At 69.1% G+C, this 113225-nt stretch carries 105 protein-coding genes and 1 tRNA gene (2 of these 106 running past the window's edge); 66 read left to right on the top strand and 40 right to left on the bottom strand.

Annotation, left to right across the window (positions count from 1 at the left end):
• The 5 genes from NM961_RS09105 to NM961_RS09085 form a co-directional block, all read right to left on the bottom strand.
• Positions 1-366, bottom strand: the 5' portion of a protein-coding gene (locus NM961_RS09105; RefSeq protein ID WP_255913840.1) for a ribose-phosphate diphosphokinase. Its footprint begins 591 nt before the window's first position; only the first 366 of its 957 coding nucleotides appear in the window; its start codon is at positions 364-366; its stop codon lies off the left edge, out of view.
• 61 nt (positions 367-427) lie between these two features.
• Positions 428-503, bottom strand: a tRNA-Gln gene (locus NM961_RS09100).
• The gene (gene ispE, locus NM961_RS09095) at positions 482-1354 is read right to left on the bottom strand and encodes a 4-(cytidine 5'-diphospho)-2-C-methyl-D-erythritol kinase (protein ID WP_255913838.1); all 873 of its coding nucleotides are present in this window, start codon (positions 1352-1354) and stop codon (positions 482-484) included. The genes NM961_RS09100 and ispE overlap by 22 nt, the downstream gene beginning before the upstream one ends.
• Positions 1351-1962, bottom strand: a complete 612-nt coding sequence (lolB, locus tag NM961_RS09090) for a lipoprotein insertase outer membrane protein LolB (protein ID WP_255913837.1) — start codon at positions 1960-1962, stop codon at positions 1351-1353. Before lolB ends, ispE begins: the two co-directional genes overlap by 4 nt.
• The gene (locus NM961_RS09085; protein ID WP_255913836.1) at positions 1962-3686 is read right to left on the bottom strand and encodes a tetratricopeptide repeat protein; all 1725 of its coding nucleotides are present in this window, start codon (positions 3684-3686) and stop codon (positions 1962-1964) included. The genes lolB and NM961_RS09085 overlap by 1 nt, the downstream gene beginning before the upstream one ends.
• 181 nt (positions 3687-3867) lie before the next feature.
• Between NM961_RS09085 and hemA the strand changes: the two genes are divergently transcribed.
• The 3 genes from hemA (at position 3868) to NM961_RS09070 (ending at position 6715) form a co-directional block, all read left to right on the top strand.
• A complete protein-coding gene (gene hemA, locus NM961_RS09080; protein WP_255913835.1) occupies positions 3868-5142 on the top strand; it encodes a glutamyl-tRNA reductase in 1275 nt (424 codons plus the stop codon).
• On the top strand, positions 5139-6224 hold the full coding sequence (gene prfA / locus NM961_RS09075; RefSeq protein WP_255913834.1) for a peptide chain release factor 1: 1086 nt from the start codon (positions 5139-5141) through the stop codon (positions 6222-6224). Before hemA ends, prfA begins: the two co-directional genes overlap by 4 nt.
• Before the next feature lie 203 nt (positions 6225-6427).
• Positions 6428-6715: a WYL domain-containing protein gene (locus NM961_RS09070; protein ID WP_255913831.1), complete on the top strand. Its 288-nt coding sequence runs from the start codon at positions 6428-6430 to the stop codon at positions 6713-6715.
• Between the two features lie 204 nt (positions 6716-6919).
• Here NM961_RS09070 and NM961_RS09065 read toward each other — a convergent pair whose 3' ends face one another.
• Positions 6920-7405 (bottom strand): DUF3011 domain-containing protein, encoded by a 486-nt coding sequence (locus tag NM961_RS09065; protein ID WP_255913830.1) that lies wholly within the window; start codon positions 7403-7405, stop codon positions 6920-6922.
• A 757-nt stretch (positions 7406-8162) separates the two neighbouring features.
• Here NM961_RS09065 and NM961_RS09060 point away from each other — a divergent pair.
• A complete protein-coding gene (locus NM961_RS09060; protein ID WP_255913826.1) occupies positions 8163-9644 on the top strand; it encodes a glycosyl hydrolase family 18 protein in 1482 nt (493 codons plus the stop codon).
• 126 nt (positions 9645-9770) lie between these two features.
• On the opposite strand, the gene NM961_RS09055 is transcribed toward NM961_RS09060, so the two are convergent.
• Together NM961_RS09055 and NM961_RS09050 are read right to left on the bottom strand one after the other, a co-directional pair.
• Entirely contained in the window at positions 9771-10154 is a 384-nt protein-coding gene (locus tag NM961_RS09055; RefSeq protein ID WP_255913824.1) for an NIF family HAD-type phosphatase, read from the bottom strand.
• Positions 10155-10229: 75 nt separating this feature from the next.
• Entirely contained in the window at positions 10230-10514 is a 285-nt protein-coding gene (locus tag NM961_RS09050; protein ID WP_255913823.1) for a hypothetical protein, read from the bottom strand.
• A 100-nt stretch (positions 10515-10614) separates the two neighbouring features.
• Between NM961_RS09050 and NM961_RS09045 the strand changes: the two genes are divergently transcribed.
• The 5 genes from NM961_RS09045 to NM961_RS09025 all read left to right on the top strand — a co-directional run bounded on the left by NM961_RS09045 (position 10615) and on the right by NM961_RS09025 (position 14479).
• Positions 10615-11454: a helix-turn-helix domain-containing protein gene (locus NM961_RS09045; RefSeq protein WP_255913821.1), complete on the top strand. Its 840-nt coding sequence runs from the start codon at positions 10615-10617 to the stop codon at positions 11452-11454.
• A gap of 32 nt (positions 11455-11486) precedes the next feature.
• Complete coding sequence (locus NM961_RS09040) at positions 11487-11930, top strand: VOC family protein (RefSeq protein WP_255913820.1); 444 nt, start codon at positions 11487-11489, stop codon at positions 11928-11930.
• A 116-nt stretch (positions 11931-12046) separates the two neighbouring features.
• Positions 12047-12517, top strand: coding sequence for a GyrI-like domain-containing protein (locus tag NM961_RS09035; RefSeq protein WP_255913818.1), 471 nt, complete (start codon positions 12047-12049; stop codon positions 12515-12517).
• Positions 12518-12526: 9 nt separating this feature from the next.
• On the top strand, positions 12527-13207 hold the full coding sequence (locus tag NM961_RS09030; RefSeq protein WP_255913817.1) for a DUF1963 domain-containing protein: 681 nt from the start codon (positions 12527-12529) through the stop codon (positions 13205-13207).
• A gap of 162 nt (positions 13208-13369) precedes the next feature.
• Entirely contained in the window at positions 13370-14479 is a 1110-nt protein-coding gene (locus NM961_RS09025) for a serine hydrolase domain-containing protein (protein ID WP_255913815.1), read from the top strand.
• 208 nt (positions 14480-14687) lie between these two features.
• Here NM961_RS09025 and NM961_RS09020 read toward each other — a convergent pair whose 3' ends face one another.
• The 4 genes from NM961_RS09020 to ubiH form a co-directional block, all read right to left on the bottom strand.
• Complete coding sequence (locus NM961_RS09020; RefSeq protein WP_255913812.1) at positions 14688-17279, bottom strand: DUF3616 domain-containing protein; 2592 nt, start codon at positions 17277-17279, stop codon at positions 14688-14690.
• A gap of 332 nt (positions 17280-17611) precedes the next feature.
• A complete protein-coding gene (locus tag NM961_RS09015) occupies positions 17612-19123 on the bottom strand; it encodes a right-handed parallel beta-helix repeat-containing protein (protein WP_255913810.1) in 1512 nt (503 codons plus the stop codon).
• 240 nt (positions 19124-19363) lie between these two features.
• On the bottom strand, positions 19364-20548 hold the full coding sequence (locus NM961_RS09010; RefSeq protein WP_255913809.1) for a UbiH/UbiF/VisC/COQ6 family ubiquinone biosynthesis hydroxylase: 1185 nt from the start codon (positions 20546-20548) through the stop codon (positions 19364-19366).
• Positions 20545-21765 (bottom strand): 2-octaprenyl-6-methoxyphenyl hydroxylase, encoded by a 1221-nt coding sequence (ubiH, locus tag NM961_RS09005; RefSeq protein WP_255913806.1) that lies wholly within the window; start codon positions 21763-21765, stop codon positions 20545-20547. Before ubiH ends, NM961_RS09010 begins: the two co-directional genes overlap by 4 nt.
• Positions 21766-21893: 128 nt before the next feature.
• Between ubiH and cobS the strand changes: the two genes are divergently transcribed.
• The 5 genes from cobS to NM961_RS08980 all read left to right on the top strand — a co-directional run bounded on the left by cobS (position 21894) and on the right by NM961_RS08980 (position 25668).
• On the top strand, positions 21894-22646 hold the full coding sequence (gene cobS / locus NM961_RS09000) for an adenosylcobinamide-GDP ribazoletransferase (RefSeq protein WP_255913804.1): 753 nt from the start codon (positions 21894-21896) through the stop codon (positions 22644-22646).
• Positions 22637-23245: a histidine phosphatase family protein gene (locus tag NM961_RS08995; protein ID WP_255913803.1), complete on the top strand. Its 609-nt coding sequence runs from the start codon at positions 22637-22639 to the stop codon at positions 23243-23245. Before cobS ends, NM961_RS08995 begins: the two co-directional genes overlap by 10 nt.
• A gap of 127 nt (positions 23246-23372) precedes the next feature.
• Positions 23373-23939, top strand: a complete 567-nt coding sequence (locus NM961_RS08990) for a cob(I)yrinic acid a,c-diamide adenosyltransferase (RefSeq protein WP_255913802.1) — start codon at positions 23373-23375, stop codon at positions 23937-23939.
• Positions 23940-23954: 15 nt separating this feature from the next.
• Positions 23955-24878, top strand: a complete 924-nt coding sequence (locus tag NM961_RS08985; RefSeq protein ID WP_255913801.1) for a histone deacetylase family protein — start codon at positions 23955-23957, stop codon at positions 24876-24878.
• An 82-nt stretch (positions 24879-24960) separates the two neighbouring features.
• Positions 24961-25668: a hypothetical protein gene (locus NM961_RS08980; RefSeq protein WP_255913800.1), complete on the top strand. Its 708-nt coding sequence runs from the start codon at positions 24961-24963 to the stop codon at positions 25666-25668.
• A gap of 59 nt (positions 25669-25727) precedes the next feature.
• On the opposite strand, the gene msrB is transcribed toward NM961_RS08980, so the two are convergent.
• Positions 25728-26123, bottom strand: a complete 396-nt coding sequence (msrB, locus tag NM961_RS08975) for a peptide-methionine (R)-S-oxide reductase MsrB (RefSeq protein WP_255913799.1) — start codon at positions 26121-26123, stop codon at positions 25728-25730.
• Between the two features lie 131 nt (positions 26124-26254).
• On the opposite strand from msrB, the gene lptD reads away from it, so the two are divergent.
• The 3 genes from lptD (at position 26255) to pdxA (ending at position 31069) form a co-directional block, all read left to right on the top strand.
• Positions 26255-28558, top strand: a complete 2304-nt coding sequence (gene lptD, locus NM961_RS08970; RefSeq protein WP_255913798.1) for an LPS assembly protein LptD — start codon at positions 26255-26257, stop codon at positions 28556-28558.
• Between the two features lie 116 nt (positions 28559-28674).
• Positions 28675-30069, top strand: a complete 1395-nt coding sequence (locus NM961_RS08965; RefSeq protein ID WP_255913796.1) for a peptidylprolyl isomerase — start codon at positions 28675-28677, stop codon at positions 30067-30069.
• Between the two features lie 7 nt (positions 30070-30076).
• Positions 30077-31069 (top strand): 4-hydroxythreonine-4-phosphate dehydrogenase PdxA, encoded by a 993-nt coding sequence (gene pdxA, locus NM961_RS08960; RefSeq protein WP_255913795.1) that lies wholly within the window; start codon positions 30077-30079, stop codon positions 31067-31069.
• A gap of 67 nt (positions 31070-31136) precedes the next feature.
• On the opposite strand, the gene NM961_RS08955 is transcribed toward pdxA, so the two are convergent.
• On the bottom strand, positions 31137-32069 hold the full coding sequence (locus tag NM961_RS08955) for a DMT family transporter (protein WP_255913790.1): 933 nt from the start codon (positions 32067-32069) through the stop codon (positions 31137-31139).
• A 124-nt stretch (positions 32070-32193) separates the two neighbouring features.
• Between NM961_RS08955 and gcvA the strand changes: the two genes are divergently transcribed.
• From gcvA to NM961_RS08930, 5 genes are all read left to right on the top strand, one after another.
• A complete protein-coding gene (gene gcvA / locus NM961_RS08950) occupies positions 32194-33123 on the top strand; it encodes a transcriptional regulator GcvA (protein ID WP_255913789.1) in 930 nt (309 codons plus the stop codon).
• Positions 33124-33182: 59 nt separating this feature from the next.
• Positions 33183-33956 carry a 16S rRNA (adenine(1518)-N(6)/adenine(1519)-N(6))-dimethyltransferase RsmA gene (rsmA, locus tag NM961_RS08945; RefSeq protein ID WP_255913867.1) on the top strand — a complete coding sequence of 258 codons (774 nt, stop codon included), beginning with the start codon at positions 33183-33185 and terminating at the stop codon, positions 33954-33956.
• A gap of 102 nt (positions 33957-34058) precedes the next feature.
• A complete protein-coding gene (locus NM961_RS08940) occupies positions 34059-34664 on the top strand; it encodes a hypothetical protein (protein WP_255913788.1) in 606 nt (201 codons plus the stop codon).
• Positions 34665-34699: 35 nt separating this feature from the next.
• On the top strand, positions 34700-35311 hold the full coding sequence (locus NM961_RS08935; RefSeq protein WP_255913786.1) for a DUF2178 domain-containing protein: 612 nt from the start codon (positions 34700-34702) through the stop codon (positions 35309-35311).
• On the top strand, positions 35308-35538 hold the full coding sequence (locus NM961_RS08930; protein WP_255913784.1) for a helix-turn-helix transcriptional regulator: 231 nt from the start codon (positions 35308-35310) through the stop codon (positions 35536-35538). Before NM961_RS08935 ends, NM961_RS08930 begins: the two co-directional genes overlap by 4 nt.
• Before the next feature lie 29 nt (positions 35539-35567).
• Here NM961_RS08930 and phoU read toward each other — a convergent pair whose 3' ends face one another.
• The 4 genes from phoU to NM961_RS08910 form a co-directional block, all read right to left on the bottom strand.
• The gene (phoU, locus tag NM961_RS08925; protein WP_255913782.1) at positions 35568-36287 is read right to left on the bottom strand and encodes a phosphate signaling complex protein PhoU; all 720 of its coding nucleotides are present in this window, start codon (positions 36285-36287) and stop codon (positions 35568-35570) included.
• A gap of 145 nt (positions 36288-36432) precedes the next feature.
• The gene (pstB, locus tag NM961_RS08920; RefSeq protein ID WP_255913781.1) at positions 36433-37251 is read right to left on the bottom strand and encodes a phosphate ABC transporter ATP-binding protein PstB; all 819 of its coding nucleotides are present in this window, start codon (positions 37249-37251) and stop codon (positions 36433-36435) included.
• Positions 37248-38585: a phosphate ABC transporter permease PstA gene (pstA, locus tag NM961_RS08915; protein ID WP_255913780.1), complete on the bottom strand. Its 1338-nt coding sequence runs from the start codon at positions 38583-38585 to the stop codon at positions 37248-37250. The genes pstB and pstA overlap by 4 nt, the downstream gene beginning before the upstream one ends.
• Position 38586: 1 nt before the next feature.
• Positions 38587-39681: an ABC transporter permease subunit gene (locus NM961_RS08910; protein WP_255913779.1), complete on the bottom strand. Its 1095-nt coding sequence runs from the start codon at positions 39679-39681 to the stop codon at positions 38587-38589.
• A gap of 187 nt (positions 39682-39868) precedes the next feature.
• On the opposite strand from NM961_RS08910, the gene NM961_RS08905 reads away from it, so the two are divergent.
• A complete protein-coding gene (locus NM961_RS08905; protein WP_255913778.1) occupies positions 39869-40996 on the top strand; it encodes a glycosyltransferase family 4 protein in 1128 nt (375 codons plus the stop codon).
• Positions 40993-41553 (top strand): phosphatase PAP2 family protein, encoded by a 561-nt coding sequence (locus NM961_RS08900; RefSeq protein WP_255913776.1) that lies wholly within the window; start codon positions 40993-40995, stop codon positions 41551-41553. The genes NM961_RS08905 and NM961_RS08900 overlap by 4 nt, the downstream gene beginning before the upstream one ends.
• Before the next feature lie 51 nt (positions 41554-41604).
• Here the strand turns inward: NM961_RS08900 and NM961_RS08895 are convergent, their stop codons facing one another.
• From NM961_RS08895 to NM961_RS08880, 4 genes are read right to left on the bottom strand one after another with little or no spacing between them, the layout of a single operon-like run.
• Positions 41605-42081: an SMI1/KNR4 family protein gene (locus tag NM961_RS08895; protein ID WP_255913774.1), complete on the bottom strand. Its 477-nt coding sequence runs from the start codon at positions 42079-42081 to the stop codon at positions 41605-41607.
• A 59-nt stretch (positions 42082-42140) separates the two neighbouring features.
• Positions 42141-43016, bottom strand: a complete 876-nt coding sequence (locus tag NM961_RS08890) for a carbon-nitrogen hydrolase family protein (protein ID WP_255913773.1) — start codon at positions 43014-43016, stop codon at positions 42141-42143.
• Positions 43016-43642 (bottom strand): GNAT family N-acetyltransferase, encoded by a 627-nt coding sequence (locus tag NM961_RS08885; protein ID WP_343231908.1) that lies wholly within the window; start codon positions 43640-43642, stop codon positions 43016-43018. Before NM961_RS08885 ends, NM961_RS08890 begins: the two co-directional genes overlap by 1 nt.
• Positions 43615-45435, bottom strand: a complete 1821-nt coding sequence (locus NM961_RS08880) for a DUF885 domain-containing protein (protein WP_255913772.1) — start codon at positions 45433-45435, stop codon at positions 43615-43617. Before NM961_RS08880 ends, NM961_RS08885 begins: the two co-directional genes overlap by 28 nt.
• 192 nt (positions 45436-45627) lie before the next feature.
• Here NM961_RS08880 and NM961_RS08875 point away from each other — a divergent pair, with 192 nt between their 5' ends.
• The 5 genes from NM961_RS08875 (at position 45628) to NM961_RS08855 (ending at position 50903) form a co-directional block, all read left to right on the top strand.
• Positions 45628-46479 carry a 23S rRNA (adenine(2030)-N(6))-methyltransferase RlmJ gene (locus NM961_RS08875; RefSeq protein WP_255913770.1) on the top strand — a complete coding sequence of 284 codons (852 nt, stop codon included), beginning with the start codon at positions 45628-45630 and terminating at the stop codon, positions 46477-46479.
• Positions 46480-46833: 354 nt separating this feature from the next.
• Entirely contained in the window at positions 46834-47856 is a 1023-nt protein-coding gene (gene tdh, locus NM961_RS08870; RefSeq protein ID WP_255913866.1) for an L-threonine 3-dehydrogenase, read from the top strand.
• A 7-nt stretch (positions 47857-47863) separates the two neighbouring features.
• Positions 47864-49330 (top strand): hypothetical protein, encoded by a 1467-nt coding sequence (locus NM961_RS08865; protein WP_255913769.1) that lies wholly within the window; start codon positions 47864-47866, stop codon positions 49328-49330.
• Positions 49331-49444: 114 nt separating this feature from the next.
• Positions 49445-50011, top strand: coding sequence for an ECF-type sigma factor (locus NM961_RS08860; protein WP_255913768.1), 567 nt, complete (start codon positions 49445-49447; stop codon positions 50009-50011).
• Positions 50012-50159: 148 nt separating this feature from the next.
• Positions 50160-50903 carry a hypothetical protein gene (locus tag NM961_RS08855; protein WP_255913767.1) on the top strand — a complete coding sequence of 248 codons (744 nt, stop codon included), beginning with the start codon at positions 50160-50162 and terminating at the stop codon, positions 50901-50903.
• A gap of 117 nt (positions 50904-51020) precedes the next feature.
• Here the strand turns inward: NM961_RS08855 and NM961_RS08850 are convergent, their stop codons facing one another.
• On the bottom strand, positions 51021-52214 hold the full coding sequence (locus NM961_RS08850) for an agmatine deiminase family protein (protein WP_255913766.1): 1194 nt from the start codon (positions 52212-52214) through the stop codon (positions 51021-51023).
• A gap of 108 nt (positions 52215-52322) precedes the next feature.
• On the opposite strand from NM961_RS08850, the gene kbl reads away from it, so the two are divergent.
• Positions 52323-53516: a glycine C-acetyltransferase gene (kbl, locus tag NM961_RS08845; RefSeq protein WP_255913765.1), complete on the top strand. Its 1194-nt coding sequence runs from the start codon at positions 52323-52325 to the stop codon at positions 53514-53516.
• Between the two features lie 173 nt (positions 53517-53689).
• Here the strand turns inward: kbl and NM961_RS08840 are convergent, their stop codons facing one another.
• A complete protein-coding gene (locus NM961_RS08840) occupies positions 53690-54550 on the bottom strand; it encodes a pseudouridine synthase (protein ID WP_255913764.1) in 861 nt (286 codons plus the stop codon).
• A 102-nt stretch (positions 54551-54652) separates the two neighbouring features.
• On the opposite strand from NM961_RS08840, the gene NM961_RS08835 reads away from it, so the two are divergent.
• On the top strand, positions 54653-55129 hold the full coding sequence (locus NM961_RS08835; RefSeq protein WP_255913763.1) for an OsmC family protein: 477 nt from the start codon (positions 54653-54655) through the stop codon (positions 55127-55129).
• 271 nt (positions 55130-55400) lie between these two features.
• A complete protein-coding gene (locus NM961_RS08830; RefSeq protein WP_255913762.1) occupies positions 55401-56186 on the top strand; it encodes a DUF1295 domain-containing protein in 786 nt (261 codons plus the stop codon).
• 10 nt (positions 56187-56196) lie between these two features.
• On the opposite strand, the gene NM961_RS08825 is transcribed toward NM961_RS08830, so the two are convergent.
• Complete coding sequence (locus NM961_RS08825) at positions 56197-57441, bottom strand: hypothetical protein (RefSeq protein WP_255913761.1); 1245 nt, start codon at positions 57439-57441, stop codon at positions 56197-56199.
• Between the two features lie 190 nt (positions 57442-57631).
• Complete coding sequence (locus tag NM961_RS08820) at positions 57632-58111, bottom strand: SET domain-containing protein (RefSeq protein WP_255913760.1); 480 nt, start codon at positions 58109-58111, stop codon at positions 57632-57634.
• 271 nt (positions 58112-58382) lie between these two features.
• Between NM961_RS08820 and NM961_RS08815 the strand changes: the two genes are divergently transcribed.
• The 3 genes from NM961_RS08815 (at position 58383) to NM961_RS08805 (ending at position 61413) form a co-directional block, all read left to right on the top strand.
• Positions 58383-59186 (top strand): hypothetical protein, encoded by an 804-nt coding sequence (locus NM961_RS08815; RefSeq protein ID WP_255913759.1) that lies wholly within the window; start codon positions 58383-58385, stop codon positions 59184-59186.
• A 137-nt stretch (positions 59187-59323) separates the two neighbouring features.
• Entirely contained in the window at positions 59324-60763 is a 1440-nt protein-coding gene (locus tag NM961_RS08810) for a sensor histidine kinase (protein ID WP_255913758.1), read from the top strand.
• Between the two features lie 2 nt (positions 60764-60765).
• On the top strand, positions 60766-61413 hold the full coding sequence (locus NM961_RS08805; protein WP_255913757.1) for a response regulator: 648 nt from the start codon (positions 60766-60768) through the stop codon (positions 61411-61413).
• Positions 61414-61696: 283 nt separating this feature from the next.
• Here the strand turns inward: NM961_RS08805 and NM961_RS08800 are convergent, their stop codons facing one another.
• Both NM961_RS08800 and NM961_RS08795 read right to left on the bottom strand, forming a co-directional pair.
• Positions 61697-62383, bottom strand: coding sequence for a phosphatase PAP2 family protein (locus NM961_RS08800; protein WP_255913756.1), 687 nt, complete (start codon positions 62381-62383; stop codon positions 61697-61699).
• A gap of 185 nt (positions 62384-62568) precedes the next feature.
• Positions 62569-64047, bottom strand: coding sequence for a M20 family metallopeptidase (locus NM961_RS08795; RefSeq protein WP_255913754.1), 1479 nt, complete (start codon positions 64045-64047; stop codon positions 62569-62571).
• Positions 64048-64278: 231 nt separating this feature from the next.
• Here NM961_RS08795 and NM961_RS08790 point away from each other — a divergent pair, with 231 nt between their 5' ends.
• On the top strand, positions 64279-64560 hold the full coding sequence (locus NM961_RS08790) for a ComEA family DNA-binding protein (protein ID WP_255913752.1): 282 nt from the start codon (positions 64279-64281) through the stop codon (positions 64558-64560).
• 20 nt (positions 64561-64580) lie between these two features.
• Positions 64581-64865: a ComEA family DNA-binding protein gene (locus NM961_RS08785; RefSeq protein WP_255913751.1), complete on the top strand. Its 285-nt coding sequence runs from the start codon at positions 64581-64583 to the stop codon at positions 64863-64865.
• Between the two features lie 195 nt (positions 64866-65060).
• On the opposite strand, the gene hda is transcribed toward NM961_RS08785, so the two are convergent.
• From hda to NM961_RS08765, 4 genes are read right to left on the bottom strand one after another with little or no spacing between them, the layout of a single operon-like run.
• A complete protein-coding gene (hda, locus tag NM961_RS08780) occupies positions 65061-65753 on the bottom strand; it encodes a DnaA regulatory inactivator Hda (RefSeq protein ID WP_255913750.1) in 693 nt (230 codons plus the stop codon).
• Between the two features lies 1 nt (position 65754).
• Positions 65755-66927 (bottom strand): AI-2E family transporter, encoded by a 1173-nt coding sequence (locus NM961_RS08775; protein WP_255913749.1) that lies wholly within the window; start codon positions 66925-66927, stop codon positions 65755-65757.
• Positions 66924-67490 (bottom strand): CDP-alcohol phosphatidyltransferase family protein, encoded by a 567-nt coding sequence (locus NM961_RS08770; protein WP_255913748.1) that lies wholly within the window; start codon positions 67488-67490, stop codon positions 66924-66926. Before NM961_RS08770 ends, NM961_RS08775 begins: the two co-directional genes overlap by 4 nt.
• Before the next feature lie 4 nt (positions 67491-67494).
• The gene (locus NM961_RS08765) at positions 67495-68565 is read right to left on the bottom strand and encodes a DUF8605 domain-containing protein (protein ID WP_255913747.1); all 1071 of its coding nucleotides are present in this window, start codon (positions 68563-68565) and stop codon (positions 67495-67497) included.
• Between the two features lie 127 nt (positions 68566-68692).
• Between NM961_RS08765 and purM the strand changes: the two genes are divergently transcribed.
• The 3 genes from purM to NM961_RS08750 are packed head-to-tail and all read left to right on the top strand — an operon-like array spanning position 68693 to position 71136.
• On the top strand, positions 68693-69730 hold the full coding sequence (purM, locus tag NM961_RS08760; protein WP_255913746.1) for a phosphoribosylformylglycinamidine cyclo-ligase: 1038 nt from the start codon (positions 68693-68695) through the stop codon (positions 69728-69730).
• Entirely contained in the window at positions 69730-70374 is a 645-nt protein-coding gene (gene purN / locus NM961_RS08755; RefSeq protein ID WP_255913745.1) for a phosphoribosylglycinamide formyltransferase, read from the top strand. The genes purM and purN overlap by 1 nt, the downstream gene beginning before the upstream one ends.
• A gap of 57 nt (positions 70375-70431) precedes the next feature.
• Positions 70432-71136 (top strand): DUF3108 domain-containing protein, encoded by a 705-nt coding sequence (locus tag NM961_RS08750; protein WP_255913737.1) that lies wholly within the window; start codon positions 70432-70434, stop codon positions 71134-71136.
• A gap of 225 nt (positions 71137-71361) precedes the next feature.
• On the opposite strand, the gene murA is transcribed toward NM961_RS08750, so the two are convergent.
• Positions 71362-72621: a UDP-N-acetylglucosamine 1-carboxyvinyltransferase gene (murA, locus tag NM961_RS08745; RefSeq protein WP_255913736.1), complete on the bottom strand. Its 1260-nt coding sequence runs from the start codon at positions 72619-72621 to the stop codon at positions 71362-71364.
• A 104-nt stretch (positions 72622-72725) separates the two neighbouring features.
• Positions 72726-72974, bottom strand: coding sequence for a BolA family protein (locus NM961_RS08740; RefSeq protein ID WP_255913735.1), 249 nt, complete (start codon positions 72972-72974; stop codon positions 72726-72728).
• Positions 72975-73162: 188 nt separating this feature from the next.
• On the opposite strand from NM961_RS08740, the gene NM961_RS08735 reads away from it, so the two are divergent.
• The 15 genes from NM961_RS08735 to NM961_RS08665 all read left to right on the top strand — a co-directional run bounded on the left by NM961_RS08735 (position 73163) and on the right by NM961_RS08665 (position 86896).
• Entirely contained in the window at positions 73163-74188 is a 1026-nt protein-coding gene (locus NM961_RS08735) for a KpsF/GutQ family sugar-phosphate isomerase (RefSeq protein WP_255913734.1), read from the top strand.
• Positions 74189-74333: 145 nt separating this feature from the next.
• Positions 74334-74870, top strand: a complete 537-nt coding sequence (locus tag NM961_RS08730) for a KdsC family phosphatase (RefSeq protein ID WP_255913733.1) — start codon at positions 74334-74336, stop codon at positions 74868-74870.
• Positions 74870-75442, top strand: a complete 573-nt coding sequence (gene lptC, locus NM961_RS08725) for an LPS export ABC transporter periplasmic protein LptC (RefSeq protein WP_255913731.1) — start codon at positions 74870-74872, stop codon at positions 75440-75442. The genes NM961_RS08730 and lptC overlap by 1 nt, the downstream gene beginning before the upstream one ends.
• Positions 75405-75950, top strand: coding sequence for a lipopolysaccharide transport periplasmic protein LptA (lptA, locus tag NM961_RS08720; protein ID WP_255913729.1), 546 nt, complete (start codon positions 75405-75407; stop codon positions 75948-75950). Before lptC ends, lptA begins: the two co-directional genes overlap by 38 nt.
• Positions 75950-76669 (top strand): LPS export ABC transporter ATP-binding protein, encoded by a 720-nt coding sequence (lptB, locus tag NM961_RS08715; protein WP_255913728.1) that lies wholly within the window; start codon positions 75950-75952, stop codon positions 76667-76669. The genes lptA and lptB overlap by 1 nt, the downstream gene beginning before the upstream one ends.
• A 254-nt stretch (positions 76670-76923) precedes the next feature.
• On the top strand, positions 76924-78378 hold the full coding sequence (locus NM961_RS08710) for an RNA polymerase factor sigma-54 (protein ID WP_255913727.1): 1455 nt from the start codon (positions 76924-76926) through the stop codon (positions 78376-78378).
• Positions 78379-78509: 131 nt separating this feature from the next.
• Positions 78510-78839, top strand: coding sequence for a ribosome hibernation-promoting factor, HPF/YfiA family (hpf, locus tag NM961_RS08705; RefSeq protein ID WP_255913725.1), 330 nt, complete (start codon positions 78510-78512; stop codon positions 78837-78839).
• A 426-nt stretch (positions 78840-79265) separates the two neighbouring features.
• Complete coding sequence (locus NM961_RS08700; RefSeq protein ID WP_255913724.1) at positions 79266-79718, top strand: PTS sugar transporter subunit IIA; 453 nt, start codon at positions 79266-79268, stop codon at positions 79716-79718.
• 8 nt (positions 79719-79726) lie between these two features.
• Positions 79727-80677, top strand: a complete 951-nt coding sequence (hprK, locus tag NM961_RS08695; protein ID WP_255913723.1) for an HPr(Ser) kinase/phosphatase — start codon at positions 79727-79729, stop codon at positions 80675-80677.
• Positions 80674-81579: an RNase adapter RapZ gene (gene rapZ / locus NM961_RS08690; protein ID WP_255913721.1), complete on the top strand. Its 906-nt coding sequence runs from the start codon at positions 80674-80676 to the stop codon at positions 81577-81579. The genes hprK and rapZ overlap by 4 nt, the downstream gene beginning before the upstream one ends.
• 150 nt (positions 81580-81729) lie before the next feature.
• Positions 81730-82122 carry a PTS sugar transporter subunit IIA gene (locus NM961_RS08685; protein ID WP_255913719.1) on the top strand — a complete coding sequence of 131 codons (393 nt, stop codon included), beginning with the start codon at positions 81730-81732 and terminating at the stop codon, positions 82120-82122.
• The gene (locus NM961_RS08680; RefSeq protein WP_255913718.1) at positions 82115-82384 is read left to right on the top strand and encodes an HPr family phosphocarrier protein; all 270 of its coding nucleotides are present in this window, start codon (positions 82115-82117) and stop codon (positions 82382-82384) included. Before NM961_RS08685 ends, NM961_RS08680 begins: the two co-directional genes overlap by 8 nt.
• Positions 82385-82520: 136 nt before the next feature.
• Positions 82521-84257, top strand: coding sequence for a phosphoenolpyruvate--protein phosphotransferase (gene ptsP / locus NM961_RS08675; protein WP_255913864.1), 1737 nt, complete (start codon positions 82521-82523; stop codon positions 84255-84257).
• Positions 84258-84393: 136 nt separating this feature from the next.
• Positions 84394-85314, top strand: coding sequence for a 2OG-Fe(II) oxygenase (locus tag NM961_RS08670; RefSeq protein WP_255913716.1), 921 nt, complete (start codon positions 84394-84396; stop codon positions 85312-85314).
• 7 nt (positions 85315-85321) lie between these two features.
• On the top strand, positions 85322-86896 hold the full coding sequence (locus NM961_RS08665) for a hypothetical protein (protein ID WP_255913715.1): 1575 nt from the start codon (positions 85322-85324) through the stop codon (positions 86894-86896).
• A gap of 164 nt (positions 86897-87060) precedes the next feature.
• On the opposite strand, the gene NM961_RS08660 is transcribed toward NM961_RS08665, so the two are convergent.
• Entirely contained in the window at positions 87061-88932 is a 1872-nt protein-coding gene (locus NM961_RS08660) for a hypothetical protein (RefSeq protein ID WP_255913713.1), read from the bottom strand.
• 395 nt (positions 88933-89327) lie between these two features.
• On the opposite strand from NM961_RS08660, the gene NM961_RS08655 reads away from it, so the two are divergent.
• From NM961_RS08655 to mgtE, 6 genes are all read left to right on the top strand, one after another.
• Complete coding sequence (locus NM961_RS08655; protein ID WP_255913711.1) at positions 89328-91529, top strand: hypothetical protein; 2202 nt, start codon at positions 89328-89330, stop codon at positions 91527-91529.
• Between the two features lie 328 nt (positions 91530-91857).
• Complete coding sequence (locus NM961_RS08650; protein ID WP_255913709.1) at positions 91858-92898, top strand: class I SAM-dependent methyltransferase; 1041 nt, start codon at positions 91858-91860, stop codon at positions 92896-92898.
• 64 nt (positions 92899-92962) lie between these two features.
• Entirely contained in the window at positions 92963-94363 is a 1401-nt protein-coding gene (locus NM961_RS08645; RefSeq protein WP_255913708.1) for an MBOAT family O-acyltransferase, read from the top strand.
• A gap of 7 nt (positions 94364-94370) precedes the next feature.
• Positions 94371-95510, top strand: coding sequence for a hypothetical protein (locus NM961_RS08640; RefSeq protein WP_255913707.1), 1140 nt, complete (start codon positions 94371-94373; stop codon positions 95508-95510).
• Positions 95511-95542: 32 nt separating this feature from the next.
• Positions 95543-96769, top strand: coding sequence for an acyltransferase family protein (locus NM961_RS08635; RefSeq protein WP_255913705.1), 1227 nt, complete (start codon positions 95543-95545; stop codon positions 96767-96769).
• 106 nt (positions 96770-96875) lie between these two features.
• Positions 96876-98237, top strand: a complete 1362-nt coding sequence (mgtE, locus tag NM961_RS08630; protein WP_255913704.1) for a magnesium transporter — start codon at positions 96876-96878, stop codon at positions 98235-98237.
• 900 nt (positions 98238-99137) lie between these two features.
• Here the strand turns inward: mgtE and tsaB are convergent.
• Both tsaB and creD read right to left on the bottom strand, forming a co-directional pair.
• A complete protein-coding gene (gene tsaB, locus NM961_RS08625; RefSeq protein WP_255913702.1) occupies positions 99138-99827 on the bottom strand; it encodes a tRNA (adenosine(37)-N6)-threonylcarbamoyltransferase complex dimerization subunit type 1 TsaB in 690 nt (229 codons plus the stop codon).
• Between the two features lie 37 nt (positions 99828-99864).
• Positions 99865-101205, bottom strand: a complete 1341-nt coding sequence (gene creD, locus NM961_RS08620) for a cell envelope integrity protein CreD (protein ID WP_255913696.1) — start codon at positions 101203-101205, stop codon at positions 99865-99867.
• Between the two features lie 362 nt (positions 101206-101567).
• Between creD and NM961_RS08615 the strand changes: the two genes are divergently transcribed.
• From NM961_RS08615 to NM961_RS08595, 5 genes are all read left to right on the top strand, one after another.
• Positions 101568-102512: an ATP-grasp domain-containing protein gene (locus NM961_RS08615; protein WP_255913695.1), complete on the top strand. Its 945-nt coding sequence runs from the start codon at positions 101568-101570 to the stop codon at positions 102510-102512.
• Positions 102513-102574: 62 nt separating this feature from the next.
• Positions 102575-103321: an electron transfer flavoprotein subunit beta/FixA family protein gene (locus NM961_RS08610; protein WP_255913694.1), complete on the top strand. Its 747-nt coding sequence runs from the start codon at positions 102575-102577 to the stop codon at positions 103319-103321.
• 67 nt (positions 103322-103388) lie between these two features.
• Positions 103389-104330 carry an electron transfer flavoprotein subunit alpha/FixB family protein gene (locus NM961_RS08605; RefSeq protein ID WP_255913692.1) on the top strand — a complete coding sequence of 314 codons (942 nt, stop codon included), beginning with the start codon at positions 103389-103391 and terminating at the stop codon, positions 104328-104330.
• A 161-nt stretch (positions 104331-104491) separates the two neighbouring features.
• A complete protein-coding gene (locus tag NM961_RS08600) occupies positions 104492-106705 on the top strand; it encodes a DUF5916 domain-containing protein (protein WP_255913691.1) in 2214 nt (737 codons plus the stop codon).
• A gap of 149 nt (positions 106706-106854) precedes the next feature.
• A complete protein-coding gene (locus NM961_RS08595) occupies positions 106855-108333 on the top strand; it encodes an AMP-binding protein (RefSeq protein WP_255913690.1) in 1479 nt (492 codons plus the stop codon).
• A 449-nt stretch (positions 108334-108782) separates the two neighbouring features.
• Here the strand turns inward: NM961_RS08595 and NM961_RS08590 are convergent, their stop codons facing one another.
• The 3 genes in view from NM961_RS08590 to NM961_RS08580 are tightly spaced (at most 1 nt apart) and all read right to left on the bottom strand, a layout consistent with a single transcriptional unit that may run on beyond the window.
• Complete coding sequence (locus NM961_RS08590) at positions 108783-110480, bottom strand: BatD family protein (RefSeq protein ID WP_255913686.1); 1698 nt, start codon at positions 110478-110480, stop codon at positions 108783-108785.
• Between the two features lies 1 nt (position 110481).
• Entirely contained in the window at positions 110482-112464 is a 1983-nt protein-coding gene (locus NM961_RS08585) for a vWA domain-containing protein (RefSeq protein ID WP_255913681.1), read from the bottom strand.
• Positions 112461-113225, bottom strand: partial view of a vWA domain-containing protein gene (locus NM961_RS08580; protein ID WP_255913679.1) — the 3' portion only. 234 nt of this gene lie beyond the right edge of the window; 765 of the gene's 999 nt are visible here — the last part of the coding sequence; the start codon falls outside the window, past its right edge; its stop codon occupies positions 112461-112463. Before NM961_RS08580 ends, NM961_RS08585 begins: the two co-directional genes overlap by 4 nt.

The following is a 113225-nucleotide window of genomic DNA, read 5'->3' as shown; positions in this document are numbered from 1 at the left end:
GACCACGCCGATCATGTCCGCCGCCACCTTGGCCGTGATCGGCACGCGCGCCGAGCGCGGACGGCGGTCCTGCCGGGCGTAGCCGAAATACGGCACCACCGCCGTCACCGTGGCCGCCGAGGCGCGCTTGAGCGCGTCGATCAGCACCAGCAGTTCCATGAAGTTGTCCGCCGTCGGCGCGCAGGTCGGCTGGATCACGAAGACGTCCTGGCGCCGGACGTTCTCCTCGATCTCCACCTGCACTTCGCCGTCGGAGAAACGTCCGCACAGCGCCTTACCCAGCGGCACGCCGAGGCGGTGGGAGACGTTCTCCGCCAGTCGCCGGTGCGCATTGCCGGTGAACAGCATCAAACCCTGGGTATTCATTCGAATCTCCGCAAGCCGCCACGTGCCGGAAATCGCTCCGGCGCTTCGGGTGATTCAGCTGTGGCTGGGGCGGTAGGACTCGAACCTACGAATGCGGGAATCAAAATCCCGTGCCTTACCAGCTTGGCGACGCCCCAGCACTAAAACTGTCCAGTGCGGCCTGCAGCGGCGAGCGGTTCACGCCGCGCGCCACCTGGGCCGACCATCCTTGCGGGCAGGCTGCCGCCAGTGCGAGCGCCTGGTCCTCGGCCGCCACGTCGACGAAGACGCAGCCACCGGAACCCGACAGCCGCGGGCGGCCGTACGGTTCCAGCCATTTCAGCGCCGCGGCCACCGCAGGGTAGCGCGCGCTGACCACCGGCTCGAACACGTTCGAGGTCTCAGCCCCAGCAAGGAAGCGCGGAATTGTGGTGGGCGGCGCCGCGCGTGTCAATTCCGGCGCCTGGAACAGTGGCCCGGTCGGCACGCTGACGCGGGGATCGACAATGACGAACCAGCGCGGCGGCAGCTCCACCGGGGTGAGTTCCTCGCCCACGCCTTCGGCCCAGGCCGAGCGGCCGCGCACGAACACCGGCACGTCGGCGCCCAGGCCCAGGCCCAGGCGCGCCAGGGCGTCCTGGTCCAGGCCGCAGCCCCAGAGCCGGTTCAGCGCGACCAGCACGCTGGCCGCATCCGAGCTGCCGCCGCCCAGGCCGCCGCCCATGGGGATGCGCTTGTCCACCGCAATATCCACGCCGGCCTGTTCCGCCGCATGCGGCTTGAGCAGGCGCGCGGCGCGCACGACCAGGTCGGCCTCGGCCGGCACGCCGGCCAGCTCGCTGCTGCGCGCGACGACGCCGTCCGTACGCAGGCGCAGGTGGATGGTGTCGCCGCGGTCCAGCAGCTGGAACACCGTCTGCAGCAGGTGATAGCCGTCCGCGCGCCGGCCGGTGATGTGCAGGAACAGATTGAGCTTGGCCGGCGCCGGCCAGGCGGTCCATTCAGTCATTGGACCTGCCAGGACTCGATGAACAGGCGCACGCGGTGCTTGCCCTTGGTGGCGAACACCTTGCGCGGCAGGGCCGGCTCGCGGTCGCTGAAATAGTCGCGGTATTCAATGGTCCAGCCCGACTGCTGCAAGGTGGCCGGGCGCTGCTGCGCGTCGAACACCAGCTCGGCGCGCGGGCCCGGCGCGCGCAGGCCGCGCACCCAGTATTCCAGCTCGTTCACCGGCAGCTGCCAGTTGACCTCGCGGGCGAGCAGTTCGGCCGCATTGGAGCCGTGCAGCGCCTGTTCGCGCGCGCCTTCCAGCGTGGCCGAGCGGGCGTCGCCGTGCAGGCGCCAGTTCTTGCCGGTCACCGGCGCGCGCAGGCGCAGGTCGTAGCGGTCGCGTTGCTGTTGCCATTCCACATCGGCATTGCCGCCGTCGTCGCCGTTGCTGACGGCGATGCGGCCGCTGAGCTGCCAATGGGTCTGCGCCAGTAGCGCCGCCTCGCGCGCAGACTGGGCGCCCAGGGTGGCGTCATCCTGGCGTATGCGCTGCGGCGCGCAGGCGGCCAGGGCCAGCAGCGGCAGCAGCAGGAGCGCGCTGCGCCAATGACCACGATAGCTGCGCATCAGACCCCCAGCCGCCGCATGGCTTCCACCAGGGCCTTGTTCTTGGCGTCCTTCTTGCGCGCCTGCTCGAAGATCTGGCGCGCTTCCTCGTGCTTGCCCTGCACCCACAGCACTTCGCCCAGGTGCGAGGCGATCTCGCTGTCGGACTGCTTCTCGAAAGCGCGGCGCAGCGCCTTCTCGGCCTCGGCCAGGTTGCCGCGGCGGTACTGCACCCAGCCGTAGGAGTCGATCACGGCCGCATCGTCGGGCTTGGCCTTGAGCGCCTGTTCGATCAGGCCCTGGGCCTCGTCCAGTTTCTGCCCGGCATCGGCCAGGGTATAGCCCAGCGCGTTCATGGCATCGAGGTCGCCGGGCTTGATCTCCAGCACCTGGCGCAGATCCGCCTCGGCCTGGGCCGTACGGCCGTTCGCCGCCGCATGCAGGGCGCGGGCATAAAGCAGGCGGGTGTCGCGCGGCAGCTGCTTGAGACCGCGGCCGTAGGCGGCCTGGGCGTCGTCGTGGGCCTCGTGCTTGGACAGCAGTTCGGCTTCCAGCAGGAAGGCATCGCCCAGGTGCTCCGGCTCGTCGCCGACGCGCTGCTGCAGCTCGTGCGCCAGGGTCATGGCGGCGTCGCGCTTGCCCTGGTCGTCCAGCAGCACGGCGATGCGCACCTGGCTGTCGAACCAGTCCTCGTCGTCGCTGCTGACCTGCTGGTACCAGGTCAGCGCGGTCGCCTTCTGTTCCAGCATCTCGGCCAGCTGGCCCAGCAGATGGGCGCGGGAAAGGCGCTCGTCCTCGGGACGCGATTTCATCTCGTCGTAGAGCGACTGGATCAGCGCCTTGTCGTTGCTGCGCGCCACGTAGGCCGCGCGTGCGGCGTAGCTGTAGTCGTCCTGGGGGCCGTCGGCGAGCAGCTTGGCCGCGGCCTTGTTCTCGCCCTGCTGGCCCAGCATCAGCGCATAGGCCGCGCGCAGGCGGATGTCCTTGGGCGCGCGCTTGATCGCTTCCTGGTAATCGCGGCCGGCGCGGGCCTTGTCGCCGTCCTCGGCGGCCATCTGCGCCGACCAGGCATACGTCTGTGCGCTGGTGAATTTCTTCAGGGCCGCGTCGGCCAGGCTGCGCGCGTGGGCCTTGTCGCCGAGCTTGAAGGCCAGCTGGCTCATGGCCACCCAGGTTTCCTCGTTGGCACCGGCCAGGCTCAGCGGCGTGGCCAGGCGCTGCAGCAGGGTGGCCGCGGCGGTCTTGTCGCTGGCGCCGAGCAGGACTTGGCCGAGCAGACGCCAGCCCTGCTGGTCCGGCAGCACGAGCAGCTTGGCCAGGGCCTGGTAGGCGGCCTCGGCATTGCCGTCGCTCATGGCCAGGCTGGCTTCGACCTGGCCCTGGCCCGGGTCGTCGGGCTTGAGCGCACACCAGCGGTTCAGGCTTTGCCGCGCCAGCGTCCAGTCCTTGGCCACCAGGGCGACGCGGGTGGCGTGGGCGGCCACGGCCGGGTCCTGGCTCAACCCGGCGGCGCGGGCATAGCTGGCGGCCGCGGCAGAGAGATCGGCCCGGCCCAGGGCGAATTCGCCCGCCAGCAGCTGGGCGAGCAGGTCGTCTTCGACCTTGGTCGCGGGTGCCGCGGCCTGGCCGGGCTGGGCCGCGGCCTGCTGGCGCAGCGGCACGTTGCCGCAGGCGGCCAGCAGCAGACAGGCGCCGACAACCCCGAAAACCGTCGCCGCGCCGCGTCTTTCACGCTGAAATTTCATCCACATCCACCGTTACCGTTGCCCCGCCGCGGAGGCGGGCTTGCTTGATCTTGCCGGACTGCGACCTCACACTAGCCGCGATTTTGTGCGGCGCGGCAGCCTGTTTGCCGTATTCCGGGTGACCGCCAGCCCTCATGCAGACAAAGCTTAGCTGATTGTTGCCCGCGCGGCCCCGTCATCCATGGCATTGCTAGCCCTCGGTCTCAATCACGTCACCGCCCCGCTGGACCTGCGCGAACGCATCGCGTTCGGGCCGGAACAGGCGCGGCCGGCGCTGGAAGAGCTGGCCGCCCAGGCCGGCGTCGAGGAAGCCCTGATCCTGTCCACCTGCAACCGCACCGAGCTGTACTGTTCGGTCGCCGATGGCGCCCAGGTGGTGCCGTCGGAGTGGCTGCACCGCCACCATCACTTGAACCTGGGCAGGCTCGATGAGTTCCTTTACCGGCACGACGATGAAGCAGCGGTGAGGCATATGTTCCGCGTCGCCACCGGGCTGGACTCCCTCGTTCTGGGCGAGCCGCAGATCCTGGGCCAGGTGAAGGACGCCTACCAGCTCGCGCGCACCGCGCAGACGCTGAAGGCCCCGATGGAGCGCATGCTGCAGCACACCTTCGCCGTGGCCAAGCGCGTGCGCACCGATACGCGCATCGGCGCCAGCCCGGTTTCCGTGGCGTATACCGCCGTGCGCCTGGCCGAGCAGCGCTTCGCCGACCTGGCCGGCGCCTGCGTGCTGCTGATCGGCGCCGGCGAAACCATAGAACTGGCCGCGCGGCATCTGAGCGATGCGAAGGTGCGCCGCCTCATCGTCGCCAACCGCACCCTGGACAACGCGCAGAACCTGGCCCACCGCTGCGGCGGCTACGCCATCGCCCTGAGCGACCTGCCCGCGCACCTGGCCGAGGCCGATATCGTCATCTCCTCCACCGCCAGCCGCGAACCGGTACTCACCCGCGCCATGGTCGAGGCCGCGCTCAGGCAGCGCCGGCGCAAGCCCATGTTCCTGGTCGACATCGCCGTGCCGCGCGATATCGAGGCCGGCGTGGCCCAGGTCGACGACGCCTATCTCTACACCATCGACGACCTCAAGCAGGTGATCGACGAAAACCTGCGCTCGCGCGAAGCCGCCGCACGCGAAGCCGAGGCCATCATCGAGCTGCAAGTGGAACGCTACATGGCCTGGCGCCGCGCGCTGGACCGCGGCAACCCGGTGCAGGACCTGCGCCGCCAGGCCGAAGCCGAGCGCGACGACGTGCTGGCCCGCGCCACCGCCCTGCTTGCCCGCGGCCGCAGCGCCGAGGAAGCCCTGGCCTTCCTTGCCAACACCCTGACCAACAAGCTGCTGCACGCGCCCAGCGCCAACCTGCGCGCAGCGGCGCTGCGCGGCGACGGCGAACTGATCCAGGCCGCCGCCCGCCTGTTCGACCGCGCCGCCGCCAACGACGACAAGGACGCATGAGTCCCTCCATCCGCCGCAAACTGGAACAGCTGGCCGAACGCTTCGAGGAAGTCGGCGCCCTGCTCGCCCAGCCCGACGCCGCTGCCGACAGCAACCGCTTCCGCGCGCTGAACCGCGAATACGCCCAGCTCGAACCCGTCGCCGCCGCGCTCAAGGCCTACGACGCCAATGAAGCCGCCCTCGCCGCCGCGCAGAACCTGCTGAAAGATCCGGAGATGAAGGAGCTGGCCGAGGCCGAGATCCCGGAACTGCAGGCACAGCGCGAAACCCTGGAAAAAGAGCTGCAGATCCTGCTGATCCCCAAGGATCCGCGCGACGATGCCAACCTGTTCCTGGAAGTGCGCGCCGGCACCGGCGGCGACGAGGCCGCCATCTTCGCCGGCGACCTGTTCCGCATGTACAGCCGCTACGCCGAGCGCCAGCGCTGGAACGTGGAAATCATCTCGGCCAGTCCCGGCGAGCACGGCGGCTACAAGGAAGTCATCGCCCGCGTCGAAGGCAAGGGCGCCTATGCGCGCCTCAAATTTGAATCCGGCACCCACCGCGTGCAGCGCGTGCCCGCGACTGAAGCGCAGGGCCGCATCCATACCTCCGCCGCCACCGTGGCGATCCTTCCGGAGATGGACGAGGTGGACGACGTGGAAATCCGCGATGCCGACGTGAAGGTCGATACCTACCGCGCCTCCGGCGCCGGCGGCCAGCACGTCAACAAGACCGACTCCGCCATCCGCCTCACCCACCTGCCCACCGGCATCGTGGTCGAATGCCAGGACGAGCGCAGCCAGCACAAGAACCGCGCCCGCGCCTTCTCCCTGCTGAAGGCCCGCCTGCTCGACAGCGAACGCTCCAAGCAGCAGGCCGAACAGGCCGAGAACCGCCGCCTGCAGGTCGGCTCCGGCGACCGCAGCCAGCGCATACGCACCTACAACTTCCCCCAGGGCCGCATCACCGACCACCGCGTCGAAGGACTCACCCTGTACCGCCTGCCTGAAATCATCGAAGGCGACATGGACGACCTGGTCCAGCGGCTGACGCAGGAGAACCAGGCGGATTTGTTGCAGGCGTTGACGCAGGGCGGCTGACGCACCCCACCAGACAAGGCGCAGCCGCGCAGTCCGTTCTCGTCGCGGAATCCGGCAGCCAGTATCCGTAAAGCCGTCGGACTTCGCGCGCCATCTGGTCGTGCAACTCCGCTTCACAGAGCTGGGACGATGATCCCTGCCGGATCGTCCTCACGCGCGACGGCAGAATCCGCCGTCCCTTTCCCAGCTTGTGACGCAGGCCAGTGAGCATCGCCGAAGCCATCCACCGCCGCCACCTGCTCCGCTTCATCTACGCCGGCCATGCGCGCGTTGTCGAGCCGCATACCTATGGCATCGACAGCCAGGGGCAAACGACACTATGCGCTTATCAGGTGTCGGGCGGCAGCGATTCGGGCAAGCCGCAGGGGTGGAAGTTCTTCCGGGTGGAGCGGATGCGGGATGTCAGCGTGCTGGAGAAAACCTTCGCGGCGCCGCGGCCGGAGTACAAGCGCGACGACAATGCGTTTGCGACCATCCATGCGCAGCTCTGACCCGCCGCAAGCTCCGTTACCCGCCGTTCGGATCCAGCTGCCGTCGGAGCACGCGACGCAGATTCCCGCTGCCATCGGATCTTCCGCGCGGCACTGAATCATTTCCGAAAAATTCACTGGCCCGGCACCGCCGTCCAACGCACCGCACCGAACAGCGCGTGCCGTTCGCACCCGGCGGGCCGCCTGGCGCGCATTTGCTCCGGGCTAGAGGCATTCGTCTGCCACGACCCCGTCCACATCGCGATATTTCCCGCCGCGCTCGACGGCGCGCAGGCAGGCCGGCCGCCCCGGGGTGCGGAAGAAGTGGCGCAGTTCGCCTTCGCTGTCGCCCTTTTCGCTGCGCACCGGGGTATAGCCGCGTTCCAGCAGCGCGGCGCGGGCGCCTTCGGCCTCCGCATCGATCAGATCGACATAGGTGTTGCGGTTGGCCGGTTCGGGCTCGGGCACGACGGTGGCGAAGACGGCGCGGCAACCGTTGTCGACGTCGATACCTTCGCTGGTGCGGCTCCAGCTGCGGTTCTCTATGCAAGGCGCATCGCTGAGCTGCCGCAGCAGGTGCACCGGGCCGTCGCCGGGAATGCGGCATACGGTGCGCTGGTTGTCGCGGGATTCGCAGGTCACATCCGGGCCGCGCATGGCAAGCGCGTCGAGGGTGGCAAGGCACAGCAGCAGCACGGCGGCGGTTTTCATGGTCGGGAGATTTCGGCCTAAGAGGTGGGATGCACGCACCGCTGCGTGCCGGCGGGCCGCAGGGCTGCCCGTTTCCAGCTTACGACAGACGGCGCCGGCCGGGGCCAGCGGCGGGCAGCAGCGAATGCGCCGCAGCGAAGGGCTTTGCGCGCACCGGCAGTCCCGCGCATCACGCCATCGCCCGGCCACGCCGATGCGCCGGAGCTTTGCCAGCGTCGGCAGTCCGATTGCGGGCCGGCCATCGGCAACGCCGGACCCGGCGCCGCCGCTGCCAACTCCGGTCACACGCCCGCAGCCATGCCGAGCACCGGAACTACCTGGGTTTTGCGCACCGCCGCCTCCGGCTGTCCAGTCTGCGATCCCGGCGCGCCGGGCATCGGCCTGCCACGGCCGGCATCGTCGCGGCTCCGCCACTCCGCATGTCCCGCTGCACAAGGCGGCGCCGCTATCCGACCATGCCGCACACGAATTTGCCCCCAGGGCAGTCCGCGATTCCGCAGCCCGTGCATCAATCCGCCACACAAGGCACAACGAATGGATTAAGTGAATCCGGTCACTTATCCCACAAAGTAATTTGCACCGACCGGTATCGCAGGCGTTTGCTGCAAGTGATGACAACGATGTCATCCATGTCCGGACGGATGCGGCCGCGTCTCCCGCGGCGGCGGCTATCCGACAACCGATGCCGGCGGATTTACGCGGAAATCCGCCAGGCCACCACAACGAGCCGCGCCTAGGGAGGAACCGGATGAAAACCATGCAATCGATGTCATCGCGCCTGGCGCTGGGCGCGGCCCTGCTCGCCACCAGCGCGACCGCGGGTGCGGCGCAGCTGGCGCCGTATTTCTATACCTGGGGCGCAGGCAACCCGACCTATGCGGTCACCAGCCTGATGGATGCGCGCGCTAAGATGGGGCTGCAGGCCGCCACGCTGGCCTTCGTCGTCAGCGCCGGCGGCTGTACCACGGACAATTCCATTTCCGGCATGCAGAGCGATATCACGGCATTCCAGAACGCCGGCGGCAAGGTCATCATTTCCTTCGGCGGCGCGAACGGCACCTATCTGGAATCGACCTGCAGCGCGACCCAGCTCAGCGATCTCATCGGCAACATGCTGCAGCAGACCGGCGTGCGCGCGATCGACTTCGACGTGGAGGGCGGCCAGCTCGGCAACAGCGCCCTGAACACCACGCGCAACGCCGCGATCAAGACACTGCGGCAGCGCTTTCCGAACCTGTATGTATCGCTGACCCTGCCCGCCTCGCCGGTACACCCAAGCTGGGGCGGCGGCGGGCTGGATCATTTCGGCGTCGCCGCCGTGCAGAGCGCGGCCCAGGCCGGTGCGGTGATCGACGTGGTCAACCTGATGGTGATGGACTTCGGCGGCTCCTACCACAACGGTTCCAGCATGGCCCAGCTGTCGATCTCCGCGGCCAACGCCGCGGTGGCGCAGTTTGCGACGATCTATCCGTCCAAGACGGCGGCGCAGCGCTGGGCCCTGCTGGGCCTCACGCCGATGATCGGCAACAACGATGTCGCGGGCGAGACTTTCACCACCGCCGACGCCGTCACGCTGACCCAGTTCGCCCAGCAGAACGGCGTCGGCCATCTGTCGTACTGGGCACTGCAGCGCGACCGGCCCGGCAGCGGGCCGCTGGGCGAGTATTCGCAGGCGCCGCAGACGGCGTTCCAGTTCTACAACACCTTCAAGGCCGCCACCGGGCCGGTGGATCCCGTGCCGGCCTCGCTGTCCTTCACCGCGGTCTATGCCGGCGACACGAGCAAGATCACCACGCATCCGAACATCACCGTGCAGGCTGTCTGCACCACCTCCGGCACGCGCACGGCGACGTTCCGCCCGCCGGCCGGCGGCGCCATCGGCGGGCTGCTCAGCGGCGAGACCTGCACGCTCAGCGAGACCGCACTCAGCGGCGCCGTGCTCGCGGCCGGCTATACCCTGTCGGCCCCCGGTGCGGCCACGTTCACGCCGGCGAGCCCGGTCTATCTGTCGGCCGGCGGCAACGCGGTGAACGTGACCAATCGCATCAACGGCGGCGGGGGCGGCGGCAATTGCCAGCCGGCCTGGAGCGCCACGGCGGTATACGTGGGCGGCAACAAGGTCAGCCGCAACAATGTGAACTACACGGCCAACTGGTGGACGCAGAACCAGGATCCGGCCACCAACAGCGGCGGCGCGGGTTCCGGCCAGCCGTGGACCAGCAACGGGCCCTGCCAGTAGCCCTCGGTGCCGGCCGCGCGTACGCCGATGGACGCGCGGCCGGCAGTGCTGAACCTGTCTTTCCGATGCCGTCGCTGGTGAAGCGGGCATCCGCTTCGGCAGCGGCAGCATCTGCCGCTGCCCATCTTACGGAAACGGCCGCCGCCGCTGGCCACAACGCCGCCGCCAGCGCCGCTTTTCCACCCGCCGGTGGTCCGGCTCCGGCGCCAGCTGTTCCAGATAACGCGCGAGCCGCGGCAGTTCGTCGTCGGCCGGATCGCCTTCAAATGCCTGCACCGCGACCAGGTTGGCGTAATTGCGCGTGTGCTTTTCCGGGCTGTCGTCGACCACCAGCACCCGGCGCAGGCCGTAGTCGCGCCGGCGCAGTTTGCGCAGCGGCTTGGTCTGGGCCCAGGTATCCGATCGCGGCGCAGGGTGCAGCGGTCGCTGGCCCAGACAAAAACCAGCCGGCTCTCGCCGGGGCAGCCTGCTCCGCCAGCTGGAGCAACCGCCGGATCCCTGCGTCGACACAGTGCCGTCAGGCCGTACCCGCACCTACTCACTGCGGCACCGCGTGACCGACCAGCGCCAGGAAAGCCGTGACCGTCAGCAGCACGCCGCTGATACCGACACCCAGCCCGGCGAACACGCGGCTGCGCCGCCGCTGCACCAGCCGACCACACCCAGGATCAGCCCCAGCAGCGCGCCGCCGACCAGCCCCGGCACCAGAAAGCCGATCAGCAGCATTGCGTCCTGCGAATTGCTGGCGTCGGGGCCGTAGCGTTTCAGCGTATCCAGCACGCTGAAGACCGGCGCGCCCAGAGAGATCCGCGCGATCAGTGCAGCGACGAACGAAAGAATGCCCGCCGCCGAATGCCCGGTTCGTTCCATCGGATTTCTCCTGGTCGCGGCCGCAACAGTGGTTGCATGCACTGCCGTGTCGCCGGCCCGCCGATGCCAGCAGCCCGCCGCGAGCCGCTACACTGGCCGCATGCTGATCGCCCCGACCGCCGCCGCGCTCGCTCCGTACGTCCAGTCCTTCTGGGCCAGCCCGGCGTCGCCGGCCAGGCCCGGCCAGCGCGAGCAGGTGCTGCCAGGCGGGCAGATGCATCTGGCGCTGCGCCTGGACGGCGCCGGTGTGCGCCTGTACGCGGATGCAGGCGCCGCGCCGGCGCGCCACATCGGCCACGCCGTCGTCGCCGGCGCGCACGACAGGCCGTATTTCAAGGATGTTTCCGAATCCTCGCGCTCGGTCGGCGTACTGCTGCTGCCGGGCGCGGCGCAGGCGCTGTTCGGCTGTAACGCGGACGAACTGAGCAACCGGCATGTGCCGCTGGCCGACCTTTGCGGCGGCGCGGCGGAAACGCTGCTGCAGCGCCTGGCGGGGGAAACCGCACCAGCGCGCCAGATCGCCCTGCTGCAGGCGTTCCTGCTGCGCCGGCTGCGGCCGGTGCGCGCAATGCAGCCGCCGGTGGCCCAGGCCATCGCCGCGCTGCGCGACGGCGGCGCAGTGGCACCGCTGGTGCAGGCCAGCGGCTGCAGCCACAAGCGCTTCATCGCGCTGTTCCGCGCCCAAACCGGCCTGGCACCGAAATGCTTTGCGCGCGTGCAACGGCTGCAGCAGGTGCTGCACGCGCCGCCGTCCATCGCCTGGGCCGAACTCGCGCTGCAGGCCGGCTACAGCGACCAGGCGCATTTCAACCGCGAGTTCCGCGCGCTGACCGGGCTGACACCGCAGGCCTGGCGCCGCTGCACGCCGCGCAACGGCGCGCATGTGCCGCTGCCGCCGCCCGGCAATTTCGTCCAATACCGCGGCGAGGCCGCGCTTTAGGCTTTCGCACACCATCCGACAGGAGCAACGCCATGGCCGTGCACGAACTGTTTCCCTACCTCTGCGTCGCCGATGCCGACGCCGCCAGCAAGTTCTACTGCGCCGTGTTCGGCGGCGAGGAAAAGCTGCGCCTGGTCGAACCCGGCGGCCGCATCGGCCATATCGAGGTCGATATCGGCGCCGGCGTGCTGATGCTGGCCGAGGAATATCCCGAGTACAACATCCGCCGCCCGGACCCGGCCGCGGGCACCAGCGTCAGCCTGCACCTGCATGTGGACGATGCCGACGCCCTCATCGCCCGCGCCGTCGCCGCCGGCGCCGAAGTGCTGATGCCGCCGCAGGACCAGTTCTACGGCGAACGCTCGGGCACCATCCGCGATCCGTTCGGCCATCGCTGGAACATAGGCCACAGCATAGAGACGGTCTCGGCCGAGGAAATGCAGCGCCGCTACAACCAGCTCAGCGGCGCCTGCTGAGCCGCCGTTGCGACAATGCCGCTTTTGCGCGGCCGGCGATAAATTCCCTTTGACGCCGGCCGCACGCGGGGCATGATGGCAAGCTTCCGCGCCATGCCGGCGCCCGGAGCCGCCCCATGATCGACACCCCGCAGATCGTCCAGGCCGTGCCGCAGCAGGTCGCCGTCATCCGCTTCACCATTCCGCGCGAGCAGATGCCGCACATCATGGGCCCGGCCGTGCAGGAACTGCTGGGCGCGATCGGCGCACAGGAAGCCGGCCCGGCCGGCCCGCTGTTCAGCCACCACCTGCGCGCGCCGGATGCCACGTTCGATTTCGAGCTGGGCTTTCCCGTCACCCGGCCCATCGCGCCGGCGGGTCGCGTCCAGCCCGGCCAGCTGCCGGCCGGCGCGGTGGCGCGCACGATCTATCGCGGCGGCTACGAAGACCTGGGCGGCGCCTGGGGCGAGTTCATGGGCTGGATCGAAAACAGCGGCCACAAGCCGGCGGCGAATCTGTGGGAGCGCTATCTCAGCGGCCCGGAATCCGGCGCGGATCCGGCACAGTGGCAGACGGAACTCAACCGTCCGCTGCTCAGCGCCGGCTGATGCACAGTCATGGATCTCCGCGCCCGGCAGACGCTGGATGAACTGCGCCGCCTGCTGCATCCGGCCTCGGTGGCCCAGGTCGGCGGCTTCCGGCCGCCGCAAGATCCGGTCACGTCGTGGTTCTGCCGCGGCGTAGGCCATTCCGGCGAGGAGCTGCCCTTCCACGATGGCGAACCGATGTTCCCGTTGCTGCAGATCCGCACCGACGAACTGCCCTGGCGCCCGCCGGCGCTGGACGGCGTGGCGCTGCTGGTACTTTTCCACAATCTGCACCACTACCCGTTCGGCAAGCCGCACGGCGAAGGCTGGCTGATCCGCGAATACGCCGCGCTGGAAGGGCTGCGCCCGCTGCCGGCGCGGGCCCATCCCTACCGGCCGTTTCCGATCCGCTGGCAGCGGGTGGACGACGATGCGCCCGGCTGGGAGACAACCTGGAATCTCGTCGATCTCAGCGCCGTGAACGAGGACGACGCCGCCAACGACGCTTTCTTCAACGACTTCGAGCGCTACCGCGCGACCAAGGTCGGCGGCTATCCCTGCGAGATCCAGCACGGCACCGGCGGCCTGGACGAATTCGTCTTCCAGGTCGGTTTGGAGGAAAAGGTGAACTGGATGTGGGCCGACAACGGCATCGGCTATTTCTTCCGCTCGGCCAGCGGGGAATGGCGCTGGTCGTGCCAGTTCTACTGACGGCGGCGGCGGTAGGCCTGGGCGCCGCAATCAACCTGCAACCGGGTCCGGCCGCCAGCGGCATCACTGCCGCCCGGAAAAATCCGCCCGATGCTGCAACCGCCCCCGCCAACCCCGTATCCGCTCCTGCACCGCGGCGTGGCCGCGACTGCCGGAATCGCCATGAACAAAGGATTTTGCCGGTTCGTCCTGCTGCTGGCACCGCTGCTGCCGGCGCAGGCCGCCGTGCCCACGGACTTCATCGCCCGCTACGCCCGCGAACACCGGTTCAGCGGCACCATCCTCGCGCAGGAGCACGGCAAGCCGGTGTTCCGCCAGAGCTTCGGCCTGGCCGATATCGCCTTCGGCGTGCCCAATACGCCGGATACCGCCTATCGCATCGCCTCGATCACCAAGGCGTATACCGCCGTGCTCGTGCTGCAGCTGGCGGAACAGGGCCGGCTCGATCTGCACAAGACCATCCGCGACTACCTGCCCGACTACGCCGGCAGCGGCGGCAGGGCGACGCTGCACCAGTTGCTGAACCATACCTCCGGCCTGCCCAATTTCGATCAGGTCAAGGATCTGCAGACGGCGCTGACGCAGGGCATCCCGGCGTACCAGAAACCTGCGACCAGCGCGCAGCTGCTGACGAATTTCTGCAGCGGCGACCGGGTTGCCGAACCGGGGGCGGTATTCGACTACAACAACTGCGACTACATCGTGCTGGGCCGGATACTCGAAGCCGTCAGCGGCCAACGCTACGAACAGCTGCTGGCCGAACGCATATTCCGGCCGCTGGGCCTGAAGCACACGGGTCTGCCGCGCCAGGGCGTTATCGTGCCGCGGCTGGCGCGCACCTACATGTTCCGCGAGGATCTGAACGCGCTGGCCGACGATCTGCCCGTCTACGCGGAAAACTGGTACGCCGCCGGAAGCCTGTATGCCACGGCCGACGATGTACTCGCCTTCGCCAATGCGCTGTTCGGCGGCAGGCTGCTCAAGCCCGCCTCGCTGGCGCTGATGACCACGCCCGGACTGGATGACTACGGCTACGGCGTCTGGTCGTATGACATGAACATCGGCGGCCGCACGCAGCACGTCGTCAAGCGGCCCGGCCGCATCATGGGCGCGCAGACGCAGCTGTTCCGCCTGGTCGATGCGGATATCACGCTGGTTCTGCTGGCGAACACGGACGCGGTGGATCTGGACGAATTCGCCGCGGAAATCGCGCGGCGGACCGTGGCGCGGGGTGATGCGAAACAGCGAAACCGGCGCGGCTCGGCGCGATGACTGTTCGCGCCGATCTGCAGGACTCCTTCTGCCGGCGCGCGACCGGACGCGGAGGCACCGTTGTGTCGGCGTATCGGCAAATCAGCGCTGGCGCGGATGCACGCCGCACTGCTTTGCCAACGGCGCTTCTTTCGGATGACCACCGGCGGCGAAAATACCCGCCGCCGGTTTCCTGCCTGATCCCGACGATTGCCAGACCGCCGCCCGCTCAGGGCTGTTCAAAACCGTCCACGAACAGCCGGTCATTCACCGCCGCCGGAATATCCAGCGTGACGCGGCCGCCGACGAACTTGCGCTGGCGCACCTCGGGCAGGTCCTTGGCGATCACGCCGTCGTTGTACCAGACGCTGTCGCCGCTGTCGGACACGAGTTCCAGCACGCCCTCGCCGCCGGAGAGGCTGCCCGCATTGACCAGCGTTTCCAGGCTGCCTGCGGCGGTAATCACGGCAAGATCGGCCTGCAGCAGTTGCGGCGCATCGGCAGCATTGCCGCTCCAGGCATACAGGCGGAAATCCGCCGGCGCCGTACCCGTGGCAGCGGCGACCGGGCCGGCGGCGAGCAGATAGGCACCAGTGGCCATGCGCACGATATCGCGGATGCCGCGGCCGCCCAGATCCAGCTCGATGGGCGCGGCAAATTGCAGGCTGCCGGCGGCAGCGGAACCGCCCGGCGGCGCGGCGGCGATCACGCTGCGCAGATTGGCCGCGTGGATCACCAGCGCCTTGTTGCGCTGGTCCAGCGGCAGCAGCGGCGCGCGGAAGGCGATGTAGAGGCCTTCCGCATCCGGCGCCAGGGCCAGGCCTTCGATATTGAAGCCGTCGATGCGTTCGGGCCATACGCCGGTCGCGGCGCTGGCGCTGAGGCCCAGCGCGTCGGCGCCGAGGCCGTGGCCGTTGGCATGATCCCAGTTGAGCAGGTCGGTGCGCAGATGATCGTAGCGTGCGACATAGCTCAGCGCGGTCTGCGCGCCCGAGCCGCTGATCCGGGTGGAGAAGATGCGCTGGCGGTTGGGCCGGGCCGCGCCGTTGTCCTTCTTGTTGGAATGCGAGCCGGTCCAGTAGATCAGGTCGCCGTCGCGCGCGGCGCCTTCGATATCGACTTCGCGCGGCGTGCCACCGTCAATATCGGTAAGGCCCAGCGCAGCCGTGAAATCGAAGCCGTTCTCGGCCAGGCCCGAGGCATCGCGCGGATACAGGCGCAGGCGCTGACCTTCGTCGTCGGCGACCAGCATATGGTCGCCGCTGTCGATGGCGGCCGACGCATCGCTGGCGCCGGTGAAATGGCGCGTGCCCGCGCCGCCGGCCGCCGCGGCGGCATAGGCGATCACGTAGCTGCCGCTCAGGTTGTTCGCGTCGGTGGCGCGCACGGTGATGGTGCTGTAGCCCACGCCGGCCGGCGTGATGCGCAAGGTGCGCGTATCGCCGCTGCCGCTGAGGGCGAGGCCCGAATCGGCGACGACCGCCGGGTTGCTGCTGTCCAGGCTCAGACTCAGCGCGGACACGTCGCCATCGGGATCGCCCAGGCGCAGCACGATGCCGTCGTGCAGGGCCGGATCCGTGGCGTCGCCGATCGTCGCCGCGACGGCGCCGCCGCCATTGACCGCGAGATCCAGCCGGCGCGTGGTCTGCGCCACGTCGACCGTGACCACCGGCGCACCGCTGCTGCCGGCGCAGGGATCGAAGTCGAACAGCGCGCGCGTGCTGCGGCCCGGACTGCCGACCGCGCCGCCGCTGGAGCTGCGCGACGCTTCGGCGTCGCCGCTGGCGGACAAGGTCCATTCCAGGATCTGGTCCGCGCCGAGACCGGCGGCGGAAACCCAGCCGCTCTTGTCCTTGGTGCGGATGGAACCGGCGATGGCCTGGTCGTTGTAGGTCAGGCGGTCCACGCGCTGGCCAGTGCTGTCATAGAGATTGATCTGATCCGCGCGGCCCAGGCCCACGGTGTTGCCGCCGATCACTTTCACGGCGCTGCACAGGTTCCAGGCGTTGCGGAATGCGGCCGCCGTGCTGTCGGTGAACAGCACGGATTCGCCGGGCTGCACCGTGCCGAAGGCGCTCAGGCTGACTGTGCCGGCGATATTGCTGTCGTCGTCGAAGCTCCAGCCGCTGAGATCCGCCGGGCTGTCGCCGACATTCGTGAATTCGACGAACTCGCCGTCCGGGCCGTCGTACAGGTATTCGGTGATGCGCAGGCGCGGCCCCAGCGGCGCGCAGGGATCGAACGGCTGCGCGGCGCGCGTGCTCAGGCCTGGGCTGCCGACGTCACCGCTGCTGGAGGCGCGCGAGTTCTCCGCATCGCCGATGCTGGCCAGCGTCCACTGCGCAATCGTATCGGCGCCCAGGCCCAGGGCTGAAACCCAGCCGGCGACGTTCTGCGTGCGCAGGCTGCCCGGGAAGTTCTGGTCGCCGTAGCGCAGCTTGTCGACCTGGGCGCCGGCGGCGTCATAGATGTTGATGACGTCGTTGCGGCTGAGATTGTGGCCGTTGCCGCCGACGACCTTGGCCGCCGCGCACAGCCCCCAGGCCGTGCGGAACGCCGTCGCATCGCCTTCGGTGATGAGTGCGGACTGGCCCGGGGCCAGGGTGCCCAGGGCGCCGATGGCAAAGCTGCCGGCCACTCCGCTGTCGTCGTCGAAACTCCAGCCCGCGAGATCGACCGCGGCGGCACCCGTGTTGGTGATCTCGACGAACTCCGGTCCGTTGCCGCTGTACATGAACTCGGTGATGCGCACCTGCGCGGCCGCCACCTCGGCACAGCCGGCCAGCGCCATCGCCACGGCCAGCGCCATTGCGGTTTTCATGATCTTCCCCTGGACAATGAGCCGGCCGGGCCGGCGACAGCCGCGCAGTGTGGGAAGTGCGAATGACGGGAGCGTTACAGCGCCGTGTGATGGATTCGGAGTATTTCGGCCGGGTGCGGAACGCGCCGGGGGATGGCCGGGCTGAGCGGGCGACGCTGAAACCCGTCGCGCCGTTTGGATTTTCTGTCAAGAATTCAAAGCCCGCCGCCGGCGAAAACTTGGGCGCTTTCGCGACTGATGCCTTGCCCCTGACCCAACCCTCTCCCCCAGGCGCATCCGCGCCTGGGGGAGAGGGCTATCAGGCTTTGGACTTTGCGTTGCGTATCCCAGTCTCAATCTTCAAACCCGTCCTTGAACAGCCGGTCCACCAGCGAGTTCTCCACCGCGCCCACATCGCAGCGTGCGACCAGGTCGCCGTCGCCATCCACGGGGCGGACTATGCCGCGTACGTCGTATGGCACGCAGTGGGCTTCGTCGGCGCTGTCGATGGACGGCGCGCCGTAGGCGGAGCGCTGGCTCAGTACGTAGCCGCCGCTCATCGACGGCGCCTGCAGCCAGGGCATGGCGCCGATGGCCTGGCTGCTGCTGTCGCCGGCGACAGGGCAGTCGTTGCGCGTGTAGAGGTTGCCGCCGGCGCTGATCTGGCCCGAGCTGGCATTGCACAGCAGGCCGCTGTCAGTATCGGCCGCCGTGGCGATGTTGTTGAACAACGCCAGCGTGCCGCCGCCATACAGGGAGAACTGGCCGCCGTAGTTGCTGGACAGGGATACGTTCTCGCTGAAGGTGTTGTTGAGCACCTGGGAATAGCAGCAGTTGAGGATCAGCAGTCCGCCGCCGGAAGCAGTGGCGCGGTTGCGGTGGAAGGTGTTGTTGGTAACCACCGGCGTGGAAGCCAGCGCACCGATGATGCCGATGCCGCCGCCGCGGCGGCCGCGGTTGTTTTCAAAGTAGTTGGCGTTGAAGCGCAGGCTCACGTATTCGCCGTAGAAATAGATACCGCCACCGTCGCCGGCGCCATCGATGTCGTAGGTGACGGTCGGATTGCGGCAGGGCGTGGAATTGTTGACGAAGCTGGAATCCTCGATCACCACGTCGGTGCCCGGCATGCCGGGCATGGACAAATAGATCGCGCCGCCGGCACCGCTGGCGCAGAACGGCGCATCGGTGTTGGTGAGGTAGACGCGGTTGTCGCGGAAGCTTGAGCGCTGCACGGTGACCGGATGCAGGCCGGTCTTGCCGATGGCGCCGCCATTCGCGTTCGCGCTGACCGTGGCGCTACCCAGCGTGTTCATGCTGTTGCCGCTGAACACCGAATCGCGCACGGTCAGCGGCCCGGCGGCGAAGACCGCGCCGCCCAGGGCCGGCGCTGTCGCGGCGTCGTAGTAAGCGCGGCATTCCTCCAGCGTGACGCGGTCCAGGCTGAGGCTGGTGCCGGCACGGGCCACGCTGATGCAGCCGCCGCTGCCCAGGGTGCCGCCGCGGCGCAGGGTCAGGTTGGCCACGCTGAGGCTGGTGGTGGTGGAGCCCGCCGGCACGCGGAACTGCTGGTGGCCGCCGCCGTCGATGATGACGCCGCCCGTGGTATCGGCCGCGTCTATGCGCACGTTGGCGCCGCGGATATCCGGCATGGGCTGGTTGAGGAAGATGGTGGTGCCGGTCTGCGATCCCAGCGCGAAGCGGATCTCCTGCACGCCGGTCGCCGCCGGCTGCAGATCCAGCACAGCCTGACGCAGCGAACCCGGACCGAACGCCTGCGCGTTGGTCACCCAGATCACCGTCTGCGCCGGCGCGGCAGCGGCCAGCACGAGCCAGGCGAGCAAACCCATCAAGACACGGTAGAGCATGACGTCCCCTGCGATAGCCGGCGGCACGAGCGGCCGCTTCGACTACCTGTACGCAGAACCGCGGGAGAAAGCCGAAGCCGGGATCCGGGGACGTGAGGATCCGGATGCAGCGGAACAGCGAGTTCCAGGCGCGCTGGAGCCAGGATCCGGGATTCGTTGCAGCAGCGAAATCAGGACGTGCCGGACCGCATTACAGGCCGGACTCCGCATTCACGGATCCCGAACACCTGTCCCTGCGCATCACCGCCCCGCCGCATGCCGCACGAACAGCTGCTTCAGCGGCCCTATCGCGTTGACGGCGCGCAGGCCCAGGCCGCGGGCCAGTACCAGCGGTTCAAACTCGCTGCGGAATACGCGGTTGATGCCGTCGAAGCCCCAGGCCGACAGTGTGTTGTCGCTGCGCCGGCGGCGTTCGTAGCGGCGCAACACGGTTTCGGCGCCGATATCGCGGCCCTGGTCGCGCGCCGCGGTCACCGCTTCGGCCAGTGCGCTGACATCGCGCAGGCCCAGGTTCACGCCCTGCCCGCCCAACGGATGCACGACATGGGCGGCGTCACCGATCAAAGCGAAGCGCGGCGCGATATAGCGGTCGGCCAGCAGCAGGCGCAGCGGGAACTCGGCGCGTGCGGAAACGGCATTGACCGGGCCGAGACGGAAATCGAAGGCGCAGCCCAGTTCGCGCAGGAAGCTGTCCGCGTCCAGCTCGCGCAGGCGGCGGCATTCTTCCGCCGGCAGCGACCAGACGATGGAGCAGCGCCCGTCCGCCAGCGGCAGGAAAGCCAGCGTGCCGGTGGGCAGGAAGCGCTGCCAGGCGGTGTTTTCGTGCGCACGCACGGTCTGCACGTGGGCGACCAGGGCATGCTGGTCGTAGACGTGGCCGCTGGCACCGATATCCAGCAGATGGCGCAGCGGCGAGGCCGCGCCGTCGGCGGCGACGACCAGGCGCGCGCTGAGCTTGCCGTCGTCGTCCAGGCGCAGCACGCGGGCCTCGCCTTCATCCTCGGTCGCCACGACCCGGGCCGGGCAGCGCAGGCTGACATTGGCCTCGGCCTGCAGCGCGTTCCACAGGCAATGCTGGATCAGGCGGTTCTCGACGATCCAGCCCAGCTCGGCCTCGCCACGGTCGGCCGCGTCGAATTCGATCTGTGCGCCGCTGCCGCTGTCCCAGACCTGCATGCGCCGGTACGGCGCGGCGCGGGCGGAGCGGATCGCATCCCACACGCCCAGTTGCCCGAACAGATCCACCGCCGACGGCGCCAGCGCGACCACGCGCAGGTCGACTTCGTCGGCGGCGTCCCAGCGCGCGGGCTCGCGCTCTTCCAGCAGCGCGACGCGCAAGCCGCGGCGGGCCAGGGCCAGGGCCGCGGCGGCACCGACCATGCCGGCGCCGACCACGGCGATATCGAATACGTTGCGCGGCCTCATGGGCGTGCTCCAAGTGCATACGTGGAAGGTTGACCGCGGAAGCCCATGCCGCGGCGCGCGACGGCGCCGGCCAGGCCGGGCACGCCATCCAGCAGCAGCAGCCCCAGGCTGCGCAGCGGCCGCAGCAGCGGCGAGGGATTGCAGGCCAGGCGCACCAGGCCGTCGCTGAAGGCGAGCGTGCCGTCGCGGTCCTCGCGACGGCCGGCGGCGTAGGCCTGCAGCAGTCCGGCGGAACCCGGGTCGCCGCCGCCGCGGCGGGCGTGGATCAGCCGCTCGGCCAGTTGCAGCGCATCGCGCAGGCCCAGGTTGAAGCCCTGCGCGCCGATGGGATGGATGGTCTGCGCCGCATTGCCGACCAGTACGCAGCGCGGCGCGGTCAAGGCCTGTGCGACCACGCGCCGGATCGGGTGCGCGCTGCGCCGGCCGGGCCGGCTGAAGCGGCCGGCGCGCCAGCCGAAGCGCTGCTGGGCATAGGCGAGATAGGCGGCATCGTCGGCCTGGGCCAGCTGCGCGGCTTCATCAGCCGCGACGCTGAGCACCAGACCGGCGCGGCGCTCGGCCAGCGGGAGCAGGGCGACCGGGCCGGAATCGCTGAAACGTTCGTAGGCACGGCCGTCCAATGCCGTGCCGGGCTGGATGCTGCCGACGAAGAGCGTCTGGCCGTAGTCGACCTCGTCCACGCCGATGCCGCACAGCGCGCGCACCCGCGAGGCCGTGCCGTCGGCACCGACCAGCAGGCGCGCGGACAGTGTGGTTTCGCCGTCCGGCGTGGACAGGCGCAGTTCCACCGCATCGGCACCGGCGCGGGCGTCGAGCAACTGCGCCGGAATGTAGCGTTGTATTCCTGTGCACTGTTCCAGTTCGCGCAGCAAGGCGGCGCCGAGGTCGCGCGCCGGCACCACGCTGCCGAGTGCCTCCAGCCCCTGCTGGGCAGCGGACAGGCGCAGGCTGCCGAATTCGCCGGCACGGCTGATATGGATTTCGCGGATGGCGCTGGCCGCGCCGGCCAGGTGGCGCCATACGCCCAGGGTTTCCAGCGCGGTCACGCTGGCGCGGGCCAGTGCCAGGTTGCGTTCGTCCTCGCGCGGCGCGCTGCCGGCGCGCGGCGCGGCCGCCTCGACCAGGCCGACCTTGAGGCCGCTGTGGTTGAGCGCGATGGCCAGGCTGGTGCCGACCAGGCCGCCGCCAATCAGGATCACATCGAAGTGCGCAGTCATGCGCCCAATGATACGGGCGCCGGCACCGCGCGCGACGAAGCTGCGGCATGCTGCCTCATGACGGGCGGCCATTCCCGTATCCGCCTGCCATCCGCTACGCTCGCCGTCCGCCCTGCCGTCCCGCCCGCATGAGCAACCCGCTGCGCCTGTTCGCCACCGCCGCGACCTTTCTCACGCGCCTGCCGCTGGCGCGCTGGAGCTATGCGCAGCCGGCCGAACTCGCCCGCGCGGCGGCGCTGTTTCCGCTAGTCGGTGCCGTGGTCGCCGCCATCGCCGCCGCGGCCGCCTGGGCCGCGCTGCAATGGCTGCCGCCGGGCCTCGCGCCCTGGGCCGCACTGGCCGCCGCCGTCGTGGCCACCGGCGGCTTCCACGAGGACGGCCTGGCCGACACCGCCGACGGCCTCGGCGGCGGCTTCACGCGCGAACGCAAGCTGGAAATCATGCGCGACAGCCGCATCGGCAGCTATGCCGGCCTGGCCCTGATCGCGGTGCTGTCGGGCAAATACCTCGCGCTGGCGACGCTGCATCCGGCCGCGCTGTTCGCCGCCCTGTGGCTGGGCCATGTGCTGGCGCGCTGGAGCGTGCTGCCGCTGGCCGCGCTGCTGCCGTACGCGCGCGAAGCGGCGGCGAACAAGCCGGTGGCCGAAGGCATGGGCTGGCCGCAGCTGCTGGGCGGCACGCTCATCACCGGCCTGCTGATCGCGCCGCTGGGCCTGCCGGCGCTGTATGCGGCGCTGGCCGCGGTCGCCGTAGTGCTGCTCGCAGCGCTGTATTTCCGCGCCCAGCTCGGCGGCATCACCGGCGACACCCTGGGCGCGGCCAACCAGCTGGTGGAGCTGTCCTGTTATCTGGTCATGAGCGGAGTCGCGCGATGGAACTGATCCTGGTCCGCCACGGCGATTCCGAAGCCGCGCCGGGCATCTGCATAGGCCATACCGACGTGGCGCTGTCGGCCGACGGCTTCATGGCGATACAGCGCCTGGCCGCCCAGTGGACCCAGGAGGCGCCGCGCTTCCTGTTCACCAGCGATCTGCGCCGGGCGCAGCAGTCGGCCCAGGTGTTTGCCGCGCGCTTCGCCACGGAGCCGCTGGCCGATCCGCGCCTGCGCGAGGTCAATCTGGGCGAATGGGACGGCCGGCGCTGGGAGCAGATCGCCGCCGACGACACCGCACGCTATCGCCACTGGGCCGACAACTGGGTGATCCAGGAAGCGCCGGGCGGCGAAAGCTTCAGCGATGTGATGCGCCGCACCGGCGCCTGGCTGGCCTCGCTGCTGGGCTCGACCAACGAGAACGACTGCGTACTCGCCATGGCCCATGCGGGCTCCATCCGCGCCCTGCTCTGCCACGCCCTGGGCCTGCCGCCGGCGCGCGCCTTCGCCCTGCAGCTGGGCCATGCGCGCGCCAGCCGCATCCGCTATCGGCTGGGACAGTTTGAAGTAAGCTACACGAATGCCTCGCGCTTCGAGGCGGATCCGTAGGCATGCCGGGACACGCCTTGTTCGGCCGTTCCTGTAAACAGCCTCGCACCTGCGCAATCCGCCGGCCGCCCCTGCTCCAGGGGCCGCAAAAGAACTTTAGATAAACTTATACTTTTAAAAACGAGACATGGGCAACCGACTTTCCAAGATCTACACCCGCACCGGCGACGACGGCAGCACCGGCCTGGGCGACGGTTCGCGCGTGCGCAAGGACTCGGCCCGGGTCACCGCCTACGGCACCGTGGACGAACTCAACAGCGTGCTGGGCATGCTGCTCTCGCACGAGGTGCCCGAGGCCATGCGCGAAGCGCTGACCCAGGTGCAGCATGATCTGTTCGATCTGGGCGGCGAGCTGTGCATTCCCGGCATGGCCATGGTGTTCGATGCAGACATCCAGCGCCTGGAAGACGTGCTCGACGGCTTCAATGCGGAGCTGCCGCCGCTGAAGGATTTCATCCTGCCCGGCGGCGGCATCGCCGCGTCGACCTGTCATCTGGCACGCACGGTGTGCCGCCGCGCCGAACGCGAAGTGGTCACCCTGGCGCAGCTGGAAACGGTGCGGCCCGAAGCGACGCGCTATCTCAACCGCCTGTCCGACCTGCTGTTCGTGCTGGCCCGCGTGCTGGCCCGCGCCAGCGGCCACGGCGAGGTGCTGTGGCAGCACGAGCGGCGCAAGAAACCCGCCGGCGCCTGAAGCCGCACCGCCGCCATGCATCTCGCCCTGTATACCCACGCCAGCTGCCTGCTGCATGAGCCCGGCGCCGGCCATCCCGAATCGCCGGCACGCCTGCGCGCGGTGCTGCAGGCGCTGGATCACGACCGCTACGCCCTGCTCGACCGCATCGAGGCGCCGCTGGCCACGCGCGAGCAGCTCGCCCGCGCGCACAGCCCCGGCCAGATCGCCAGCATCTTCGACCAGGCGCCGACCGGGGACGAGGAAGTACGCATCGACCCCGATACAGTGATGAGCGCCGGCTCGCTGCAGGCCGCGCTGCGCGCCGCAGGAGCCGTCTGCGCCGCGGTGGACGGCGCGCTGGACGCGCGCCACAGCCGCGCCTTCTGCGCGGTACGCCCACCCGGCCACCACGCCACGCATGCGCAGGCCATGGGCTTCTGCCTGTTCAACAATGTCGCCGTCGGCGCGGCGCAGGCGCTGGCGCGCGGTATCGAGCGCGTCGCCATCGTCGATTTCGACGTGCACCACGGCAACGGCACCCAGGACATCTTCGCCGCCGATGCGCGGGTGATGTACGCCTCCACCCACGAGATGCCGCTGTACCCGGGCACCGGCCAGCGCCGCGAGACCGGCGTCGGCAACATCGTCAATGAACCGCTGCCGGCTGGCGGCGGCGGCGGCGAATTCCGCGCTGCCTACCGCGAGCGCGTGCTGCCGGCGCTCGATGCGTTCGCGCCGCAGCTGCTGCTGATCTCCGCCGGCTTCGACGCGCACCGACTGGATCCGCTGGCCAATCTCAACCTCGATGCCGAGGACTATGCCTGGGTCACCCATGAACTGGTCGCCCTGGCGCGGCGCCACGCCCAGGGCCGCGTAGTGTCCAGCCTGGAGGGCGGCTACAGCCTGACCGCGCTGCGCCAGTCGGTACAGGCGCATGTGTCGGCGTTGCTGGAATGACCAGACGCTGACAGTTTTTCCGCTGCATCCGCGTCCTCGGTGACGAACCCGCATTGCCGCGGGCCGTCACGAGGAATCTGTCATGCATCGCGTGTTGCTGGGCCTGGTCGCCCTGATCTTCACCCTGGCCGCCAGCCGTCCCGCCGAGGCACTGCAGCTGAAGTGGTTCGACGGCGTATTCACCAGCATCGACAACGACATGCTCTCCTGCCCACCGTTCTCGGTGGTGCAGACGCGGGTGCAGGCCTACGCCGGCTTCAGCTACATGCCGCCGGACAAGACCCCGGCCATAGGCGAGGTGTTCTACACCCACCTCATCATCAGCCATCCCGGCAATCCCTGCGGCGGCAGCGTGATCGGCCTGGAACTGCTGCTGCCGCAGGGCATGCAGCCGGCGATCTCGGCCGGCAATCCGGTGTTCTGCTTCGCCCGCGTGCCCAACGGCCCGCGCCTGATCAACCTGGCCAACGACTCGGGCTACGGCTGCCCGCAGCAGCTGAGCCAGGGCCTGGAAGGCTATGCCATACGCGCGCCGCTCAATACCGCCGAGGGCGGCGCCTGGCGCTCGTTCCAGGGCGTGTGGCTGGAATTCCTGATCCCGGTCACCGCCACCGCGCCGCAGGCCGGCAACAACCAGATCAAGTTCCGCATCAACCCGGCCATCGCCGAAGTCGGCTACGCCACCGTGCCGGCCCTGGTCACCGACGACATCATTTTCCGCACGGCCAACGAGGACAACGTGCTGTCGCTGGATATCTGCTCGCTGACGCCGATCACGCAGGGCTGCTGAAAAGCCGCCCCGTTCCGGCCGACGCCGCGCCGCCCGGGCCTGGCCCGGGCGGCGTTTTTTCAGGCGTCCTTGAACTCCAGCGCAGCCGAATTGATGCAGTAGCGCAGGCCGGTGGGGCGCGGGCCGTCCGGGAAGACATGGCCCAGATGCGAGTCGCAGCGCGCGCAGCGCACCTCGACCCGGCGCATGCCGTGGCTTTCGTCGGCATGCTCGCTGACCACGCCCGGCACCAGCGGGCGGAAGTAGCTGGGCCAGCCGCTGCCGGAATCGTACTTGGCGTCCGAGCCGAACAGCGCGGCCTGGCAGGCGGCGCAGTGGTAGGTGCCGTCGGCGTGGTGGTCCCAGTACTTGCCGGTGAAGGCCCGTTCGGTGGCCGAGCAGCGGCAGATGGCGTACTGCTCGGGGGTGAGTTCCTCGCGCCACTGGGCGTCGGTCTTTTCGATTCGCGTATTCATGGTGGCTCCAGATGGGGGCTGGCCGGACCGGCGCAAGCGTGAACGAATCAAGCACTTGTACCGGCGCGGATTGCTGCCGCGGCTGCGTTTCGGGCATCTTACGCGCCTCGACGTCTGCCAAAGACCCGCCCGTGCCGCGCCAACTTTCGCGTATTCCCCGCCTGAGCCTGCTGGCCCAGGCCACTGTCCTGTGTCTGTACGGCGTCGGCGCCTACGCAGCCAATCCGGCCGCCTGCCTGCCGGGCAGCAGCCAATGCCCGCGCAAATCCGATGATTTCAGCCTGTGCAAGCCCAGCGCCCTGCTCGGCATCTATGTGCCGGGGCTGCCGAAGGAGGGCGTGCGCGAGGAAGCCGAGACCGATTTCAGCGCCGAACGCTTCCAGTCCGCCGACACCAGCAAGTACGTGCTCGACGGCAAGGCGCGCATCCAGCGCCTGGACCAGCTGATCCAATCCGACCGCCTGACCTACTGGACCGAGACCACCGCCTGGCTGGCCGAAGGCAATGTGCGCTACCAGGACCGCGGCATGCTGCTGTCGGCCGACAAGGGCGAAGGCAAGACCACCCCGAACACGGCCGTGCTCGACGGCGTGCGCTTCCAGATGCTCAATGCGCGCGGCAACGGCAAGGCCGGCCGGGCCGAACTCATCGACGAAGACCACGCGCGCATGAACGCGGTGAGCTTCTCCACCTGCGATCCGGACCAGCTCAGCTGGGAGATCCGCGCCGGCGATCTCGCCCTGGACCAGGCCGAAGGCGTGGGCCGCGGCCATGACGTCACCCTGCGCGTCGGCGACGTGCCGATCCTGTGGCTGCCGTATGCGCGCTTCCCCCTCGACGACCGGCGCCAGAGCGGTTTCCTGTATCCCAGCTTCGGCTTCAACGGCAACAGCGGTCTGGACCTGACCCTGCCGTACTACCTGAACCTGGCCGAGAACTACGACGCCACGCTGTACCCGCGCCTGGTCACCCAGCGCGGCTTCATGGCCGGCGGCGAATTCCGCTACCTCACCGATTCCAGCCGCGGCCAGATCGACGGCGCCTGGATGCCGCACGACCGCCGCGCCGACCGCGAGCGCGGCCAGTGGCACTGGGACAATTTCAGCGCGCTGTCGGCCAACTGGAATTTCATCGCCAACGTCAACGGCGTGTCGGACAAGCGCTATTTCGAGGATTTCGGCGACAGCCTCTCCTCCATCGCCACCAGCCTGCTGCCCTCCAGCGCCTACCTCAACGGCCGCGGCCGCGGCTGGAGCGCGAGCTTCGGCGCCGACCAGTACCAGATCACCGACCCGACCTTCCCCGACCAGTTCGAGCCCTACCGCCGCCTGCCGCGCGCCACCTTCGAGGCCGACGTCGGCCTGGCCGGCAGCCTGCGCGGCGGGGTGAAGTCCGAATTCGTCGCCTTCGACAAGGACTGCTGGCGCGACGCCGCCGGCCAGCGCAACTGCCCCACCGAGGGCCAGCGCCTGGACCTGTACCCGTACCTGAGCCTGCCGCTGGAAGGTGCCGCCTGGTTCCTGCGGCCGGAGATCGGCGTGCGCCACACGCGCTACGACGTGGAGACACGCCTGGCCAACGGCCGCGAGATCAACGCCTCGCCCAGCCGCACCGTGCCCATCGGCAGCCTCGACATGGGCCTCATCTTCGAACGCGATGCCGCCCTGTTCGGCAAGTCGTATACGCATACGCTGGAACCGCGCCTGTACTACCTGCGCGTGCCCTACCGCGACCAGGACGATCTGCCGGTCTTCGATACCCAGCCGCTGACGTTCGACTTCCCGCAGATGTTCTCGACCAACCGCTTCACTGGCGCCGACCGCCAGATGGACGCGAACAACCTGACCTTCGCCGTGACCAGCCGCCTGCTCGAAAGCGAGACCGGCGCGGAACGCCTGTCGGCCAGCCTGGGCCGGATCCGCTACTACGACGACCAGCGCGTACACCTGCCCGGCACGCCGCCGACCAGCTACGCCGGCTCGGCCTACGTGGCCGAGTTCGACATCCACCTCAGCGACCGCTGGCGCCTGAAGCTGGCCGACCAGTGGAACCCGAACACCGACCAGACCGATCTTTCCGCGGTCAGCCTGCAGCACCGTTTCCTCGGCGACGGCGTGCTCAACCTGTCCTACCGCTACCGGCGCGATTTCCTGGAGCAGACCGATATCTCGGCCCTGATCCCGCTGAACGACCGCTGGCGCCTGATCGGGCGCTGGAACTACTCGCTGCGCGATGACAAGTCGCTGGAGTCGCTGATCGGCGTGGAGCGCGATTCCTGCTGCGTGATCTGGCGCGTACTCGCCCGCCACTACCTGCGCAACGCCTTCGGCAAGGCCAACGATGCGCTGTACTTCGAGATGGAACTCAAGGGCATAGGCTCCATCGGCCAGAAAACCGGCGATTTCCTGCGCCGTGGTATCCTCGGCTATCAGTAAGCAAGGCGGCGCCTGACCTGTTCAGGCGCCAGTCCGGGGCGCGGTGCACACTCCTCGCCCCGACCGCGGCGCCGCTTCCGGCCCGCGGAAATCCCCCAGTTTTTCACGGACCTGCAATGAACAAGCCTGCGCTCGCGTTTGCCCTGTTGGTGTCCCTGTCCGCCGCCGTCGCACCGGCGCAGGCGCAATTCCTGAACCCGCCGGCCACCCAGGAACGCCCGTCGGCCGCCGGCCAGGACGCCAGCAGCGCCGGCGGCGCCGGTGCGCTGGACCGCATCGTCGCCATCGTCGACGAGGACGTGGTCCTGGCCAGCGAGCTGGACCGCGCCGTCAACCAGATCCGCGCCCAGTACCAGCGCAATCCGCAGCAGCTGCCGCCGCTGGACATCCTGCGCCGCCAGGTGCTGGACCGCCTGATCATGCTGCGCCTGCAGGTGGCCAAGGCCAGCCAGACCGGCGTGCGCGTCAGCGACATCGAACTGGACCAGGCCGTGGGCAACGTGGCCCGCGCCAACAACATGGACACCGAGCAGCTGCGCAGCGCCATTGCCCGCGACGGCATGAGCTACGAGGAATTCCGCAGCAACCTGCGCGATGAAATGATCACCCAGCGCCTGCGCCAGCGCGTCGCCCAGCAGGCCCAGGTCAGCGATGCGGAGATCGACATTCTGCTGGCCAGCAACAGCCTCAAGACCGGCGAAGTGCACCTGGCCCATATCCTGGTCGGCGTGCCCGACGGCGCCAGCGCCGAGCAGATCCAGGCCGCCCGCGAGAAGGCCGAGAAAGTGCGCAAGGACATCGACGGCGGGCTGGACTTCGCCGCCGCGGCGATGCGTTCCTCCGACGCCCAGGACGCGCTGCAGGGCGGCGACCTGGGCTGGCGCCGCCACGACCAGGTGCCGGAAATGTTCTCCGACCTGCTGCAGGGCATGAGCGTGGGCCAGGTCTCGCCGGCCGTGCGCGGCGCCAGCGGCTTCCACATCATCAAGCTGATCGACCAGCGCGAGCAGGGCAAGCAGCTGGTGACCGAGTTCCACGCCCAGCACATGATGATCAAGATTACCGAGCTGGTCAGCGCCGCCGACGCGGAGAAGAAGATCAACGACCTGCGCCGCCAGATCGAGAACGGCGCCGACTTCGCCGCCCTGGCCAAGGCCCATTCCGAGGACAACACCAGCGCCAACAACGGCGGCGACATGGGCTGGTTCCCGATCGGCACCTACGGCCCGCAGGTCGGCGAGGTGATCTCCGGCCTCAAGGATGGCGAACTCAGCCAGCCCTTCCGCAGCAACGCCGGCTACCACTTCGTCAAGCGCCTGGGCATGCGCGAGCTGGACCGCACCGACGAAGCCCGCCGCGAACAGGCGCGCGAAGCCATCCAGCAGCGCAAGGCCGAGGACGATTTCGAGAACCTGATGCGCCAGCTCAAGGCCGAAGCCTTCATCGAATACCGCCTGGCCGGCTTCGACAGCAAGGGCGAGCCCACCACGGCCGCCAGCAACGGCGGCTGATCCACCCATGACGGCCTCGCCGCTGCCGCGCCTGGCCGTCACCCTGGGCGAACCCGCCGGGATAGGACCGGAGCTGGTCGCCGAACTGGCCCGGACCGACCTCGCCGCCGACCTGATCGCGATTGGCGACGGCGAACTGCTCCAGGCCGCCGCGCACAGCCGCGGCCTGAAACTGGATCTGCGCGACGACGACGGCCGCGCGCTGGAACGGCGCGAACGCGGCCAGCTGCGCCTGATTGCGACCCCGGCCGCCGCGCCCGTGGTTGCCGGCAAACTGGACCGGGCCAATGCCGGCTATGTGCTGTCCACCCTGGCGCGCGCCGCCGATGGCTGCCTGGCCGGCGAATTCGACGCGGTGGTCACCGCGCCGGTGCAGAAAAGCATCATCAACGACGCCGGCATCCCCTTCTCCGGCCATACCGAATATTTCGCCCTGCGCGCCGGCGCCGAGGTGGTGATGATGCTGGCCGCGGCCGAGCTGCGCGTCGCCCTGGCCACCACCCACCTGCCGCTTTCCGCCGTGCCCGCGGCCATCACCCACGACGGCCTGCAGGCCACCCTGCGCATCGTCCACGCCGACCTGCAACGCAAATTCGGCATCGCCCGGCCGCGCATCCTGGTGCTGGGGCTGAACCCGCATGCGGGCGAAGGCGGCCACCTAGGGCGCGAGGAAATCGACGTCATCACCCCGGCGCTGGAACAGCTGCGCGCCGAAGGCCTGCAACTGACCGGCCCGCTGCCGGCCGACACCGCCTTCCTGCCCGGCCCGCTGGGCCGCCACGACGCCGTACTGGCCATGTACCACGACCAGGGTCTGCCCGTGCTCAAGGCACTGGGCTTCGGTCAGGCGGTGAACATCACCCTGGGCCTGCCCTTCATCCGCACCTCGGTCGACCACGGCACGGCCCTAGATCTGGCCGGGCGCAACCTGGCCGAAGCCGGCAGCCTGATCGCGGCGACGCGGCTGGCGCTGGAGTTGGTCGTGAAGAGCCGGGACTAGGGATTCGGGATTGGGGATTCGGACCGGGCCGCGGCGCCGGGCTGCGCCGCGGCTTGCGCCGTCCGCGTCAGTCTGCGCAGCGGCCGGTGCAGGGGCTCAGCGCAACCGCGGCGGCGGCGATCGGCGCGCGCCGGTGCGGCCAGCGCAGCTTCTCGAACACCAGCATCACCGCCAGCAGCACCAGGCCCAGACCGCAGAGGCTGGCCGCAGTGATGGGCTCGTGCAGGAACAGCGCGCCCCAGATCTGGGCGAACACCGGCACCAGGAAGGTCACCGTGGTTGCGCGCTCGGGGCCGGCTTCCTTGAGCAGGCGGAAATAGACCACGAAGGCGATGGCGGTACAGACCAGGCCCAGCGCGACCAGGGCCAGGCCGGGCTTCAGCGCCGGTACCTGCAGCGGCACATTGGCCAGCAGCAGCGGCGACAGCAGCAGTGCGGCGCCGAGCTGGCTGCCTGTGGCGACCACGACCGGCTCCACGCCGCTGAACAGGCGGCGCAGCTCCGCCGCGCCCAGGGCGTACAGCGCCGCAGCGGCCAGGCCGGCAACGAAAGCGAGGAAAGTGGCCGCGGTCAGGGTGACCGTGCCGAAGCGCGCAATGGTCACCACACCGGCGAGGCCGACCACCACGCCGGCCAGCTTGGACCAGGACGGCCGCCGGCGCTGCAGATACCAGCCCAGCAGCACGGCGAACAGCGGCACGGTCGCATTGAGCACGGCCGAATAGCCCGCCGGCAGGTGCTTGGCCATGTACGCGAACAGCACGAAGGGCACGGCGGCGCTGAGCGCGCCCAGCCAGACATAGCCGCGCCAGTGCGCGCGCCAGTTCAGCGAAAGCCCCTGCGCCGCGGCAAAGGCGAACAGCACCAGGGCCGACAGGGCGATGCGCCCGGCGGCGGTGAAGCCGGTGCCGAACTCGGGCACGGCCACACGCATGAACAGGAAGGAGCCGCCCCAGATCATCGCCAGGGCGAGCATGCGCAACATCATTGCGGGAGTCATGGCAAACCTCGAAAGGCCGGCGCGCCGACGGTGCCGGCGTACGCCACAGGGCCGTCATGCTAGGCCTGGCCGGGGCGGGAAAAAATCGATACTTTCTCGCCCCGACTGTTAGCGGAACTCACACATGCACGCCTGGCAGCACCTGCCCGCCCTGCGCACCTTGCGCGTGTTCGAATGCGCCGCGCGCCACCTGAACTGGAGCCGCGCCGCGGAAGAGCTGCACCTGACTCACGGCGCCGTGAGCCAGCAGATACGCGCGCTGGAAGAGGAACTCGGCCTCAAACTGTTCGAGCGCAGCGGCCGCCGCACCTGGCTCACCGAGGCCGGCCAGCAGCTCGCCGTGGGGGTACGCGACGGGCTCGACCACCTCGCCGCAACCATAAGCCGCGTAAGGGAAAGAGCCTCCGGCAACGTGCTGTCGCTGAGCGTGCTGCCGTCGTTCGCCTCGGCCTGGCTGGTGGGGCGCCTGGGCGGCTTCCTGGCGCGTCATCCGGAGATCGAGTTCAACCTGCAGAGCACCATCAGCCTGGCCGATTTCCGCAACGACGGCGTCGACGTGGCGATCCGCTGGGGCAACGGCCCCTGGCCCGGGCTGCGCTGCGAGAAGCTGCTCGACGACGAGCTTTTCCCCGTGCTCAGCCCGCGCCTGACCCGGCGCAAGTTGAAGCATCCCTCACAGTTGCTGGAACTGCCGCTGATCCGGCTCAAGCAGCAGTCGCGCCTCAACGACTGGGTGCGCTGGTTCGCCGCCGCCGGCGTGGCCACCACCGAGCCGCGCGGCGGCGCGGTCTACGACGACACCGACCTGGCCCTGCGCGCCGCCGCCCAGGGCCAGGGCGTGGTGCTGGCGCGCAGCTCCCTGGCCGGCGGCCGCCTGGCCAGCGGCGAGCTGGTCGCGCCGTTCCCGCTGCGCATACCGGCCTTCTACGCTTACTATCTCGTCTGTCCCGAATCCCACGCGCACAAGCCGTCGGTGCAGCTGTTCCGCACCTGGCTGATCGAGGAGCTGGCGAATTCCTCGCCGCTCGCGCCGCCGCCCGAGGCCCCCGTTTGAAGCGCTATCCGCCCGCCGCACCGTCTTCCGCCGCCGCCAATGCGGCGGATACGCGACATATCCACAAAAAGCAATTTGGACAGCACTTCCTGCACGACCCCGGCCTGATCCGCCGCATCGTGCAGGCGATAGCGCCGCGTCCGGGCGATGCCCTGGTCGAGATCGGCCCCGGCGAAGGCGCGATCACTTTGCCGCTGCTGCGCGAACACGGCCGCATCACCGTGATCGAGCTGGACCGCGACCTGATCCCGCGCATCCAGGCCGCGGCCGCGCCGCTGGGCGAACTCACGGTGATCCACGCCGACGTGCTGACGGTGGATTTCACCGCCCTGGCCGCCGGTTCGCCGCTGCGCCTGGTCGGCAACCTGCCCTACAACATCTCCAGCCCCATCCTGTTCCACTGCCTGGAACACGCCGCAGCCATCGCCGACATGCACTTCATGCTGCAGAAGGAAGTGGTCGACCGCATGGCCGCCGCGCCGGGCAGCAAGGTCTACGGCCGCCTCAGCGTGATGCTGCAGCTCAGCTGTACGGTGGAACCGCTGCTCAACGTGCCGCCCGGCGCGTTCAATCCGCCGCCCAAGGTGGATTCGGCCGTGGTGCGCCTGGTGCCGCTGGCGCCGGAGCGGCGCCACCGCGCCGATCCGGCCCTGGTCGAGCGCGTCGTGCGCCACGCCTTCGGCCAGCGCCGCAAGACCTTGTCCAATGCGCTCAGCGGCGTGGCCACGGCCGAGCAGATCCGCGCCGCCGGCATCGATCCGCGCGAACGCGCCGAACAGTTGGAACCGCTGCAGTTCGTGCGGCTGGCCGAAGTGGTCGCCGCGGAGGGCTGAAGCTCCGCGCTTGCGCAAGGCATCCATTTGCCGCAATGCCCAGGTAGCGGCAGATCCCCGAAGCAGTTCCTACAACTCCACCCCGTCCCTCCGGCTTGCCCCTTGCACACCTCTTCGCACAGGGGACAGCCGGACAATGCTGAGATCTCGCGCGCTCGCGAGCTTGCTGGGGTGCATAGCCGGGTGGCGGCCACGCATGTCGTGCACCCGGCGGGGCAGCCGCAGCATCTGATCGAGATAGGCGCGCCGTCCTTCACCCGCTTCTGCAGCCGCGACGGCGTGCCGGACGCGGTCAGCGTCAGCGTACGCACCGACGCCGAAGACTTCGTCCGGGCGGCCTCGCCGCTGGGCCTGGCGCGCTACGACGGCCGCCGCTGGAACGCCGATCCCGACCCGGCCCTGGCCGAATCCGCCGACAGCCTGTGGCTGGACCAGAAGGGCACGCTGTGGGCCGCGTTCGCAATCGGGCCTGGCCCGGCACGACGGCCGGCGCTGGCAATTCGAGGATCAGCACAGCGGCCTGCCTTCGCAGCAGATCCGCCGCATCGCCGAAACCCGCAACGCCGACGGCAGCCACACCTTGTGGGCGCTGACCTTCGACCGGGGCCTGGTTGCACGCCGGGACGGCCGCTGGACACACAGGCCGCCTCCGTGGCGGCGGGTGCGCCAGCGCGCGGCGGCTTGACCGCCAAACCAGACAATATGTAATGTACACCGAACATATTGTCTAGCGGAGATTCCCTATGCGTATTGCCCTGGTGATGCTGTTCAGCGCTGCCGTCGGCGTGCTGCTGGCCGCGCCGTGGATAGACTGGCCGCTGCACGAGGGCTATGTCGGCGTGATCCTGATGGTCGGCGCGGCACTGCTGCTGCGGCACTACTGGCAGCGCCGGGCCGAGACGCGCGGTGATGAACCCGGCGAGCCCGAACGCGAGGTCTGGCACGGCCTGGCCAGCACCAGCCTGATCGGCGCCCAGGTCAGCACCGCCCTGCTGCTGGCCGGCCCCGGCCTCAGCCTGCACAGCCCCGCGGCACATCGGCTGGGCATCACCGCCTGGACCCTGGTCGCCGGCGCCGTGGCCAGCTGGTACATCCTGCATCGCCGCGAGGTACAGCGCGACGAACGCGACCGCGCCATCGCCGCCCGGGCCGACCGCGCGGCGCATACCGTGCTGGCGGTGCTGATCGTGGTGCTCGCCGTCAGTCTGGGCTTCAACCCGCCGCAGCGGCTGCAGGCGATGAGCCATGTATTCCTCGGCCATGTCCTGCTGCTGACCCTGATCGCCGCCAGCCTGGTGCGGCATGTGCTGCAATTGCATGGCTACCGGCGCGACGCGGCGGATCCCGCGGAATGAGCACGCTGCCGATAGGCAACCACCTGCGCCGGCTGCGCTTCGACCACGGCGAGATGACCCAGGACGCCCTGGCCAAGGCCTGCGGCATCACCCGCCAGACCATCATCGCGCTGGAAGCCGGGCGTTACGCGCCTTCGCTGGAGCTGGCGTTCCGCCTGGCGCGGGTGTTCGGCAGGCGCGTGGACGAGGTGTTTTTCTGGCGAGAAGAAGCTGGCGTCGGCGACTGAAGCCGGATTCCCTCAACCAGGCCCGAACTTCAATTCTCCCGCGGCAACGGCGCCGCGCTGCGCGACAGCCCGGTATGCCGCACGTCCTGGCCGCGGACCAGATAGATCACCTGCTCGCAGATGTTCTTGCAGCGGTCGCCGATGCGCTCCAGCGCGCGGGCGCACCAGAGGAATTCCAGCGCGGCGGGGACGCGGTCGGATTCGCGCTGCATCAACGCGACCAGCAGCGCGGTGAGTTCCTTGTACAGCACGTCGACTTCGCGGTCCCGGCGCAGCCATTCCAGGGCGCGGGTCTCGTCCATGCGGGCGAAGGTGTCCAGGGTGCCGCGCAGCTGGTCGCGCACCAGGCTGCCCATCTGGGCGAGCTTGACGCCGTAGTGTTCGGCCAGTTCGGCGCCGCCGAGTTTCTCGGCGATGCGCGCGATGCGCTCGGCTTCGTCGCCGATGCGTTCCAGGTTGGCGACCATGCGCACCACCGCCAGCACCAGGCGCAGGTCCGAGGCCGCCGGCTGGCGCCGCGCCAGGATCTGGGTGCAGCGCGCGTCGATCTCCAGTTCCGCCGCGTTGACCTCCTCTTCGCGCGCGACCACATGGGCCACCTGGCGCAGATCGCGCGCGGCCAGCGCTTCCAGCGCCAGGGCCAGCTGCGCCTCGACCAGCCCGCCCATGGCCAGCACCTGCTTGGTGAGGGCCGCCAGTTCGGTGTTGAACTGCTGCGAGATGTGCTGGCCTAGGTGCAGACGGTCCATTGCGTGTCGTCGTGTCGGAGGAAGGTGGGGCGGTATCTGGACAGGCGCAGGTTACGCCGTGTTTACATTGGAACAAGTTGCGGATTTTTGCGCAGTGCAGCGAAAACGTGGCGGCCGCGCAGGCCGCAGGGCCTCCGCAGTCGTATCACAATTTTCCGGTGATGTAATCTTCCGTGCCGCGCAGGCGCGGATTGGTGAAGATGCGGTCGGTGGTGTCGAACTCCAGCACGCGGCCGTCCTGCATGTAGGCCGTGTAGTCGGCCACGCGCGCGGCCTGCTGCATGTTGTGGGTGACCAGCAGCACGCTGTAGCGCTCGCGCAGCGCGACCATCAGTTCTTCCAGGCGCAGGGTGGAGATCGGGTCCAGCATCGAGGCCGGCTCGTCCATCAGCAGCACCTCGGGTTCCACCGCCAGGGCGCGGGCGATCACCAGGCGCTGCTGCTGGCCGGCGGAAAGGCGCAGGGCGCTGTCGTCCAGCCGGTCGCGCACCTCGTCCCACAGGCCGGCGGCGCGCAGCGCGGTCTCGACCCGGTCGTCCAGTTCCAGGCGCGAACGCAGGCCGGCCAGGCGCAGGCCGAAGGCCACGTTCTCGCCCACCGACTGGGGAAACGGATTGGGTTTCTGGAACACCATGCCGACGCGGCGGCGCAGGTCCGGCACCGACACATCGGCGGCGTAGGCGTCCACGCCCAGCACCTGCACTTCGCCGTCCATGCGGCAGTCGGCGATCTCGTCGTTGAGCCGGTTGAAACAGCGCAGCAGGCTGGACTTGCCGCAGCCGGACGGGCCTATCAGCGCGGTGATGCGGCGCCGCGGCACGCTCAGACTGATCTGGTCCAGCACGCGCCGCTCGGCATAGTGCAGGCTCAGCGCGCGCGCCTGCAGGGCCAGCTCCAGTCCGTCGAGCAGACCGCCGGGCATGGGTTGCAGGCCGTCGGCCCCGGCCAGGCGCAGGCGGCTCATGCGGACAGCTCGCGGCTGCGTTCGCGCAGGCGGTTGCGCACGACGATGGCGGCAGCATTGAGCGCCACCACCACGATCAGCAGCAGCAGCGCCGCGGCATGGGCCTCGCCCAGATCGCGCTGGGCGTCGGCGCCGGTCAGGGCCAGGTCGTAAACGCTGTGTCCGAGATGCATGAATTGCTTCGACAGATGCAGATAGGGAAATTCGCCGTCCAGCGGCAGGGCCGGCGCATATTTGACCGCGCCGACCAGCATCAGCGGCGCGACCTCGCCCGCAGCGCGCGCGACAGCGAGGATCAGCGCCGTGAGCAGGGCCGGCCGCGCCACCGGCAGCACCACGCGCCAGAGCATTTCCGCGCGCGTCGCCCCCAGTGCGAGCGCGCCCTGGCGCAGGCCGGCCGGCACGCGGGCCAGGCCTTCCTCCACCGCGATCACGACCACCGGCAAGGTGAGCAGGGCCAGGGTCAGCGCCGACCACAGCAGGCCTCCTGTGCCCCAGGTCGGGCTGGGCAGCGCATCGGCATGGAACAGCGCGTCCAGGCCGGCGCCGAGTCCGTGCACGAACAGCACCAGGCCGAACAGGCCATAGATCACCGAAGGCACGCCGGCGAGATTGGCCACCGCCGCACGCAGCAGCTGCGCCAGCGCGCCGCGACCGGCGTATTCGTGCAGCCACAGCGCGACCAGCACGCCCAGCGGCATCACCAGCACGCTCATCAGCAGCACCAGCACCACCGTGCCGACCAGGGCCGGCAGCAGGCCGGCGCTGCCGCTGTCGCCGCCGGGCGAACCGCTGACGAAGGCCCAGGCGCGCTGCGTCGCCACCCGCAGCCGGCCGCCCGGGCCGAGCTGGTTCGGTGCGAGAATTTCCACAAGTTCCCCGCGCCGCAATGGCAACTCCGCCGGCATGCCCGGCAGCGCCAGTCCGGCGGCGGACGGCAGCGCGGCCAGCGCGTGCGCATCGCCGCGCAGATAGAGTTCGCGGCCGTCAGCCAGGCGCAGCGCGAGCGCATCGGGCGGAAAGGTCCGTTCGAGCAGGTCGGCGCGGGCAATGCGCAGGTAGGCGCCGCCGCGGCGCTGCCATTCGCTGGCGCGCGCGATCAGTTCATCCGCATCCTCGCGCACGATCGCCGCCAGCGCCTGCTGCGGGCCGGCTGCGCCCTGCCAGCGCAATTCCGCCACGGCGGCCGGCAGGAACGGCCGCGCCGACTGCTGCAACAGCACGAACAGCAGCGCGATCAGCGCAGCCAGGCTCAGCGCAACCGCGCCGGCCGCCAGCCACAGGCCGGAATCACCGCGCCGCCGCGGCGCATGCCGGGTCCCCGTGCGCAGCATGCTAGAGCCCCGCCAGGCGCCGGCGCAGGCGTGCGCGCACCATCTCGGCCAGGGTGTTGAGCACCAGGCACAGCACGAACAGCAGCAGGGCCGAATACAGCAGCTGGCCGAAATGCGCGCTGCCGCCGGCGGCCTCGGGCGCTTCCAGCGCCAAGTTGGCGGCGATGGAGCGCAGGCCGCTCAGCGGCGAGGCCTCCAGCAGCGGTGTGTTGCCGCTGGCCATCAGCACGATCATGGTCTCGCCCAGGGCGCGGCTGAAACCCAGCAGCACGGCGGCCAGCACACCGGGCGCGGCCACCGGCAGCACCAGCCGCCACAGCGCCTGCCAGCGCGTAGCGCCCAGCGCCTGGGCCGCACTGGCCAGTTCCACCGGCACACCGAACAGCGCTTCCTCGGCCAGGGTGAAAACGGTGGGCATCACGGCCAGGCCCAGCATCAGGCCTATGACCAGGCCGTTCCACGGCGTGGCCGGGCGCAGCAGGGCACCGACAGCGCCGCCGCCCAGCCAGACGCCAAGCTGCAGCGCCAGGCCGGCCAGCAGCAGGATCGGCGGGATCAGCAGCCAGGATTCGCGCCCCTGCATCCGGCGGCGCCAGGCCGGACTGGCCAGGCGCTGCCAGGCGCTGCCGCAGGCGGCCAGGGTCAGCGGCAGCAGGGCCAGGAAAACCGCCAGCGCCAGCACCTGGCGCGCCAGCCACGGCGCCAGCACCAGTGCCGCGATCAGGCCCAGCACCACGGCGGGCACGGCCTCGAACACTTCAAACAGCGGCTTGAGCAGCCGGCGCAGCGGCGGGGCGGCGAAGCGCGCGCACCAGATTGCGCTGCCCAGGCCCAGCGGAATCGCCACCAGCAAGGCGTAGAACGCCGCCTTGATGCTGCCGGCCAGCAGCGGCAGCAGCAGGTCGCGCCAGCCGCCGCCGGCGTTGGCCGAGGCCAGCAGGAACAGCGGCATGGCCATCACCAGCAGGCCCAGCAGAGCCGCCGCCGCGGCCAGGCCGCGGCGCGCCCAGCGTTCGCGCCGCGCCCGCAGCCGGGCGCGCTGCGCAAAGCGCAGCGCCAGAGGCGTGGCGGGATAAGTCGAGGCCGGGACAGACATTGGCGCAAGCTAGGTCCTGAATATGACAGTCATGTTACAGGCAGGAAAGCACACCAAGACCCTGTCACCCCGGCGTCACCTGCCTGCCATCGGCACGCAATTGCCCGCGCCGAGCATGCGCCAAACCTGAGTACGCGGCGTCCCGGCCCGACAGCGCGGCGGGGACGCGCGTGCGGAGCCCGGCGCCATGCGCATCGCCATCGTCACCGAGACCTATCCGCCCGAGATCAACGGCGTCGCCCTGACCGTACAGGCGCTGGCGCAGGGTCTGTGCGGCCGCGGCCATGCGGTGCAGCTGATCCGTCCGCGCCAGCCCCAGGCCGGCACCGACCAGATCGTGGGCGAGGACGTGCAGGTACGCGGCGCGGCCATTCCGCGCTATCCCGGCCTGCGTTTCGGCCTGCCGGCGCGGCGCCGGCTGGAGCGGCTGTGGCGCGCGGCGCGGCCGGATGCGATCTACGTGGCGACCGAAGGCCCGCTGGGCCATTCCGCCCTGCGCGCGGCGCGGCGCCTGGGCATCGCCGCGAGCACCGGCTTCCACACGCGCTTCGACGATTTCGCGCGCTTCTACGGCCTGGGCTGGCTGACGCCGGCGGTGTTCGCCTGGCTGCGCCATTTCCACGCCCATTCGGCCGCCACCCTGGTGCCGACCCAGGAGCTGGCCGATTTCCTCGCCGAACGCGGCTTCAGCGGCGTGCGCCTGCTGCGCCGCGCGGTGGATACGCAGTTGTTCGATCCCGCGCGGCGCGACGAAGCGCTGCGCCGCGGCTGGGGACTGACGCCGGACGAACTGGCCGTGGTCTATGTCGGCCGCATCGCACCGGAAAAGAATCTTGCGCTGAACGTGCGCGCCTTCCGTGCGCTGCAGCAGCACTGCCCCAATGCCCGTTATGTCTGGATCGGCGACGGCCCGGCGCGGGCCGAGCTGGCGGCGGCCAATCCGGATTTCGTCTTCACCGGCCCGCTGCGCGGGGAAAACCTGGCCGCACATTTCGCCAGCTGCGACCTGTTCCTGTTCGCCAGCCTGAGCGAGACCTTCGGCAATGTCACGCTGGAAGCCATGGCCAGCGGCGTGGCCACCGTCGCCTTCGACTACGGCGCCGCGCGCGAACACATCGCCGATGGCGTGAACGGCCGCCGCATCGCCTGCGCCGACGCCGATGCCTTTGTCGCCGCCAGCGTGGAAACCGCGCACGACGCCGCGCTGCGCCGCCGCCTCGCCGCCGCCGGCCGCCAGGCCGTGCTGAACCTGAGTCCGCAGTCGGTCACCGACCATTTCGCCGAATTACTTGCCTCGCTGGGGAGCCGCGCATGAACGCGATTGAACGCTGGAACCGCCTCGAAATCCGCAGCGGCGAATGGCGCCTGTGCCTGGCCGCCAACCGCTGGGGCGCGCGCAAGGCCATAGTCACCTTCTTCCGCGCCATCAGCCGTGCCGGCGACGGCGTGTTCTGGTATGCGCTGATGGGCGTGCTCGCCCTGTTCGGCGGCAGTCGCGGCGCCCAGGGCGCGCTGCACATGGCGGTGGTCGGCATCATCGCCCTGCTGCTCTATCGCAGCCTGAAGAAACACACGCGCCGCCCGCGCCCGTTCCGCGCACACCAGGGCATCGTCGCGCATATCCCGCCGCTGGACGAATACAGTTTCCCCTCCGGCCACACCTTGCACGCGGTGAGTTTCAGCCTGGTCGCCATCGCCTACTTCCCGCTGCTGGCCCTGCTGCTGGTGCCGTTCACGCTGCTGGTGGCGGCGTCGCGGGTGATCCTGGGCCTGCATTTTCCCAGCGACGTGCTGGCCGCTGCAGTGATCGGCAGCGGGCTGGCTTCGGTTTCGCTGTGGGTGGTGCCGGGGGTGAGCCTGTTCCTGGCATAGGTTTCACCAGAAGACCCGGGGGGTTACCCAGCACCTTTGCGACGCGGCTACCTACGGCTTGCTGTACGCCCGTGCTTCCTCCGCTATACGCACATGCCAGTCGACGGAGTTCAACAGGTAGTCGCTGAAGGATTCACCCGCCGGTCGCGGCATGCCTTTTCCTTCGCAATACGTGTAGACCGGTGGGTCTGCGTCGTCCGACAGAATGAAGTAATGAAAGACGTAACCCTGGTGCATGGAGAAGACGAAGGCGCCGGCGGGCAAATCGAACGGTTCGTTGTTCTCCCGCAGCAGATCCGCGGCGTCTTCAGTCAGGCCGTCGACTTGGCGGATATAGAAATCGGTGCCAGTGAAGAAGCCCGGTGCGGCGCGGCCGGCGGCGGCGAGAAAGGTCTTGTACTGCTGCGGCAGCGGCGCGCCGGCCTTGCGTTCCAGCTGCGCTATCTCCTGCTCCGTACAACCTTCGATCTGCTCGCGCAGGCAGATGCCGGAGATGACCAGTGCGTCGATGATGTCCTGCGCGTTCATCCGGCAAGCTTCCTGCTGCGAGTGGGGAACAGGCACAGTGTACGTGCTGCGGATTGCGCTCAGCTCACCACCGCCGCCGCCACGCCTGGCCGCAGCTGCGATTCCCAATCCGCCGCATTGGCCACCTGGCCTTCGCGGCGCACTTCGTCCAGGCGGCCGGCGTCGATATCCGCACAGACCCAGATCACATCCGGTGCAGCGATGGCAACGACGCCGTCGTCAGGAAGGCCGCGGTCGCTGGGGGCGTACACGGCGGCGCGGCCGGTGTTGCTGTCCAGCGCGGGACTCCAGGCGGCTTCGCCCGCGGTGACGGACTGCACCACGTGGCACTGGTTCTCCAGCGCGCGCGCCTGGCAGCCCACGCGCACGCGGGTGGCGCCGGCGGCGGTGTCGGTACAGCTGGGCACCAGCAGCAGGCGGGCGCCGGCTTCGTACTGGCGCCGCGCGTAAAGCGGGAATTCGCTGTCGTAGCAGATATTCACGCCGATGCGGCCCAACGCGGTGTCGAATACCTGCAATGAGTCGCCGGCTTCGATCACGCCGGCGGCGCGCTCGAAGCCGGTCAGGGTGAGCTTGTCCTGGAACCAGCGGCGACCGTCGGGTGCGAACAGTTCGGCGCGATTGCGGTAGCGGCCGTTGGGCTGGCGCAGCAGGAAGGTGCCGGCCAGCAGGTGCAGGCCGCAGTCTCTGGCGAGCGCAGCGAACAGGTGCGTCCAGCCGGCGTAGAGATCCTGCAGCGCCGCCAGCGAAGCGGTGAAATCGCCGCGCACGTCCGCGGCGAACGCGCCGGCCAGTTCCAGCGCCAGGTATTCCGGCAGCACGGCCAGCTGCGCGCCCTGCGCAGCGACGCCTTCGAGTTCGGCGCGCAGGCGCCGGGCAAAGGCGTCGAAATCCGCCGGCGCCTGTATCGGCCACTGTGCTGCAGCAACGCGCATCAGCCTTTCTCCAGTTCGCGCAGCCAGAAACGCAGCGCATGCGACTGCGGCGCGGCGGTGCCGGTTTCCTGCCATTCCAGATGACAGAACATGTCGTCCTGGCGCTGGTAGCCGCGCTTGCGCCAGAACGCATCGTTGTCGCGGTGGCCGGGCGGACGGCGCGGATCGGCGGGATCGCGCTCCACCGCGCAGAACGCGGCCAGACCGAACCCCAGTTCCCGCGCGCGCGCCTCGCGCCAGTCAAAGAAGGCATGGCCCACGCCGCGGCCGCGGTACTGCGGCAGCAGCACGGATTCGCCGAAATAGAACACGTTTTCCACGTCCAGGCCGCGTTCCGCGAAGGGCTGGCGGAAGGCCGGCGCATCGTCGGCCAGCGGCACCGCGGTGGACGCGCCGATCACCGCATCGCCGTCCCAGGCCAGCACGAACAGGCTGCGCGGCGAAGCCGCATAGGCGGCCAGGTACTGCGCCTCGTAGCCGGCATCGCCCGCATAGCAATACGGCCAGTCGCGGAACACGGCGATGCGCAGCGCAGCCACCGCGGCCAGGTGCGGCGTCACCGCCGCACCGCGGCAACAGCTGATGCGCAGGCCGCCGCTCAGGCGCCCTTGCTCTTGGCTATCCATTCGTCGACCTGGCGCTCCAGCAGCACCATCGGCAGCGCGCCGCTGGTCAGGACCACGTTGTGGAACTGGCGGATGTCGAACTTGTCGCCCAGTTCCTTCTTCGCTTTTTCGCGCAGCTCCAGAATCTTGATCATGCCGACCTTGTAGCCCAGCGCCTGGCCCGGCATGACGAAGTAGCGCTCGATCTCGGCCACCACGTCGGTCTCGACCATGCCGGTGTTGTCCAGCATGTACTGGATGGCCTGTTCGCGGGTCCACTTCTTGGAATGGATGCCGGTGTCCACCACCAGGCGCACGGCACGCATCATCTCGTCGCGCAGGCGGCCCAGGTTGTCCAGCGGATCGTTCTGGAAGCCCAGCTCCCAGGCCAGGCGTTCGGTGTACAGCGCCCAGCCTTCGGAATAGGCAGTGAAAGGCAGCACGCGGCGGAAGAACGGCACGCCCTGCAGTTCCTGCTGAATCGCAATCTGGAAATGGTGGCCGGGAATCGCCTCGTGGTAGGCCAGCGTGCGCATGGTGAAGCGCGGCATCTCCGCCACGTTGCGCAGGTTGGCGTAGAAGATGCCCGGACGCGAACCGTCGAAGGCGCCCGGCTGGTAGTACGCACCCGGCGCGGTGGCCTGGGAGAACTCCGGCACAGCCTCGACCTTGACGCCGAGCTTGGGACGCACATCGAAGGCCGGGCCCAGCTTGCCGTCGATGTCGTCGATGATGGCCTGGAAATGCGCCAGCAGCTGCTTCTTGCCTTCCGGCGTGTTCGGGAACAGCTGGTCGGGGCTGGCCGTCAGCGTGCGCACGCGGTCGCCGATGGTGCCTTCGGTCATGTCGCGCGAGCGCAGGATGGCGTCCATCTCGCCGCTGATGCGGGCGACTTCGGCCAGGCCGATGTCGTGGATCTGCGCCGCGGTCATTTCCGTGGTGGTATGGCTGCGTATGCACCAGGCGTAATAGGCCTCGCCGTCGGGCAGGTGCCAGGCGCCGTAGTTGCCGTCGGCCTTGGCGCGCAGGGCTTCCTCATGCGCGATCAGCTTGGCGTAGGCGGGATAGACGGTGTCCTTGATCGTCTGCTCCACGCGCTTGAGCAGGTCTTCGCGCGTGGCTGCGTCCATTTTGTCGGCCGGGATCTTTTCCAGCTTGGCCTTGAAGGTGACGTACAGGGTGTTCTCGTTCGGCGCGGTGCCGGCGAAGCCCTGCATCTGGGTGATGACCTTGTCCACGGTGAAGCGCGGCGGGACTATGCCTTTGCCTTCGTACAGGCGCAGGCCTTCCATCACCTGGTCGAATTTCTGCGGGAACTTGTTCAGGCGCTTGATGTAGTCCTCGGCCTCGCCCTTGTTGGTGACCTGATGCTGCTGGGCGAGGAAATCCGGCAGCGAGCTTTGCACGCCGAACAGCTGGTTGACCGGGAAGCTGTAGCCGCGGAACTTGTCGCCCTCGACCTGCAGGCGCAGGAAATATTCCAGCACGTCGTAGGACAGCTTGCCCTGGGCATCCAGGCCGCCGCGGTCATAGGTCAGCAGCATGTCGTGATCGGACTTGGTCTGCTGGAACTGGCGCTCTTCCTCGGCCGGCGAGGCGTCGGCCAGGTCGTCGCTGTAGAAATCCAGCCAGTCCGGCAGCACGCGCATGCTGGAGAGCATTTCCGGGTTGGCCACGGCGAACTTGGCGAACACGCGGGCATAGAACCAGTCCAGCTTGGCCGGCTTGAAATACCAGACGTGGACGAACAGCAGGCCTATGCCCACGACGAGAACCAGGAACAGGCCCAAGAGCCATTTGAGCAGGCGTTTCATGCAACTCCCCCAGGGGAACAATGTGGATGTGACAGGCGGTGAACTGTCGCACGTTGCAACGGCGGCGTAGGTGCCGGAAGTCATGCGGCGGGCGGGCGGAACTGCGCGGCGGCACCTGGGACCGGCGGCACGCCGCCGGATCGTGCGGGACCGTATACTGCCGGCCGGCAGTCAGCGCGCGAAGGAGAGCCCATGAACTACCGGCATGCCTACCATGCGGGCAACTTCGCCGATGTGCTCAAGCACAGCGTGCTGGTCGGCCTGATCGAGGCGCTGAAGCAGAAGCAGACTGCCTTCTGCTACATCGACACCCACGCCGGCCGCGGCCGTTACGACCTGCACGGCGAGGAAGCGCGCAAGACCCGCGAATTCGCCGACGGCGTGCTGCGCCTGCTGGAAGCCTCGCGCCTGCCCGCGTCGCTGCACGTCTATCTCAACCTGGTGCGCGCGCTCAACGGCAACCGCGCCGCCCACGACATCGCCGTATACCCGGGCTCGCCGCTGCTGGCCAGCCTGCTGCTGCGCGATGGCGACCGCGCCCAGCTGTGCGAGCTGCAACCCGACGAGGCCGCGGCGCTGCGCGAGGTGTTCCGCGGCGACAGCCGCGTCGCCGTGCACGAGCGCGACGGCTACGAGGCGCTCAAGGCGCTGCTGCCGCCCAGGGAAAAGCGCGGCCTGGTGCTGATAGACCCGCCGTTCGAGGCCCAGGACGGCGAGTTCCGCCTGATCGAGGCCGCCCTGGCCCAGGCGCGCACGCGCTGGCCCAACGGCATCTACGCCGTCTGGTATCCGATCAAGCTGCGCCAGCAGATCAGCGGCTTCCACCGCTGGCTGCGCCAGAGCGGCTTCGGCAAGGTGCTGGTGGCCGAGCTGCTGCTGCATCCGGACAACTCGGCCCTGCGCCTGAACGGTACCGGCATGGCCATCATCAACCCGCCCTGGAAGTTCGACCGCCAGCTGGAGGAACTGCTGCCGGTGCTGGTGCAGCACCTGGCCCAGGGGCGCTTCGGGCAGCAGCGGGTGGAGTGGCTGGTGCAGGAGTGAGGTGGCTGTCTACAGGGGGAAACCGGGATGGCATCCGCCCGGTTTCCGTGGAGAAGCCGCACGCCTGAGGGCCAAGGCAGCGAACCTGGCACTGCCGCCGCTGCTTGGCCGGCGCGTTCCCGAATACCGCCAGGACGAGGTCCGCGAAGCGCTGGACCGCCGTTCCGCCTGATCCAGCGCGTCAACGGCAGCAGGATCGAATCCTCACCGTCAAATACTCCCGCCAGCGCCTGTCCGAGCGCCCCGGCGACCTGTAACCCTGCCCTGCCAGCCTGAACCGCCGCCCCGCGCGCCGCCGCCCGGCCGCACCTATAATCGCGGCCCCCGCCCCGAGGTTGCCCCATGTCCAAGATGATGAAAGCCCTGGTCAAGCGCGAAGCCACCAAGGGCATCTGGATGGAAGAAGTGCCGATGCCGGAGATCGGCCCCAACGATGTGCTGGTGAAGCTGGAAAAGACCGCGATCTGCGGCACCGACCTGCACATCTACAAATGGGATGAATGGTCCCAGCGCACGATCAAGCCGGGCCTGGTCATAGGCCATGAATTCGTCGGCCGCATCGTCGACATGGGCGCCGGCGTGCGCGGCTACCACGTCGGCCAGCGCGTCTCGGCCGAAGGCCATATCGTCTGCGGCCACTGCCGCAACTGCCGTGCCGGCCGCCAGCATCTGTGCCCCAACACCGTCGGCATCGGCGTGAACCGCAACGGCGCCTTCGCCGAATACATCGCCATGCCGGCGTCCAACCTGTGGCCCATCCCGGACCAGATCCCGTCCGAGCTGGCCGCCTTCTTCGATCCCTACGGCAACGCCGCCCACTGCGCGCTGGAATTCGACCTGATCGGCGAGGATGTGCTGATCACCGGCGCCGGCCCCATCGGCATCATCGCCGCCGGCATCTGCAAGCACGTCGGCGCGCGCAACGTCGTGGTCACCGACGTCAACGATTACCGCCTCAAGCTCGCCGCCGAGATGGGTGCGACCCGCGTGGTCAACGTGGCCAAGCAGTCGATCAAGGACGTGGTCAAGGAACTGCACATCGAAGGCTTCGACGTGGGCCTGGAGATGAGCGGCAACCAGCGCGCCTTCGCCGACATGCTCGATTGCATGTACCACGGCGGCAAGATCGCCCTGCTGGGCATATTGCCCAAGGGCGCCGGCATCGACTGGGACAAGGTCATCTTCAAGGGCCTGGTGCTGCACGGCATCTACGGCCGGCGCATGTACGAGACCTGGTACAAGATGACCCAGATGGTGCTGACCGGCTTCCCGCTGGCCAAGGTGCTGACCCACCAGATCCACATCGACGACTTCCAGAAGGGCTTCGACCTGATGGATTCCGGCAACTGCGGCAAAGTCGTCTGCAGCTGGAACTGAGCCGGCGGTGAGTACGCGATACGGCCGGCGCCTGTCATGGGCGCCGGTACTGTGCCTGCTGGCGGCCGCCGCCGCCGCCGAGGATGGCGCGCAACGCAGCCCGCAGGAAACCGAACCGCTGCTGGACGCCGCCGCCATCGTGCAGCCGGCGCTGCTGGCCGCACCCAACGTCACCGTCGCGCCGCAGGCCCAGGTGCACGGCTACATGGCGCGCTTCAGCCTGCGCACGCCCTATGGCGAACTCAGCGCCGACAGCGTGGAACTGCTGGCCATACGCCAGGCCGAAATGCCGGCCATCGAGGTGCTGGAGCGGGCCAGCCGCAGCGCCGCCTTTGCGCATGCGCTGGCGCAACGGTTCGAGAAGACCGGCAAATCGGTGTGGCAGGTGGTGAGCAATCCCATCGACACCGTCGCCGGCCTGCCGCGCGGCGTGGCGCGCTATTTCCGCAAGCAGGTGGAACGCTGGAGCAACCGCGCCCAGTCCGCCAGCGACCGCATCGCGCGCAAGCTGGGCAGCGACGGCGATCCCTTCGGCGGTGCCCAGGCGCCCCTGGCAGCGGCCCGCGCGCCGCTGCCGGGCGAGGCCGGAACACCCAGGGACAAGCCCTGGTACGGCAGCGCCGGCAAGGAAGTGGGCCGCGAGATCAAGCGCCAGCTCGACTATTCCAAGATGCGCCGCGAAATGGCCCGGCACCTGGGCGTGGATCCCAGCTCCAGCAATCCGCTGCTGCGCGAGCGCCTGGACGCGCTGGCCTGGGCCGCGGTAGCCGGCAATTTCAGCGGCGGCGCGGCCCTGGACGCGGTCGGCGGCAGCGCGGCGGAAGTGATTTCCGTCGGCGGCCGGCTCAATTCCCTGGTCTGGGAGCTGGATGAGGAAAACCTGCGCGAGAAGAACCGCAGCCGACTGGCGCAGTGGTGCAGCGACGATTTCGCCGTGCGCCAGTTCGTGCGCCGCGGCGGCTTCAACGACAGCCTGCGCACGGCCCTGGCCGACGAGCTGGACGGGCTCAGGCCGGCCAGGGGCTGCAATGACCTGATCGAGATTGGCACCGGCACGCGCTCGGAGCTGGAAGCGCGCTACCTGGTCAACGCCCTGCGCCTGATCCGCGCCCAGGGCGGCCACGGCGGCGAACTGTCGGTGGTCGGCGCGGCCATCGTCTGGCGCGGCGAGGATGGCCGCCTGCTGCTGCCGCTGCCGCTGGACTGGCTGAGCTGGACCGGCGACATGGCCGAGTTTTTCGCCGCGCCACAGTTCCGCGTCGAGGACAAGACCGTGCTGATCGGCGGCGAAGCCTCGATCGGCGCCCAGCGCGCACTGGCCGCGCGCGGCTGGAACCTGAGCCTGCGCACGCCCTACCCCGGCGCGCCGGCGTATGCGGAAGACCTGTCCCAGGGCCTGCCGGACGCTGCCCATCCGGCACCGGCGCCGCAGCTCTGCGTGGGCGACGTGGCGGAAACCGCCGCCTGCCTGTGAAACCAAATGTGACCTGGTCGACGCCGTGACTGTGGCACGCCCGGGCGATACCGCGCCGCGACACCGCGATAATGCCCGCGCCGGCCGCCGCCGGCCTGCCGGGTAACCGCGTTCATGATGGCCACGTCTGCGCAACCCATCACCCAACTGCTGCGCGCCTGGGAAGCCGGCGACGAAGCGGCCCGGGACAGCGTGGTGAACCTGGTCTACCAGCAGGTGCGCGCGATCGCGGCCAGTTCCCTGCGCGGCGCGCCGGGGGCGACCCTTACCCCGACCGAAGTCGCCCACGAAGCCCTGATGCGCCTGCTCGACACGGACGCGGCCTGGGAAGACCGGCGCCATTTCTTCCACGTTGTGGCCCAGGCCACGCGCCAGATCCTGGTCGACGCCGCGCGCCGGCGCCAGGCCGGCAAGCGCGGCGGCTCGGTGGAACGGGTGGAAATCTCCGCCGCCGCCGAACAGCTGCCGGCCGAGGACGTGGACACCCAGCTGCTGCGCGTGGACGACGCCCTGGCCGAACTCGGCCGCACCGACCAGCGCCGCGCCAGGACGGTGGAACTGGTCTATTTCGGCGGCTTCTCCCGCGCCGAGATCGCCGCCGCGCTGGAAGTCTCCGAAGGCACGGTGGACCGCGACCTGCGCCTGGCACGGGCCTGGCTGCGGGTGGCGATGGAGGCCTGAAGACGCGGGATTGCGGATTCGGGATTCGCAAAAGCGCATCCCGCCGGCTTTCGCAGGCAACCAATCCCGAATCCCCCATCCCGGCCTTAAGCTTTTGACGGCCACTCCGCGTAAGGACAAGCAACCCCTGTCCGCCCCGGAGCCGCCCATGTCCCGCCTCACCGTGTCCGCCTCGCTCGCCGTCTTGCCGCTGGTGCTGGCCGCAATGAACTCGCAGGCCGCCATGCCGCTGCTGGGCAGCGGTCCGCCGCAGCCCGACGTGGTGCTGCCCTGGGCCGACGGCGTGCCCAATTTCAATATCGCCAGCAACGTCAATTGCATCACCGGGCAGATCGAGACCCGCGTCTCGGGCTATACCGGCTACAGCCTGCTGCCGCCGAACCTGACCCCGGCCGTGGGCGAGGTGTTCTACACCCATCTGGTGCTCGGCCATCCGGGCAATCCCTGCACCGGCAGCGCGGTCGGCATCGAGCTGTCGCTGCCGCCGGGCGTGCAGACGGCGGTATCGGCGAACGATCCGACTTTCTGCTTCTCGCGCAGCCAGACCAACTTGTTCAATCTGGGCACCGACCCCGAATACGGCTGCCCGACCACGTTCCCCAATAGCGCGAACGGCCTGCGCATCGCGCCGCCCCACGGCGGCCTGGGCGGCAGCGGCGGCTGGGGCATGCACCAGGGTTTCTGGCTGGAGCTGCTGATTCCGCTGCGCGCGACCACGCCGCAGCTGGGCACCAATCAGATCGTATGGACCATCAATCCGGATATCGGCCAGTTCGGCCAGGTCCGCGTGGGGCCGCAGGTCAACAACATCATCATCTTCCGCGACGATACCGAGGGCAAACTGCTGCAGCTGACCATCTGCACGGTGCAGCCGATACCGCAAGGCTGCTGAGCGCGGCGCGCGGAGCGCACGCGAAACCGGCATCCGCGGAGCGGGCGGACAACGCCTGCCTGGCGATCTCCGGTTTCCCTCTGCCGCATTCCGGCAATCCGTCCGCCGCCCGGCGCCTCAATCGTCCATGCCGTCGCGGAACACCAGATCCGGCACGTGCATGACGATGCAATGAATCGCGCCGGACAGGCCGATGATGTCGCTGCAGTTCACTCCGACCACCGTGCGCTCGGGCAGGGCCTGGGTGAAGGTCGTCAGCGCCGCGGCGTTCTCGGTGGGATAACCATCGAACTGGCAGACCAGGGCCAGCTTGTTCAGCAGCACCGCGTTGGCATAGGTGAAGTGGGTGAAATCCGCGCGCCAGGCCGGGGTGCGGTAGACGGTATAGCCGCGCGATGCCAGCAGGGCGGCGGTGTTCTCGGTCACCGTATACGGCACGCCGTCGCTGCTGGCGTGGCGGCTGATCAGGACCTTATCGTCGGCCAGCGGCAGCATCCACATGTCGATGTGCTGGGTGGAATCGTAGCTGGCCGGGAACGGATCGGTCAGGGTCAGGTCCAGGCCCTGGTAATCGCGGTAGTAATCCTTGATCTGCTGCTCGCTCAGGCCCGGGTTTTCGTTCACGATCAGCCGCGTCATGAACGCATCGCGGTTGCGGAACAAGTGGAAATTGCCGCCGCCGTGGGTGAGCGGGATGTCGTACTTGGGCTCGCCCGAGTACGTCGCCCATACGCCCGGGAACAGATCGTCCACCGGCCGCGGCCGGTTGTAGACGTGGTCCACCGCGCCGCGCCGGCCGTGGTCGTCGACGAAGCGCGGACCGTAGTCGCGCATCCATACGCTGCAGCCGCCGCCGCTGCAGCCCTGGCTGACAAAACGTACCCGGCTCATGACCGCACCGGCACCGCTCAGGATGGAGCTGGCGCTGTTCTGCTGCGTGGAACCGGTCACGACCACGTAGACCAGCGCCTCCGGGTCACCCGTCGTGATCGCGACGATCATCTCGGTCAGCAGCGCGTTCATCGAGCCCCAGCGCACCAGCAGGCCGCTGTTGTCCTCGTATTCGGCCTGGGCGCGCACCGGGCCGGCCGGCGGCGCCAGCGGCGTGCGCTGCAGCTCGGGCAGGCGCCAGCGGCGGCGTTCCTCGGCGCTGAGGTGGCGCGGCAGCGGGAAGGGATCATCGTCCTGGATCAGGGCCAGCACCTCCGGCGGGACCTTCCTCGGCTGCGGCCGTTGCTGTTCCTGTGCCTGCGCCAAGGACGCGGCCAGCGCCAGCCCGAGCAACATTCCCCAGCGAACCCGACTGTGCATGTTCCTGCTTCCTTCCCACGGAATGGGTCAGCCTAGCAAAACCGGCCGGTGTTGGGCTGGCGCCGCGCATGCCGCACAATCCGCATCTTTCCCTTCCGCGAGACCGCCATGGACTACGCCGCCCGCGACCGCCTCACCGCCGAACTGGAACAGATCCGCGAACAGGGCCTGTACAAGACCGAGCGCATCATCACCACGCCGCAGTCCTCCGCCATCGCCACCGCCGACGGCCGCCAGGTGCTGAACTTCTGCGCCAACAACTACCTCGGCCTGGCCGACAACCGCGAGATCATCGAAGCGGCCAAGGCGGCGCTGGACAGCCATGGCTTCGGCCTCGCCTCGGTGCGCTTCATCTGCGGCACGCAGGATCTGCACAAGGAACTGGAAGCGGCCATCTCGCGCTTCTTCGGCACCGAGGACACCATCCTCTACACCAGCTGCTTCGACGCCAACGGCGGCCTGTTCGAGACCATCCTGTCCGAGCAGGACGCGGTGATCTCCGACGCGCTCAACCACGCTTCCATCATCGACGGCATACGCCTGTGCAAGGCCGAGCGCCGCCGCTACGCCAACGGCGACATGGCGGAACTGGAAAAGCACCTGGCGGAGACGCAGCAGCGGCGCACCCGCCTGATCGCCACCGACGGCGTGTTCTCCATGGACGGCTATATCGCCAAGCTGGACGAGATCGTCGCGCTGAAGGAGAAGTACAACGCGCTGCTGATGGTGGACGATTCCCATGCCACCGGCTTCGTCGGCCCCACCGGCCGCGGCTCGGCCGAGCTGCACGGGGTCATGGACAAGGTGGATGTGTATACCTCGACCCTGGGCAAGGCCCTGGGCGGCGGCTCCGGCGGCTTCACCACCGGCCGGCGCGAGATCATCGACCTGCTGCGCCAGCGCTCGCGCCCGTATCTGTTCTCCAATACCCTGCCGCCGCCGCTGGTGGCGGCTTCGCTGAAGGTGTTCGAGATCCTCAGCCGTTCCACCGCGCTGCGCGACCGGGTCGAGGCCAATGCCAACCGCTTCCGCGCCGGAATGAGCGCCGCCGGCTTCGACCTGCGCCCGGGCAACCACGCCATCGTGCCGGTGATGCTGTACGACGCCAAGCTGGCGCAGGAATTCGCGCGCCAGCTGCTGGACGAAGGCATCTACGTGATCGGCTTCTTCTACCCGGTGGTGCCGCAGGGCCAGGCGCGCATACGCACGCAGATGAGCGCGGCGCACACGCCGGAGCAGATCGACCAGGCCGTGGCGGCGTTCACCAAGGTCGGGCGCAAGCTCGGCGTGCTGAAGCACTGATCCCTGCGCACGGGCAGCGGAAGGCCGCTGCGTAATCCGCTGCCCGCGCGGATTACGCGAAGCCGCACCGATCCTGCCCGGCGGACGGCTTTCCGCTGCCGGCACAGATCCCGCCGGGCGCGGACTTTACCCGGGCCCGTTTTTTTCGCGCTGCCTCCACGGCGCCGGCGCGGCTAGCCGGCCGTTGAAACCAGCGCGGCGATTTCATCCGCGCCCAGCCGGCGCCACTGGCCCTTGGCCAGTTCGCCCAGGGCCAGCGGCCCTATCGCCACGCGCACCAGCCGCAGCACGCCTATGCCGTGCGCGGCGAGCAGGCGGCGGATATGCCGGTTGCGGCCTTCGTCCAGCACGATCTCCAGCCAGGCGTTCTTCCCGCCGCTGCGCAGCAACTGCACCGATTTCGCCGCCAGCAGCTCGCCGCCCTCGCGCACGCCGGCGCGCAGCTGGTCGAGCAGCGCTGCCGCGGGCACGCAGTCGATCTGCACGTGGTAGGTCTTGCGGATCTCGCTTTCCGGCGCGGCCAGGCGCGCCGCGGCCGCGCTGTCGTTGCTGAACAGCAGCAGGCCTTCGCTGGCCTTGTCCAGCCGGCCCACCGGCGCCAGCCAGGGCAATGATGCATCGTCGAGCAGCGCATAGACCGTGTCGCGGCCCTGCTCGTCGCGCGTGGTCGTGACCAGGCCGCGCGGCTTGTTGAGCATGATCCATACGCTGGCCGCCGCAGCAATGTCGTGGCCGTCGACGCTGATGCGGTCGGCGTCCAGCCGTGCCGGCGTTTCCGGGTCGCGCACCAGGCGGCCGTTGAGGCTCACTCGTCCGGCGCGCACCAGGACCTCGGCCTGGCTGCGCGAGCAGTAGCCGCGCTTGGAGATCACGCGGGCCAGGCCATGCCGCGTTGCGCCGGCGGAAGGCGCGCTTTTGCCCGCCGCACCGGCCACGGCGGGTTTCTTCGTCGCCCCGGCGGCGGATTTTCTTGCCGCGCCGGCGGCGGTTTTTTTGGCTGCGCCGTGGCGCCGCGACGGAGGAAAGGCAGGCATGCGCACACGCTGCCGCAAGCGCCGGCTTTCGTCAAAGGCCGCGGCCGCGTCATGATGCGGCCTGCAGCGCCTGTTCCGTCCATCACGCCCCGAGGCCACACCATGTCCGAACACCGCACCGCGCTCAGCTGGCAACGCAACGGCGCCGCCTTCGAACGCGGCAACTACGTGCGCGAACACCGCCTGCGCTTCGAGCGCGGCCAGCAGCTGACCAACTCCGCCGCGCCCGGCTACGGCGGCCTGGGCGACGCCACCGATCCGGAGGAACTGCTGCTGGCGGCGCTGTCGTCCTGCCACATGCTGACCTTCCTCGCGCTGGCCTCCAACCGCGGCTATGTGCTCGAAAGCTACAGCGACGACGCGGTGGCGATCCTGGACAAGAACGCCGAAGGCAAGCCGGCGGTGACGCGCGCCGTGCTCAATCCGCGCACGCGCTTTTCCGGCGACAAGATCCCCACGACCGAGGAACTGCAGGCGCTGCACCACCGCGCGCATGCGAACTGCTTCATCGCCAACTCGGCCAAGACCGAAGTGGAAGTGAACCCGCAACTGGAAGGCCAGGCCGCGGCCACGGCGTGAGCGCGCCGCACAGGGAAGCGTCCGGCCGCGCCCGCAGCCGCGCCGGCCGCGCCCTATCCAGCCAGGCCGTCGCGCCGCAATGTGGCGAAATGCACGGGCGCGCAGCCCGCGGCCGCGCCGTCGCCCGCTCTTCACGCTGCCGCAGGCACGCTGCGGCCCGTGCCGGATCCGCCCGACGGATCCGCTGGTTTCACTGCCCCGTTGCCGCGTCCGCCGCGGCCGACTGCCGCCGGGCGGGCTGCGCCGCCGCCCGGGCAGAGAGTGCCGAGTCATGATCGATAGCCAAGATGTGCTGGTGGTCTGGATCGCCGCAGCCGTCGCCATGTTCCTGGCCTGGCTGCTGCAGCTGGCCACCCGCAATGCCGGCCTGGTCGACGCGGTATGGGCCTCGTGCCTGAGCGCCAGCGCGCTGTTCTACGCCGGCAGCGGCCACGGCGGCATCGTCGCGCGCGCGGCGGTGGCCGTGCTCGGCGGCTTCTGGGGCTGCCGCCTGTGCCTGCATATCCTGGCGCGGGTGCTGACCGAGCACGAGGACGGCCGCTACCGCCATCTGCGCGAGCGCTGGCGCGGCAACCCGTTCAAGTTCTTCCTGCTGTTCCAGGCCCAGGCCGTGGCCGTAGTGCTGTTCTCGCTGCCGCTGCACGCGGCCGCGCAGGGCCCGGCCGAGGTGATGACGCCGGCCGTGGCCGCCGGCATCGTGATCTGGATTATCAGCCTGTGCGGCGAGACCCTGGCCGACTACCAGCTGGCCCGCTTCCGCCGCGACCTGCGCAACCGCGGCAAGACCTGCCGCAGCGGGCTGTGGCGTTACTCGCGCCATCCGAACTACTTCTTCGAATGGCTGCATTGGTTCGCCTACATCTTCATCGCCGCCGGCGCCTACAACGCGGCTCTGGCCTGGCTGGGGCCGCTGCTGATGCTGGCGGCGCTGCGCTGGATCAGCGGCATTCCGCATACCGAAGCCCAGGCGCTGCGCACGCGCGGCGAGGACTATCGCGCCTATCAGCGCGAGACCAGCATGTTCGTGCCCTGGTTTCCGCGCCGCGGTCGTACCTGAGGCGCCCGCCTCAGGATTTGCCGAAAGGCCGCTTCAGGCGCGACAGCAGGCCGCCCTGATCGTTCTTCTGCGCCCGCAGCGAGGCGCGCGATTCCCATTCGATCATGCCGACGGCGTGGTAGGCGTTGACCACGTCGAACACATCGGCCATGGGCACGTTGGCGTTCGCAGCGATCTCGTTGAGCCGCGCCGGCTGCATCATGGCGCGGGCGATGCGCTGGTGCTGGCGCACGTCGCGGTCCAGCTCCAGCCAGTGCTTGAGGCGGTAGGTGCCGCCCGGATCCAGCTGCGGCGCCAGGCGGCCGCCGGAGGTGACCAGGGCCTCCAGCCAGATCAGGTTGTGGTAGGGCTGGGCGGGCTGGTTCTCGCGGATCTGGTTGATCTCGCCCGTGGTCAGGGTGCGCCAGTCGCTGCGCCAGACCGGCTCGCGCACGTACAGCTCCAGCTGGGCCAGGTTGCCGTCGGTGTGGAATACGCCGTTCTTGGGATCCAGCGTCAGGCTGATCGGCGCATTGTCCAGCTTCAGCTGGGCCGGACCGGCCAGCAGCGACTGTTCCAGATAGGCGCGCAGCGGATACTTCGCGTTCTCGCGGCCGGTTTCCACACTGCCGCCGCGGCGGATCTGCGGCAATGTGTTCGGCCCCGGCGCGCCGGAACCCAGCAGCGCCTCGTTGTCGGTCACGTGGTAGTCGCTGCGCCGGGAATGGCCGGTGACGCCTTCGATCTCGGTCTTCTCGTCCAGCGTCAGCGGCACCGAATAGCGCGGCTTGCTGCTGCTCTCGTCGCGCTTGAACAGCGCATCGCTGCTGGCGGCGTGGTCGGCGCCGGAATCCTGCAGCAGGGCGCGGGCGCTGTCGGGCGGATCCAGCTTGCGCGAAGGCGTGGCGGCAAATTCGAGGTAGAGATCGTCGTGCCCGCCGTCGATCTGCGGCAGCAGCACCAGGCCGCCGCCGGCGCGGTTGAGCACATCGACCACATTGGGCAGCTTCAGCGGGCGGTGCAGGCGCAATTCCTGATCGGATGCCGCCGGATCATCGGTGATCACGGCGCAGCGCAGGCCGGCGGCGATGGAACGGGTACGCGCCATCTGACCGGCGAAAGATTCAGTGTCGACGATGACCAGGTCGGCCTTTTCCTCGGTGCCCCAGCGCCAGTGCTGCTGCAACTGATCGGCCGCCTTGCGCATCAGCAGGCGCAGGTGGGCCGTGTCGTCATCACTGAGGCCGATGACCACCAGGTTCTTGTCAATGCGCATCGCCCTTCGCTCCCCCACGGGATTCGTCATTGGCCGGACCGCTCCACCGGGCTCCGCCGGCGCGCGATCGGCAGCGTGTCCAATAGTACCCAGTATTGGTCGCGGGGAAACCCGGCTGTTCATACTGCTGCGAAGCGGGTTTCCGCGCGTCCGGCCATCATGCCGGCGCGCGCGGCGCCTTCCGCGGCGCTCAGCGCGCCGGCTTGCGCTTGGGCTTGAGCATGGTGCCGGTGCAGTTGGGCGCGCCGCAGCGGCAGGCCCAGATTGCCTTCAGGCGCGCGGTATGGCGCTCGGCCAGGCTGATGCCGTAGTCGTAGCACAGCTCCTCGCCGGCGCGGACCGGGCGCAGGGTTTCGATCAGCACGCGGTCCTTGCGCTTGTCGCCGCCCGGATCCTCGTGCAGGAAGGACTGGCAGTTCGGCGCGCAGCTGTGGTTGATCCAGCGCGCCACGTTGCCGTCCTGGTTGGCATCGAGCACGTAGCGCTCGTTGAGCGTGAACAGGAAGGTGTGGCCCGAGTCCGCGTTGCCCGGATACAGCTTGTCGGCCTGGGCGTGGGTGAGCAGACGGCCCTTGTATTCGACGACCGTGGTGCCGGCCGGCAGATCGACGACGGCGAACACACCGTTGCCATGGATGGGAGAGCGGCGGGCGGCAATTCGACGCGACATGGGATCAGGCCAGGCAGGGGGCGCGCATTGTGCCGCGAGCGGCGCCCTGCGCGAAAGGCCGCGGCGATCGGCGCAGACAGCGCGGACAGAACGCCGCGGCGGCAGGGCGTCAACACCATCGCCGCGGCGATTTGCCGCCGCCCGTCGGTCCGCCGCGCGCCGGTTGAGCCCTTGTTGCAGCGGCCTGCGGTTTAGGTCGTTAACTCTATGCCGCTGCCGCACGTTGCCCGGCGACGGCAGCCGTGCCTGGGGAATACCAATGAATTTTCGAATGATCGCCGCCCTTCTCTTCGCCGCCGCCTGCGTCCCCGCGACCGCAGCCACCTTTACCATCCGCGACCACGACAGCGCCGGCCTGATCGCCGCGATCCGGGCGGCCGAGGCCACGCGCGAACCGGACCGCATCGAACTGGCGCCCGGCGGCCTCTACCTCGTGCGCCATCCGGATGCCGACTCCGCCGGCCTGGGCCTGCCGCTGATCCGCGGCGCGCTGACCATCGTCGGCAACGGCGCGGAGATACGGCGCTATTCCGATGCCGGGTTTGCCCTGATCGGCGTCGCCCATACCGGCAAGCTGGCGCTGGAAAACCTGGGACTGGCCGAGGCCGCGCGCGGCAGCCTGATCAACCGCGGCGTGCTGCACCTGGACCGGGTGCGCATCACCGACAACCTGGCCGACGGCGCCAATGCCATCGTCATCAACTACGGCACGCTGCGCGGCTGGGACTGCGACATCAGCCACAACGCCGTGCTCTCGGCCAAGCGCGACGCCGGCATCGTGCTCAACTTCGGCCGCCTGGAACTGACCCGCACGCGCCTGGCCGGCAATACCGTGACCGGCCGGCGCAGCTCGGTATTGACCGCCTCGGCCATGCTCAACCTCGGCGAGATCGCCCTGCGCGATGTCGCCATCGAGGACAACAGCGCCCTGGCCGAGCCCAACGACACATCCAGCGCCTATGCCGTGGTCAATGTCGGCAACGGCTCGCTGCGCAGCGAACGGGTGACGTTGCTGGGCAACTGGCCGGAGGAAGCCAACCGCCTGGCCGCGCTGGATGTGGAAGCGGTGAATTAGGGCCGGGAATTGGAGATTGGGGATTCGGGATTCGCAACGGCGCATCGGCGCAGCCTGGCGAATCCCGGATCCCGGCTCCCCACTGGCACCCTGCCGCGGCAGGCTTCACACTGCCGCGTCTCCCCGGCGGTAAAGCCATGTCGCAACGTCGTCACCCGCTGCAGGGCCTCACCTTCAAGCTGGCCCTGTTCTACCTGCTGCTGTCGGTGCCGGCGCTGGCGCTGATCCAGTGGACCATCATCAGCTTGGAGTTCCACGAACTGTTCGAGGCGGTAGATTCCGGCCGCATGGCGAACATGACGCGCGAGGCCGCACGCGACATGGGCCGCAACTGGCAGGCCGGCCAGCCGCCCAGCCAGATCGAGCTGTCCACCCGCGCCGAAGCCCTGGTGCTGCGGCTGGAACGGCCCCAGGACGGCCTGGCGCCGAGTTCCTATGTGATGTTGGAGCTGTCCAGCGTGCCGATCGCGGTCGGCGCCTACGACGCCGAGGGCCGCGTGCTGGCCAATGCGCCCGAAGGCGCCTGGACCGCCACCCCGCCGCCGCCCGGCGACCCGGCCTGGGAACAGGCCCGCCGCGACGGCAGCGCCGACCTGCCCGGCCACGAGGCGCCGCAGCGCGTGCGCCGCGTGCTCGCCGCCATCCCCGCCACCGACGGCAGCGTGCGCGGCTTCCTGCTGACCGAACTGCGCCTGCCCCTGCCCTGGCGGCGGCTGGTCAGCGAAAACAGCTTCGAATGGCCGATCCTGTTCGTCTACCTGGTCGTGTTCAGCATCGCCACCGCGTTCTTCATGGTGCGCTGGGTGACGCGGCGGCTGAACACCATCGCCGATGCAGCCGAATCCTGGAGCGAAGGCGACTTCTCCACCCTGATTCCGGATGAGTCCGGCGATGAACTCGGCCGCCTGTCGCGCGATCTCAACCGCATGGCCTGCGAACTGATGAGCCTGATGCAATCCCGCACCGAACTGGCCAGCCTGCAGGAGCGCCAGCGCATCGCGCGCGACCTGCACGACACGGTGAAGCAGAAGGCCTTCGCCCTGAACCTGCAGATCCGCGCCGCCCAGCGCCTGCTCGGCACCGACCTGGCCGCGGCGCAGACCCGCCTGGACGACTCCTCCGAGCTGATCAGCGGCATCCAGCGCCAGTTGGTGAACGTACTGGACGAATTGCGCAGCGAGCGTCCGCCGCGCGGCTTCCTCGCGCCGCGCCTGCGCGAACTGGCCGAGCGCTGGGCCCGCATCAGCGGCCTGCAGCGCGAGTTCGATCTGGACGATTCCATCCCCGACGACGCGGTCCACGGCGAAGCCCTGCTGCGCATCGCCGAGGAGGCCCTGGCCAATGTCCTGCGGCACAGCCGTGCGACCCGGGTCTCAATCCGCCTCCACCGCAAGGACGAACAGATTGCCTTGTCCATCGCCGATAATGGCGTTGGCGGCGCCGACAGCAGCAGTGGCATGGGTCTGGCCAACATGCGCGCCAGAGCCGAAGGCCTGCCAGGCGGGCAATTCGAACTGATCAGCCCCCCCGGTGCCGGCACCGAGGTCCGCGTACGCTGCAATTACGGAGCACGATAGCAATGACTCAACCCATCCGCGTCGTCATCGCCGATGACCACGTCCTGGTGCGCCAGGGCATACGCGCCTTCCTCGACACCTGCGACGATCTCAGCATCGTCGGCGAGGCGGACAGCGCCGAATCCGCCGCCGCGGTCTGCCGCGAACTGACGCCGGACGTGGCCCTGATCGACCTGGTCATGCCCGGCGGCGGCGTGGAGGCCACGCGTCTGATCCGCACCACCTGCCCGTCCACCCAGGTGCTGATCCTGACCAGCTACGAGGACGACGCCCAGATCGTGCACGCCGTGCAGGCCGGCGCCCTGTCCTACCTGCTCAAGGACACCGACGCCGAAACCCTGGCCGACGCCGTGCGCCGCACCGCCCGCGGCGAAGCCATACTGCATCCGCGCATCGCCACCCGCCTGGTCCAGGCCGTGCGCGCTCCCGCCGCCGATCCGGCGCCCAGCGCCCTGGACCGCCTCAGCCTGCGCGAACGCGAAGTGCTGGAGCTGATGGCCGACGGCCTTTCAAACCAGGTCATCGCCACCCGCATGGGCATAGGCGAGAAGACCGTGAAGACGCATGTCAGCAATGTGCTGGCCAAGCTCGAACTGCAGGACCGCACGCAGGCGGCCGTGTATGCGTGGCGGGCCGGAGTGAAGCGCTAGAAAAGATTGAAGCGCCAGAAAAAGCCCTCTCCCCAAGCGCGCTCGGGAGAGCGGGTTGGTCGAGGGGGGCGCGCGTCGGTTCGCGAAAGACTCCGGTTTTCGCCGAGTCACCGCTTGTTGAAGATTCAAGCGAAGATCCAAACCGACAGCAAGTTGATCGTTGTCCCCGCCCCAAGCGAGCTTGCGGGCGAGGGAGTCGCAGCCATTCAGGCTGGGGATACGATGCCACCCAACCGCGTCCGCTTTCGCGAATCCGGCATCCCGGATAACCAGTCCTGTCGTTCTAACGTCCGCGCAGCCGCGGCACCAGCCGCGAAAGCACCACCATCCACAGCGCGCCTATCGCCCAGCCGGCCAGCACGTCGCTGGGCCAGTGCACGCCGAGGTAGACGCGGCTGCAACCCACTGCAATCGCGGTGATCCAGGCGATCAGCAGCAGATAGTCGCGCACGCGGCGGTCCTCGAAATCCGCCGCCAGCAGCATGGCGAAGGTGACCCAGGTGACGGTCGCCATCAGGGTATGGCCGCTGGGAAAGCTGGCGCTGTAGATCTGCGCCTCGTGCGAGACCAGGTCCGGCCGCGGCCGCGCCACCAGCAGCTTGGATACGGCGCTGATCAGCTGCGCGCCGGCCAGGCTCCCGGCCAGGATCAGCACGTCGCCGCGGCGCCGGCGCAGCCACAGATAACCGGCGAACAGCAGGCCGCCGCCGACCACCACGCCTATGCCGCCCAGGCCGGTCATATCGCGCATCACGTCCTCGAACCAGTGCGGACCGAGGGGATCGTCCGGCGCCTGTGGATTGCGCAGCAGCAGCATGATCTGCCGGTCCAGCGTGTGCGCGCCGCCGTCGGCGAACAGCGAGGACACCGCCAGCGCCAGCAGCGCCACGGCCGCGACGCCGACGATCAGGCGCCGCGGCCAGCGGCCGGGCTGCGGCCCGGCCGCGGACTCAGGAGTGAAATCCTGCATAGTTCCCCTTGTACGCAAACTCATCCCAATCCCGAATCCCCTCATCCCCAATCAGCCACGGTCGCAACGCCGACGATCAGGCGCTGCGGCCCGGCCGCGGATTCGGGAATGGAAACCTGCGTATCTCCCCTTGTACGCAAGCCAATCCCGAACCTCCACATCCCCAATCCCGGCTGCACACTGGCTCAGCAGCAGCCGTGCTCGCCATGGTGGGTATGCGCATCGCTGGCGGCAACGCCGGTGGTCAGGCCGGCCTGGCTGGCGACGAAGTGGTCGGCCATGACCTTGGCTACGCACATGGTCACGCGCTTGCCGGTGGGAATGTGCAGGAATTCATTCGGGCCGTGGGCATTGGAATGCGGGCCCAGCACGCCGGTGATGAGGAACTGCGCACCGGGGAATTTCTCGCCCAGCATGCCCATGAACGGAATGGTGCCGCCCTCGCCCATGTAGGCCGGCGCGGGACCGAAGAAGGTGCGCGAGGCCTCGTCCACCGATTTCTCCAGCCAGGCCGAGAGCTGCGGCGCGTTCCAGCCGGTGGAAGCCTTTTCCAGATCGAAGCTGACCTGGCTGCCGTACGGCGGATCGTGCTCCAGCAGTTCCTTGACGAACTCGCCGGCGGCGGCGCCTTCGCAGGTCGGCGGCAGGCGCAGGCTGAGCTTGACCGCGCTGAACGGGCGCAGCACGTTGCCGGCCGAATCCAGCGGCGGCAGGCCGGCGACGCCGGTGATGGACAGGGCCGGCCGCCAGGTGCGGTTGAGCACGAGTTCGGCGCGCGTCTCGTTCATCGGCCGCATGCCCTCCACGAAGGGAAATTTGGAATACACCGCATCGCCCAGCACCTCGGCCGAACGCTGCGCCTGTTCCACGCGCTGAGCGGGAATATCCACGTACAGCTGTTGTGGCAGGATGCGGCCGGTGTTCTCGTCCTCCAGCCGCGACAGCAGCTGGCGCAGGATGCGGAAGCTGGAGGCGACCACGCCGGAGGCATCGCCCGAATGCACGCCTTCCTCCAGCACCTTGACGCGCAGGTTGCCGCCGGTGAGGCCGCGCAGGCTGGTGGTCAGCCAGAGCTGGTCGTAGTTGCCGCAGCCCGAATCCAGGCAGACCACCAGCGAAGGCCGGCCGATGCGCGCGGCCAGGTGATCGACGTAATAGGGCAGATCGTAGCTGCCGGATTCCTCGCAGGCCTCGATCATCACCACGCAGCGCGCGTGGGGAATGCCCTGTTCCTGCAGCGCCAGGATGGCGGCGATCGAACCGAAAATGGCGTAGCCGTCGTCGGCGCCGCCGCGGCCGTACAGCTTGTCGCCCTTGATCACCGGAATCCACGGACCCAGGTCCTCGGCCCAGCCGGTCATCTCCGGCTGCTTGTCCAGGTGGCCGTAGAGCACGACGCAATCGTCGTTCTGTCCCGGTATGTCAATGAAGATCAGCGGCGTGCGCCCTTCCAGCCGCACCACGTCGACCTGCATGCCGGCGATGGGCTGCTGCCGCGCCCAGCCGGCGAGCAATTCCACCGCCTGGTCCATGTAGCCGTGCGCGGCCCAGTCGGCATCGAACATCGGCGACTTGTTCGGAATGCGGATGTAGTCGACCAGGCGGGGGACGATTTCCTCGTCCCATTTGGCGGAAACGAAGGCGCGCAGCTGTTCGGTATTCATGCGTTTTCTCGTGGAACGGCAAAGCGCGGATCTTACTCCGCGCCCCGCCGCCTAACGAGTTCCGCCGCCCGCGGCCCGGCGCGGCTGGGATTTTTCCCAGCTCCGCGCGCGGCATCCGCGCAGGCTCCGGCGCGGCATTGCACCGAGGAAGCGGCGGGGAGCCGGTCCTATCGTGTCACCTGTCGAGGCCACTCCGGCACGACCTCCCAGACCACTTCAAAGGAAACGGCAATGCATACCTTCATCAAGTCCCTCGTCCTGTCCCTGGCGCTGTGCTTTCCGGCCTTCGCCGCCGAGCCGGTCAACGTCAACACCGCCGACGCGGCCACCATCGCCAGCAGCCTCAAGGGCGTGGGCCAGAGCAAGGCCGAGGCCATCGTCGCCTACCGCGAGAAGAACGGCGCCTTCAAGAACGCCGACGAACTGGCCAAGGTCCAGGGCATAGGCGACAAGACCGTGGCCGCCAACCGCGAACTGATCCTGGTTGAAAGTGCGCCGGCCAAGGGCCGCTGAACCACAGGGGAAATCCGACCATGCACACCTTCATCAAATCCCTGCTCCTGTCCCTGGCCCTGTGCCTGCCGGCCTTCGCCGGCCAGCCGCCGGTCAATGTCAACACCGCCGACGCGGCCACCATCGCCGCCAGCCTCAAGGGCGTGGGCCAGAGCAAGGCCGAGGCGATCGTCGCCTGGCGCGAGAAGAACGGCTCGTTCAAGAGCCCCGAGGAACTGGCCAAGGTCCAGGGCATAGGCGACAAGACCGTGGCCGCCAATCGCGAGCTGATCCTGGTCGAGGGCACGGCGGCCAATACCCGCTGAGCCGGCGGACAGGCCGCGGGAACGCGGGCAGGTCAGCCTGCCGGCGCTTCCCGCGCCTTTGCGGCAACGGTGGCGACTGCGACCGGCAATGCCTGCGCCCAGATCGCTCGCGCTTTTTACGGGCGGATACCGCTGTCTTTGAACGGCGCAACCGGAACGCCCCGCTCCGGCCTGCGCCGGCCCGGGGCAAAAGTCTCAGCCCGCCTTCAGCAGCCGCCGCAGGAACGGCACGGTGACGCGGCGCTGCTCGGCCAGCGAGGCGCGGTCGACCCGGTCGAGCAGGTTGCCCAGGCTGCCCAGGTCGCGGGCGTAGTGGGTGAACAGGAAATCCAGCACAGTCTCGTCCAGGGCGATGCCGCGCGCCTCGGCGCGGCTGCGCAGCACTTCGCGACGCTGCGCGTCATCCAGCGAGCGCAGTGCGACCTGGGTGCAGCTGGACAGGCGCGAGACCAGGTCCGGCAGGCCCAGGCCGATCTGCGCCGGCGGCGCAGTTGCGACGAAGGCCAGCGTGCTGCCTTCGGCGCGGCAGCGGTTGTAGAGATCGAACAGCGCGTGCTCGGCAGCGCGGTCGCCGGCAATGGCGTCCACGTCGTCGACGACCAGCAGGTCGCTGCCGCCGAAGCCGCGTATTGCCTCGTCCCGGTCCGCGCCCAGCGCGGCCAGGGGCAGGTATTGCGCGGTGAGGCCCGCGCCGCTGGCTGCCTGGCAGGCCGCCATCAGCAGATGGGTGCGGCCGCTGCCCTCGGCGCCGTGCAGATAGACCCAGGCCTGCTCCGCGCCGGCGGCGATGCGCTGCAGCAGGTCCACGGCGGCCGCATTGCCGCCGGTGAAAAACGTTTCAAAGCGCTGCTGTGCCGGCCAGCGCCATCCCAGAGGCAGCTGCTGCACGTCAGTTCGCCGGCGGTTTTCCGTCCGCGGCCGGCGGCGCGGCCACGGGCTGCAGCTCGGCGGCGGCGACCACCGTGCCGTGGCTGACGACGACGACCGGGGAGATCTCAGGCTCGGCCTCCGCCGGCTGGTACAGGCGGCTGGCGGTGTATTTCTCATGCAGGTAGCGCAGCACCACCATGACGATGGCCGCGGCCGGCAGGGCCAGCAGCACGCCAAGGAAACCAAACAGTTCGCCGCCGGCCAGGATGGCGAAGATCACCGCGACCGGATGCAGGCCGATCTTGTCGCCGACCAGCTTGGGCACCAGCACATAGCCTTCGATCAGCTGCCCCACGCCGAACACGCCCAGCACCATGAACACATGCGCCCAGTCCTGGTACTGCACCAGTGCCGCAATCAGCGCCATGCCGACGCCGACGATGGCGCCCAGATACGGCACGAAACTGATCAGTCCCGCGATCATGCCGATCAGCGGGCCCACATCGATGCCCACCGCCCACAGTCCGATGGCGTACAAGGTGCCCAGCGACACCATCACGCTGAGCTGGCCGCGCAGGAAGGCGCCCAGCACTTCGTCGGATTCGCGCGCCAGGCGGCTGATGGTCGGCTCCACCGTGCGCGGCAGCAATTCGTTGACGCGCGCGACCAAAGTGTCCCAGTCGCGCAGCAGATAGAACGTCACCACCGGGATCAGTACCAGCTGGGCCGCCCAGCCCAGCACGGTCAGGCCGGACTGGGACACCTTGCCGAGGATCCGCGTCGCGATGCCGCCGGCCTCGCGCCAGTGGTTCTTGACCACCTCGATCAGCTTGTTCGGATCGGCGAAATCCAGGGTCACGCCGAAACGCTGCTCCAGCCGCGGCTGGGCCTCGGCCTGGATCCAGGCCAGCCAGCGCGGCAGCTGATCCAGGAACTTGGCGATCTGGCGCTCGGTGAAGGGGATCACCAGCAGGATCAGCGCGACCACCGCCAGGGCGATCAGCAGGAAAACCAGGCTGACCGACGCATTGCGCGACAGCCCTATGCGTTCGAGCCGGTCCACCACCGGATCCCACAGATAGGCAAATAGCGCCGCCACCGCAAACGGCGTCAGCGCCGGCGCCAGCAGGTAGATCAGGCCGCCCGTCACCAGGGCCAGGGCCAGCCATTGCCAGCGTTCCGTCGTCGTCATAGCGGACCACCTTGTTGTTTGTGCGTCTCGCGCCAGGCGCGCAGCGACCAGCGCACCACGTAATCCAGGCCGCTGGCCACGGTCGTGGCCGTTACCGCGACCAGCAGCCCCAGGTTCAGCCACCGCGGCCATTCGGCAAAGCGCGACAGATGCAGCAGCGTTGCCAGCACCAGGGCAATCTGCAATACCGTGGTCAGCTTGCTCAGGAAACTGGGCTCGGCCGTCAGCGGACCGACCAGGTTGTGGTAGGCGACGGCACCCGCGACGATGACAACATCGCGGCCGATCACCAGTACCGCCAGCCAGGCCGGCAGCGCGCCGACTTCGGCCAGGCCGACGAAGCAGGCCACCAGCAGCAGCTTGTCGGCCACCGGATCCATCAGGCCGCCGAGCTGGCTCTGCCAGGAAAACCGCTTGGCCAGGAAACCGTCCAGCGCGTCGCTCAGGCCCGCCACCACAGCTACCAGCAGCGCCAGGTCGTAGCGCCCGTCGCGCAGCAACCAAGCCAGCGGCACGGTCAGCAGCATGCGCAGCAGGGTGATCAGGTTGGGGATGTGGCGCATGCGCTTAGGGGTTCAGCGCCAGCGTCGCCTCCACGCCCTCGACGGCGGGTGCTGCGTTGACGACGCGCAGGACTCCGTCCGGCGGCAGGTAGCTGAGCCAGCGGTCCAGCGCCACGTTCAGGGTCAGCTTGAGCAGCAGCCCGTCGCCGTGCGCCTGCTCGGGCTGGAATTCCTTGACCAGATCGTTGCCGGCCAGATTCTCGAACAGGCGGGCATAGTCCTGCGCCGACTGCAGGCCGCTGATCCACACCTTCGTATTGGTGATGCGGCGCTCCTCGGCCACCGAGGTGCTGCGGCCGCGGGTGCGGTCCACTGCGCCTTCGGCGCCGGCGGCCAGCACCGCGGCAAGGTCGGTATCGCGCGATTCCCACACCGGCTGGGGCTGGCCGCCTACGGCCAGGGTCCAGCGCGCGGTCCAGGCATCGCCGACCCGGCGCAGCTGGCCGATCAGCACGGTATCGGTCTGGTAGCGCGCGGCGTCGGCGCCCAGGGTCATGACATCGGCTTCCCAGACGATCTGGGCCGTGGTCTGGGCCTGCTCCGGCGAATCCAGGCGCGGCCAGACCAGGTTGATGCCGCGCTGCTCGGCCACCTGCTGCATGGCGCGGGCGGCGGCTTCACCGCTGTCGACCAGGCGCGGACCGCTGCCTTCGTCCAGCGCCAGCCAGGCCACCACTGGCGGGCGCGCCGCCGGCGTCCACACCTTGAGGCCGCGGTCGCGCAGCACGCGGTCCAGCGCGGCACGGTCGAAACTGGCCACCAGGCTCAGGCGCAGCAGCGCCTGGCCGTCGACGCTGGCCACGTCCTGGCGGTAGGTGTACTGCTGCACGTAGCGTTCGGCCGATTCGATCAGTTTGGCCACGGCTTCGCCGTTGACCGCCTCGCGGTCGCCGGTCAGCTTGACCACGACCTGGGCCAGGGCGCTCTTGAGCGCGATCGCGCGCTGTTCGTCGGACTGGTCCGGAACCGGCACCTCGCCCGTGTACAGACTGGCCGCCGACTGGGCCTGGACCAGGCCAGCCGCCAGCGGCAACAACAGCGCGGCGAGAAAAGCGAGCAATCGGGCGTAACCCACGGACATTCCCTGGTCGGCGGACGGAAACAGACCCAAGTCTGCCCAAACCCCGCCGCGCCGTCCATGTTGCCCGGCCGGGCAGGCGCCGCGGCTGCTATGATTGCGCCCCTTTTTCGCCGGCACCGCCATGTCCGATCCCAAGACCGCCCTGACCTACCGCGACGCCGGCGTCGACATCGACGCCGGCAACGAAGTCGTTGAGCGCATCAAGCCCCTGGTGGCCCGCACCTTCCGCAAGGAAGTCATGGCCGGCCTGGGCGGCTTCGGCGCCCTGTTCGAGCTGGCCGGCCGCTACAAGGAGCCGGTGCTGGTCTCCGGCACCGACGGCGTAGGCACCAAGCTCAAGCTGGCGCAGATCCTCAACCGCCACGACACCATCGGCATAGACCTCGTCGGCATGTGCGTCAACGACGTGCTGGTGCAGGGTGCCGAGTCGCTGTTCTTCCTCGACTACTTCGCTACCGGCAAGCTGGACGTGGAAACCACCGTGGCGGTGGTCGGCGGCATCGCCAAGGGCTGCGAGCTGGCGGGCTGCGCCCTGATCGGCGGCGAGACGGCCGAGATGCCGGACATGTACCCGCCCGGCGAATACGACCTGGCCGGCTTCTGCGTCGGCGCGGTCGAGAAATCGAAACTCATCGACGGCAGCCAGCTCCGCGCCGGCGACGCCATCCTCGGCATCGCCTCCAGCGGCGCCCATTCCAACGGCTATTCGCTGATCCGCCGCATCGTCAGCCGCGCAGGCAGCCCGTTCGGACTGGATATCGGCGGCGTCACCCTGGCCGACGCACTGATGGCGCCGACCACGATCTATGTGAAGCCCATCCTGCAGCTGCTGGCCGGCCGCGCCGTCAAGGGCATGGCGCATATCACCGGCGGCGGGCTCAAGGAAAACATCATCCGCGTGGTGCCCGACGCCCTCGGCATTTCCCTGGACAGCGGCAGCTGGCCGCTGCCGCCGCTGTTCGACTGGCTGCAGCGCGAAGGCGCGGTGGCGCAGGAAGAAATGTGGCGCACCTTCAATTGCGGCATCGGCTATACGGTCATCGTCGACCGCGACGAGGCCGCCGCGACCCTGGCCGATCTGGAGCAGCTGGGCCTGTCCGCCTGGCAGATCGGCGAGATCATCCCGGCACCGGCGCACGACCGCGTCCTGATCCGCTGATGACTCCCACGCCGCTGCGCGTCGCGGTGCTGATCTCCGGCCGCGGCTCCAACCTGCAGGCGCTGATCGCGGCCCGGCGCAGCGGCGAGCTGGCGATCGAGCTGATCCTGGTCGCCAGCAACCGGCCAGCGGCCGAAGGCCTGCGCCATGCCGAGGCCGCCGGCATTCCCACCCTGGTACTGGACCCGGCCGCCTGGCCGGACCGCGCCGCCTACGATGCCGAGTTGTTCGCGCGCATCGCCGCGGCCGCGCCGGACCTGATCGTGCTGGCCGGCTTCATGCGCGTGCTCGACGCCGCGGCGCTGGCGCCGTGGGCCGGCCGCATCATCAATATCCATCCCTCGCTGCTGCCCAAGTATCCCGGCCTGCATACGCACAAGCGCGCACTGGCCGCCGGCGATGCGCTGCACGGTGCCAGCGTCCATTTCGTCACCGCCGAACTCGACGGCGGCCCGGTGCTGGCCCGCACCGAAATCGCGATCGAGCCCGGCGACACGCCCGACAGCCTGGCCCAGCGCCTGCTGCTGCGCGAACACGTGCTGCTGTGCCAGTGTGTGCAGTGGCTGGCGCAGCGGCGCGCGGAACTGCGCGCCGACGGCGTGTATTTCGACGGCCGCCTGCTGGCGCAGAGCCTGCAAGTCTGAGCGGCCGGCGTTCAGCCCCGTACGGCCACACTGCTGCGCCACCGCCCGGAGTCCGCCATGCGCTTTCTCGTATTGCTAGGCCTTGCCGTCCTGCCGCTGATTTCCGCCGCCGAGGCGCCGCAGGCCGCCGCCGCAACCCCGCTGAAACCCTTCACTGCCGTCTATGACGTGCGCCGCGGCGGCAAGGTCATAGGCCAGGCCACCATGACGCTGAAGGCCGAGGGCCAGCGCTGGAAACTCACCACGGAAACCCGCGGCACCTCCGGCATGGCCAAGCTGCTCGGCCTGGATGTACGCGAGGAATCGGATTTCCGCATCGCCGGCGGCGACCAGCTCGAAAGCGTCGGCTACAGCTACCGCCAGGACGCCACCATCAAGTCCAAGCAGCGCCGCATCGAATTCGACGAACACACGCGCGAGATCCGCGTCACCGACAAGGATCAGCTGTTCCGCTACCCGCTGCAGAACGGCATCATCGATCGTCAGGTCGTCGTCGTCGCGCTGGGCCGGCAGCAAGCCGCGGCCGAGGTGAACCTCACCGTCGCCGGCAAGGACGGCGCAGAAAACCAGCGCTATTCGCGCCGCGAGAACACGGCATTGAACCTGCCTGCCGGCCAGTTCCAGGCCACCCGCTTCGAGCGCACCGACAAACCCGGCAAGGGCAGCTCGTGGTATGCCGAATCCAGCATCGCACCGCTGCAGGTGGAGCAGCAGCAGAAGGACGGCGATGCCATCGTGATGGAATTGAAGTCGCTGAACTGAAGCGCCGGCCGCGCCGCGGATCGAATCCGCGGCGCGGTCATGGGGCCGCATCGGACGGCGTCGATCGCAACGCTCACCGCGGTTGAGTTAACCGCCAGGTGTCGCATCGATAGATAGCGCGCGGGACGTTCACCGCTTGCGGCAATCCGGAAACCGCCGCCAGCATGAGTCCACAGCGAAGCCCGCTGCAGCGGAGTCGCGTTTACCGCGGCTCCGCGCAAGCACTCAGGACGGCAGACGGCGGATCTTGGCGCCCAGCGTGCCCAGCTTTTCCTCGATGCATTCGTAGCCGCGGTCTATGTGATAGACGCGGTCCACCGTCGTGTCGCCCTCGGCCACCAGGCCAGCCAGCACCAGGCAGGCGGAGGCGCGCAGGTCGGTCGCCATGATCGGCGCGCCGGTCATCTTGCTCACGCCCTTGATGATGGCGGTATTGCCTTCCAGGCGGATGTCCGCGCCCAGGCGCTGCAGCTCGTGGGCGTGCATGAAGCGGTTCTCGAACACCGTCTCGGTGATGATGCCCACGCCTTCGGCGACGCAGTTGAGCGCGGTGAACTGGGCCTGCATGTCGGTGGGGAACGCGGGATACGGCGCGGTGGTGATATTGACCGCCTTGGGGCGGTTGCCGCGCATGTCCAGCTCGATCCAGTCGTCGCCGGTGTTGATGTGCGCGCCGGCGTCTTCCAGCTTGGCCAGAACGGCATCGAGCGTCTTGGGCCTGGCCTTCTTGGCCAGCACCTTGCCACCGGTGATCGCACCGGCGACGAGGAAGGTGCCGGTCTCGATGCGGTCGGGCAGCACGTCGTAGTCGGTGCCGTTGAGGCGTTCCACGCCCTCGATGACCAGGGTCGCCGTGCCGGCGCCGCTGACCTTGGCGCCCATGGCGTTGAGGCAATTGGCCAGGTCAACCACTTCGGGTTCCTGCGCCGCGTTCTCGATGATGGTGGTGCCCTCGGCCAGGGCCGCGGCCATCATGATGTTCTCGGTGCCGGTGACAGTGACGATATCCATGTTGATGCGCGCGCCCTTGAGACGCTTCGCCTTGGCGCGGATATAGCCGTTCTCCACGGTGACCTGGGCGCCCAGCGCCTGCAGGCCCTTGATGTGCAGATCCACCGGACGCGAGCCGATGGCGCAGCCGCCGGGCAGGGAGACCTCGGCCTCGCCATAGCGCGCGACCAGCGGCCCCAGCACCAGGATGGAGGCGCGCATGGTCTTGACCAGGTCGTACGGCGCCGAGCAGCTCTTGATCGAGCGCGGATCGACGTGGATCTTCATGCGCTCGTCCAGCACCAGCTGCACGCCCATCTGGCCGAGCAGTTCCATGGTGGTGGTCACGTCGTGCAGGTGCGGCACGTTGCCTATGCTGACCGGCCCATCGGCCAGCAGGGTGGCAGCCAGGATCGGCAGTACCGCGTTCTTGGCGCCGGAAATCCACACGTCGCCCTGCAGCGGTTCACCGCCGGAAATTACGATCTTGGCCATCTTGTTTGGGAGTCAGCTCGAACGGGAATCGGGAAATGGGGGCGGCGGCGGTGATCGCCAGGCTGGCCGGCTTGGGGGAAACTCAACCAAGCCGCGTCAAGCACTTAGGAAACACGGGTTCCGCCTTCCGCCTCTTCGGGGGTAACTGTCTTGAGCGCCAGCGCATGGATAGCGCCACCCATCAGGTCGCCCAGCGTCGCATACACCAGGCGGTGCCGCGCCAGCGGCAGCTTGCCGCGGAAGGCCTCGGCGGTGACCACGGCCTCGAAATGCACGCCGTCCGCACCGCTGACCTCGGCCTTGGCGCCAGGCAATCCTTGCTCGATCAGATTCTTGATGGTCTGGCTGTCCATTCGGGGCGGGATCCATGGCGGATTCAGGGCAGCGGCTGAGCGCCGCGACGAAGTGAGGGTTTGCGCCGTCCCTGCGACGGGGGCGACTAACCGGCTACACTATGGGGACGAGCATGTTACCGAAAATCAGCTGGCGCCAAAACGTTGCATACGACCGACCCGTATCCCTGCTCCATCCTGCCCTGCTCATGAATGCACAGATCCTGCCCTTGATTTCCTCCGCGGCCGCCCATCTGCCCCTCAACCCGGCGGCGCTGGCCGCCAGCGCGCTGCAGGTGGTGGAAACCGAGGCGCGGGCGATAGAACTGCTGCGCTCGCGCATCGACGACAGCTTCCTGCGCGCCTGCCAGCTCATGTATGACTGCGCCGGCCGGGTCGTGGTCTCGGGCATGGGCAAGTCCGGTCATATCGCGCGCAAGATCGCCGCGACCCTGGCCTCCACCGGCACCCCGGCCTTCTTCGTCCATCCGGGCGAGGCCAGCCACGGTGACCTGGGCATGATCACGCAGAAGGACGTGGTGCTGGCCCTGTCCAACTCCGGCGAGACCGACGAACTCCTTACCATCCTGCCGCTGATCCGGCGCCAGGGCATACCGCTGATCGCCATGAGCGGCAACGACGGCTCCTCGCTGGCGCGTCTGGCCGACGTGCACCTGGATGTCAGCGTTCCGGCCGAAGCCTGCCCGCTGGGCCTGGCGCCGACCGCCAGCACCACTGCCGCCCTGGTCATGGGCGATGCCCTGGCCGTGGCCCTGCTGGAAGCGCGCGGCTTCACCGCGGATGACTTCGCCCGCTCCCACCCGGCCGGCTCGCTGGGCCGCCGCCTGCTGCTGCACATCAGCGACGTGATGCACACCGGCGACCAGGTGCCCAAGGTCGGCGTCGACTCCAGCCTGTCCGAAGCCCTGGTGGAAATGTCGCGCAAGGGCCTGGGCATGACCGCCGTGGTCGACGCCGAGGACCGCCTGCTCGGCGTGTTCACCGACGGCGACCTGCGCCGCGCCCTGGACGACCACGCCGTCGACCTGCGCAGCACGCCGCTGGCGCGGCTGATGACGACCAAGGCCAAGACCATCACGCCGGACAAGCTCGCCATCGAGGCCGCGCGCCTGATGGAGGATTTCACCATCCACGCACTGCTCGTGGTCGACGAGGACAAGAAACTCGTCGGCGCGCTGAACATCCACGACCTGCTGCGCGCCCGCGTAGTCTGAACCCCAGCCGGCGCCGTGCGCCGGCCGGCATGGACGCCAGGCCAGGTCCTGGCGCAGGATGCCGCCCCACATGCCCATCCACCCGGCGCCTCCGCGCGCCGCAGCCCGGCGCCCGCCCGGCGCCGCCAGCGAGCCCTCTGAATCCATGTTCCAGGATCTGCCCGACGCCCTCCGCGACCGCGCCGCCGCCGTACGCCTCGCCGTGTTCGACGTGGACGGCGTGCTCACCGACGGCCGGCTCTGGTATGCCGAGGACCAGCGCGAACTCAAGGCCTTCCATGTCCACGACGGCCTGGGCCTGAAGCGCCTGCTGGCCAACGGCATCGAGGTCGCGATCATTACCGCGCGCATGAGCCACCTGGTCACCGAACGCATGGCCGAGCTGGGCGTGGCCCATGTCTATCAGGGCCAGAAAGACAAGCTCGCCTGCCTGCGCCAGCTGTGCGAGGCACTGCAGCTGGAGTTCCACCAGGTCTGCTATACCGGCGACGACCTGCCGGACCTGCGCGCCATGCGCGCCTGCGGCCTGATGATCGCGCCGGCCAACGCCCATCACTGGGTGGCCGGACACGCCCACTGGCAGACGCGCAGGAACGGCGGCGAAGGCGCTGTGCGCGAAGTCGTCGACCTGCTGCTGCATGCCCAGGGCAAGGCCGCTGCCGAACTGGCGCACTGGCTGTGATGGGCGAGCGCCGCGTCAGTCTCATCGTCGTGCTGGCCCTGGCCGCCGGCCTGACCTGGACCCTGCTCTGGCTGCTGCGCCCGCCGGAGGAGGAACCGGCCTTCGTCGGCCCGCCGCGCTCCAACTACACCCTGGACAATTTCACCCTGAACGCGCTGGACGAACAGGGCAAGCTCAGCTTCACCGTCTCTGCGCCGGCGCTGGCGCGACGCAACGACGACGGCTCGCTCTGGGTGGAAACGCCGGATTTCCTCATCGCCGCGGCCAAGGGCCAGCCGTGGAAGGGCAAGTCCGACTCCGCCTTCGTCAACAAGGCCGGCTCGCACCTGCTGCTGGCCGGCGCCGTCGAGATGCAGCGCGACGCCAGCCCCGAGGCCGCCGAAGCGCGCGTGGTGACGCAGAACCTCGACGTCTATCCCGATGAAAACCGCCTGCAGACCGCGGCCCCCGCCACGATCACCCAGCCGGGCTCTATACTCCGCGGGACCGGCATGAAGGCCGACCTCAACACGCATCAACTGGAGTTGCTCGCCGATGTCCACGCTTCGTTCGCGCGCCAGCGCAAGCCTTAGCCTTGTCGCGCTGCTGGTGCTGGCGGCGCCCGCCGCCCACGCCCTCAAGACCGATCGCGAGCAGCCGCTGGAAGTCGCCGCCAATCACTTCACCACCAACCAGAACAAGCACCTCACCGTGCTCACCGGCGCGGTCAAGCTGACCCGCGGCAGCATGAAGGGCGAGGCCGAGAAGGGCACCGTCTACCAGGACGAAGGCAACGAGATCAACCGCGTCGTGCTGGAAGGCAAGCCCGCGCGCATGCAGCAGCAGCTGGACAACGGCGGCCGCATGCACGCGACGGCGGCCACCATCGACTATTCCACCGACTCGGCCACCGCCATCCTCACCGGCAATGCGGTGGTGATCCAGGAAGGCCGCGGCGAATTCCGCGGCGAACGCATCGTCTACAACACCGAGTCGGGCGAACTCACCGGCGAGGGCAATTCCGGCGGCGGCATCACCATGCGCATGCAGCCCAAGCCCAAGGAAGCGGCCAAGCCGGCCGACAAGGACAAGCAGAAGTAATGCTCAGCGCGACCGGGCTGAAAAAGCGCTACAAGCAGCGTGAAGTCGTCCGCGACTTCTCCTGCCGGGTCGATCAGGGCGAAGTCGTAGGCCTGCTCGGTCCCAACGGCGCCGGCAAGACCACCTGCTTCTACATGATCGTCGGCCTGATCGGCGCCGATGCCGGCAGCATCCGCCTGGACGACATGGACATTACCGCCCAGCCCATGCACGCCCGCGCGCGCCTGGGCGTGGGCTACCTGCCGCAGGAAGCCTCGGTGTTCCGCCGCCTCACCGTGGCCGAGAACATCCTCGCCATCCTGGAACTGCGGCCCAAGCTCGATGCCGCCGCGCGCGCCACGGAACTGCAGAAGCTGCTGGACGAACTGCAGATCGGCCATATCGCCGACTCCCGCGGCGCCAGCCTCTCCGGCGGCGAGCGCCGCCGCGTGGAGATCGCCCGGGCGCTGGCGGCCGAACCGCGCTTCATGCTGCTGGACGAACCCTTCGCGGGCGTGGATCCGATCTCGGTCGGCGAGATCCAGCGCATCGTGCGCCACCTGAAGGAACGCGGCATCGGCGTGCTGATCACCGATCACAACGTGCGCGAAACCCTGGGCATCTGCGACCGCGCCTACATCCTCAGCGAAGGCCGCGTGCTGGCCAAGGGCGCCCCGGCGACCATCCTCGCCAACGAACAGGTGCGCGAGGTCTACCTGGGCAAGGAATTCCGCATGTAGCCCGTAGTGCACGAGGCTACAGATCCACATTGACGAGAAATTGACAAGAAATACCGCGGCGGTCCACGGCCGTCGCGGGCCCGGCCGCAGCGGGCAAACCTGTCCAATCCTCCGCCAATCCGGCGCAACCTGCAAGTCATCTGCGCAGGGCATCTTCTGCGGTTCCCGCAGGCCGTTTTCCGCATTAGGATGGAGCCGCCGACGCTCCGCTTGGCTGGCGCAGCCCGGCGCAATGCCCTGGAACAGGATGACTGATGAAGCCCGCGTTAAATCTTCGTCTGCACCAGCAACTGGCGCTCACGCCGCAGCTGCAACAGGCCATACGCCTGCTGCAACTTTCCAGCGTAGAGCTGGAAATGGAACTGCGCGAAGCGCTGGAATCCAATCCGCTGCTGGAACTCCCCGAAGAATCCAGCGAACCGGCGCCGGCCGAAGCCCCGGCCCAGCCCGACGCCGCACCGGCCGAGTTCCTCGACAGCCGCAACAGCAGCAGCGAGGCCGGCAGCAGCGAAAGCGAATCGCGCGAAGCCGACGAGGAACGCTTCGACGCGCTTGAAGCCGCTTTCGACGCGCCCGCCCGCAACGCACCTTCCGACGACGAATTCGAGCCGCAGGAACCCGAACAGCAGGATCTGCGCGATCACTTGCTGTGGCAGCTCAACCTCACCCCGATGTCGGCGCGCGACCGCGCCATCGCCGTCGCCCTGATCGAAGCCATCGACGACGACGGCTACCTGCACGAGCCGGTCGAGGCCATACAGCAGGGCCTGGCCAGCCTGTACCAGGTCGAGGCCGACGAGATCGAAGCCGTGCGGCACCGCGTGCAGCGCTTCGACCCGCTGGGCGTGGCCAGCCGCAACCTGCGCGAATGCCTGCTGGTGCAGCTGGATGCGTTCGAGCCGGAAGTCGAAGGCCTGGCCGTGGCCCGGGCCATCGTCGCCGATCATCTGGAAGTGCTGGCCAAGAACGACCGTGCCCGGCTCAGCCGCAGTCTCAAGGCCGGCGCCGACCAGATCGACGCCGCCGTGCAGCTGATCCGCGCGCTGGATCCCAAGCCCGGCTCCAGCGTATCCAGCTCGGCGCCGGAATACGTCGCGCCCGATGCCTACGCCTACCGCAGCCAGGGCCAGTGGCAGGTCAGCCTGGCGCCGGGCTGCCAGCCGCAGCTGGCCATCAACCGCCATTACGAATCCCTGATCGCCCGGGCCCAGCGCGACGACGCCTCCTACCTGCGCGGCCAGCTGCAGGAAGCGCGCTGGCTGATAAAGAGCCTCAAGACCCGCGCCGACACCATCCTCAAGGTAGCCCAGGCCATCGTGCGCGCGCAGAGTGCCTTCCTGGACTACGGCCCCGAGGCGATGAAGCCGCTGGTGCTCAAGGATGTGGCCGAGGAAATCGGCATGCACGAATCCACCGTCTCGCGCGTGACCACGCGCAAGTTCCTGTACACGCCGCGCGGCACCTTCGAGTTCAAGCACTTCTTCTCCAGCGGCGTATCCACGGTCGATGGCGGCAGCGCCTCGGCCACGGCGATCCAGGCCATGATCAAGAAGCTCATCGACGGGGAACCCAGCGGCAAGCCCTTGTCCGACCAGGGCCTGGCCGAGGAACTCAACCGCCGCGGCATCAACGTGGCGCGGCGCACCGTGGCCAAGTACCGCGAGGCCATGAACATCGCCGCCTCGAATGAACGTTGCCGCCTCAGCTGAACTTGAAGCCGGCGCCGGGAACCCTCATGCCATTAGCAGGTCAGTGCTGAAGACACCCTTTTTCGCACCGTGCCGTACGCCGGTGCCGACCGCGTTCCGCGTCAGGAGCGCTCAAGTAAAGGAGAAGCACCATGCAGATCAATGTCAGCGGCCCCAAGGTTGATGTGACGCCGGCCCTGCGCAGCTATGTCGAAAGCAAGTTCGAGCGCATCCTGCGCCATTTCGACCACCTCCATGACGTCGGCGTGCAGCTGAGCGTGGAGAAGCTGGTGCACAAGGCGGACGCCACCCTGCATGCAGCCGCCGGCAAGATCATCCACGCCGAAGCCAGCGCCGACGACATGTACGCCGCGATCGACGCCCTCGCCGACAAGCTCGACGGGCAGATCCGCAAGCACAAGGAAAAGCTGACCGACCATCACAAGGGCGAAGCGCTGCGCGCGGCGGAGCGGATGGTCTGAAAGGCCGGGATCCGGGACTGGGGATTCGGGATTGGTCCGGATGTGCGGACGGCCCGCCCCCCGCCCGGATCCCGCGAAAAACACCGCCGGAAATCCAGCACCGCTGAATTGAGTGTTGGCAATCCGGCAAATCCTGCACAAAGGAGCGCGCAATGCGCTCCTTTTTCGTTTCGGCAGCTGCGGGAATCGCCGGCCAGCGCCTGAGCGGGATCCCGCCGCGCCCAGGCCACAGGCCCGTGCTCACTACCGGCCTGCGGCAGTCGGTCCCGCATCCTCCTCCGCGACGCCTCCGCATCCTGAATCGCCGATCCCGTGCTTTCCCGCATCCCGGATCCCCATTCACAAACCCAGCCCCGACCAATTTCTTCCGCACCGCCGCAAAACCCGCGCTATCATCCGCGCCTTTCGCGACTACCTGCCCGCGGCATGCGTTTCAGCGATCTACTGAGTCCCGACAGCGTCGCGGCCGGCCTGCGCACCGGATCGCGCCGTGCCCTGCTGGAGGCCCTGGCCCAGCTGCTGGTGCCCGAGGACCAGGCCCTGGCCGTGCTGGAGGCCCTGAGCGAACGCGAAGGACTGGGTTCCACCGCGCTGGGCCAGGGTTTCGCCCTGCCGCACGGGCGCTGCGCCCTGCTGGACCGGCCGCGGGCCGCCTTCATCCGCCTGCAGAAACCCATCCCCTACGGCGCGGCCGACGGCCAGCCGGTGGACCTGTTCGCGGCCCTGGTCACACCCAGCCACTTCACCACGGAACACCTGTCGCTGCTGGCCGACATCGCCACCCGCGCCTCTGATCCGGCTACGCTCAAGCGCCTGCGCGATGCGAACGACGCCAGCGCGCTCTACGCCGAACTGGCAGAATGGGGCCAGCTCGCCTGACCGCCGCCATGGACCGACTGACTGCCCGCCAGCTGTTCGACAGTGTTGCCGATCGCCTGTCATTGCGCTGGACCGCCGGATCCCACGGCAACGGCCGCAGCCTGGACCCCGGCGACCACCAGGCCCGCCGCCCGTCCATGGTCGGCTACCTCAACGTGATCTATCCGAACAAGGTACAGATCATCGGCACCGAGGAACTGAACTACCTCGACAGCCTGGACTCGCGCCAGCGCTGGGAGACGGTGCAGAAAATCATCAACTACCGTCCCACCGCCCTGATCGTGACCAAGGACCAGGCCGTGCCCAGCGACCTGCGCGAGGCGGCCGACGAATCCGACACGCCGCTGTGGTCCAGCCCCAAGCGCGGCCACGAGATCCTGACTTTCCTGCAATACCACCTCGCGCGCGTGCTGGCACGGCATGAAACCCTGCACGGCGTGCTGATGGAGGTGTATTCCATCGGCGTGCTCATTACCGGCGAATCCGGCTCGGGCAAGAGCGAGCTGGCGCTGGAACTGCTCACCCGCGGCCACCGCCTGGTCGCCGACGACGCCCCCGAATTCACCCAGATCGCGCCGGACGTGATCGACGGCCGCTGTCCGGAGCTGCTGCAGGACCTGCTCGAAGTGCGCGGCCTGGGCGTGCTGAACGTGCGCGAGATGTTCGGCCATACCGCGGTCAAGCCGTCCAAATACCTGCGTCTGGTGGTGCACCTGCGGCCGCTCAATCCGCTGGACGATGTCGATGGCATGAAGCGGCTGACCGGCGATGTCGGCTACCGCGAGATCCTGGAGACGCGCATCCCGCAGATCGCCATTCCGGTCGCGCCCGGGCGCAACCTCGCGGTGCTGGTCGAAGCCGCCGTGCGCAGCCACATGCTCAAGAGCAAGGGCATAGACCCGGCGCAGACCTTCATCGACCGCCAGGCCCATCAACTGCAGCGGCAGGCACCGTGGTGAACACGCCCGTCGACGACAACGGCAGCGTGCCGGCCGCCGGCGCAAACGCCAACGCCATCCAGCTGGTCGTGCTGTCCGGCCTTTCCGGCGCCGGCAAGACCATCGCCCTGCGCACGCTGGAGGATTTCGATTTCTACTGCGTCGACAACCTGCCGGCCGGCCTGATGCCGTCCCTGGTCGACGCGGTCAGCTCCGGCGGCCACCGCCGCATCGCCGTCGGCGTGGACGTGCGCAACCGCAGCGAGGATCTCAACCAGCTGCCGCAGGTGCTGGCCGACCTCGCCCGCACCGGCATCGACTACCAGCTGATCTTCCTCGACAGCCGCGACGATGTGCTGTCCAAGCGCTTCTCCGACACGCGCCGGCGCCATCCGCTGTCCGCCGACGGCCTGCCGCTGCACGACGCCATCGCGCTGGAGCGCAAACTGCTGCGCCCGCTGGCCGCCATCGCCGACCGCGTCGTCGATTCCAGCGAACTCAACGTGCACCAGCTGCGCCGCCTGATCGCGACCGAGCTGGGCATGGCCGGCGGCGAGCTGTCGCTGCTGTTCGAATCGTTCGCCTACCGGCGTGGTCTGCCAATCGACGCCGATTTCGTGTTCGACGCCCGCGTGCTGCCCAACCCGCACTGGGACCCGGCCCTGCGCCCGCTCTCGGGCAAGGACGCGGCGGTGCGCGAGTGGCTGCAGCACAAGCCCGAGGTGAACCGCTTCCTGGACCAGCTCACCGGCTTCCTGGACGAATGGCTGCCGCGCTTCGAGGCCGACAACCGCTCCTACGTGACCATCTGCATCGGCTGCAGCGGCGGCCGCCACCGTTCGGTCTACCTGGCCGAACGCCTGGCTGAACACTTCCGCGGCAGCCGCGAGCAGGTGCTGACCTTCCACCGTGAACTCGAGTGACACGGCCCCATCTACCGGGCGGACGGCAGTAATCTTGCAAGCCGCCCCATCGACAGAACCACCCGCAGGCATAGTGATGGCGACTTTCCACTGCAACGCGCTGACTCCCCGGCACCGGCCCCTCCCGGCCCTGTGCGGAGGGCTGCGGCCGTGAGCGTAGGCGTACTGCTGCTGACCCATGAAGCCATGGGCGACGCGCTGGTCTCCGCCGCGCATCATGTGCTGGGCAAGTTCGCCCTGCCGCTGGAGGTGCTGGAAGTGGGCGCCTGCGCCGATCCGGAACGCGCCCTCGGCGACGCCTCGGCCCGCGCGCGCCATCTCGACCAGGGCGACGGCGTGCTGGTACTGTCGGACCTGTACGGTTCCACGCCCTGCAACATCGCCCAGCGTCTTTCCGGCCTCGGCTTCCGCACCCACTGCGTGAGCGGGCTGAACCTGCCGATGCTGCTGCGCGTGCTGAACTATCCCAATCAGGATCTGGACCAGCTGGCGCAGACTGCGGCCAGCGGCGGACGCGGCGGAATCTGCATAGATCATGCTTGAACGCGACATCGTCATCAGCAACAAGCTGGGCCTGCACGCCCGCGCCTCGGCCAAGCTGGTGCAACTGCTGCAGAACTACACGTCCACGGTCTGGCTGCGCTGCCGCGGACGCGAGATCAACGCCAAGAGCATCATGGGGGTGATGATGCTCGCGGCCGGAATGGGAACGCCGGTGACGGTGCGCGCCGAGGGCGCCGACGAAGCCGCGGCGCTGGACGCCGTCGCCGACCTGTTCGCACGCAAGTTCGACGAAGGGCAGTAAGCAACAACGCGAAGGACATCGCGCGGCGCGGTCCGCCGCGGCGGGCGTGCCGGGTCCGGGTTACGCTGCGCTTCATGCGGATTGCGCCATAGCCGTCGTCACCACCCCAACTACAAGGATCCGTTGACCCGTGAGCATGCGCATCGTCCTGACCGGCATCAGCGCCTCGCGCGGCATGGTTCTGGGGCGGGCGCGGCTGGTCCAGCCCAGCCAGTTCGTGGCCGACGACACGCCGCTGGAGCCCGGCGAGATCGAAGCCGAGGCCAGCCGCCTGCAACAGGCGCTGGAAACCGCCCAGACCGAGCTGCGCGCCATCCGCGACAAGCTGCACGGCGCCCTGGCCCGGGAGATCGGCGAGTTCATCGACGCCCACAGCATGCTGCTGAACGATCCGGAGCTGCTGACCGGCCTGTTCGACCTGGTGCGCCGCGGCCGCTACCGCGCCGGCACCGCGCTGAAGATGCAGCGCGACCGCCTGGCCGCCGTGTTCGAGGCCATGGACGATCCCTACCTGCGCAGCCGGCGCGAGGACATCGACCACGTCATAGGCCGGGTGCAGTCGGCCCTGGCGCGGGAGACCAGCCCGGCCGAACGCCAGATCGCCGCCCGCGTCGGCGCCATCCTGGTCAGCGACCAGATCGCGCCGGCGGAAATGACCCACCTCACCGAGCAGGGCGTGCTGGCCGCGGTCTGCACCGGCTCCAGCGCGCTGTCGCACAGCGCCATCCTGGCGCGCAGCATGCGCCTGCCCATGGTGGTCGGCGCCCACGATGCCCTGGCCGAGGTGCATGACGACGACCTGCTGCTGGTCGACGGCGACCAAGGCCAGATCATCGTCCATCCCACCGCCCAGGACCTGGCCCGCTACCGCCAGCGCCAGCGCGAGGCCCTGCGCGAAGGCCGCCGCCTGGCCGAGCTGGCGCACGCCCCCACGCGCACCCGCGACGACGCGCCGATTCGCCTGTTCGCCAATGCCGAACTGGCCGGCGACGTGGCCCAGGCGCGCGCCCACGGCGCCGACGGCATAGGCCTTTACCGCACCGAATTCCTGTTCCTGCAGCGCCACCACCTGCCCGATGAGGACGAACAGTTCCAGGCCTATCGCGACCTGGTGCTGGGCATGGGCGGCCTGCCGGTCACCATACGCACCCTGGACCTGGGCGCCGACAAGGCCGACACCACCGGCCTGGCCCTGACCAGCGAACCCAATCCCGCCCTGGGCATGCGCGGCGTGCGCCTGTCCATGAAGCGGCCGGCGCTGTTCGCCACGCAGATGCGCGCGATCCTGCGCGCCTCGGCCTACGGCCCCATCCGCATCCTGGTGCCGATGGTGACCAACAGCCTGGAAATCCGTGCCGCGCGCAGCCTGATCCAGATTTGCGCCCGCGATCTGCGCACCGAAGGCCACGAAGTCGCCGACCATTTCGAGCTGGGCGCGATGATCGAGGTGCCGGCGGCGGCAATCGCCCTGCCCAGCCTGATCCGCCACGTCGATTTCGTCGCCATAGGCACCAACGACCTGGTCCAGTACACCCTGGCCGCCGACCGCAACAACGATGCGCTGTCGGAACTCTACGACCCGCTGCACCCGGCCGTGCTGCAGCTGCTGGCTTCCATCATCCGCTGCGGCGAAAAACACGCGAAGCCGGTCAGCCTGTGCGGCGAGATGGCCTCGGACGCGCGCTATACCGCACTGCTGATCGCGCTGGGCCTGACCGATTTCAGCATGCACACCGGCGCCCTGCTGGAAGTGCGCGATGCAGTGGGCCGCTGCGACCGCGGCCGCCTGCGCCGGCTGGCGCCGCGCCTGCTCAAGGCCGAGGACCGCGAACAGCTGACGCTGCTGCTGGCGCGCGCCGCCGCCCGCGCCTGAGGCGGCGCCGGCTCCCGTGCTGGCACACGGCGGCGGCCCGGGCCGTCCTGCATGCCGCCGTCCATGCCCGCCGCGCTGCCGCGCGCCTGTCGCCGCGGCATGGCATCATCCCGTTCCCGTTTGAACCTGTCCCCGCATGCTAGCCCCTGATCTCGACCAGCGCCTGGACGCGCTGGCGGCCGATTTCCAGCGCCGCGATCCGTTCCGCCACGCCGTCATCGAAGGCTTCTTCGATGCGCAGACCGCGCAGCAGCTGCTGGCCCAGTTTCCCGCCTTCGAACGCGGCAACGCGCGCGACGAGAACGGCGAGATCGGCAACAAATCCACGGTGGAGCGCATCCGCGAACTCGGGCCCGCCTATGCCGCGCTGGATGATCTGGTGCAGTCACCGGCCTTCCTCGCGCGTCTGTCGCGCCTGACCGGCATACCCGACCTGCGCTACGACCCGCACTACTTCGGCGGCGGCACCCACGAGAACCGCAACGGCCAGGATCTGGACGCTCATGTCGACTTCAACCGCCATCCGGTGGAGCCCTGGCACCGGCGCCTGAACCTGATCGTGTATCTCAATCCGGAATGGCACGACAGCTGGGGCGGCTCGCTGGAGCTGCATACCGATCCGCGCTCGCCGGATGACCGCGTCACGCGCATCACGCCGCTGTTCAACCGCGGCGTGATCTTCGAGACCACCGAATGGAGCTGGCACGGCTTCGAGCGCATCGAGGTGCCGTCCGGCCATGCCGGCGTGACGCGGCGTTCGATCGCGCTGTATTTCTACACAACGGAGCGGCCGGCGGAGGAACTGGCGCCGACCCATTCCACCATCTACGTCGAGCGTCCGCTGCCGGCGCGTTTCCACGCCGGCCATACCCTGAGCGAGGACGACGTGGCCGAGCTGCGCAACCTCGTTGCCCGGCGCGACCAGCACAACCAGCGCCTGTACCGCGACATCTCCCAGCTCAATGCGCAGTTGGAAGAATCGCGCCGCGCGCTGGAAAGCGGTGTCGTGGGCCGCCTGCGCTACTACGCCCGGCGCCTGCTCGCGCGGGTGCGCTGACCCGGCCATGGCCGCGCCGCTGCGCCGCACCCGCGCGGAATGGCTGGCGCTGGCCGCGCTGGTACTGGGCTACGGCGCCTGGGCGCTGCTGCTGGGCCAGAGCAACAACTGGGATCTGCGCAACTACCACTGGTACGACGGCTGGGCCTGGCTGCACGGCCGCGGCCAGCTCGACCTGGCCGTGGCCCAGGCCCAGACCTGGTTCAACCCGCTGCTGCCGGCCGCGCTGTACCTGCTGCTTTCCACCCTGCCGGCCTGGCTGGGCACCTTCCTGCTGGGCTGCATCCAGGGCCTGAACCTGCTGCCACTGCACCGCATCTGCCTGCACCTGCTGCCGGCGGGCTGGCAGCAGCGACGCTGGCTGGCCCTGCTGATCGCCTTCGCCGGTGCCAGCGGCGCGACCATGCGCGGGGAACTCGGCGCGAGCTTCGGCGACAACCTGGTCAGCCTGCCGCTGCTGGGCGCGCTCGCCCTGCTGCTGGACGGCCAGGACCGCGGCCGCGTGCTCGGCGCCGGCGCGCTGCTGGGCCTGGCCGCAGGCCTGAAGCTGACCGCGGCGCCGCTCGCCGCCGGCATCGTGCTGGCTGCGCCGCTGCTGCTCGCTGACGGCGCGGCAACCTGGCGGGCGCGGCTGCGCCTGTCCGCGCTGCTCGGCATCTGCGCGCTGGCCGCCTTCCTGCTGGTCAACGGCCACTGGATGCTGGGGCTGTACCGCGAATTCGGAAATCCCCTTTTCCCGCTGTTCGGGCACTGGTTCGGCGGCGATTTCGCGCCGCCGGCCGAACTGCGCGACAGCCGCTGGCTGCCGCGCGGCTGGCGCGAATGGCTGTTCTATCCGCTGGTCTGGGCCGATACGCCGCGGCGCGTATCCGAAGGCGGGTTCCTCGATCTGCGCCTGCCGCTGCTGTTCCTGGCCATGCTCGCACTGCCGCTGTGGCGGCGCCGGGCGCTGGCGTCGGCACCGGCGCTGCGCCGCGCCGCGGATTTCGTGCTGCTGGCCGTCGCGCTGGCGTATCTCGCCTGGCTGACGCTGTTCGGCTACTACCGCTATCTGGTGGTGCTGGAAATGCTGGCGCCGGCGCTGCTGGTGCTGGCCCTGTCAGCCATGCCGCGCCGCGCCGCCGGCGTTGCCATGCTCGCGTTGCCGGCTTTGCTGATCCTCGCCACCCGTCCGGTGCGCTGGGGCCGCCTGCCGCACTACAGTGCGCAGTACGTCGAGGTGCAATTGCCGCCGCGCGCCGATCTCGCCGCGGCCCTGGTGGTGTTCGGCGACGGCGAGCCGCTGGGCTTTCTCGCCACGGCATTCCCGCCCGGCACGCGCTTCGTGCGCATCGCCGGCAACCTGGCCGGTCCGCCGCTGCCGGAATGGGCGCTGGACCGCGCCGCGCAGCGGCGGCTGCGCGCGCATCAGGGACCGCTGTATCTGATTGCCGTCGACCTGGACGGCGCACCGCTGCGCCAGGCCCTGCAGCGCCACCGCCTGCAACTGGACCGCGCCAGCTGCGCCGGCATAGCCAGCAATCTGCTCCTCGACGAGCCGCTGCCGCAGTTGTGTGCGCTGCGGTGGGAGGAAACGCCTTAGCGAAGCGCCGAAACGGTACCGCAGCGCCGCCGCGGCGTGCCCGCCGGGCGCAGCCGGTCAATGAAATCCAGTTGCGATTTTCAAAGCGGCGCCACAAGACGGCTGCGTCGCCGATCGCCGCGCCGACACTCAGCGCGGCCGCGACCCGCGTCCCGCGCGCGTTCTCACAGCTTCGGCGGCGCGGCCGGGATCTGCGGCAACGGTGTCGTGGCAAGCGGTGACGGCGCGGCAGGAATCGCCGGCGCTGCCGCTGCGGCAGGAATCTCCAGCACCGGCCACGCCCGCCCGCTGCCGAAATCCGCCGCCACCAGACGGTAGGCCTGGTTCGCATCGTAGCCGGCGATATAGCCATCGAAACCGCGCTTGGCCGGCAGATCCAGGCGCAGACTGCTCTTGTGCGGCGCGATGAAGCTGATCTGTGCATAGCCGTGCACCCGCGACGCCGCATCCAGCACCAGCAGCCGCGTGCCGGCGGGCCGGGGCGTGGCTGCCGCGAGCACGCCGCTGAAATGCAGCGCCGGCCGCGCGCTGGCCGCATCCGCCACCGGCGCCTGCTGCAGCAACTGCGCCTGCAGCGGCGCCGCCGCGTCCAGGCTGCCGCTCCAGGTTTCGCCCACTGCCTGCCAGCCGCCGCCGAACATGGCCAGGCGGCGCTCGCGCAGCAGGGCCAGGGTGCGGCCTACCGTGGCCGCATCCGCATCCGCGGCGACGGGATAAAGCGACAAATCCACAACGCCGGAACGCGCGGCCGCCGCCAGCTGTTCGGTCTTGCGGTAGACCGACGCCGCCCAGCCGGCGTACATGCGGTGCGTGACCAGCAACGGCAGGGCCAGCACGACCACGGCCGCCACGGCGCCGATCCTCCCGCGCGCCAGCCGGTGCAGGCGAGCCAGCGCCAGCAGCACCAGCGACAGCCAGAAAAGACAGGGCCATACCAGATAGCGGTCGGCAAACAGCTGGTCCGGATGCAGCTGCAGATAATTCAGCCGGCTCAGGCCGATGATGCCGGCCGAAGCCGCGGTGAACAGGCCCAGGCACAGCGCAATCACTTCCAGCCGCGTCGGCTGCGACCAGCGCAGCCGCGCGATAACGGCCCAGGCCAGCGCGGCGAGGCCGAGCAAGCCTATGCAGGCCGACGTGGTCGTACGCCAGTCCGCTCCCGGCAGCGCGTTCGCCAGATCGGCCGACTGCGCCAGCACACGGCCGGGCCGGCTCTGCTGCATGTACTCGCCCACCCAGGCATGCAGCGGATCGTGGCCCACGCCCAGCCAGCCGTTCACCCAGGGCGAGGCCAGCCAGCGCGCCGAAGTCAGCAGGCTGTCCAGCGGGCGGAACGCCAGCACCTCACGCACCGAGCCATCGCCCGGCAGCATGAATACGTACAGCGCGAGACAGGCAGCCAGCGCAGCGGCCGGCAGCAGCAGGACGCTGCGCGGCAGGCGCAGCAGCAGTCCGGTCAGCAGCACCGCGACGAAACTGGCGATGCCGGAACCGAACGAAAACGTCGCCGCGACGCAGGCCAGCGTCGCCAGCAGCATCCAGCGCCGGGCCGCGCCGCCCTGCGCGCGCCAGGTGCACAGCGCGGCCAGCGTGACGCTCAGCGTCGATGCATAGGCCTGCACCATCTCGTGGCTGTGCATGAGTTCGCGCGCATTGGCCAGCCAGAACACCGCCACGACCGCGGCCAGCACGCCGCCAGCCCGGGTTGCGGCCGGTGCCGCCGGATCGCGCCAGGCGCACAGGGCTATCGTGAGCGCCGTGGCCAGCGCACAGCCGCTGCCGAAGATGATCTGCAGCAGCTGGCGGCTGCCGAACAGGTGGATATCCGCCACCCGGATCAGCGCCGGCAGGATGGGACGGTGGCCGTTGTCCAGCTGCCACAGGCTGGACGGAAACGGCAGGTTGATGAAGTTCTCGTAGACGCGGAACTGGTCGAACATGGGCTGGCGCCAGGCGAAATTCGCGATCGCGACCAGCGCAGTGGCCAGAAAGAACAGCGCCAGCGCGAGCGCGGCGGCCACCAGCAGACGCTCCATCCCGGACGTTTTCGACGCAGACGACATCCTGTGCTCCGTCGCCCGCGGGTCTGCGGGCGCCGCGCAAGCATCCACACTGCCTGCGCCAATGCAAGCGCCGGCGCGGCGGAAAAACGCGACCCCGCGTCACGACGGCGTCGTACACCACGCGCACGCGGCGACAAACATCTCTTTAACGCGCCACTCGACTAGGATGCGCAGTCAATCCCGCGGCGCCCGTTGCACAGGACGCCGCCCGCGCCGCCGCCGCGCCGCAATGGACTGTCCCGCGCGCGGCGCGTACCGGATGAGAACCGCACGGTCCCAAGCCGCTGTTTCCGCCTGCGGCAGCGGCGCCCGGCGCGCCGCGTTTTCCAGTTCGCCGTGACCGGCGACGCTGTATCGAGCCGAACACAATGGAACTGTCCGCACTGCCCGCCGAATCCACTCTTTCCGCCCGCGCGCTGCGCCTCCTGGCGCTGCTGACGGCGTTCGCCGCCTGCACCGCGGTCGCCTGGGCTCTGCTGGTTCCCGGTCCGCTGGATTGGCAGGTGAGCACGCCGCAGTACATTCAGGGCGGCCTGGAGGCGCTGCTGCTGATGGGCGGCCTGGCCCTGCTGCAGCAGTTGCCGCGGCGCGGCTGGCGGCTGGGCCTGGGCGGCGTGCTCGCGCTGCTGTATCTGCGCCGCCACGGCGTGGATGCGCCGGCACTGCTGGCGCTGCTGCATGTGGAATTCACCCTCGCTCTGGGCGCGGCCGTGTGCCGGCTCGCCGGCGCCGCGCTGCCGCGCAGCGTGGAGGATTATCTGCGCTGCTTCGTGCTCGGCCTGGGCCTGTGGAGCGTGGCGGCGTGGACCTTGTCGGCGCTGGGGCCGGGCACGGCGCTGGCGCTGCGCTATCTCTGGCTGATGCTGCTGCCGCTGGCGCTGTGGGCGCGGGCACGGCCGCTGCTCGCGCACCTGTTTGCACGCAGCGAAGGCTGGCAGCCGCTGGACCGTGGCCTGTTCGGCCTGCTTTGCGGCTGGATGCTGGTGCTGTTTGCGCGCACCAACGTGGTCTACAGCTTCGACGGCCTGTGGTACGGCTACCGGCCCGAGGAAGTCCTGGTCGCCGGCGGCTCGGTGTTCGCGCCGCTGGGACTGGTCTCGCCGGTCTACTATTTTCCAAAACTCTACGAAGTATATCTGTTGCCACTGAGCGACCTGGGCGACACCAGTCCGCAGGCTGGCGTGACCATACTGCTGCTGGGCCTGCTGGCGCTGACTGCCGCACGCCTGGCCCGGCGTTTTGGTGCGGCCTCGCCGCGGGCGCAGCTGCTGCTGGGCGCGCTGCTGCTGAGCCTGCCCGCCCTGGCCAATGCCGCGCTGGAACCCAAGCCCGATATCGTGTGTGCGCTGCTGGTGCTGCTGGCCTGGCTGCACGGCGGCAACTGGCTGCAGCAACAGCGCGGCCATTCCGAACTGGCCTGGGCCGTCGCGGCCGGCCTGCTCGCCGTCTCCAGCAAGCTGGTGGCCGTGCCTTACCTGGGCATGCTGGGCGTAGGCCTGCTGCTGGGGTTGTTCTGGCGCCGGCGTTACGCGGCCCTCGCGCCGCCGGCACCTGCGCGGCTGGGCTGGATCGCACTGGCACTGGCCGCCGTCGCCGCTGTTTTCGTGATGGCGCGCACGCAGCTGCTGGCCGGCATGCCGACCATAGGCCCGGATCCTTTGTTCAAAGTGTGGACAATGCTCGGTTTCGAGCTGCGCGAACCGGCCGGCACCCTGACCTGGACCCGGCCGCAGGACTGGAGCCAGGTGCCGCTGCTGCTGCGCGACTGGCTGCTGCGGCCCGACCAGATGGACCATATCGCGATCAGCTGGCCCGGCAATGTCTGGCTGTGGCTGCCGCTGTGCGCGCTGCTGCTGGGCCGCTACGGCCCGGCGGCTCCCGCCGCCGTGCCCGCGCACCGCAGCGCCGGCCTGTTGCTGATGCTGGCCGGCGTGGTGCTGGCCCTGGGCTGGCAGTACCACTCCCGCGGCAGCGACGGAAACTACTTCATCGCTGCGATCGTGCCGGCTACGGTGCTCGGCTTTGCCCTGGCCTGGCGCCGCACCACCGCGGCCGCCGCCGCGCGCGGCACCTTGTTCGCCGGCGTACTGCTGTTCGCCGGTTTCCAGGCTGCCTACAGCTTCGCCAGCGCCGCCTGGACGCCGGGCACGCGCACCTTCGACCTGGATTTCAGCCGCGGCGTGCGCGACTCGCGCAAGCGCGAAACGGCCCTGCTCGCCGATGCCGGCCTGACCGGAATCGCCGACTACCTGCGCACGCGCAAGCCCGCCCACGTGCTCGGCTGCGCGCCGTTCGACGTGACCACGGCCCTGCCCGCGCGCGTGGAGGATCCTTTCGGCATCTCGCTGTCGCGGCCCGAATACACCCGCGACTTCGCCGCGCTGACGGACTATATGCGTCGCTTCGAGACGCCCTATCTGCTGCTGCCCCGCCGCGACGTGGAAAAACCCTACCTGCCGGCCCCGGGCGATCCCTGCGGCAACATTCCCGACCACCCGCCGGGCACCGAAACCCTGGTGGAAGGCCCGCGTTTCCGCCTTTTGCGACTGATTCCCCTCGCAACACCGTGAATACCGGCAACGCAGTGCGCAAGCTCGTACGGCCGCGTCCGCCAGCGGCGCGCGCCTTCATGCCGGTCACCCGCTGCGCTACACTGCGGCCTCTTTTTGCCGCGCTATCCTCTTGATTGTGAAAGAGTCGCCCTCTCCGCTACTGGCCATGCTGGACCGCTGCCTCAGTCCGCTGGCGCGGCATCTGCCCGAATCCATCAAGGCTCCGCTGCGGCGACTCGCGCGCGGGCCGCAGCCGCCGCCGGAAAGCGCAGCCGAAATCGCAGCGGAAGCGGAGGACGCGGCTGCGCAAGCTGCCATCGCACACGCCGCGGTCGCGGAAGCGGAAGTGCAGCCAGCACCGCCCGAAGAACCCGCTGCCGCGGCAGCGGAAGAAAAACCCGCCGATGCCTACGGCGACCGCCTCCGCCGCGAGCAGGAAATCTTCGCCGACCAGCTCGACGTAAATGAACTTCCGGACATTTTCCACTACTGGTCGCACAACTATTTGCGCCCCAAGCTGGAACATTTCGGCAGCAGCAATCCCGATGAATTCTTCGCCAACGCACTGCAGCAGGCCTATGCGGAAGCCCCGGCCCGGCCGGCGCGCTTCGTCAGCCTGGGCGCCGGCAACTGCGATACCGAAGTGCGCGTGGCGCAGCTGCTGGTCGGCCGCGGCCTGCGCGACTTCACCATCGAATGCCTGGACATCAACGCCGCCATGCTGGAACGCGGCGCCGCGCATGCGCGCGAGGCCGGCGTGGCGGAACAGGTGCTGCCGCTGATCGGCGACTTCAACGCCTGGCAGCCGGCACGCCGCTACGACGCGGCCATGGCCAACCAGAGCCTGCACCACGTGCTGGAACTGGAACACCTGTTCGCCACCGTCGCCGCCAACCTGCCGTCGCACGGCCGCTTCGTCATTTCCGACATGGTCGGCCGCAACGGCCACCAGCGCTGGCCCGAGGCACTGGCCATCGTGCGCGAGTTCTGGGCCGAACTGCCCGCGTCCTACCGCTACCACCGCCAGCTGCGCGAGCAGTGGGACGAGTACCTCGACTTCGACTGCTCCGGCGAAGGCTTTGAAGGCATACGCGCCCAGGACATACTGCCGCTGCTGTTGCAGCATTTCGCGTTCGAGTCGTACCTCGGCTTCGCCAACGTCATCGATCCTTTCATCGACCGCGGCTTCGGCGGCCATTTCGACGCGGACTCGGCGCACGACCGCGCGCTGATCGACCGCATCCATGCCCGCGACGAAGCCGAGATGCAGGCCGGCCGCATCAAGCCCACGCATGCCATGGCGGTATTGCGCCGGCCCGACTACGCCGGCCCGCTGCGGGTATGGCAGAACCTGACGCCGCAGCACTGCCTGCGCGTGCCCGGCTGATGCCGGCGCCGCCGCGCCATACCGGGCCGTGCGCCCACCGCAACGTCACCGCTGACCGCTAGCCATGCTTTTCAACTCCCTGCATTTCGTCGTCTTCTTCGTGATCGTGCTGGCGCTGAACCAGGGCCTGCGCCCCTGGCCGACCGCGCAGAAGCTGATGCTGCTGGCCGCGAGCTATTACTTCTACGGCCAGTGGAGCTGGATGTATCTGGGCATCATCGTCTACTCGACGCTGCTGGACTATTGCATAGGCCTGGGCATGGTCCGCGTATCGCGGCCGCGCTATCTGCTGCTGCTCAGCCTGGTCACCAATCTCGGCCTGCTCGCCTTTTTCAAGTACGCGAACTGGCTGATCGAAAACTGGAACCTCGCCAGCGGCGCCGCCGGCTTCGCGCTGCAGCTGACGCCGATGGACATAGTCCTGCCGGTGGGCATCTCGTTCTACACCTTCCAGAGCCTGTCCTACACCATCGACGTCTACCGCGGCGTAAGCAGGCCGCGGCGCAACCTGCTCGATTACGCCCTGTTCGTCTCGTTCTTCCCGCAGCTGGCGGCCGGCCCCATCGTGCGCGACTACGAGTTCTTCAAGGAACTCGACGGCGACCGCCACGTCGGCGCCGCCCAGGTGCAGCGCGCGCTGGTGCTGATCGCGTTCGGCTTCGCCAAGAAGATCGTATTCGCCGACAACCTCGCCCTGTATGCCGATCCCATCTTCGCCGAGCCCGCACGCTACGGCTTCTGGGACAGTCTGCTCGCGGTCTACGCCTTCGCCTTCCAGATCTACTGCGATTTCTCCGGCTATACCGATATCGCCATCGGCCTGGCCCTGCTGCTCGGCTTCCGCTATCCGCAGAACTTCAACTACCCGTATTTCGCCGACAGCGTGCAGGAATTCTGGCGCCGCTGGCACATGACCCTGTCGCGCTGGCTGCGCGACTACCTGTACATCTCGCTGGGCGGCAACCGCAAGGGCGATCTGCACACCTACGTCAACCTGATGCTGACCATGCTGCTCGGCGGCCTGTGGCATGGCGCCAGCTGGAATTTCGTGATCTGGGGCGGACTGCACGGCGGCTATCTTGCCTTCGAGCGCGCCGTGCTGTTCCGTCTGCCGTTCTGGAACGCGGCCAATCCGCTGATGCGCGCACTGCGCTGGGCACTGACCTTCCACCTGGTCTGCTTCGCCTGGATCTTCTTCCGCGCCAAGACATTCGAGGATGCGAAGACGCTGATCGGCACCATCGCCACAGCCTCCGCCAGCTTCGATGCGAATGCGCACCTGGGCATGCTCTCGCTGCTGCTGGCCATGCTGGCCGTACACCTGCTCGGCGGCTGGACCGGCTTCAAGGAATGGCTGGGCCGCGAGCGCGGCCCCCTGTTCGCGGCCACGCTCGCGGCCATAGGCCTGCTGCTGATCTGGTTCACGCCGGCGGCGACCACGCCCTTCATCTACTTCCAGTTCTGAGGCGCCGATGAAGCCGATACTCAAATTCATCGCTCCGCTGCTGCTGCTCGCCGGCTGCGAAGGACTGTTCCGCTTCGGCGTGTGGGAACCGATGGTGAAGCCGGAAAGCCACGCCGGCACCAGCGTGCGCACCAAGCTCGCGCTGCAGGATCCCGCGCTGCAGCGGCTGGATTATCTGACCCTGGGCAGCTCGCGCCCGGTCTACGGCATCGACCACGAGGCCCTGGCCCGGCTGGCGCAGGAACAGGGCAAGGTCCACGTAAACCTCAGCATGCCCGGCTCGCACTGGATGACGGTGGACGCGGTCACCGGCTGGCTGGCGCGGAACAAGCCGCGCCTGCAGGGCGGCATCATCGCCAGCGATCTCATGTCCTTCATGTATCCGGGCAACGGCAGCTACGAGCTGGGCATAGTCGCGCCGTTCCGCCATTTCGGCGACAGCGCGGCGGTGGTCGGCCACGTGCCGTTCAAGCTCGACGACATGGCGACCTGGGGCGCGTACTCGGCCCTGGCACAGTACCGCGAAGACATCCAGGACTACGTGCGAGCGCCGCTGAAGCGGCGCGAATCGGTGCGCTGGTGGCGCGAGCACGGTTCCTCCGCGGCGATCCTGAGCCGCAATACCGACGAAAGCCGCGACATGTGCGAATTCGGCGTGGACGCCGTCGCCGCCTGCGACAAGATCGACGCCGCCAGCGGCCCCGCCAGCGACGGACTGCGCCACCAGTGCCGCGAACTGCGCGCCGGACTGGCGCAGCGGCCGGATTTTGCCGCGCTGATGCGGCAGCAGCCGCTGCCCGCGCAGATGCAGCAGGTGCGTGACAGCATCCGCGCGCGGCTGCGCGGTCTCGACTGGCAGCAGCCGCCGGTCGTCGTGCTGATGCCGCTGACCGGCGCCTGGAAGGAAGCCAGCCCGCTGGGCCTGCACGAATGGACCCTGAGCGTGCTGCAGCCGCTGGCCGAGGAAGGAAGCATCCATCTGATCGACGCCACCGATGCCCTGCAGGATGGCGGCGCGCCCAGCTGCAGCTACTACTTCGACTTCTATCACCAGAACAACCGCGGCCGCGACCAGCTGATGCAGCAGCTGCTGCCGCGGCTGCAGCAGGCGCTGTACGGCACGGCAGCGCGCCCGCTCGCGCCATGAAGGCGCGCCTCCGCCGCACCAAGGGGAGATAAATGGAAGATTTCCACTGGATATTTTTTTTCCTGGCCGCGATAGCCCTTGTGCGCCCGCTGCTGCTGCCGCCGCTGCCGCGCGAAGCCGCGACGACACCCGCGCCGCGGCCCTACCGCACGCTCGGCCAGGCCATGGCCGCGCCGGGGGACAACCTGCTGCTGCTGCGCCTGATCGCCGCCGCGGCGGTGATCTACGGCCACAGCTACGCCATCAGCGGCATTCCCGGCGCCGCCGACCATATCGCGCGCCAGGGCTGGGGCCACGGCCTGTATTCGGGCTCCATCGCGGTGCAGGTGTTCTTCGCCATCAGCGGCTTCCTGGTCACCGGCGCCTGGCTGCGCCGGCCGGACGCGGCCTTCTTCCTGCGCTCGCGCCTGCTGCGCATCGTGCCGGCCTATCTCGCCTGCCTGGTAATCAGCGCCTATGTGATGGGCACCCTGCTCACCCAGCTGCCCAGGGCCGAATACCTCGCCAGCGGCGAGACCTGGGCCTACGTGTGGAAGAACCTCACCTTCAATACCAACATGGTCTGGACCCTGCCCGGCGTATTCGCCGGCAATCCGCTGCCGAACACGGTCAACGGCTCGATCTGGACCCTGGTGGTCGAGGCCCGCGTCTACCTGTGGCTGGCGATCTTCGGCCTGCTCGGCCTGCTCGACACGCGCGAGCGGCTGTTCTACGCCCTGGCGATACTGGCCGCCTGCCTGTACGCGCCCCTGGCCCTGCCCATGATGCCCATGGACGAATTCCTGCGCCTGGGCGGCTTCTTCGCCGCGGGCTGCGCCTTCTACCGCTGGCGCGACGAGATCCCGTTCCACATCGGCGGCGTGATCGTGCTGGCCGTGCTCATGTACCTGCTGCGCGGCACCGCCTGGTTCTTCCCGCTGTACGGCCTGACCCTGGTCTACGGCGTGTTCTGGTTCGCCTACGGCCCCAAGTTCCTGCTCGGCTTCAACCGTCTCGGCGATTACTCCTACGGTGTATACCTGTGGGGTTATCCCATACAGCAACTTGTAGCCATGCACCTCGCCGAGCCGACGCCGACCCGCATCACCCTGCTCGCCCTGCCACTGGCGCTGCTCGCCGGCGCGCTGTCCTGGCACCTGCTGGAACAGCCCATGCTGCGGCTCAAGGGCCGCCGCAGCGGCCCGCATGGTGCGCCCGCCGCGATCGACAACGCCGCGGCGGCGACACCGCCGGCGCGGCATACCGCCGCCGGCGGCTGAGCGCGGCCGGCGGCGCGAGACACAAGTCCACACCCGCCGGCACGTTTGCCGGGTAGGCGAACTGCGCGCGGTCCGCGACAATCCACCGGCCCGCACGGAGTAGCCCATGGCCGAGACCACGCACCAGGACAAGACCGCCAAACAGCTGCGCCTGCTCGAACAGGCGCTGGACAGCGGTCGCCTGGGCCCGGTCAAGCGCCTGGTCAACACCTTGTCGCCGGCGGAGATCGGCAACCTGCTCGAATCGCTGCCGCCGGCCAAGCGCCAGGTGGTCTGGGGACTGGTCGACGCGGAGGACGACGGCGAGGTGCTGGTCCACGTCGGCGAGGACGTGCGCGAGGACCTGCTGCGCGCGATGGACACCGACGAAATCGTCGCCGCGGCCGAATCGCTGGACATCGACGACCTGGCCGACCTGTTCGAGGACCTGCCCGACACCGTCATCGATGAAGTGCTCAAGTCGATGGATCGCGAGAACCGCGAACGGCTGGAGCAGATGCTGACCTACGACGAGGACACGGCCGGCCGCCTGATGAACCCGGACGTGGTCACCGTGCGCGCCGACGTGACCATCGACGTAGTGCTGCGCTACCTGCGCCTGCGCGGCGAACTGCCCGAGGCCACCGACCATCTCTACGTGGTCAGCCGCCGGCGCCAGTACCAGGGCCGCATCTCGCTGGCCCAGTTGCTCACCGCCGATCCCGCCGTCGCCGTGAACCGGCTGATCGACGCCGACCAGCCCGCCATCGCCGCGGATACGCCGGTCTCCGAAGTGGCCCAGCGCTTCGCCGACCATGACTGGGTCAGCGCACCGGTGGTGGACGACGCCAATGTGCTGCTGGGCCGCATCACCATCGACGACGTGGTCGACATCATCCGCTACCAGGCCGAACACCAGGCCCTCGGCGCCGCCGGCCTGGATGAGGAAGAAGACCTGTTCGCGCCGGTGCCGCGCACCACCAAGCGCCGCGCGGTATGGCTGGGCATCAACCTGCTCACCGCCTTCCTGGCCTCCTGGGTGATCGGCAATTTCGAGAGCGTGCTGCAGCAGGTGGTCGCCTGCGCAGTGCTGATGCCGATAGTCGCGAGCATGGGCGGCGTGGCCGGTACGCAGGTGCAGACCTTGATGATCCGCGCGATGGCGCTGGGCCAGGTCAGCGCAGCCAATGCGATGCACCTGCTGCGCAAGGAAGTGCTGGTGGCGCTGGCCAATGGCGTGCTGTGGGCGGTGACCGTGGGCGGAGTCGCGCTGGCGATCTACCGGGATGTGTGGCTGGCGGTGGCGTTCGGCGCAGCCATGGTGATCAATCTGCTGGCTTCGGCGTTGACCGGGGTTTTTTTGCCGTTGTTTCTGCGCAGGGTGGGGATTGATCCGGCGTTGGCGGGAGGGGTGCTTTTGACTACGGTGACGGATTGTTGTGGGTTTGCTTCGTTTCTTGGGCTTTCTACGTTGCTGTTGGTGCGTTGATTTTTTGATTCTTGCTTGAGTTCTACCGAGTAATTTTTTGGCAGATTGCCTGAATTTTAAGCATTTTTTGCCTTTTGGCGTGATTTTTTGGTGGCGCGGAAAGGCGTTTCGTCCGCCTGCGGCGGCCGACCTACTTTCTTTTGCTTGTGCAAAAGAAAGTAGGCAAAGAAAACACACCCCAGAAGCCGCGGCCTACGGGCATCCTGCCCTCCGGCTGCGCGAGTCGGCTACGGGGTCCGCTGAAGGGCCATCCTGGCCCTGCAGCGGACTCGCGTCCATCCCTGGACGCGACCCGCGCGTTGCGCGGGCTGATCCTGCGCCGCCTCGCCGCGGCTTATGGGGCCCCGGTAGAGCAGCGCACATCCGTGTGCGCAGAAGCAACAGACAAAGCAAAAATCACGAGCAACCGCGACTACAAAAACCGCAACCGTTGCCGTTTGCCGTTTGCCGTTTGCCATAATTGTGTTCGGTTCGCGCCTCGTTCCGCAGGCGTGAGTGCGACGCCTCTGCTTCAGCCCCTGCTGTGCTCTGGCTCTGGCTCTGGCTCTGGCTCTGGCTCTGGCCGTTGCCGTTGCTTCTGCGCACACGGATGTGCGCCGCCTTACCGGGGCCCCATAAGCCGCGGCGAGGCGGCGTAGGAAAGCCCGCGCGCAGCGCGGGTCGCGCCCAGGGATGGGCGCGAGTCGGCCGTTGGGCCAGGATGGCCCTTCGGCCGACCCCGGAGCCGCCTCGCGTACCCGGAGGGCAGGATGCCCGTAGGGCGCGGCTTCTGGGGGGCGTTCTCTTTGGTTACTTTCTCTTGCGCAAACAAGAGAAAGTAACTCGGCCGCCGCAGGCGGACGAAACGCTTCTACGTACTACAAACACACCCGCGCAGCAGGCGCGCGCAAAATCGGAAAATCACCCCCTCCCCGCGCGCTGCTCCACCAACGTCAACGCCACCTTGTCCCGCAAATAAAGCGGCAACGCCTGCTCGGGCGGCAACACACGCCCGGCGTTGAATTCAGCAGCCGCGAGGATGGCCACAGCACGCGCCTGGGGATAACGTTCGGCATCGACCCAGCGCGGTTCGGGCAGCGTTTCAGCCAGCACGTGCGCATAGGTTTTCCAGCCGCTGCCAATCACATTCCAGGCACCGCCGCCGGGCAGTTGCACGTTTTCGGGTGCGCAGACGCGCTCCTCATCCAGCGCAACAACGACCGCACCTTCGCGCCGGTAGCAGCAGGCATAAACCTCACCCATGCGCGCGTCGATCACGCTGAGCACGGCGGCACCGTTATCCGGCGCATCCAGCGCCAGCGCCGTCAGCGAGGACACCGGGATCACCGGCAGGTCCAGGCCCAGGGCCATGCCCTGGGCCAGCGATACGGCCAGGCGCACGCCGGTGAAGGCGCCAGGGCCGCGGCCGACGGCGATGGCATCCAGGTGGCGCCGGCGCAGCCCGGCTTCGGCCAGCAGGGCGTCGGCCATGGGTAGCACCAGTTCGGCGTGGCGGCGCGGCGCGAGTTCGCTGCGCTCGATCACGCGGCCGGCGTGGTGCAGGGCCACCGAACAGGCTTCGGTGGAGGTTTCGATGGCGAGCAGGTTCATGGCTATCCGTTTTCTCGTGGCGTGCGGGGCGGGCTGCTCAGCGCGGCGGCGGCATGGCGTTGGCGATGTCGTCCACGGCTGCGGCGGGGCGGCGGCTTTCGCCGTACCAGTCCACGCGGCGGGTCAGGTACATCAGCAGTGCGACCACGGCCAGCAGGGCCAGCGCTCCGATCAGCAGCGAGTATTGCTCGCTGATGACGAGGCCGTACAGCAGGGCGTACACCGCCGCCATGCTGCCGCCCAGCAGCAAGCCGGCGCGGCGGGTGGACAGCACGGCCGCGGCGTAGCCGCCGACGATCAGGGCCAGCGCCGTGGCCGCCAGCGCATAGGCGGGGCCGAAGCCGATCTGCTCGGACAGGGCCAGCAGCAGCACGTAGAAGGTGCACAGGGCGATGCCGATCAGCAGGTACTGCACCGGATGCACGCGCAGCTTGCGCAGCACTTCGAACAGGAAGAACGCGACGAAGCTCAGGCCGATGAACAGCAGGCCGTATTTGCCGGCGCGCTCATTGCGCTGGTAGACGCTGACCGGCTCGTACAAGGCCACGCCGAAGGCCGAGGCGGTGACCGCGCTGTTGTTCTGCTCGTTCTCGTCCCACTGCCGGCCGTAGCCGCGGTTGAGTTCCAGCACCTGCCATTCGGCTTCGAAGCGCTCGGCCTCGACGGTGCGGCGCACCGGGATGAAGCGGCCTATGAAACTGGGATCGCCCCAAGGCGCGGACAGCTTGAGCGTGGTGGTGCGGCCCAGCGGCAGGAACTGGATGCGCTCGGTGCCGGCGATATTGAATTCCAGCTCCAGTTGCAGCGGCGCCTGCAGCTGGGCCGGCGTCAGGCTGACGAAGGCGGCGGCGTAGCCCAGCGTGGGCTGGCCGTTCTCCAGCACGCGCTCCTCGCCGTTGATGCGCAGCGCGCGCACTTCGCGCAGGCCGCCGAAATCCGCCAGCGGCAGGCGCAGCTCGCGCCGCTCCAGGCTGCTGCCGGCGGCCTGCGCCAGTTCGGCGAGGTCGGCGGCGTCGAAGCGCGCACTCAGGCCTATGTTGGCGACATAGACCGGCGTGGAATAGATGCCGTAGGCGCGCCGGTCGGTTTCCATGTTGACCTTGAAGTCCAGCTGCGCCGGCAGCAGCTGGCGCGTGACGCGGCGCTCGCTCCAGCCCTGGTCGGTCTTGAAGCGCTGCAGATAGTCCACGCTGAGCACAGGCCCGCCCACGGTCTGGGCCTGGCCCCAGCGCGAGGCGATCTGGGCGACGGCCTGGTCGCGCAGACCGGCGCGCTCGGCGATCAGCGATTGCACTTGCACCAGCGGAATCAGCATCAGCAGGGCCAGGGCGCCTATGCCCAGCACCTTCAGCGTCATGGATTGTGCAGCGTTGAACATGGGCCAGTTCCTGTCGGCGGCAAGTGGCCGCATTGCCGCACCGGGCGCAGGCCGCGCCCCGGCGGGCCCGGGGCCGCACCGGGGCGAGTTCGGCCTTTTCTGGGGCGGGGCTGGCCGGGATTGCGGGTTGGCGGGGCCGCGGCCGCATACGGGGAGTGAACCGGAGCGGCTGAACCGGGGATACCCGGGACTTGGAATCCCCCCCTCAGGAACCCGACCCCGGTCCCGCCCAGCCGCCCCGTCCAGACAGACCACTCCCGCGGGTCACGGCAGAACCAACCCTCGCCTCCCCCGCCGCGCCGGCTAGACTCCCTGGCTGCACGCGCCGGAGCGCCCGGCGCGCACCTCGCCAGGAGCCGTCCATGTCCACCGCCCGCATCGCCCTAGTCACCGCCCGCGCCGCGCGCGATCTGGACGAGGATCTGCCGCCGCTGGTGCAGGCGCTGGAGCGCGCCGGCGCCGCGGTTGCGGTGGTCGACTGGGACGACATCCAGGCCGACTGGAGCGGCTACGACCTCGCGCTGCTGCGCTCGACCTGGGATTACACCGACCGCCTGGCCGAGTTCCTGGCCTGGGCCGAGCGCACGGCGGCGCGGACCCTGCTGCTGAATCCGCCGGCCATCCTGCGCTGGAATACTGACAAGCATTACCTGGGCGAGCTGGCCGCGGCCGGCATCGCCACCGTGCCCGGCACGTTCGTGGAGCCGGGCGAAGATGCATCCGCCGCGCTGCAGGCCTTCCTGCAGGCCGCGGCGCCGGCGGACGCGGCGTTCGAGTTCGTGGTCAAGCCCTGCGTCGGCGCCGGCTCGCGCGATGCGCAGCGGCATGTGGCGGCCAAGGCCGATGCGGCCATCGCACACCTGTCGCGGCTGCTCGCCGCCGGCCGCAGCGCGCTGCTGCAGCCGTATCTGGCGCGCGTGGACGAACACGGCGAGACCGCCCTGCTCTGGTTCAACGGCGAATTCAGCCACGCCATACGCAAGGGTCCGCTGCTGCGCCGGGGCGAGGACGCGACCCGCGCCCTGTTCGCCCCCGAACACATTACGCCGCGCGAACCCAGCGCGGCCGAGCTGGCGCTGGCGCGCGCGACCCTGGCGCAGATCCCCGGCCAGCCGCTGCTGTACGCCCGTGTCGACCTGATCCAGGACGCCGACGGCAACCCGCGCCTTCTGGAGCTGGAACTCAGCGAGCCCTCCCTATTCTTCGCCCACGGCGCCGGATCGGCCGACCGCTACGCGGCCGCGATCCTGCATCGACTGCAAGCTGTCCGGACCAACCCGCCTGCCGCCACCGGCCCGGCGCGGTAGAATCCAGGACTTTCCGGCTGCGGCGTCCGCCGCTTTCCCGTGTCCAGCAAGGAATCCGTTGCATGAAGATCCTCGTCGGCTACAAGCGCGTTGTGGACTACAACGTGCGCATCCAGGTCAAACCGGACGGCTCCGGTGTGGTGACCGAAGGCGTCAAGCTGTCGGCCAATCCGTTCGACGACATCGCCCTGGAAGAAGCGCTGCGCCTGCGCGAGAAAGGCGTCGCCACCGACGTCATCGTCGCCACCATAGGCCCGGCCGACTGCCAGGCGCACCTGCGCAACGGCCTGGCCATGGGCGCCAACCGCGCCATCCACGTCGTCACCGCCGACGCCATCCAGCCGCTGACCGCCGCGCGCGCCCTGCTCAAGCTGATCGAGAAGGAACAGCCGGACATCGTCATCCTTGGCAAGCAGGCCATCGACGACGACTGCAACCAGACCGGCCAGATGCTGGCCGCGCTGTGGAACCGCCCCCAGGCCACGTTCGCCTCGAAGGTGGAAATCAACGGCGGCGCCGCGCGCGTCACGCGCGAAGTCGACGCCGGCCTGGAGACCATCGAAGTCGACCTGCCGGCCGTGATCACCACCGACCTGCGCCTCAACGAGCCGCGCTTCATCAAGCTGCCGGACATCATGAAGGCCAAGTCCAAGCCGCTGGAAACCATCGACTTCGCCTCGCTGGGCGTGGAATCGGGCGATCACCTCAAGACCACCGCCTATGCCGCGCCGGCCAAGCGCAGCAAGGGCGTGATGGTGAAAGACGTGGCCGAACTCGTGTCCCTGCTCAAGACCAAGGGCCTGGTGTAATTCCTTCGCCGCGCCGCCGCGCCACCGGCGCAGGACGGCCGCACAGCGAACCAATCGGATAACGCTCATGAGCAAAGTTCTGATCATCGCCGAGCACCTCAACGGCAAGCTCAACTCCAGCACCGCGCGCTGCGTGACCTGCGCCAAGGCCTTCAACGCCGCCAGCATCGACGTACTGGTGCTGGCCGACGCGGTCGACGCCATCGCCGCCGAGGCCGCCGCGATCGACGGCGTGAACAAGGTGCTGACCATCGCCAACCCGGCCAATGCGCACGCGCTGGCCGCGGTCTACGCGCCGCAGGTCGTCGCCGCGGCCGCCGGCTACAGCCATGTGCTGGCCCCCTCGACCACCTTCGGCAAGGATCTCGCCCCGCGCATCGCCGCGCTGCTGGGCGTGGCCCAGGTGTCCGACATCGCCGAAGTGCTGGGCGCGCACCAGTTCAAGCGGCCGATCTACGCCGGCAACGCCATCATCACCGTGGAAGCGCCGGCTACGGCCACGCTGGTCGCCACCGTGCGCACCGCCTCGTTCGCCGCGGCCGGCGGCGGCGGCAGCGCGGCCGTCGAAGCGCTGAATGTCAGCGCCGAGCTGCCCACGCATACGCGCTTCGTCGAACTGCAGCAGGGCAAGAGCGACCGCCCCGACCTGCAGAGCGCCAGCCGCGTCGTCTCCGGCGGCCGCGGCGTGGGTTCGGCGGAGAATTTCGCCGTGATCTACAAGCTGGCCGACAAGCTCGGCGCCGCCGTCGGCGCCTCGCGCGCCGCGGTCGACGCGGGCTATGTGCCCAGCGATCTGCAAGTCGGCCAGACCGGCAAGATCATCGCGCCGGAGCTGTACATGGCCATCGGCATTTCCGGCGCCATCCAGCACCTCACCGGCATCAAGGACGCCGGCACCATCGTCGCGATCAACAAGGATTCCGAAGCGCCGATCTTCGAGATCGCCGATATCGGCTTGGTCGGCGACCTGTTCGTACTGGTGCCGGAGCTGGAAGCCGCCCTGGGCTGACACCTCGCCGCACCCGGCAGCGAAAAGGCCCGCCCCGCGCGGGTCTTTTCGTTTCGACGCAAAGGCCAGCCGTTTCGACGTCTCTGCTGCTTTCGGCGCTCTACAAACCTTCGCCGCGCCATTAGCATCCCATTCCGCTCGTCCAGCTGCCGATTTTTCCCATGTATTCGCGTCCGCTTCTTGCTGTCCTGCTGTTCGTCTGTCCTGCCGCCCATGCCGCACTGAAGATCGACGGGCGCGCCGATGAGGCGGAATGGAAGGACGCCCACGTGCTGCGCGATTTCAAGCGCACCCAGCCCTATACCCTGGACGCGGCCACGGTCGTGACCGAGGCGCGCCTGCTGTCCACGCCCGAAGGCATCGCCTTCGCCTTCCGCTGCGAGCAGCCGGCGGATATCCCGCGCATCAAGCCGTTCACGCCGCGCGACCGCATCCGCAATGCGGACCGGGTCAACGTCAACATCGACTTCGATGCGGACGGCAAGGTCGGCTACAACTTCACCGTATCGCTGTCGGATTCGATCGAAGACGCGATCATCACCAGCGAAAACGAATTCAGCACCGACTGGGATGCCGACTGGCTGCATGCCGTGCAGGAAGACGAATCCGGCTGGAGCGTGGAAATCCTGCTGCCCTGGACCATCGCCGCCATGCGCGGCAGCAGCACGCCCACACGCGAGATCGCGGTGAACGTGGACCGCGTCGTCGCCTCGCGCAGCGAGCGCTCGGCCATGCCGCCGGTGTTCTACGGCAATCCGGTGTATCTGTCGGGCTTCCAGCGCGTGACGATTCCGCAGTACCGCGCGCAGGTGCTGGACCTGTTCCCGTACGTATCCACGCTGTACGACTTCAAGCATCCCGGCAGCGAATTCCGTGCCGGCGCCGACCTGTTCTGGAAGCCCAGCGGCGATTTCCAGCTGACCGCGACGGTGAATCCGGATTTCGGCCAGGTCGAGTCCGACGAACTGGTGGTGAACTTCGACGCGATCGAGACCTTTTATTCGGACAAGCGCCCGTTCTTCACCGAGAACCAGGCCCTGTTCGACCTGCCCAGCGCGCCCGACGGCGTGCTGTTCTACACCCGGCGCGTCGGCGCGGCCTCCGACGACGGCAGCGGCCGCGCCGCCGACATCGCCGCCGCGGTGAAGCTCAACGGCACCGCCGGCCGGCTCAAATACGGCGCCTTCCTGGCCGAGGAAGACGACGACGCCGGCCGCCGCTTCGCCGCCGGCCGCCTGCTCTACACCTTCGACCAGTCCAATATCGGCGCCCTGGTCACCTCGGTGGACCGGCCGGCGCTGGACCGCCGCGCCGATGTGCTGGCCAACGACTGGCGCTGGCAGATCGATCCAAAGCTGCGCCTGGAAGGCCAGCTGCTGCTGTCGCAGATCGACCAGCGCGGCGCGGACAGCAAGGGCAGCGGCGGCGTGCTGCGCCTGGTCGCCCTGCCCAGCGACCGGCTGCAGCATACGGCCGTGCTGACCCATCTGGACGGCCAGCTCGATTTCAACGACGCCGGCTACATGCCGCGCAATAATTTCAATCGTGCACTTTGGGAAACCAGCTACAAGCACAACGATTTCGCGGCGGACTCGGCCGTGGCCGCGGTGGCCTGGCGCGGCACGGCCATGTACCGCGCCAACGACGACGGCGACCGCCTCAGCCCGGTGGGCTATCTGGTGCGCGAAGCCAGCCTGCGCGACGGCGGCGTGTTCACCAGCGAACTGCGCGTGGACGGCGCCGGCTGGGACGACCAGATCTCCCGCGGCAACGGCAAGGTCTGGCGCGGTGCGCGCCAGTGGCTGTTCAACGAATACGGCAGCCCGCGCCGCGGCAAATGGCAGTACCAGTTCGGCGTGTGGGCGCTGCAGGAAGGCGTGGGCGACGGCCTCGCGCTGCAGCTGGAGACGGAGCTGAGCTACAGCATCAGCGACCGGCTTTCCATCGACGGCCAGATCAATCCGCGCTGGAGCCGCGACTGGCTGATCTGGCTGGACGGCAAGCGCCTGGGCAGTTTCCGCCGCACGCAATGGGACACCGCACTGAACCTCAACTGGTTTCCCAAGGCTCGCCACGAACTGCGCGCCAAGCTGCAGTGGTTCGCCATCGACGCGCACGCAGGCAAGGCGTATCGCATAGACCCGCGCGGACATCTGCTCAGAGACGGCGCGGCCGAGGACTTCAGCGTCAACAACTTCGGCCTGCAGCTGCGCTACCGCTACGAGATTGCGCCGCAGTCGGAGCTGTATCTGGTCTACAGCCGCGGCGGCTATGAGGAACGCGACCGGCGCGAGGAAAGCGCCGACCTGTTCGCCGATGCGCTGCGCCTGCGCGACGCCGACCAGTTCCTGGCCAAGCTGCGCTACCGCTTCTGAAGCGGCAGCGCGCGGCGCGGCCTGCACATTGCTGAATAGGCGGCGCGCACCACGCGCCGCCCGCGCCAATCCGCGGACAGCTCTGGCAGAATCCCGCCAGGCGCCGGCTGTTGCGGACCGGCGCGCCACGGAAGACAGGCAAGCAGCCGATGAAGAAGCCGATCTGGGAACCGAGTCCCGAACGTATTGAACGCGCCAACATCAACCGTTTCGTGCGCTACGTGCGCGAGCAGACCGGCAACGAGGACCTGCGCCGCTATGCGCCGCTGTACGATTTCTCGATACGCCATCCGGAACGCTTCTGGTCGCTGGTCTGGGAGTTCTGCGGCATCCGCGCCTCGGGCACTTTCCACGAAGTATTGGTCGACGCCGACCGCCTGCCCGGCGCGCGCTGGTTTCCCGGCATACGCCTGAATTTCGCGCAGAATCTGCTGCGCTTCCGCGACGAGCGCTGCGCGCTCAGCGGCCCCAGCCTGAACAGCGGCACGTTGGAACTCAGTTACGCCGAACTGCAGCAGCAGGTCGCGCGCCTCGCCGCGGCGCTGCGCGAGCAGGGCCTCAAACCTGGCGATCATGTCAGCGCCGTGCTGCCCAACTGCTGCGAGGCGGTGATCGCCCTGCTCGCGGCGGTCGCACTGGGCGCAACCTGGTCGGCCTGCGCCGGCACGGCCGACGCGGCGCACATCGCCGCCGCGCTCGGCGGCTTCGCGCCGCAGTGGATCTTCACCGGCGCCGCGCATGAAGCCGCCGTGGCCGCGGCACAACCGCAGGCGCGGCGCATCGTGATCGGCGCGGCATCCGCCCAGGCCATCGCCTGGAACACGCTGCTGGCGCACGAGCCGGCACCGCTGTCCTACGAACTGGCCGGCTTCGATCATCCGCTGTATGCACTGCATCACGACGACGGCAGCACCAGCCTGCACTCGGCCGGCGGCACCCTGATCCAGCATCTCAAGGAACTGGTGCTGCACGCCGACCTCAAGCGCGAGGACCGCGTGCTGTTCGCCGCCGATCCCGGCCAGCCGCTGTGGTACTGGCTGGTATCGGCGCTGGCGGTGGGCTCCACCCTGGTGCTGGCCGGCGCGAATTTCGATCCGGCGCAGGATGCTTCCTGGGACCGCGTCGACGAGCATGCCGTCAGCGTGATCGCGCTGACGCCGGCGCAGATTGAAGCCTTCTGCGACGGCGCGGCGAATCCGCGCGAGACACACAAGCTGCTCTCGCTCAAGACCGTGCTCGCGGTGGGCGGCCAGCTGGACGCCGGGCGCGTCGCACAGGTTTATGCGCGGCTCAAGGACAGGCTGATGCTGTCCACGTTCTGCGGCCATGCCGGCGGACTTTCCTTCCTCGCCCTGGGCTGTCCGCTGCTGCCGGTCTACGCCGACGAAGTGCAATGCCGCGGCCTGGGCATGAAGATCGAAATACTCGACGAAACCGGCCAGCCGCTGCATCACGAGCAGCGCGGCGCCCTGGCCTGCCTGGCCCCGTTCCCCGCCCTGCCCCTGGGCCTGCTCGGCGACACCGACGGCAGCCTGTTCCAGCAGCGCTACTTCGCCCGGCGCAACGCCTGGTGCAGCGGCGAACGCGGCACGCTGACGGAGCATGAAGGGGTGCAGTTGCAGGGGTGAGGGGCTGTGGCGGCTGTCGCCGCTGGTGATCGCTGCGTGAGCGAGCGGTGAAGTCGTTGTGCTCCCTCTCCCCCAACGGCTTTTCGTTGGGGGAGAGGGCCGGGGCGAGGGGGCGACGCTGAACCCCGCCGCGACGCTTGGATTTTCGGCAAATATTTCAAAACCGGCCGCCGGCAAAAACTCGTACGCTTTCGCAGCTGAGACGCTGCCCCCTCACCCAACCCTCTCCCCCAAGCGCGTTCGCGCTTGGGGGAGAGGGCTTTCACGCGCGATCCGCCATTGCGTCACCGCACTACGACTACGCTGCAGCGGCGCAATCGGAAACACGCGATGCGGTCGGAACCCTGGCGCGGACTTCGTCAGCGCCTGAAACAAGCACCGTCCGCGGCAGACTCCGACACACGCCCCATACTCACCGCAGCGGCTGACTCCGGACACGCGCCTCACACTCAATGCCGCTCCGCACCCGGCCACAACGGCGCCAGCACGCTGTCCTCGTTCGCCGCGGCGGGCGCGGCGCGGCGGTGCAGGCCGTCGCGGAAGGCGGCGGCAAGATCCGCCGGCAGTACCGCGCCGGCGCCGGCGGCATACAGCGCGGCCTGCAATTGATCGATCGCGCGCTGCTGCGCGGCGGAATCGAGCTGGCGCGCGAGTTCGCCGAGATTCACGGCGGCGAAACCTTCGCGCCGCGCCCAGGCCAGCAGTGTGCGCGCCGCGGCGTGCGCATCGCCGCGGGAAACGGCCTGGTCGAAATCGCGCCGCTGTCCGGCCGGTGCCGGCACCGCTGCCGCAATGGGCCGCGCACCGCGGCGGCGCCAGAACGTGTACCAGAACAGCAGCAGTGCCGAGGCCAGCCAGAGTGCAAAACTGGACAATGCCAGGTTGCGCCAGAACACCGTCTGCGCACCGTCCGCGGCGGCGGCTGGCGCTGCCGTGACAACCGCCGGCGCACTGACCGCCGGCACCTCGGCGGAAGCCGCCGCAGCCGGCGCCACATCGACCGTGAAGGACGGGCTCTGCGCCGTCGCGGCCTGGTTGTCGGTCGTATTCCACCAGCCCAGGCTGGCACCCGGAATCCGCAGGCTGCCGGGACGCTTGGGCACTATGGCGAACTTGCGGCTGCGCTCGCCGACAATCCAGCCGCCGCTCTCGCGCGAGCGCGTGACGGACTTGTCCGGATACACGTCGGCGCCGTCGATGGCCGGCAGTTCCAGTTCAGGCAGCTGCTCGAAACCCAGGCCCTGGGCGACCACGGTCAGCGTGAGCGTCAGCGGCTCGCCGACGCGGCCGCTGGCCGGCTCGGTGATGCCTTCGGCGCGCAGCTCCAGCGACTGCGCCGGCAGCCAGGGACCGTTGCCCGCTTCCGCCGGCCGCGGCCGCACGTCGATGCTGATGGCGTCCGAGCGCGTGCTGACCGCGCGGCCGCGGCCGAAGAACATCGCATTCGGGTCGTTGCCGCTGAGCGCGCGGCCGCGGAACTGCACCGCCGGCAATTCCAGCAGGCCGCTCTTCTCCGCGGTCACGGCGTAGCGCCGCTCCAGCACGCGGTAGCGCCGGCCGGAGCGCTCGGTGTCGTAGGCGCGGTCCTGGCCCAGCTTCTGCACCACGGCATTGCCCGCGGCCAGCTCGTCCAGTCCGCCGTCGGTGAGGTTGACCGCGAAGAACAGCTTCACCGTGACGCGGATCTGCTGCTGCACGAAGACGTTGAGCGGATCGGCCGTGACTTCGATAAAAAGATCATCGCCGGGCTTGGCGCTGGCCACCACCGGCGCCGCGCCGACTTCCAGCTGTACCGCGGCGGTCTTGCCGTTGCCGACGGGGAATTCGGGAATCGTGAGGCGGCCTTCGCGGCGCGGCTTGAGTCCTATCGCCCACAGCCGCGTGCTGGTCGCATCGCCGTTGACGATGCTGACCGAGGTCGAGCTGGAGCGGTTGAGCAGTTCAAAATCGGTTTCCAGCACGCTGAAATCCGGCTCGGCCGCCGATTCGGTGGTCTCGATGTTCAGGGTGACGGTTTCGCCCAGTTGCATGCTGTCGCGGTCCAGCCAGGCGCGCGCGGTCGGCGCGGCGGCGGCGAAGGCCGTCGCCGGCAGCAACAGGCACAGCACGAGCAGCAGCGCTAGGGAAGAGAACAGGCGTCGCGTCATGTCACTGGTTTCCGCGTTGGGCGCGCTGGCGCCGCTCGTACTCAAGCTGGAACTTGCGCCGCAGCAGACCGCCTGGATCGTCCGGCACGCGCTGCAGCCACTGCTCCACCGACTGGCGCTGCTCGCGCTCGGCCGTGGTCTCGGCCGGCGCGGCGGCCGCCTTGTTGCCTTTTTCGTCGTTTTCGCCGGGTTTGAGCGCCGGCGCCTCGCCCTGCTGCGCCTTCTGCTGCAGCGCCTGTTCCATCGCCTGCTGGAAGGCCTGCTGCTGTTTCGCATCGGCTTTGCCGGCGTCCTGCTGCGCGGAGGCCTTGTCGTCGTTCTGCTCGCCGGGCTTGTGCTGGCCCTGCCGGGAAGCCTGGTCCTGGTTCTGCTGCGATTCGCCGGCGGAGTCGGACTGATCCTGCGCGCGCGATCCGGCGTCGGGCTGGCCGGACTGGGCCGCCTCGCCCTGCTGGCCGGACTGGCTCTGCTGGTCCTGGCCCTGTTCGCCGGCGCTGGCGTCCTGGTTCTGCTGGGCGGCGTCGGAACCGTCCTGGTTCTGCTGGCCGGAGCCGGACTGCTGCCCGTTCTGCGGTGAATTCTGCTGCTGTTTTTCAGTGCTGTTCTTGCTGTCGGACTGCTGCGAGGGATTCCTGCGCAGCCAGTCCTCGACCGCCTGCTTGTTGGCCGCCGCATCGGCGTGGCCGGGATCGCGCTGCAAGGCTTCGTTCCAGGCCGCGATCGCTTCCTCGTAGCGCTGCTGCTGGGCCAGCGCATTGCCGCGGTTGTAGGCTGCGTCGGCGCTGGCGCCCTTGGCCCAGCCCGCGGCCGCGGCTTCGGCTTCGCCGGCGCGGAACTGCGCGGCAGCACGCAGGTCGCCGTCGCGGGCCAGCTCGGCGGCGCGCGCGGCATCGCCGGACTGCAGCGATTGCCAGGCCTGCTGGTCGGGTCGCTGCCACAGGTCCTGCCAGCCCAGAGCCTGGGCCGGCGGCGCGCCGCCCAGGCCCAGTCCAAGCAGGAAAACGACCAGCCAGCCGCGGCGGAAACCGGCCAGGGCCAGCGGAATCAGCAACAGGGCCAGCCAGGGGCCGCGGTCGCGCAGTTCGGCGCTCTGCGCGCCGGGCGCCGCGGATTCGCCGGCGCTGGCGGCCAGGCCGGCCAGCACGCTGAAATCGACCGTGCCGGCCTGGTCCAGCTGCAGGAAGCTGCCGCCGCCGGCCTGGGCCAGCTCGCGCAACGGCGCGGCATCCAGGCGCGGCACGACGATGTTGCCGTTGGAATCTTTCCAGAAATCCCCTTGTGGCAGGCTCACCGGCGCGCCGGCCGCCGTGCCCACGGCCAGCACCGACACGCGCACGCCGTTGCGCGCGACCTCGCGCGCCGCCGCGGCGGCGTCGGTGGAGGCCGCGTCCAGCACCAGGATCACCTCGCCGCCGCCGGCGCCGGACTGGTGGATCAGCTCGGCGCCACGGCGTATCGCCGCCGCGGTGGCGTTGCCGGCCACCGGCATCACGCCGGGTTCCAGCTCGGCCAGCAGGTTGCGCACGGTCGCGCTGTCGTCGGTCATGGGCGCGACCACGAAGGCGTCGCCGGCATAGCCCAGCAGCGCAACCTGGCCATCGCCCAGGCGGGTGAGCAGATCGTTGACGGCGAAGCGCGCGCGGGTCAGGCGGTTGGGCTTGAGATCGCCGGCCAGCATGCTGGGACTGAGTTCCAGCGCGATCACACGCGCGGCCTGGTTGCGGTACAGCGGCGCAGGCAGGCGCTCCCAGGCCGGGCCGGCCAGGGCCAGCGTGGCCACCAGCCAGGCCGCGACGGCCAGGCGCAGCGGCCAGCGCTGCGCGGACTCCGCGCCGCTGAGCAGATGCGGCAGCAGGTGCGCATCGACCACCCGCGCCCAGCTGCGCTGCAGGCCGCCGTCGGCGCGCAGCGCGCGCCACAGCAGCGGCAGTGCGAGCAGGGCCAGCAGCCACCAGGGCCGCAGCAAGGTGAAGTCGCCGATCATGCGCGGCTCCCGGCGGCGGCGCGGTAGCGGCGCGGATCCAGCAGTGGCAACAAGGCCAGTGCCAGCGCCAGGCCCAGCGGCAGATGGAACAGTTCGCGCACCGGGCGGTAGCGCTCGTTCTGGTCGGCAGCGGGTTCGAGCTGGTCGATCTCGCGGTAGATGCCGGCCAGCTCCTGCGTGTCGCGGGCGCGGAAGAAGCGGCCGCCGGTTTTCGTCGCGATTTCGGTCAGCAGGGCCGCGTCCAGGTCGGCAGAGGGGTTCACCGTGCGGCTGCCGAAGAAATCGTCGACGCGCATGCGGTCGGAGCCGAGCCCGATCGTATAGACCTTCACTTTTTCCGCGACGGCCAGCTCGGCAGCCTTGCGCGGATCGATCTCGCCGGCGGTGTTGACGCCGTCGGTGAGCAGGATCACCACGCGCTGCGCCTCGGGCCGGTCGCGCAGGCGCTTGACCGCCAGGCCCAGGGCATCGCCGATGGCGGTCTCGCGCCCGGCCAGGCCGACTGCGGATTCGTCCAGCTGGGTGCGCACCGTCTTGACGTCGAAGGTCAGCGGTGTGAGCAGGTAGGCGTTGGAGCCGAACAGGATCAGCCCGACGCGGTCGCCGCCGCGGCGCGCGATGAAGTCGCCGATGATGGCCTGCATGGCCTGGAAGCGGGTGGCTTCGCGTCCGCCCAGGGACATGTCGGCGATGTTCATGCTGCCAGAGACATCCAGCGCCAGCAGCATCTCGCGGCCGCTGCGCGGCAGATCCGTGGGTTC

The organism is Tahibacter harae, assembly GCF_024437735.1.
GTDB lineage: Bacteria > Pseudomonadota > Gammaproteobacteria > Xanthomonadales > Rhodanobacteraceae > Tahibacter > Tahibacter harae.
The sequence above is the reverse complement of the archived record's forward strand: the minus strand, read 5'-3'. Positions and strand labels throughout refer to the sequence as shown.

Coding starts and splice junctions, on each gene's coding strand:
- gcvA (WP_255913789.1), top strand. CDS start 32,194: ATGCACGCCTGGCAGCACCTGCCCGCCCTGCGCACCTTGCGCGTGTTC.
- NM961_RS08730 (WP_255913733.1), top strand. CDS start 74,334: ATGTTCCAGGATCTGCCCGACGCCCTCCGCGACCGCGCCGCCGCCGTA.
- NM961_RS09010 (WP_255913809.1), bottom strand. CDS start 20,548: ATGAGGCCGCGCAACGTATTCGATATCGCCGTGGTCGGCGCCGGCATG.
- NM961_RS08875 (WP_255913770.1), top strand. CDS start 45,628: ATGAACTACCGGCATGCCTACCATGCGGGCAACTTCGCCGATGTGCTC.
- NM961_RS08795 (WP_255913754.1), bottom strand. CDS start 64,047: ATGAATACCGAACAGCTGCGCGCCTTCGTTTCCGCCAAATGGGACGAG.
- NM961_RS08930 (WP_255913784.1), top strand. CDS start 35,308: ATGAGCACGCTGCCGATAGGCAACCACCTGCGCCGGCTGCGCTTCGAC.
- NM961_RS08900 (WP_255913776.1), top strand. CDS start 40,993: ATGAACGCGATTGAACGCTGGAACCGCCTCGAAATCCGCAGCGGCGAA.
- NM961_RS08710 (WP_255913727.1), top strand. CDS start 76,924: ATGAAGCCCGCGTTAAATCTTCGTCTGCACCAGCAACTGGCGCTCACG.
- NM961_RS08635 (WP_255913705.1), top strand. CDS start 95,543: ATGGAAGATTTCCACTGGATATTTTTTTTCCTGGCCGCGATAGCCCTT.
- NM961_RS08905 (WP_255913778.1), top strand. CDS start 39,869: ATGCGCATCGCCATCGTCACCGAGACCTATCCGCCCGAGATCAACGGC.
- NM961_RS09040 (WP_255913820.1), top strand. CDS start 11,487: ATGGCCGTGCACGAACTGTTTCCCTACCTCTGCGTCGCCGATGCCGAC.
- msrB (WP_255913799.1), bottom strand. CDS start 26,123: ATGAATACGCGAATCGAAAAGACCGACGCCCAGTGGCGCGAGGAACTC.
- phoU (WP_255913782.1), bottom strand. CDS start 36,287: ATGGACCGTCTGCACCTAGGCCAGCACATCTCGCAGCAGTTCAACACC.
- NM961_RS08825 (WP_255913761.1), bottom strand. CDS start 57,441: ATGCGCATTGACAAGAACCTGGTGGTCATCGGCCTCAGTGATGACGAC.
- NM961_RS08670 (WP_255913716.1), top strand. CDS start 84,394: ATGCTAGCCCCTGATCTCGACCAGCGCCTGGACGCGCTGGCGGCCGAT.
- creD (WP_255913696.1), bottom strand. CDS start 101,205: ATGTTCAACGCTGCACAATCCATGACGCTGAAGGTGCTGGGCATAGGC.
- NM961_RS08585 (WP_255913681.1), bottom strand. CDS start 112,464: ATGATCGGCGACTTCACCTTGCTGCGGCCCTGGTGGCTGCTGGCCCTG.
- NM961_RS08590 (WP_255913686.1), bottom strand. CDS start 110,480: ATGACGCGACGCCTGTTCTCTTCCCTAGCGCTGCTGCTCGTGCTGTGC.
- tsaB (WP_255913702.1), bottom strand. CDS start 99,827: ATGAACCTGCTCGCCATCGAAACCTCCACCGAAGCCTGTTCGGTGGCC.
- NM961_RS08980 (WP_255913800.1), top strand. CDS start 24,961: ATGCATCGCGTGTTGCTGGGCCTGGTCGCCCTGATCTTCACCCTGGCC.
- NM961_RS08995 (WP_255913803.1), top strand. CDS start 22,637: ATGGAACTGATCCTGGTCCGCCACGGCGATTCCGAAGCCGCGCCGGGC.
- NM961_RS08805 (WP_255913757.1), top strand. CDS start 60,766: ATGACTCAACCCATCCGCGTCGTCATCGCCGATGACCACGTCCTGGTG.
- NM961_RS08615 (WP_255913695.1), top strand. CDS start 101,568: ATGTCCACCGCCCGCATCGCCCTAGTCACCGCCCGCGCCGCGCGCGAT.
- NM961_RS09020 (WP_255913812.1), bottom strand. CDS start 17,279: ATGAAAACCGCAATGGCGCTGGCCGTGGCGATGGCGCTGGCCGGCTGT.
- NM961_RS08910 (WP_255913779.1), bottom strand. CDS start 39,681: ATGTCTGTCCCGGCCTCGACTTATCCCGCCACGCCTCTGGCGCTGCGC.
- NM961_RS08985 (WP_255913801.1), top strand. CDS start 23,955: ATGCATCTCGCCCTGTATACCCACGCCAGCTGCCTGCTGCATGAGCCC.
- mgtE (WP_255913704.1), top strand. CDS start 96,876: ATGGCCGAGACCACGCACCAGGACAAGACCGCCAAACAGCTGCGCCTG.
- NM961_RS08990 (WP_255913802.1), top strand. CDS start 23,373: ATGGGCAACCGACTTTCCAAGATCTACACCCGCACCGGCGACGACGGC.
- NM961_RS08820 (WP_255913760.1), bottom strand. CDS start 58,111: ATGTCGCGTCGAATTGCCGCCCGCCGCTCTCCCATCCATGGCAACGGT.
- NM961_RS08640 (WP_255913707.1), top strand. CDS start 94,371: ATGAAGCCGATACTCAAATTCATCGCTCCGCTGCTGCTGCTCGCCGGC.
- NM961_RS09030 (WP_255913817.1), top strand. CDS start 12,527: ATGGATCTCCGCGCCCGGCAGACGCTGGATGAACTGCGCCGCCTGCTG.
- ptsP (WP_255913864.1), top strand. CDS start 82,521: ATGCGCATCGTCCTGACCGGCATCAGCGCCTCGCGCGGCATGGTTCTG.
- NM961_RS08850 (WP_255913766.1), bottom strand. CDS start 52,214: ATGCACAGTCGGGTTCGCTGGGGAATGTTGCTCGGGCTGGCGCTGGCC.
- NM961_RS08775 (WP_255913749.1), bottom strand. CDS start 66,927: ATGACGACGACGGAACGCTGGCAATGGCTGGCCCTGGCCCTGGTGACG.
- purM (WP_255913746.1), top strand. CDS start 68,693: ATGTCCGATCCCAAGACCGCCCTGACCTACCGCGACGCCGGCGTCGAC.
- NM961_RS08840 (WP_255913764.1), bottom strand. CDS start 54,550: ATGCCTGCCTTTCCTCCGTCGCGGCGCCACGGCGCAGCCAAAAAAACC.
- NM961_RS08815 (WP_255913759.1), top strand. CDS start 58,383: ATGATCGCCGCCCTTCTCTTCGCCGCCGCCTGCGTCCCCGCGACCGCA.
- purN (WP_255913745.1), top strand. CDS start 69,730: ATGACTCCCACGCCGCTGCGCGTCGCGGTGCTGATCTCCGGCCGCGGC.
- NM961_RS08965 (WP_255913796.1), top strand. CDS start 28,675: ATGAACAAGCCTGCGCTCGCGTTTGCCCTGTTGGTGTCCCTGTCCGCC.
- NM961_RS08895 (WP_255913774.1), bottom strand. CDS start 42,081: ATGAACGCGCAGGACATCATCGACGCACTGGTCATCTCCGGCATCTGC.
- lolB (WP_255913837.1), bottom strand. CDS start 1,962: ATGCGCAGCTATCGTGGTCATTGGCGCAGCGCGCTCCTGCTGCTGCCG.
- NM961_RS08770 (WP_255913748.1), bottom strand. CDS start 67,490: ATGCGCCACATCCCCAACCTGATCACCCTGCTGCGCATGCTGCTGACC.
- NM961_RS08740 (WP_255913735.1), bottom strand. CDS start 72,974: ATGGACAGCCAGACCATCAAGAATCTGATCGAGCAAGGATTGCCTGGC.
- NM961_RS09035 (WP_255913818.1), top strand. CDS start 12,047: ATGATCGACACCCCGCAGATCGTCCAGGCCGTGCCGCAGCAGGTCGCC.
- NM961_RS08605 (WP_255913692.1), top strand. CDS start 103,389: ATGAGCAAAGTTCTGATCATCGCCGAGCACCTCAACGGCAAGCTCAAC.
- pdxA (WP_255913795.1), top strand. CDS start 30,077: ATGACGGCCTCGCCGCTGCCGCGCCTGGCCGTCACCCTGGGCGAACCC.
- NM961_RS08835 (WP_255913763.1), top strand. CDS start 54,653: ATGTCCGAACACCGCACCGCGCTCAGCTGGCAACGCAACGGCGCCGCC.
- NM961_RS08660 (WP_255913713.1), bottom strand. CDS start 88,932: ATGGAGCGTCTGCTGGTGGCCGCCGCGCTCGCGCTGGCGCTGTTCTTT.
- NM961_RS08830 (WP_255913762.1), top strand. CDS start 55,401: ATGATCGATAGCCAAGATGTGCTGGTGGTCTGGATCGCCGCAGCCGTC.
- hprK (WP_255913723.1), top strand. CDS start 79,727: ATGGACCGACTGACTGCCCGCCAGCTGTTCGACAGTGTTGCCGATCGC.
- kbl (WP_255913765.1), top strand. CDS start 52,323: ATGGACTACGCCGCCCGCGACCGCCTCACCGCCGAACTGGAACAGATC.
- NM961_RS09015 (WP_255913810.1), bottom strand. CDS start 19,123: ATGCTCTACCGTGTCTTGATGGGTTTGCTCGCCTGGCTCGTGCTGGCC.
- NM961_RS08785 (WP_255913751.1), top strand. CDS start 64,581: ATGCACACCTTCATCAAATCCCTGCTCCTGTCCCTGGCCCTGTGCCTG.
- NM961_RS08880 (WP_255913772.1), bottom strand. CDS start 45,435: ATGAAACGCCTGCTCAAATGGCTCTTGGGCCTGTTCCTGGTTCTCGTC.
- NM961_RS08680 (WP_255913718.1), top strand. CDS start 82,115: ATGCTTGAACGCGACATCGTCATCAGCAACAAGCTGGGCCTGCACGCC.
- prfA (WP_255913834.1), top strand. CDS start 5,139: ATGAGTCCCTCCATCCGCCGCAAACTGGAACAGCTGGCCGAACGCTTC.
- NM961_RS09085 (WP_255913836.1), bottom strand. CDS start 3,686: ATGAAATTTCAGCGTGAAAGACGCGGCGCGGCGACGGTTTTCGGGGTT.
- NM961_RS09050 (WP_255913823.1), bottom strand. CDS start 10,514: ATGGAACGAACCGGGCATTCGGCGGCGGGCATTCTTTCGTTCGTCGCT.
- lptB (WP_255913728.1), top strand. CDS start 75,950: ATGCTCAGCGCGACCGGGCTGAAAAAGCGCTACAAGCAGCGTGAAGTC.
- NM961_RS09065 (WP_255913830.1), bottom strand. CDS start 7,405: ATGAAAACCGCCGCCGTGCTGCTGCTGTGCCTTGCCACCCTCGACGCG.
- NM961_RS08595 (WP_255913690.1), top strand. CDS start 106,855: ATGAAGAAGCCGATCTGGGAACCGAGTCCCGAACGTATTGAACGCGCC.
- NM961_RS08665 (WP_255913715.1), top strand. CDS start 85,322: ATGGCCGCGCCGCTGCGCCGCACCCGCGCGGAATGGCTGGCGCTGGCC.
- pstA (WP_255913780.1), bottom strand. CDS start 38,585: ATGCTGCGCACGGGGACCCGGCATGCGCCGCGGCGGCGCGGTGATTCC.
- ispE (WP_255913838.1), bottom strand. CDS start 1,354: ATGACTGAATGGACCGCCTGGCCGGCGCCGGCCAAGCTCAATCTGTTC.
- lptC (WP_255913731.1), top strand. CDS start 74,870: ATGGGCGAGCGCCGCGTCAGTCTCATCGTCGTGCTGGCCCTGGCCGCC.
- NM961_RS08935 (WP_255913786.1), top strand. CDS start 34,700: ATGCGTATTGCCCTGGTGATGCTGTTCAGCGCTGCCGTCGGCGTGCTG.
- lptA (WP_255913729.1), top strand. CDS start 75,405: ATGTCCACGCTTCGTTCGCGCGCCAGCGCAAGCCTTAGCCTTGTCGCG.
- hemA (WP_255913835.1), top strand. CDS start 3,868: ATGGCATTGCTAGCCCTCGGTCTCAATCACGTCACCGCCCCGCTGGAC.
- NM961_RS08600 (WP_255913691.1), top strand. CDS start 104,492: ATGTATTCGCGTCCGCTTCTTGCTGTCCTGCTGTTCGTCTGTCCTGCC.
- hpf (WP_255913725.1), top strand. CDS start 78,510: ATGCAGATCAATGTCAGCGGCCCCAAGGTTGATGTGACGCCGGCCCTG.
- NM961_RS08810 (WP_255913758.1), top strand. CDS start 59,324: ATGTCGCAACGTCGTCACCCGCTGCAGGGCCTCACCTTCAAGCTGGCC.
- pstB (WP_255913781.1), bottom strand. CDS start 37,251: ATGAGCCGCCTGCGCCTGGCCGGGGCCGACGGCCTGCAACCCATGCCC.
- NM961_RS09060 (WP_255913826.1), top strand. CDS start 8,163: ATGCAATCGATGTCATCGCGCCTGGCGCTGGGCGCGGCCCTGCTCGCC.
- NM961_RS09045 (WP_255913821.1), top strand. CDS start 10,615: ATGCTGATCGCCCCGACCGCCGCCGCGCTCGCTCCGTACGTCCAGTCC.
- NM961_RS08610 (WP_255913694.1), top strand. CDS start 102,575: ATGAAGATCCTCGTCGGCTACAAGCGCGTTGTGGACTACAACGTGCGC.
- NM961_RS08885 (WP_343231908.1), bottom strand. CDS start 43,642: ATGGATAGCCAAGAGCAAGGGCGCCTGAGCGGCGGCCTGCGCATCAGC.
- murA (WP_255913736.1), bottom strand. CDS start 72,621: ATGGCCAAGATCGTAATTTCCGGCGGTGAACCGCTGCAGGGCGACGTG.
- cobS (WP_255913804.1), top strand. CDS start 21,894: ATGAGCAACCCGCTGCGCCTGTTCGCCACCGCCGCGACCTTTCTCACG.
- NM961_RS08645 (WP_255913708.1), top strand. CDS start 92,963: ATGCTTTTCAACTCCCTGCATTTCGTCGTCTTCTTCGTGATCGTGCTG.
- NM961_RS08860 (WP_255913768.1), top strand. CDS start 49,445: ATGATGGCCACGTCTGCGCAACCCATCACCCAACTGCTGCGCGCCTGG.
- NM961_RS08800 (WP_255913756.1), bottom strand. CDS start 62,383: ATGCAGGATTTCACTCCTGAGTCCGCGGCCGGGCCGCAGCCCGGCCGC.
- tdh (WP_255913866.1), top strand. CDS start 46,834: ATGAAAGCCCTGGTCAAGCGCGAAGCCACCAAGGGCATCTGGATGGAA.
- NM961_RS08735 (WP_255913734.1), top strand. CDS start 73,163: ATGAATGCACAGATCCTGCCCTTGATTTCCTCCGCGGCCGCCCATCTG.
- NM961_RS08700 (WP_255913724.1), top strand. CDS start 79,266: ATGCGTTTCAGCGATCTACTGAGTCCCGACAGCGTCGCGGCCGGCCTG.
- NM961_RS08890 (WP_255913773.1), bottom strand. CDS start 43,016: ATGCGCGTTGCTGCAGCACAGTGGCCGATACAGGCGCCGGCGGATTTC.
- NM961_RS08790 (WP_255913752.1), top strand. CDS start 64,279: ATGCATACCTTCATCAAGTCCCTCGTCCTGTCCCTGGCGCTGTGCTTT.
- ubiH (WP_255913806.1), bottom strand. CDS start 21,765: ATGACTGCGCACTTCGATGTGATCCTGATTGGCGGCGGCCTGGTCGGC.
- NM961_RS08655 (WP_255913711.1), top strand. CDS start 89,328: ATGGAACTGTCCGCACTGCCCGCCGAATCCACTCTTTCCGCCCGCGCG.
- NM961_RS08855 (WP_255913767.1), top strand. CDS start 50,160: ATGTCCCGCCTCACCGTGTCCGCCTCGCTCGCCGTCTTGCCGCTGGTG.
- NM961_RS09025 (WP_255913815.1), top strand. CDS start 13,370: ATGAACAAAGGATTTTGCCGGTTCGTCCTGCTGCTGGCACCGCTGCTG.
- NM961_RS08750 (WP_255913737.1), top strand. CDS start 70,432: ATGCGCTTTCTCGTATTGCTAGGCCTTGCCGTCCTGCCGCTGATTTCC.
- NM961_RS08955 (WP_255913790.1), bottom strand. CDS start 32,069: ATGACTCCCGCAATGATGTTGCGCATGCTCGCCCTGGCGATGATCTGG.